Annotated in this window: 105 protein-coding genes and 1 tRNA gene (2 of these 106 cut by a window edge); 28 read left to right on the forward strand and 78 right to left on the reverse strand. The window is 63.8% G+C overall.

All coding sequences use genetic code 11. The features are described 5' to 3' along the window. On the forward strand, positions 1-1,107 hold the 3' portion of the coding sequence (locus tag ACVWY5_RS20395; RefSeq protein WP_028335468.1) for a hypothetical protein. The gene continues 21 nt to the left of window position 1, outside the view; only the last 1,107 of its 1,128 coding nucleotides appear in the window; its start codon lies beyond the left edge, outside the window; the stop codon is at positions 1,105-1,107. Between the two features lie 105 nt (positions 1,108-1,212). On the opposite strand, the gene ACVWY5_RS20400 is transcribed toward ACVWY5_RS20395, so the two are convergent. The 33 genes from ACVWY5_RS20400 to rpsL all read right to left on the reverse strand — a co-directional run bounded on the left by ACVWY5_RS20400 (position 1,213) and on the right by rpsL (position 21,648). Further along, positions 1,213-1,509, reverse strand: coding sequence for a DUF1330 domain-containing protein (locus ACVWY5_RS20400; protein WP_028335467.1), 297 nt, complete (start codon positions 1,507-1,509; stop codon positions 1,213-1,215). Between the two features lie 6 nt (positions 1,510-1,515). Beyond that, on the reverse strand, positions 1,516-2,310 hold the full coding sequence (locus tag ACVWY5_RS20405) for an SDR family NAD(P)-dependent oxidoreductase (RefSeq protein WP_028335466.1): 795 nt from the start codon (positions 2,308-2,310) through the stop codon (positions 1,516-1,518). Between the two features lie 340 nt (positions 2,311-2,650). Beyond that, entirely contained in the window at positions 2,651-3,067 is a 417-nt protein-coding gene (rplQ, locus tag ACVWY5_RS20410) for a 50S ribosomal protein L17 (RefSeq protein WP_028335465.1), read from the reverse strand. Between the two features lie 120 nt (positions 3,068-3,187). Next, positions 3,188-4,219, reverse strand: a complete 1,032-nt coding sequence (locus tag ACVWY5_RS20415; RefSeq protein ID WP_035631062.1) for a DNA-directed RNA polymerase subunit alpha — start codon at positions 4,217-4,219, stop codon at positions 3,188-3,190. 119 nt (positions 4,220-4,338) lie between these two features. Then, the gene (rpsK, locus tag ACVWY5_RS20420) at positions 4,339-4,728 is read right to left on the reverse strand and encodes a 30S ribosomal protein S11 (protein WP_006021048.1); all 390 of its coding nucleotides are present in this window, start codon (positions 4,726-4,728) and stop codon (positions 4,339-4,341) included. Between the two features lie 114 nt (positions 4,729-4,842). Further along, a complete protein-coding gene (rpsM, locus tag ACVWY5_RS20425; protein ID WP_016843766.1) occupies positions 4,843-5,211 on the reverse strand; it encodes a 30S ribosomal protein S13 in 369 nt (122 codons plus the stop codon). 189 nt (positions 5,212-5,400) lie between these two features. Then, positions 5,401-6,273, reverse strand: coding sequence for an adenylate kinase (locus ACVWY5_RS20430; protein ID WP_028335464.1), 873 nt, complete (start codon positions 6,271-6,273; stop codon positions 5,401-5,403). Positions 6,274-6,344: 71 nt separating this feature from the next. Beyond that, on the reverse strand, positions 6,345-7,679 hold the full coding sequence (gene secY / locus ACVWY5_RS20435) for a preprotein translocase subunit SecY (RefSeq protein ID WP_028335463.1): 1,335 nt from the start codon (positions 7,677-7,679) through the stop codon (positions 6,345-6,347). Positions 7,680-7,835: 156 nt separating this feature from the next. Continuing rightward, the gene (gene rplO / locus ACVWY5_RS20440; RefSeq protein ID WP_028335462.1) at positions 7,836-8,321 is read right to left on the reverse strand and encodes a 50S ribosomal protein L15; all 486 of its coding nucleotides are present in this window, start codon (positions 8,319-8,321) and stop codon (positions 7,836-7,838) included. A 21-nt stretch (positions 8,322-8,342) separates the two neighbouring features. Beyond that, positions 8,343-8,534 carry a 50S ribosomal protein L30 gene (gene rpmD / locus ACVWY5_RS20445; protein ID WP_028335461.1) on the reverse strand — a complete coding sequence of 64 codons (192 nt, stop codon included), beginning with the start codon at positions 8,532-8,534 and terminating at the stop codon, positions 8,343-8,345. Between the two features lie 39 nt (positions 8,535-8,573). Then, positions 8,574-9,149: a 30S ribosomal protein S5 gene (rpsE, locus tag ACVWY5_RS20450; protein ID WP_028335460.1), complete on the reverse strand. Its 576-nt coding sequence runs from the start codon at positions 9,147-9,149 to the stop codon at positions 8,574-8,576. A gap of 58 nt (positions 9,150-9,207) precedes the next feature. Continuing rightward, positions 9,208-9,567, reverse strand: coding sequence for a 50S ribosomal protein L18 (gene rplR, locus ACVWY5_RS20455; RefSeq protein ID WP_016843760.1), 360 nt, complete (start codon positions 9,565-9,567; stop codon positions 9,208-9,210). 11 nt (positions 9,568-9,578) lie between these two features. Beyond that, positions 9,579-10,112: a 50S ribosomal protein L6 gene (gene rplF, locus ACVWY5_RS20460; protein ID WP_024578581.1), complete on the reverse strand. Its 534-nt coding sequence runs from the start codon at positions 10,110-10,112 to the stop codon at positions 9,579-9,581. 14 nt (positions 10,113-10,126) lie between these two features. After that, positions 10,127-10,525, reverse strand: coding sequence for a 30S ribosomal protein S8 (gene rpsH, locus ACVWY5_RS20465; RefSeq protein ID WP_018272133.1), 399 nt, complete (start codon positions 10,523-10,525; stop codon positions 10,127-10,129). Between the two features lie 14 nt (positions 10,526-10,539). Continuing rightward, positions 10,540-10,845: a 30S ribosomal protein S14 gene (gene rpsN, locus ACVWY5_RS20470; RefSeq protein ID WP_016843757.1), complete on the reverse strand. Its 306-nt coding sequence runs from the start codon at positions 10,843-10,845 to the stop codon at positions 10,540-10,542. Positions 10,846-10,891: 46 nt separating this feature from the next. After that, on the reverse strand, positions 10,892-11,449 hold the full coding sequence (gene rplE / locus ACVWY5_RS20475; RefSeq protein ID WP_016843756.1) for a 50S ribosomal protein L5: 558 nt from the start codon (positions 11,447-11,449) through the stop codon (positions 10,892-10,894). Beyond that, positions 11,442-11,756: a 50S ribosomal protein L24 gene (gene rplX, locus ACVWY5_RS20480; RefSeq protein ID WP_016843755.1), complete on the reverse strand. Its 315-nt coding sequence runs from the start codon at positions 11,754-11,756 to the stop codon at positions 11,442-11,444. The genes rplE and rplX overlap by 8 nt, the downstream gene beginning before the upstream one ends. Next, positions 11,756-12,124, reverse strand: a complete 369-nt coding sequence (rplN, locus tag ACVWY5_RS20485; RefSeq protein ID WP_011473865.1) for a 50S ribosomal protein L14 — start codon at positions 12,122-12,124, stop codon at positions 11,756-11,758. Before rplN ends, rplX begins: the two co-directional genes overlap by 1 nt. A 75-nt stretch (positions 12,125-12,199) precedes the next feature. Then, positions 12,200-12,448, reverse strand: coding sequence for a 30S ribosomal protein S17 (gene rpsQ, locus ACVWY5_RS20490; RefSeq protein ID WP_016843754.1), 249 nt, complete (start codon positions 12,446-12,448; stop codon positions 12,200-12,202). Between the two features lie 10 nt (positions 12,449-12,458). Next, complete coding sequence (rpmC, locus tag ACVWY5_RS20495) at positions 12,459-12,665, reverse strand: 50S ribosomal protein L29 (RefSeq protein WP_016843753.1); 207 nt, start codon at positions 12,663-12,665, stop codon at positions 12,459-12,461. 5 nt (positions 12,666-12,670) lie between these two features. Continuing rightward, positions 12,671-13,084: a 50S ribosomal protein L16 gene (gene rplP, locus ACVWY5_RS20500; RefSeq protein WP_016843752.1), complete on the reverse strand. Its 414-nt coding sequence runs from the start codon at positions 13,082-13,084 to the stop codon at positions 12,671-12,673. A gap of 30 nt (positions 13,085-13,114) precedes the next feature. Beyond that, positions 13,115-13,816: a 30S ribosomal protein S3 gene (gene rpsC / locus ACVWY5_RS20505; protein WP_016843751.1), complete on the reverse strand. Its 702-nt coding sequence runs from the start codon at positions 13,814-13,816 to the stop codon at positions 13,115-13,117. A gap of 20 nt (positions 13,817-13,836) precedes the next feature. Further along, positions 13,837-14,223 carry a 50S ribosomal protein L22 gene (rplV, locus tag ACVWY5_RS20510; RefSeq protein ID WP_018272136.1) on the reverse strand — a complete coding sequence of 129 codons (387 nt, stop codon included), beginning with the start codon at positions 14,221-14,223 and terminating at the stop codon, positions 13,837-13,839. 10 nt (positions 14,224-14,233) lie between these two features. Beyond that, positions 14,234-14,512 carry a 30S ribosomal protein S19 gene (rpsS, locus tag ACVWY5_RS20515; RefSeq protein WP_028335459.1) on the reverse strand — a complete coding sequence of 93 codons (279 nt, stop codon included), beginning with the start codon at positions 14,510-14,512 and terminating at the stop codon, positions 14,234-14,236. Positions 14,513-14,524: 12 nt separating this feature from the next. Then, positions 14,525-15,358 carry a 50S ribosomal protein L2 gene (rplB, locus tag ACVWY5_RS20520; RefSeq protein WP_021081655.1) on the reverse strand — a complete coding sequence of 278 codons (834 nt, stop codon included), beginning with the start codon at positions 15,356-15,358 and terminating at the stop codon, positions 14,525-14,527. A gap of 12 nt (positions 15,359-15,370) precedes the next feature. Then, on the reverse strand, positions 15,371-15,670 hold the full coding sequence (locus ACVWY5_RS20525; RefSeq protein ID WP_016843746.1) for a 50S ribosomal protein L23: 300 nt from the start codon (positions 15,668-15,670) through the stop codon (positions 15,371-15,373). Further along, entirely contained in the window at positions 15,667-16,287 is a 621-nt protein-coding gene (gene rplD / locus ACVWY5_RS20530) for a 50S ribosomal protein L4 (RefSeq protein ID WP_016843745.1), read from the reverse strand. Before rplD ends, ACVWY5_RS20525 begins: the two co-directional genes overlap by 4 nt. Position 16,288: 1 nt before the next feature. Continuing rightward, positions 16,289-17,008, reverse strand: a complete 720-nt coding sequence (gene rplC / locus ACVWY5_RS20535) for a 50S ribosomal protein L3 (protein WP_018272139.1) — start codon at positions 17,006-17,008, stop codon at positions 16,289-16,291. Between the two features lie 54 nt (positions 17,009-17,062). Continuing rightward, complete coding sequence (gene rpsJ / locus ACVWY5_RS20540; protein ID WP_002712302.1) at positions 17,063-17,371, reverse strand: 30S ribosomal protein S10; 309 nt, start codon at positions 17,369-17,371, stop codon at positions 17,063-17,065. An 86-nt stretch (positions 17,372-17,457) separates the two neighbouring features. After that, a complete protein-coding gene (tuf, locus tag ACVWY5_RS20545) occupies positions 17,458-18,648 on the reverse strand; it encodes an elongation factor Tu (RefSeq protein WP_018272140.1) in 1,191 nt (396 codons plus the stop codon). Between the two features lie 39 nt (positions 18,649-18,687). Continuing rightward, complete coding sequence (gene fusA, locus ACVWY5_RS20550; protein WP_028352166.1) at positions 18,688-20,760, reverse strand: elongation factor G; 2,073 nt, start codon at positions 20,758-20,760, stop codon at positions 18,688-18,690. Between the two features lie 30 nt (positions 20,761-20,790). Further along, the gene (gene rpsG / locus ACVWY5_RS20555) at positions 20,791-21,261 is read right to left on the reverse strand and encodes a 30S ribosomal protein S7 (protein ID WP_016843741.1); all 471 of its coding nucleotides are present in this window, start codon (positions 21,259-21,261) and stop codon (positions 20,791-20,793) included. 15 nt (positions 21,262-21,276) lie between these two features. After that, on the reverse strand, positions 21,277-21,648 hold the full coding sequence (rpsL, locus tag ACVWY5_RS20560; protein WP_006611834.1) for a 30S ribosomal protein S12: 372 nt from the start codon (positions 21,646-21,648) through the stop codon (positions 21,277-21,279). 695 nt (positions 21,649-22,343) lie between these two features. On the opposite strand from rpsL, the gene ACVWY5_RS20565 reads away from it, so the two are divergent. After that, on the forward strand, positions 22,344-23,567 hold the full coding sequence (locus tag ACVWY5_RS20565) for an FAD-dependent oxidoreductase (protein WP_038377666.1): 1,224 nt from the start codon (positions 22,344-22,346) through the stop codon (positions 23,565-23,567). A gap of 33 nt (positions 23,568-23,600) precedes the next feature. Here ACVWY5_RS20565 and ACVWY5_RS20570 read toward each other — a convergent pair whose 3' ends face one another. The 6 genes from ACVWY5_RS20570 to rplJ form a co-directional block, all read right to left on the reverse strand. Next, entirely contained in the window at positions 23,601-25,634 is a 2,034-nt protein-coding gene (locus ACVWY5_RS20570) for an ABC transporter ATP-binding protein (protein ID WP_028335457.1), read from the reverse strand. A 224-nt stretch (positions 25,635-25,858) separates the two neighbouring features. Further along, positions 25,859-27,919, reverse strand: coding sequence for an FAD-dependent oxidoreductase (locus ACVWY5_RS20575; protein ID WP_028335456.1), 2,061 nt, complete (start codon positions 27,917-27,919; stop codon positions 25,859-25,861). A 180-nt stretch (positions 27,920-28,099) separates the two neighbouring features. Further along, a complete protein-coding gene (gene rpoC / locus ACVWY5_RS20580) occupies positions 28,100-32,302 on the reverse strand; it encodes a DNA-directed RNA polymerase subunit beta' (RefSeq protein WP_028335455.1) in 4,203 nt (1,400 codons plus the stop codon). Between the two features lie 128 nt (positions 32,303-32,430). Next, positions 32,431-36,549 carry a DNA-directed RNA polymerase subunit beta gene (gene rpoB, locus ACVWY5_RS20585; RefSeq protein WP_028335454.1) on the reverse strand — a complete coding sequence of 1,373 codons (4,119 nt, stop codon included), beginning with the start codon at positions 36,547-36,549 and terminating at the stop codon, positions 32,431-32,433. A gap of 441 nt (positions 36,550-36,990) precedes the next feature. Continuing rightward, entirely contained in the window at positions 36,991-37,371 is a 381-nt protein-coding gene (rplL, locus tag ACVWY5_RS20590; protein ID WP_028335453.1) for a 50S ribosomal protein L7/L12, read from the reverse strand. A gap of 52 nt (positions 37,372-37,423) precedes the next feature. After that, positions 37,424-37,942 (reverse strand): 50S ribosomal protein L10, encoded by a 519-nt coding sequence (gene rplJ, locus ACVWY5_RS20595; RefSeq protein ID WP_028335452.1) that lies wholly within the window; start codon positions 37,940-37,942, stop codon positions 37,424-37,426. 620 nt (positions 37,943-38,562) lie between these two features. On the opposite strand from rplJ, the gene ACVWY5_RS20600 reads away from it, so the two are divergent. From ACVWY5_RS20600 to sigJ, 3 genes are read left to right on the forward strand one after another with little or no spacing between them, the layout of a single operon-like run. After that, entirely contained in the window at positions 38,563-38,940 is a 378-nt protein-coding gene (locus ACVWY5_RS20600; protein WP_063616613.1) for a hypothetical protein, read from the forward strand. After that, positions 38,933-39,478: a hypothetical protein gene (locus ACVWY5_RS20605; RefSeq protein WP_028335451.1), complete on the forward strand. Its 546-nt coding sequence runs from the start codon at positions 38,933-38,935 to the stop codon at positions 39,476-39,478. The genes ACVWY5_RS20600 and ACVWY5_RS20605 overlap by 8 nt, the downstream gene beginning before the upstream one ends. Next, on the forward strand, positions 39,456-40,340 hold the full coding sequence (gene sigJ, locus ACVWY5_RS20610; protein WP_028335450.1) for an RNA polymerase sigma factor SigJ: 885 nt from the start codon (positions 39,456-39,458) through the stop codon (positions 40,338-40,340). The genes ACVWY5_RS20605 and sigJ overlap by 23 nt, the downstream gene beginning before the upstream one ends. Before the next feature lie 8 nt (positions 40,341-40,348). Here the strand turns inward: sigJ and ACVWY5_RS20615 are convergent, their stop codons facing one another. The 7 genes from ACVWY5_RS20615 to ACVWY5_RS20645 form a co-directional block, all read right to left on the reverse strand. Continuing rightward, positions 40,349-41,305, reverse strand: a complete 957-nt coding sequence (locus tag ACVWY5_RS20615; protein WP_028335449.1) for a 2-hydroxyacid dehydrogenase — start codon at positions 41,303-41,305, stop codon at positions 40,349-40,351. Between the two features lie 155 nt (positions 41,306-41,460). Further along, a complete protein-coding gene (gene rplA / locus ACVWY5_RS20620; RefSeq protein ID WP_018272150.1) occupies positions 41,461-42,153 on the reverse strand; it encodes a 50S ribosomal protein L1 in 693 nt (230 codons plus the stop codon). Positions 42,154-42,159: 6 nt separating this feature from the next. Next, positions 42,160-42,588 (reverse strand): 50S ribosomal protein L11, encoded by a 429-nt coding sequence (rplK, locus tag ACVWY5_RS20625; protein WP_011088164.1) that lies wholly within the window; start codon positions 42,586-42,588, stop codon positions 42,160-42,162. A 130-nt stretch (positions 42,589-42,718) separates the two neighbouring features. Continuing rightward, a complete protein-coding gene (gene nusG, locus ACVWY5_RS20630; RefSeq protein ID WP_021081670.1) occupies positions 42,719-43,252 on the reverse strand; it encodes a transcription termination/antitermination protein NusG in 534 nt (177 codons plus the stop codon). 20 nt (positions 43,253-43,272) lie between these two features. Continuing rightward, positions 43,273-43,464 carry a preprotein translocase subunit SecE gene (secE, locus tag ACVWY5_RS20635; RefSeq protein WP_028335448.1) on the reverse strand — a complete coding sequence of 64 codons (192 nt, stop codon included), beginning with the start codon at positions 43,462-43,464 and terminating at the stop codon, positions 43,273-43,275. 337 nt (positions 43,465-43,801) lie between these two features. Further along, the gene (locus ACVWY5_RS20640; RefSeq protein ID WP_321177568.1) at positions 43,802-45,064 is read right to left on the reverse strand and encodes an ATP-binding protein; all 1,263 of its coding nucleotides are present in this window, start codon (positions 45,062-45,064) and stop codon (positions 43,802-43,804) included. 71 nt (positions 45,065-45,135) lie between these two features. After that, a complete protein-coding gene (locus ACVWY5_RS20645; protein WP_050384832.1) occupies positions 45,136-45,882 on the reverse strand; it encodes a response regulator in 747 nt (248 codons plus the stop codon). Between the two features lie 204 nt (positions 45,883-46,086). Here ACVWY5_RS20645 and ACVWY5_RS20650 point away from each other — a divergent pair, with 204 nt between their 5' ends. Next, positions 46,087-46,995 (forward strand): DUF3313 domain-containing protein, encoded by a 909-nt coding sequence (locus ACVWY5_RS20650; protein WP_028352167.1) that lies wholly within the window; start codon positions 46,087-46,089, stop codon positions 46,993-46,995. An 8-nt stretch (positions 46,996-47,003) separates the two neighbouring features. On the opposite strand, the gene ACVWY5_RS20655 is transcribed toward ACVWY5_RS20650, so the two are convergent. Both ACVWY5_RS20655 and ACVWY5_RS20660 read right to left on the reverse strand, forming a co-directional pair. Then, complete coding sequence (locus tag ACVWY5_RS20655; RefSeq protein ID WP_028335444.1) at positions 47,004-48,617, reverse strand: acyl-CoA synthetase; 1,614 nt, start codon at positions 48,615-48,617, stop codon at positions 47,004-47,006. 77 nt (positions 48,618-48,694) lie between these two features. Next, the gene (locus tag ACVWY5_RS20660; RefSeq protein ID WP_028335443.1) at positions 48,695-49,459 is read right to left on the reverse strand and encodes a FadR/GntR family transcriptional regulator; all 765 of its coding nucleotides are present in this window, start codon (positions 49,457-49,459) and stop codon (positions 48,695-48,697) included. 184 nt (positions 49,460-49,643) lie between these two features. Between ACVWY5_RS20660 and ACVWY5_RS20665 the strand changes: the two genes are divergently transcribed. Continuing rightward, entirely contained in the window at positions 49,644-50,849 is a 1,206-nt protein-coding gene (locus ACVWY5_RS20665) for an ABC transporter substrate-binding protein (protein WP_028335442.1), read from the forward strand. Between the two features lie 64 nt (positions 50,850-50,913). On the opposite strand, the gene ACVWY5_RS20670 is transcribed toward ACVWY5_RS20665, so the two are convergent. Then, positions 50,914-50,989, reverse strand: a tRNA-Trp gene (locus ACVWY5_RS20670). 181 nt (positions 50,990-51,170) lie between these two features. Between ACVWY5_RS20670 and ACVWY5_RS20675 the strand changes: the two genes are divergently transcribed. Next, entirely contained in the window at positions 51,171-52,394 is a 1,224-nt protein-coding gene (locus ACVWY5_RS20675; RefSeq protein ID WP_028335441.1) for a serine hydrolase domain-containing protein, read from the forward strand. Between the two features lie 167 nt (positions 52,395-52,561). On the opposite strand, the gene ACVWY5_RS20680 is transcribed toward ACVWY5_RS20675, so the two are convergent. Further along, positions 52,562-53,329 (reverse strand): SDR family NAD(P)-dependent oxidoreductase, encoded by a 768-nt coding sequence (locus ACVWY5_RS20680; RefSeq protein WP_026192903.1) that lies wholly within the window; start codon positions 53,327-53,329, stop codon positions 52,562-52,564. A gap of 76 nt (positions 53,330-53,405) precedes the next feature. After that, positions 53,406-54,113, reverse strand: coding sequence for a histidine phosphatase family protein (locus ACVWY5_RS20685; RefSeq protein WP_028335440.1), 708 nt, complete (start codon positions 54,111-54,113; stop codon positions 53,406-53,408). A gap of 139 nt (positions 54,114-54,252) precedes the next feature. Between ACVWY5_RS20685 and ACVWY5_RS20690 the strand changes: the two genes are divergently transcribed. Further along, positions 54,253-55,038 (forward strand): SDR family NAD(P)-dependent oxidoreductase, encoded by a 786-nt coding sequence (locus tag ACVWY5_RS20690; protein WP_028335439.1) that lies wholly within the window; start codon positions 54,253-54,255, stop codon positions 55,036-55,038. A 652-nt stretch (positions 55,039-55,690) separates the two neighbouring features. After that, the gene (gene argE / locus ACVWY5_RS20695) at positions 55,691-56,860 is read left to right on the forward strand and encodes an acetylornithine deacetylase (RefSeq protein WP_028335438.1); all 1,170 of its coding nucleotides are present in this window, start codon (positions 55,691-55,693) and stop codon (positions 56,858-56,860) included. A 112-nt stretch (positions 56,861-56,972) separates the two neighbouring features. Here the strand turns inward: argE and ACVWY5_RS20700 are convergent, their stop codons facing one another. The 3 genes from ACVWY5_RS20700 to ACVWY5_RS20710 form a co-directional block, all read right to left on the reverse strand. Then, positions 56,973-57,887 carry a DMT family transporter gene (locus tag ACVWY5_RS20700; RefSeq protein ID WP_028335437.1) on the reverse strand — a complete coding sequence of 305 codons (915 nt, stop codon included), beginning with the start codon at positions 57,885-57,887 and terminating at the stop codon, positions 56,973-56,975. 370 nt (positions 57,888-58,257) lie between these two features. Beyond that, positions 58,258-59,316 (reverse strand): phosphotransferase family protein, encoded by a 1,059-nt coding sequence (locus tag ACVWY5_RS20705; protein ID WP_028335436.1) that lies wholly within the window; start codon positions 59,314-59,316, stop codon positions 58,258-58,260. A gap of 134 nt (positions 59,317-59,450) precedes the next feature. After that, positions 59,451-60,683 (reverse strand): acyl-CoA dehydrogenase family protein, encoded by a 1,233-nt coding sequence (locus ACVWY5_RS20710; protein ID WP_028335435.1) that lies wholly within the window; start codon positions 60,681-60,683, stop codon positions 59,451-59,453. Positions 60,684-61,011: 328 nt separating this feature from the next. Here ACVWY5_RS20710 and ACVWY5_RS20715 point away from each other — a divergent pair, with 328 nt between their 5' ends. Then, positions 61,012-61,701: a TetR/AcrR family transcriptional regulator gene (locus ACVWY5_RS20715; protein ID WP_028335434.1), complete on the forward strand. Its 690-nt coding sequence runs from the start codon at positions 61,012-61,014 to the stop codon at positions 61,699-61,701. Between the two features lie 29 nt (positions 61,702-61,730). Here ACVWY5_RS20715 and ACVWY5_RS20720 read toward each other — a convergent pair whose 3' ends face one another. Both ACVWY5_RS20720 and ACVWY5_RS20725 read right to left on the reverse strand, forming a co-directional pair. Beyond that, entirely contained in the window at positions 61,731-62,126 is a 396-nt protein-coding gene (locus ACVWY5_RS20720; RefSeq protein ID WP_028335433.1) for a Rid family hydrolase, read from the reverse strand. A 247-nt stretch (positions 62,127-62,373) separates the two neighbouring features. Beyond that, complete coding sequence (locus ACVWY5_RS20725; protein ID WP_028335432.1) at positions 62,374-63,600, reverse strand: CaiB/BaiF CoA transferase family protein; 1,227 nt, start codon at positions 63,598-63,600, stop codon at positions 62,374-62,376. 274 nt (positions 63,601-63,874) lie between these two features. Here ACVWY5_RS20725 and ACVWY5_RS20730 point away from each other — a divergent pair, with 274 nt between their 5' ends. Beyond that, complete coding sequence (locus ACVWY5_RS20730) at positions 63,875-64,123, forward strand: hypothetical protein (protein WP_028335431.1); 249 nt, start codon at positions 63,875-63,877, stop codon at positions 64,121-64,123. An 82-nt stretch (positions 64,124-64,205) separates the two neighbouring features. Here ACVWY5_RS20730 and ACVWY5_RS20735 read toward each other — a convergent pair whose 3' ends face one another. Genes ACVWY5_RS20735 through nirB form a run of 3 tightly spaced genes read right to left on the reverse strand, consistent with a single transcriptional unit; the run spans position 64,206 to position 69,666 of the window. Continuing rightward, positions 64,206-66,869 carry a nitrate reductase gene (locus ACVWY5_RS20735; protein WP_038377661.1) on the reverse strand — a complete coding sequence of 888 codons (2,664 nt, stop codon included), beginning with the start codon at positions 66,867-66,869 and terminating at the stop codon, positions 64,206-64,208. An 11-nt stretch (positions 66,870-66,880) separates the two neighbouring features. Continuing rightward, entirely contained in the window at positions 66,881-67,210 is a 330-nt protein-coding gene (nirD, locus tag ACVWY5_RS20740; RefSeq protein WP_028335429.1) for a nitrite reductase small subunit NirD, read from the reverse strand. Beyond that, entirely contained in the window at positions 67,207-69,666 is a 2,460-nt protein-coding gene (gene nirB, locus ACVWY5_RS20745; protein ID WP_028335428.1) for a nitrite reductase large subunit NirB, read from the reverse strand. The genes nirD and nirB overlap by 4 nt, the downstream gene beginning before the upstream one ends. A 114-nt stretch (positions 69,667-69,780) precedes the next feature. On the opposite strand from nirB, the gene ACVWY5_RS20750 reads away from it, so the two are divergent. The 3 genes from ACVWY5_RS20750 to ACVWY5_RS20760 all read left to right on the forward strand — a co-directional run bounded on the left by ACVWY5_RS20750 (position 69,781) and on the right by ACVWY5_RS20760 (position 73,299). Further along, positions 69,781-69,993: a hypothetical protein gene (locus tag ACVWY5_RS20750; RefSeq protein WP_321176901.1), complete on the forward strand. Its 213-nt coding sequence runs from the start codon at positions 69,781-69,783 to the stop codon at positions 69,991-69,993. Positions 69,994-70,302: 309 nt separating this feature from the next. Beyond that, positions 70,303-71,562 carry an MFS transporter gene (locus ACVWY5_RS20755; RefSeq protein WP_028335426.1) on the forward strand — a complete coding sequence of 420 codons (1,260 nt, stop codon included), beginning with the start codon at positions 70,303-70,305 and terminating at the stop codon, positions 71,560-71,562. 63 nt (positions 71,563-71,625) lie between these two features. Then, a complete protein-coding gene (locus ACVWY5_RS20760; RefSeq protein WP_028335425.1) occupies positions 71,626-73,299 on the forward strand; it encodes a bifunctional protein-serine/threonine kinase/phosphatase in 1,674 nt (557 codons plus the stop codon). A gap of 93 nt (positions 73,300-73,392) precedes the next feature. Here ACVWY5_RS20760 and ACVWY5_RS20765 read toward each other — a convergent pair whose 3' ends face one another. The 4 genes from ACVWY5_RS20765 to ACVWY5_RS20780 form a co-directional block, all read right to left on the reverse strand. After that, the gene (locus tag ACVWY5_RS20765; protein ID WP_028335424.1) at positions 73,393-74,019 is read right to left on the reverse strand and encodes a hypothetical protein; all 627 of its coding nucleotides are present in this window, start codon (positions 74,017-74,019) and stop codon (positions 73,393-73,395) included. Beyond that, positions 74,016-74,510, reverse strand: coding sequence for a c-type cytochrome (locus ACVWY5_RS20770; protein ID WP_035631104.1), 495 nt, complete (start codon positions 74,508-74,510; stop codon positions 74,016-74,018). The genes ACVWY5_RS20765 and ACVWY5_RS20770 overlap by 4 nt, the downstream gene beginning before the upstream one ends. A 122-nt stretch (positions 74,511-74,632) precedes the next feature. Then, entirely contained in the window at positions 74,633-76,405 is a 1,773-nt protein-coding gene (locus tag ACVWY5_RS20775; protein ID WP_129965109.1) for a PQQ-dependent dehydrogenase, methanol/ethanol family, read from the reverse strand. Positions 76,406-76,540: 135 nt separating this feature from the next. Next, positions 76,541-77,011, reverse strand: a complete 471-nt coding sequence (locus ACVWY5_RS20780) for a copper chaperone PCu(A)C (RefSeq protein WP_307720401.1) — start codon at positions 77,009-77,011, stop codon at positions 76,541-76,543. 128 nt (positions 77,012-77,139) lie between these two features. Between ACVWY5_RS20780 and ACVWY5_RS20785 the strand changes: the two genes are divergently transcribed. After that, positions 77,140-78,135 carry a phosphotransferase gene (locus ACVWY5_RS20785; RefSeq protein ID WP_028335421.1) on the forward strand — a complete coding sequence of 332 codons (996 nt, stop codon included), beginning with the start codon at positions 77,140-77,142 and terminating at the stop codon, positions 78,133-78,135. Between the two features lie 48 nt (positions 78,136-78,183). Here ACVWY5_RS20785 and ACVWY5_RS20790 read toward each other — a convergent pair whose 3' ends face one another. The 3 genes from ACVWY5_RS20790 to ACVWY5_RS20800 all read right to left on the reverse strand — a co-directional run bounded on the left by ACVWY5_RS20790 (position 78,184) and on the right by ACVWY5_RS20800 (position 79,556). After that, positions 78,184-78,366 carry a hypothetical protein gene (locus ACVWY5_RS20790; protein ID WP_229158945.1) on the reverse strand — a complete coding sequence of 61 codons (183 nt, stop codon included), beginning with the start codon at positions 78,364-78,366 and terminating at the stop codon, positions 78,184-78,186. Between the two features lie 89 nt (positions 78,367-78,455). Continuing rightward, the gene (locus ACVWY5_RS20795) at positions 78,456-78,911 is read right to left on the reverse strand and encodes a cupin domain-containing protein (RefSeq protein ID WP_028352169.1); all 456 of its coding nucleotides are present in this window, start codon (positions 78,909-78,911) and stop codon (positions 78,456-78,458) included. A gap of 87 nt (positions 78,912-78,998) precedes the next feature. After that, positions 78,999-79,556 (reverse strand): zinc metalloprotease, encoded by a 558-nt coding sequence (locus tag ACVWY5_RS20800; protein WP_028335418.1) that lies wholly within the window; start codon positions 79,554-79,556, stop codon positions 78,999-79,001. A gap of 616 nt (positions 79,557-80,172) precedes the next feature. Between ACVWY5_RS20800 and ACVWY5_RS20805 the strand changes: the two genes are divergently transcribed. Further along, on the forward strand, positions 80,173-82,014 hold the full coding sequence (locus ACVWY5_RS20805) for a caspase family protein (RefSeq protein WP_283089580.1): 1,842 nt from the start codon (positions 80,173-80,175) through the stop codon (positions 82,012-82,014). 207 nt (positions 82,015-82,221) lie between these two features. Here the strand turns inward: ACVWY5_RS20805 and ACVWY5_RS20810 are convergent, their stop codons facing one another. The 3 genes from ACVWY5_RS20810 to ACVWY5_RS20820 all read right to left on the reverse strand — a co-directional run bounded on the left by ACVWY5_RS20810 (position 82,222) and on the right by ACVWY5_RS20820 (position 86,546). Further along, on the reverse strand, positions 82,222-82,689 hold the full coding sequence (locus ACVWY5_RS20810) for a DUF4384 domain-containing protein (protein WP_456671690.1): 468 nt from the start codon (positions 82,687-82,689) through the stop codon (positions 82,222-82,224). Between the two features lie 198 nt (positions 82,690-82,887). Continuing rightward, positions 82,888-84,666, reverse strand: a complete 1,779-nt coding sequence (locus ACVWY5_RS20815) for a caspase family protein (RefSeq protein WP_028335415.1) — start codon at positions 84,664-84,666, stop codon at positions 82,888-82,890. Positions 84,667-84,824: 158 nt separating this feature from the next. Continuing rightward, positions 84,825-86,546, reverse strand: a complete 1,722-nt coding sequence (locus tag ACVWY5_RS20820; protein ID WP_028335414.1) for an NHL repeat-containing protein — start codon at positions 86,544-86,546, stop codon at positions 84,825-84,827. A 186-nt stretch (positions 86,547-86,732) separates the two neighbouring features. Between ACVWY5_RS20820 and ACVWY5_RS20825 the strand changes: the two genes are divergently transcribed. Then, a complete protein-coding gene (locus ACVWY5_RS20825) occupies positions 86,733-87,014 on the forward strand; it encodes a hypothetical protein (RefSeq protein ID WP_028335413.1) in 282 nt (93 codons plus the stop codon). Between the two features lie 88 nt (positions 87,015-87,102). Further along, on the forward strand, positions 87,103-88,083 hold the full coding sequence (locus tag ACVWY5_RS20830) for a DUF4424 domain-containing protein (RefSeq protein WP_028335412.1): 981 nt from the start codon (positions 87,103-87,105) through the stop codon (positions 88,081-88,083). 8 nt (positions 88,084-88,091) lie between these two features. On the opposite strand, the gene ACVWY5_RS20835 is transcribed toward ACVWY5_RS20830, so the two are convergent. The 9 genes from ACVWY5_RS20835 to ACVWY5_RS20875 all read right to left on the reverse strand — a co-directional run bounded on the left by ACVWY5_RS20835 (position 88,092) and on the right by ACVWY5_RS20875 (position 101,707). Beyond that, positions 88,092-89,897, reverse strand: a complete 1,806-nt coding sequence (locus tag ACVWY5_RS20835; protein ID WP_028335411.1) for a serine/threonine-protein kinase — start codon at positions 89,895-89,897, stop codon at positions 88,092-88,094. Continuing rightward, positions 89,894-90,670, reverse strand: coding sequence for a PP2C family protein-serine/threonine phosphatase (locus tag ACVWY5_RS20840; protein ID WP_028335410.1), 777 nt, complete (start codon positions 90,668-90,670; stop codon positions 89,894-89,896). The genes ACVWY5_RS20835 and ACVWY5_RS20840 overlap by 4 nt, the downstream gene beginning before the upstream one ends. Positions 90,671-90,676: 6 nt before the next feature. Next, positions 90,677-91,378 carry a type VI secretion system-associated protein TagF gene (gene tagF / locus ACVWY5_RS20845; RefSeq protein ID WP_028335409.1) on the reverse strand — a complete coding sequence of 234 codons (702 nt, stop codon included), beginning with the start codon at positions 91,376-91,378 and terminating at the stop codon, positions 90,677-90,679. Beyond that, on the reverse strand, positions 91,375-94,926 hold the full coding sequence (tssM, locus tag ACVWY5_RS20850; protein WP_028335408.1) for a type VI secretion system membrane subunit TssM: 3,552 nt from the start codon (positions 94,924-94,926) through the stop codon (positions 91,375-91,377). The genes tagF and tssM overlap by 4 nt, the downstream gene beginning before the upstream one ends. 45 nt (positions 94,927-94,971) lie before the next feature. Continuing rightward, on the reverse strand, positions 94,972-96,186 hold the full coding sequence (gene tssL / locus ACVWY5_RS20855; RefSeq protein ID WP_283089576.1) for a type VI secretion system protein TssL, long form: 1,215 nt from the start codon (positions 96,184-96,186) through the stop codon (positions 94,972-94,974). A gap of 308 nt (positions 96,187-96,494) precedes the next feature. Next, positions 96,495-97,832, reverse strand: a complete 1,338-nt coding sequence (tssK, locus tag ACVWY5_RS20860; RefSeq protein WP_028335406.1) for a type VI secretion system baseplate subunit TssK — start codon at positions 97,830-97,832, stop codon at positions 96,495-96,497. A 48-nt stretch (positions 97,833-97,880) separates the two neighbouring features. After that, positions 97,881-99,257, reverse strand: coding sequence for a type VI secretion system-associated FHA domain protein TagH (gene tagH / locus ACVWY5_RS20865; RefSeq protein ID WP_028335405.1), 1,377 nt, complete (start codon positions 99,255-99,257; stop codon positions 97,881-97,883). 12 nt (positions 99,258-99,269) lie between these two features. Next, positions 99,270-99,833, reverse strand: a complete 564-nt coding sequence (locus ACVWY5_RS20870; protein ID WP_028335404.1) for a DUF6931 family protein — start codon at positions 99,831-99,833, stop codon at positions 99,270-99,272. A 5-nt stretch (positions 99,834-99,838) separates the two neighbouring features. Next, on the reverse strand, positions 99,839-101,707 hold the full coding sequence (locus ACVWY5_RS20875; protein WP_028335403.1) for a type VI secretion system Vgr family protein: 1,869 nt from the start codon (positions 101,705-101,707) through the stop codon (positions 99,839-99,841). A gap of 350 nt (positions 101,708-102,057) precedes the next feature. On the opposite strand from ACVWY5_RS20875, the gene ACVWY5_RS20880 reads away from it, so the two are divergent. The 9 genes from ACVWY5_RS20880 to ACVWY5_RS20920 all read left to right on the forward strand — a co-directional run. Further along, positions 102,058-103,371: a type VI secretion system protein TssA gene (locus tag ACVWY5_RS20880; RefSeq protein ID WP_028335402.1), complete on the forward strand. Its 1,314-nt coding sequence runs from the start codon at positions 102,058-102,060 to the stop codon at positions 103,369-103,371. 128 nt (positions 103,372-103,499) lie between these two features. Continuing rightward, positions 103,500-104,027, forward strand: a complete 528-nt coding sequence (gene tssB / locus ACVWY5_RS20885) for a type VI secretion system contractile sheath small subunit (RefSeq protein WP_028335401.1) — start codon at positions 103,500-103,502, stop codon at positions 104,025-104,027. Between the two features lie 17 nt (positions 104,028-104,044). After that, positions 104,045-105,547: a type VI secretion system contractile sheath large subunit gene (gene tssC / locus ACVWY5_RS20890; protein WP_018272201.1), complete on the forward strand. Its 1,503-nt coding sequence runs from the start codon at positions 104,045-104,047 to the stop codon at positions 105,545-105,547. A 52-nt stretch (positions 105,548-105,599) separates the two neighbouring features. Continuing rightward, entirely contained in the window at positions 105,600-106,085 is a 486-nt protein-coding gene (locus tag ACVWY5_RS20895) for an Hcp family type VI secretion system effector (RefSeq protein ID WP_016843423.1), read from the forward strand. Between the two features lie 68 nt (positions 106,086-106,153). After that, positions 106,154-106,702, forward strand: a complete 549-nt coding sequence (tssE, locus tag ACVWY5_RS20900; RefSeq protein ID WP_028335400.1) for a type VI secretion system baseplate subunit TssE — start codon at positions 106,154-106,156, stop codon at positions 106,700-106,702. Between the two features lies 1 nt (position 106,703). Continuing rightward, entirely contained in the window at positions 106,704-108,671 is a 1,968-nt protein-coding gene (gene tssF / locus ACVWY5_RS20905; protein WP_028335399.1) for a type VI secretion system baseplate subunit TssF, read from the forward strand. Further along, positions 108,635-109,699, forward strand: a complete 1,065-nt coding sequence (gene tssG, locus ACVWY5_RS20910) for a type VI secretion system baseplate subunit TssG (protein WP_028335398.1) — start codon at positions 108,635-108,637, stop codon at positions 109,697-109,699. Before tssF ends, tssG begins: the two co-directional genes overlap by 37 nt. Positions 109,700-109,796: 97 nt before the next feature. Continuing rightward, entirely contained in the window at positions 109,797-112,433 is a 2,637-nt protein-coding gene (gene tssH, locus ACVWY5_RS20915; protein ID WP_028335397.1) for a type VI secretion system ATPase TssH, read from the forward strand. Between the two features lie 5 nt (positions 112,434-112,438). Then, positions 112,439-113,587: the 5' portion of a class I SAM-dependent methyltransferase gene (locus ACVWY5_RS20920; RefSeq protein ID WP_038377674.1), read on the forward strand. It continues 438 nt past the right edge of the window; 1,149 of the gene's 1,587 nt are visible here — the first part of the coding sequence; the start codon lies at positions 112,439-112,441; the stop codon falls past the right edge of the window.

The raw sequence follows: 113,587 nt of genomic DNA on the forward strand, positions 1-113,587 counted from the left end.
TTCCCTATCCACCAGACGCCGGAGCCGATCGCGGTTCCCTCGACCAGCGACCGCAATGTCTATGACCGGACCTGGTTCAACGGCTACACCGCCGACGGCGCGTATTATTTCGGGATCGGCATTGCGATCTACCCGCACCGCAAGATACTCGATTGCGCCTTCAGCGTCGTGGAACGCGGCGGACGGCAGCACTGCTTTTACGGCTCGCGGCGGGCCCCGATCGAGCGCACCGAGATGCAGGTCGGTCCGTTCAGGCTCGAAGTGCTCGAGCCGATGCTGCGGACCCGGGTGGTGCTCGACGACAATGCGACGGGCCTCGCCTGCGACCTGACCTTCTCCGCGCGCACCGCCGCGATCCAGGAAGCGCGCCAGACGCTTTGGTCGGGCGGCCGCCGCGCGATGGATTCGACCCGGTTCGACCAGTTCGGCCGCTGGAGCGGCGTCATCAACCACCCCGATGGCGGGATCAAGGTCGACGATCGCACATGCTACGGCACCAAGGATCGCTCCTGGGGCGTGCGCAATGTCGGCGAACGCGACGTCGGAGGCGCGCCGATGCCGCCGCCGAGCGTGTTCTTCCTCTGGGCGCCGCTGGTCTGGGACGACCACATCTCGCACGCGATCTTCTTCGACGGGACGCAGGGCGAGGCGCTGGTCCGCGAGGGCATTACCGCGCCGCTCTACCGAAGCGAGGCCGAGATCCCCGGCGTGGTCGACGGCCTCGACCGCCGCATGGCGACCGCGCGGCATCGCGTCAAATACGTGCCGAACACCCGGCTCGCGCAGTCGGCCGAAATCGACCTGGTCGATATCGACGGCCACACCACGACCATCGCGCTCAACCCGATCCTCAAATTCCAGATGAAGGGCCTCGGCTACGGCCATCCGCAGTGGGGCCAGGGCATGTGGAAGGGCGAGCTCGAGATCGGCAGCGAGTCGTTCGATCCATCGACGCTCGACCCGCTGGCCCGCGAGAATGTGCACGTGCAGCAGGTGGTCCGCGCCCGCCAGGGCGGCCAGACCGGAATCGGCGTGCTGGAGCAGATTTGCTTCGGTCCCTACCGTCCCGCAGGCTTCAGCGACTTCCTGGACGGCGCGAAGGGATAGCTAGCTAGAGCATGATCCGGAAAAGTGCGAAGCGGTTTTCCGAAAAGATCATGCTCAAACAAAGAGCTAAGGCGCGATGACGATTCAACCTAATCTCATCGCGCTTTAGATCGGCGGCACGCCCTCGGCGAACAGAAGGCGCCGCTCCAGCGCGGTTGCACGCAGCTTCAACGCTTCGGCGTATTCCGGTGACGCGTACCATTCGCGCAGGCGCGCCATGGTCGGAAATTCGACGATGACGATCGCGTTCGGTGGCGGACCGCCCTCCACCACCTCGACTGTGCCGCCGCGCACGACGTAGCGCCCGCCATATTGTGCGATGGTGTTCGCCGCCAGCGTGCGATAGGCCTCGAACGCTGCGGCGTCCCGCATCTCGACCTCGGAGATCACATAGGCCGGCATGCGGCCTCATGCGATCGTGTTGACGATGCCGCCCTCGGCGCGCAGCGCGGCGCCGTTGGTCGCCGAGGCCTGCTTGGAGCAGACATAGACCACCAGATTGGCGATCTCCTCGGTGCTGGCGAAGCGCTGCAGCAGCGAGGTCGGCCGGTGCTGCTTGACGAAGTTGGAGGCCGCCTCCTCGACCGACTGGCCGTTCTGCTTGGCGAGATCCTTGACGAAGGTCTCGACGCCCTCGGACATGGTCGGTCCGGGCAGCACCGAGTTGACGGTCACGGCGGTGCCTTTGGTTAGCTCGGCGAGGCCGCGCGCGATCGCAAGCTGCGCGGTCTTGGTCATGCCGTAGTGAATCATCTCGGTCGGGATGTTGAGGCCGGACTCCGAGGAGATGAAGACGATGCGGCCCCAGTTGCGCTTGAGCATGCCCTGCATGTAGCCGCGCGACAGCCGCACGCCGGACATCACGTTGACCTCGTAGAAGCGGCTCCAGTCCTCGTCGGGAATGTCGAAGAACGGCTTCGGCTCGAAGATGCCGGCATTGTTGACGAGGATGTCGACGTCCGGCAGCGCCGCGAGCAGCGCCTTGCAGCCGGACGCAGTCGAGACATCAGCGGCGATGCCGCGGACCTTTGCGCCGGGCACCGCTTTGGCGATCGCGGCAATCGCGGCATCGACCTTGGCCTGACCGCGGCCGTTGACGACGACCTCGGCGCCGGTCTCGGCGAGGCCCTTGGCGATGGCATTGCCGATGCCCGCGGTCGAGCCGGTCACCAGCGCAGTTTTTCCGGAAAGGTCGATTTTCATCTGTCATCTCCATTGATGTCGATGGACATATCGGGCGCGGCATGCAGCGCCGCAATTGCATCTCACCGACGCGTGAGGAAGTAGAACACGCCTCGTCGTCCTGGCGAAAGCCAGGACCCATTACCACCGCATTCGATTGTGAACGCGAACGTTGCCCCATCGCCGTGCAACAATGAGCAGTTGGGGTAATGGGTCCTGGCTTTCGCCAGGACGACGACGGGGATAGAGCGACGCCACCAAAACAAAAACGGCGCCCGAAGGCGCCGCTTTCAAAACCTGGCTCGAGAGCAGCCTGCGCCGCCTCAGTGAGAGCGGCCTGCGCCGCCTCGGCGAAAGCGGCTTACGCCGCCTCGGCTTCCTTGTCCTGGGTCGGACCGGAATCCTGGCCCTTGGCGTCGACGTCGCGGTCGACGAACTCGATCACGGCCATCGCCGCGTTGTCGCCGTAGCGGAAGCCGGCCTTGATGATGCGGGTGTAGCCGCCCTGGCGGTCCTTGTAGCGGGTCGCCAGCGTGTCGAACAGCTTCCTGACCTGGTCGACGTCGCGCAGCTCCGAGATCGCCTGGCGGCGCAGGGCGAGGCCGCCCTTCTTGCCGAGGGTGACGAGCTTCTCGACGATCGGCCGCAGCTCCTTGGCCTTCGGCAGCGTGGTGACGATCTGCTCGTGCTTGATCAGCGCGGCCGCCATGTTGGCGAACATCGCACGCCGATGCTCGGCGGTGCGGTTGAGCTTCCGATGAACCTTGCCGTGACGCATTGACTTCTTCCTTCTTCAATTCTGCCGCGGTGGTTCAGCGACAAGTTTTGCAGGTGGGCATCCTGCGTTCGCCCGGTAGAATCATGGCCGGGACAGCCCGGCCATGATGATGGAATCGGATCAGTAGTGATCCTCGAAGCGCTTGGCGAGCTCGTCGATGTTCTCCGGCGGCCAGCCCGGCACTTCCATGCCGAGGTGCAGACCCATCTGGGCCAGCACTTCCTTGATCTCGTTCAGCGACTTGCGGCCGAAGTTCGGGGTGCGGAGCATTTCCGCTTCCGACTTCTGCACGAGGTCGCCGATGTAGACGATGTTGTCGTTCTTCAGGCAGTTTGCCGAACGCACCGACAGCTCGAGCTCGTCGACCTTCTTGAGGAACGCCGGGTTGAACGCGAGATCGGGGATGATCTCCTGCGTGACTTCCTTGCGCGGCTCTTCGAAGTTGACGAACACGTTGAGCTGATCCTGCAGGATGCGCGCGGCGTAGGCCACCGCGTCCTCCGGCGTGATCGCGCCGTTGGTCTCGATCGTCATGGTGAGCTTGTCGTAGTCGAGGATCTGGCCCTCACGGGTGTTCTCGACCTTGTAAGACACCTTGCGGACCGGCGAGAACAGGCTGTCGACCGGGATCAGGCCGATCGGAGCATCCTCGGGACGGTTGCGCTCGGCGGCAACATAGCCCTTGCCGGTCGTGACCGTGAACTCCATGCGGATCTCGGCGCCGTCGTCCAGCGTGCAGAGCTGCAGGTCGGGGTTGAGCACCGTGACATCGCCGACGGTCTGGATGTCGCCGGCGGTGACGGCGCCCGGGCCCTGCTTCTTCACGACCATGCGCTTCGGGCCTTCGCCCTGCATCTTGATCGAGATGTCCTTGATGTTGAGGACGATGTCGGTGACGTCTTCACGGACACCGGCGATCGAGGAGAACTCGTGCAGCACGCCGTCGATATGCACCGACTGCACCGCCGCGCCCTGCAGCGAGGACAACAGGATGCGGCGCAGCGCGTTGCCGAGCGTCTGGCCGAAGCCACGCTCGAGCGGCTCGGCGACCACGGTGGCGAACCGGCTCGCGTCCGAGCCCGGCGTCACCTGCAGCTTGTTCGGTCGAATGAGTTCTTGCCAATTTTTCTGGATCGTCACTGTTTCACCCATTTGCCGGTCATAGGGCCAAATCGAATGGCCGAACCCGGCGTTGGAGATCGCGGATCAGTCCGCGCGGTCAATTCCAAAAACCATCGCAGGGCGGCCAAAGGCCGCCCGCGACTTACAGATCAAACGCGCCGACGCTTGCGCGGACGGCAGCCATTGTGCGGGATGGTGGTCACGTCGCGGATCGAGGTGACGGTGAAGCCCGCAGCCTGCAGCGCACGGAGCGCCGACTCACGGCCCGAACCCGGGCCTGCCACTTCAACCTCCAGCGTGCGCATGCCGTGTTCCTGCGCCTTCTTGGAGACGTCTTCGGCCGCGACCTGCGCGGCATAGGGGGTCGACTTCCGCGAGCCCTTGAAGCCCATGGTGCCGGCCGACGACCAGGCGATGGTGTTGCCCTGCGCGTCGGTGATGGTGATGGTCGTGTTGTTGAACGACGAATTCACGTGCGCGATGCCGGAGGCGATGTTCTTGCGTTCGCGGCGGCGTACGCGGGTGGCTTCCTTGCCCATTTCAAACCTTTCCTGTGATCTCGACGCCGCCGTAGTGCCAGCGGCTACACCTCAAAACGCAAATGGCGAGTAGCGAATTTCCATTCGCTACTCCCCACCTGCAATTCGCAAAACTTACTTCTTCTTGCCGGCGATCGCCTTGGCCGGCCCCTTGCGCGTGCGCGCATTGGTGTGGGTGCGCTGGCCGCGCACCGGCAGACCGCGGCGATGACGCAGGCCGCGGTAGCAGCCGAGGTCCATCAGCCGCTTGATGTTGATGCCGACCTCACGACGGAGGTCGCCCTCGACCAGATAGTCGCGGTCGATCACTTCGCGGATCTGCAGGACTTCCTGGTCGGTCAGCTGGTTGACGCGACGGTCCACCGGGATCTTGACCTTCTCCATGATGTCGGCAGCGTTCTTCTGGCCGATGCCATGGATGTACTGAAGCGCGATCAGGACGCGCTTGTTGGTAGGAATGTTCACGCCGGCAATACGGGCCACGGACTTCTCTCCTGTCGCCGATCCATCACGGATACGGGCTTCTCAAGTTCTTGCTCTCTCGGGCTTGTGTTCACAAACGCGAACACGACGCCCTCCCCTCATGTCCTTCGGGGCCCGGCATCGTCATAAAACTATCCAACTTGGATGCGGGGCTTATTAAAGGATTCATGTCGGTTTCGTCAACCGCTCCTAGCGTTTAGCTCGCTTTTTCGTGAGCTTTTTTGCCGCCTTTTTGGCGGTCTTTGCTCCCTTGCGGGCTTTCGCGGCGCTGGCGGCATTCTTTACCGCCTTCTTCACGGTTTTCTTGGGCGCCTTGGCCTTGGAGGGCGCCTTGGCAGCCTTCCGGGCCGATTTGGCGGCCTTTTTGGCTGATTTAGCTACCTTCTTGGCCGGCTTCTTGCTGGCCTTCATGGTCGCCTTGGCGGCCTTTTTAGCCGCCTTGGGGGCGTGATCCTCATGATCCTTCGGTTCCAGCGCGCCGAGCGCGGTCAGGATCCGGTTGATCTCGCGGGTAACGTGCTCGATGGTCATCATGCCATCCACCGTCAGCAGCTTCCGCCGCTCCGAATAATAGTGAATCAGCGGCTCCGTCAGCGAACGGTACTGCGCCAGGCGCTTGGTCAGCACTTCCGGCGTGTCGTCGAGGCGGACTTCCTCGCCGCGCGCGCGGGTTTCCTCGGCACGCTTCTCAACGCGGGCGAGCAGCGCGCTCTCGTTGACGCGGAGCTCAACCACGGCGTCGAGCTTGAGGTGCTTTTTCCGGAGCAGATCGTCGAGCGCCTCGGCCTGCGGCACGGTGCGCGGGAAGCCGTCGAGAATGAAGCCCTTCTTGGCATCGGGCTCCTCGATTCGGTCGGCGATGATTCCCACCACCACCTCGTCGGGAACCAGGCCGCCATTGGCCATGATCTCCTTGGCCTGCAAGCCGATCGGCGTACCCGCGGCGACCGCAGCGCGCAGCATCTCACCGGTCGAGAGCTGGACGATGCCGTGCTTGTGCACCAGCCGCTGCGCCTGGGTTCCCTTGCCCGAGCCCGGCGGCCCCAAAAGGATCAATCTCATATCTGTTTCGCCCCCCGGCTAGGTGGGCGACGTCCGCACACCTGTGTTTTGAGTTCGAAGCCGAGCCGCGATCAGCGGCGGCGGCCCCCCCTGAGCTTCGACTTCCTGATCAGCCCTTCATACTGATGAGCGAGCAGATAGCCCTGCACCTGCGACACCGTATCCATCGTCACGCTGACGACGATCAACAGCGAGGTGCCGCCAAAGTAGAACGGGACCGATGCGTAGGAAATCAGAATTTCAGGAATCAGGCAGACGATCGCGAGATAGAGCGCGCCGAGCACCGTGATGCGCGACAGCACATAGTCGATATACTCGGCGGTGCGCTCGCCCGGCCGGATGCCCGGGATGAAGCCGCCATGCTTCTTCAGATTGTCCGCGGTCTCGGTCGGATTGAACACGATCGCGGTGTAGAAGAACGCGAAGAACACGATCAGCGCGAGATACATGAAAAGGAACAGCGGCCGGCCGTGGCTGAGCTGGGTCGTGATCCACTGGAACCATTCCGGCCCCTTGCCGGCGTTGAAGTTCGCGACCGTGGTCGGCAGCAACAGCAGCGACGAGGCGAAGATCGGCGGAATCACGCCCGAGGTGTTGAGCTTGAGCGGCAGATGCGAGGACTGGCCCTCGAACATCTTGTTGCCGACCTGGCGCTTCGGATACTGGATCAAAAGCCGCCGCTGCGCGCGCTCCATGAAGACGATGAAGGCGATCACGGCGACCGCCATCACGATGACGATCAGGATCAGGCCGGTCGACATCGCACCCTGGCGGCCGAGTTCCAGCATGTTGGCGAGCGCCGACGGCAATTCGGCGACGATGCCGGCCAGGATGATCAGCGAAATACCGTTGCCGATGCCGCGCGAGGTGATCTGCTCGCCGAGCCACATCAGGAACATGGTGCCGCCGGTCAGCGTGATCGCGGTCGAGATCCGGAAGAACATGCCGGGGTCGCTGACGACATTGCCGGCGCCTTCGAGGCCGATCGCGATGCCGTAGGACTGGAACAGCGCCAGGATCACCGTCAGATAGCGGGTGTACTGGTTCAGCGTCTTGCGGCCCGCCTCGCCTTCCTTCTTGAGCGCCTCGAGCTGCGGCGACACGGTGGTCAGGAGCTGCACGATGATCGATGCCGAGATGTACGGCATGATGTTGAGCGCGAAGATCGCCATGCGGTGGATGCCGCCGCCGGCGAACATGTTGAACATGCCGAGGATGCCGCCGGACTGGCTGCGGAACACCTGCTCCCAGATGTTCGGATCGATGCCGGGCAGCGGGATGTAGGTGCCGAGCCGATAAACAAGCAGCGCACCCAGGGTGAACCAGATGCGCTTCTTCAGCTCGTCGGCTTTCGCCAGCTGTCCGAAATTGAGGTTGGCGGCAAGTTGTTCGGCTGCTGAGACCATGTTTCGGCTTTCTCCCGGAGCCCCATTCGCCGGCGCCCCCAAAGAGATCAATTCCCTGGGCGCCGGCAGACACCGGACATTATCTGGTGCTCGGCCTCGATAAGTCCATCATTCGATCTGCGGATTGCCCGCGCGTCGCGGGCAATGACGCAGATGTTACGCCGCCTCGCCTTCTTCCTTGGCGGGGGCCAGGATCTTGACCGAGCCGCCGGCCTTCTCGACCGCGGCAATGGCCGACTTGGAAGCGCCGTGCGCCTCGATGGTCAGCTTGGTCTTGATCTCGCCGCGGCCGAGCAGCCGCAGGCCGTCCTTGGCGCGGCGCAGCACGCCGGCCTTGACCAGCGATTCGACGTTCACCGTCGCGCTCGCATCGACCAGCTTGTTGTCGATCGCTTCCTGCAGACGGTCGAGATTGATCTCGGCGAAGTCGAGCCGGAAGATGTTGTTGAAGCCGCGCTTCGGCAGACGGCGATGCATCGGCATCTGGCCGCCTTCGAAACCCTTGATGCGGACGCCCGAACGCGCGGTCTGGCCCTTGCCGCCGCGGCCCGAGGTCTTGCCCTTGCCGGAACCGATGCCACGGCCGACACGCATGCGCTTCTTGCGCGAGCCGGCGTTGTCGGCGATATCGCTGAGCTTCATCGCCCTTCTCCTTATCTCTGCTTACTCGCCGACGACGCGGACGAGATGCTGAACCTTGCTGATCATGCCGCGAACTTCAGGGGTATCCTGCAGCTCGGCAACCCGGCCGATCTTGTTGAGCTTGAGGCCGATCAGCGTCGAACGCTGCGAGTGATGGCGGCGGATTGCGCTGCCGATCTGCTCGACCTTGATGGTCTTGCTGGCCTTGGCCATGACAGTAACTCCGAATAGCGCTTCGAGAAGCGCGCGTTGTTATTCCGCCACCACTTCGGCGTCGCCGCCGACGCGGCGCGACTGCAGGGTGGAGACCTTGATGTTGCGGCGCGCAGCCACCGAACGCGGCGAATCCTGATGCTTCAGCGCATCGAACGTCGCGCGAACCATGTTGTAGGGATTCGACGAGCCGATCGACTTCGCCACCACGTCCTGGACACCGAGCGTCTCGAACACCGCGCGCATCGGGCCGCCGGCGATGATGCCGGTACCGGCCGGAGCGGCACGCAGGTAGACGCGGCCGGCGCCGTGACGGCCGGCGATGTCGTGATGCAGCGTGCGGCCTTCGCGAAGCGCGACGCGCGTCAGGTTGCGCTTCGCCGATTCGGTCGCCTTGCGGATCGCTTCCGGAACTTCGCGCGCCTTGCCGTGGCCGAACCCGGCCCGGCCCTTCTGGTCGCCGATCACGACCAGCGCCGCAAAGCCGAAGCGCTTGCCGCCCTTGACGACCTTCGCCACGCGATTGATGTGGACGAGCTTGTCGACGAACTCGCTATCGCGCTCCTCGCGCTCCCTGCTCCGTTCGCGTCCGCCGCGTTCGCGTTCACCTGCCATGGTGTTTTCCAATCTCTAGGAGGCCTTGCGCCTCTTTCCTCGTAATCGTTCGTAAAGTTTAGAAGCTCAATCCGCCTTCGCGCGCCGCATCCGCGAGCGCCTTGACGCGCCCGTGATAGATGTAGGCGCCGCGATCGAACACGACTTCCTTGACGCCCTTCTGCGCCGCGCGCTCGGCGAGCAGCTTGCCGACCGCCTTGGCCGCATCGATATCGGCGCCGGTCTTGCCGGCGTCGCGCATGGTCTTCTCCAGCGACGAGGCGGAAGCGAGCGTCTCGCCCTTCTGGTCGTCGATGACCTGGGCGTAGATGTGCTTGGACGAGCGGAACACCGACAGCCGCGGACGGCCGCCTGCCGAGCGGCGAAGCGCAAGGCGCACGCGCTGCTTGCGCCGGGCATTCGTAACCTTGAGTGACATGACCGGCTCCGTTACTTCTTCTTGCCTTCCTTGCGGAAGATGAATTCGTTGGCGTACTTCACGCCCTTGCCCTTGTAGGGCTCCGGCGGACGGTAGGCGCGGATCTCGGCGGCGACCTGGCCGACGCGCTGCGGATCGTTGCCGGTGATCGTGATCTCGGTCGGCTTCGGCACCGCGATGGTGATGCCTTCCGGGATCGCGTACACCACGTCGTGGCTGTAGCCGAGCGCGAGCTGCAGGTTCTTGCCCTGCATCGCGGCACGGTAGCCGACGCCGGTGATCTCGAGCTTCTTCTCGAAGCCTTTGGTGACGCCCTCGACGAGGTTGGCGACCTGCGCGCGCGCGGTGCCGTACATCGCCTGCGCGCGGTTGGTCTTGACCCGCGGAGCAACCTTGACCTGGCCGTTCTCGAACTTCACCTCGACGTCGTCATGCACGACGAACTGAAGCTGGCCCTTCGGCCCCTTCACCTTGACGGTCTGACCTTCGACGGTCGCCGTCACACCCGACGGGATCGCCACCGGCCTTTTGCCGATACGTGACATCGTAAAATCCTTCCTCAGAACACCGTGAAGAGAACTTCGCCGCCCACGTTGGCGTCGCGCGCCTGGTGGTCAGCCATGATTCCCTTCGGCGTCGACAACACCGAAATGCCGAGACCGTTGTTCACGCGCGGCAGGTTCTTCACCGAGGCGTAAACGCGGCGGCCCGGCTTCGACACCCGCTCGATCTCGCGGATGACGGGCTCGCCGTCGAAATACTTCAGCTCGATCTCGAGCTCGCTGCGGCCCGAGGCATGCTCGACGCTGGCGTAGCCGCGGATGTACCCCTCGGACTTCAGCACCTCGAGCACGTTGGCGCGCATCTTCGAGCCGGGGCTCGAGACCTTGGACTTGGAGCGCATCTGCGCGTTGCGGATGCGGGTGATGAGATCGCTGATCGGATCGTGCGTAGACATGGTTCCGACCCTCCTTACCAGCTCGACTTCACGAGGCCGGGAACCAGGCCCTTGGAGCCGAGTTCACGCAGCGCGATGCGCGAGAGCTTGTTCTTGCGATAGTTCGAGCGCGGACGCCCGGTCAGCTCGCAACGATTGCGGATGCGCGTCGGCGACGAGTTGCGCGGCATCTCGGCGAGCTTCAGCGTCGCCGCGAAGCGCTCTTCCATCGGCTTGGTCTTGTCGGCGATGATCGCCTTCAGCTTCTCGCGGCGCGGGCCGGCGTTCTTCGCCATCCGCTTGCGCCGGTTGTTCTTCTCGACTGAACTCTTCTTTGCCATGCTTGGCTCCTGGGTATCCGCGTTTGAGTGGCTTTGGCTCAGCTACTCACTGCCGGAACGGGAAATTGAAAGCGGTCAACAAGGCGCGCGCCTCGTCGTCGGTCTTGGCGGTGGTGCAGACCGTGATGTCCATGCCACGCGCTTCCGAGACCTTGTCGAAGTCGATCTCGGGGAAAATGATGTGCTCCTTGATGCCGAGCGAATAGTTGCCGCGGCCGTCGAAGCTCTTCGGGTTCAGGCCGCGGAAGTCGCGGACGCGGGGCAGCGCCACGTTCACCAGGCGGTCGATGAACTCGTACATATGGGTCTTGCGCAGCGTGACCTTGCAGCCGATCGGCTGGTTCTCACGCAGCTTGAAGGTCGCGATCGCGATCCGCGAATAGGTCACGATCGCCTTCTGGCCGGCGATCTGGGTCAGCTCGGCGGCGGCGGTCTCGGCCTTCTTGCGGTCGTTGACGGAGTCGCCCACGCCCATGTTGAGCACGACCTTGTCGAGGCGCGGCACCTGCATCACGTTGGCATAACCGAACTTCTCGGTCATCATGCCGCGGATCTTCTTGTCGTACTCCGCGCGCAGACGCGGCGTGTAAGCTGTATCAGCCATCGATCTCTGCTCCCGAGCTCTTGGCAACACGAACCTTCTTGCCATCGGCCTGAATCTTGAACCCGATGCGGGTCGGCTTTCCGTCCTTGCCGACATACGCAATGTTCGAAAGGTCGATCGGCATCTCCTTGGAGATGATGCCGCCTTCCTGGGTCTGGGTCTGCTTCTGGTGACGCTTCACCATGTTGATGCCGCGAACGAGAGCCTTGTTCTCGTCCGGACGCACCTCGAACACCTCGCCGGTGCGACCCTTGTCGCGGCCGGTGAGCACCATCACCTTGTCGCCCTTGCGGATCTTGGCAGCCATCACAGCACCTCCGGCGCAAGCGAAATGATCTTCATGTGGTTCTTGGCGCGCAGCTCGCGCGGCACCGGCCCGAAGATACGGGTGCCGACCGGCTCGGACTGATTGTTGATCAGCACGGCGGCGTTGCGGTCGAAACGGATAACCGAACCGTCGGCGCGGCGGATGTCCTTGCGGACCCGGACCACGACGGCCTTCATCACGTCGCCCTTCTTCACCTTGCCACGCGGAATGGCTTCCTTGATCGACACAACGATAACGTCGCCCACGGTGGCATAGCGGCGCTTGGAACCTCCAAGAACCTTGATGCACATGACACGGCGTGCGCCTGAATTATCGGCCACGTCGAGGTTGGTCTGCATCTGAATCATTGATGCACCTCGTCCTCTTTCTGCGCTTCAGCGCGCTCAAAATTTCCCTGAATTTCCCCGGCCAGGCCGAAGTAATCAGGCCGTTTTCTTGTGTTCGCCCCGGACCACGGTCCAGCGCTTCAGCTTCGAGATCGGCTTCGATTCCTCGATCCAGACCATGTCGCCCGGCTTGAACTGGTTGTTCTCGTCGTGCGCGTGGTAGTTCTTGGAACGGCGGATCGTCTTCTTGTAGATCGGGTGGGTGAAGCGGCGATCGACGCGCACCACGATGGTCTTGGCTTGCTTGTCGCTGACGACCACGCCCTGCAGAGTACGTTTCGGCATAGCTGGCCCCTTACTTCTTCTTCGCGCGCTGCTGGGCAGCGATGGTCTTGATACGAGCGATATCGCGGCGGGCTTCCCGCATCCGCGAGGTGTTCTCCAGCTGCCCGGTGGCGCGCTGGAAACGCAGGTTGAAGCGCTCCTTCTTCAGGTTCAGGATCGCGTCTTCCCGCTGGTCGTCGCTCATCGCGCGAATGTCTTCAACTTTCATCTCGGCCATGGCGATTACTCCGCAATGCGCGCAACGAAGCGCGTCTTGATCGGCAGCTTGGCAGCCGCGAGCGACAGCGCTTCCTTCGCGGTCTGCACCGGCACGCCGTCGATCTCGAACATCACGCGGCCCGGCTTGATCCGGACCACCCACAATTCCGGAGCACCCTTGCCGGAGCCCATGCGGACTTCGGCTGGCTTTTTCGACACCGGCACGTCCGGGAACACGCGGATCCAGACGCGGCCGGCGCGCTTCATGTGACGGGTCAGCGCGCGGCGGGCGGCTTCGATCTGACGGGCGGTGACGCGCTCAGGCTCCATCGCCTTCAGGCCGAACTGGCCGAACGCCAACGTCGCGCCAGAGGTCGCAACGCCGTGGATACGGCCCTTATGCGCCTTCCGGAACTTCGTTTTCTTAGGTTGCATCATGGCTTTAAGCCCTCAAATTCCTGCTTTGCCTCAAGCGGCGTCGCGGCGCGAACGCGGCGTGCTGTCGCCCTCGGCCATCTTCTTGTCCTGGGCCATCGGATCGTGCTCGAGGATCTCGCCCTTGAAGATCCAGACCTTGACGCCGCAGGTGCCGAAGGTCGTGAACGCGGTGGCAACGCCGTAGTCGACGTCGGCGCGCAGCGTGTGCAGCGGCACGCGACCTTCGCGGTACCACTCCATGCGCGCGATTTCTGCGCCGCCGAGACGGCCCGAGCAGTTGATGCGGATACCGCCGGCACCGAGACGCATCGCCGACTGCACGGCGCGCTTCATGGCGCGGCGGAACGCGACGCGGCGCTCGAGCTGCTGGGCGATCGATTCAGCGACCAAGGTCGCGTCGAGCTCCGGCTTGCGGATTTCGACGATGTTGATCACGACGTCCGACGAGGTGATGTCGGCAACCTTCTTGCGCAGCTTGTCGATGTCGGCGCCCTTCTTGCCGATCACGACACCCGGACGGGCCGAGTGGATCGTCACGCGGCACTTCTTGTGCGGACGCTCGATCACGATGCGGGCCACGGCCGCCTGCTTGAGCTCCTTGTGCAGGATCTCGCGGATCTTGACGTCCTCGTGCAGCAGCTTGCCGTATTCCTGCTTGCCGGCGAACCAACGGGAGTCCCAGGTCCGGTTGATGCCGAGACGCAGCCCGATTGGATTGATCTTTTGACCCATCGTCTTCTCCTGCGCCCTTCTTAAGCGCTTGCCTCGGCCTCGACCTGACGAACCACGATGGTCAGGTGCGAGAACGGTTTGAACACACGGCCCGAACGGCCACGGCCGCGCGGAGCAAAACGCTTCATCACGATGCCGTTGCCGACATGCGCCTCGGCAACGACGAGATCGTCGACATCGAGGTCATGGTTGTTCTCGGCGTTGGCGATCGCCGATTCCAGGCACTTCTTGACGTCGACTGCGATCCGCTTGCGCGAGAACTGCAGGTCGGCGAGCGCAGCGGACGCCTTGCGGCCGCGGATCAGCTGCGCCACCAGGTTTAGCTTCTGCGGGCTGACACGCAGCATGCGGGCGACGGCCTTGGCCTCATTGTCCGCGAGGCTACGTTCGCGCTTTGGTTTGCTCATCGGTTAATCCTCAAGCCTTCTTGGCTTTCTTGTCGCCCGAATGGCCGTGGAAGGTCCGGGTCGGCGAGAACTCGCCGAACTTGTGACCCACCATTTCCTCGTTGATTGCCACCGGCACGTGCTTGTGGCCGTTGTAGACGCCGAACGTCAGGCCGACGAACTGCGGCAGGATGGTCGAGCGGCGGCTCCAGATCTTGATGACGTCGTGACGGCCGGACGAGCGCGCGGCATCTGCCTTCTTGAGCAGAGAACCCTCGACGAACGGGCCTTTCCAGACTGAACGAACCATGTCCGGCGTTCCTTACTTCTTCCGCTTGTGGCGGCTGAGGAGAATGAATTTGTTGGTCGACTTGTTGGTGCGGGTCTTCTTGCCCTTGGTCGGCTTGCCCCACGGAGTAACCGGGTGGCGACCGCCCGAGGTACGACCTTCACCACCGCCGTGCGGGTGATCGATCGGGTTCATGACGACGCCGCGGTTGTGCGGACGCCAGCCGAGCCAGCGGGTACGACCGGCCTTGCCGATCGAGATGTTCATGTGATCCGGGTTCGAGACCGCGCCGATCGTGCCGCGGCAACGGCCGTGCACCAGACGCTGCTCGCCCGAGTTCAGGCGGACGATCACGTAGTCCTGGTCGCGGCCGACGATCTGGGCGTAGGTGCCGGCGGAGCGCGCCAGCTGACCGCCCTTGCCGATCTTCAGCTCGATGTTGTGCACGATCGTGCCGACCGGCATGTTGCCGAGCGGCATGACGTTGCCCGGCTTGACGTCGACATAGTTGCCGGCGACGACGGTGTCGCCCGCTGCCAGGCGCTGCGGCGCCAGGATGTAGGCCAGCTCACCGTCCTGATACTTGATCAGCGCGATGAAGGCGGTGCGGTTCGGATCATACTCGAGCCGCTCCACGACCGCCGGCATGTCCACCTTGTCACGGCGGAAGTCGACAGTGCGGTAGGCCTTCTTGTGGCCGCCGCCGCGGAAACGCACGGTGATGCGACCGGTGTTGTTGCGACCGCCATTGCCGAGCTTGCCCTCGGTCAGGGTCTTCACCGGCTTGCCCTTGTAGAGCGCCGAACGATCGACCATGACCAGCTGGCGCTGGCCCGGCGTCGTGGGATTGTAGGTTTTCAATGCCATCGTCGTTGCGCCTTATAGTCCGGTAGTCACGTCGATGCGGTGGCCCTCTTCCAGGGTCACGATCGCGCGCTTGGTGTCCGACTGCGAACCGAGATTGCCGCGAAACACCTTGGTCTTGCCCTTGCGAACGAGCGTGTTGACGCTCTTCACCTTGACGTCGAACAGCTTCTCGACCGCTTCCTTGATCTGCGGCTTGGTGGCCTTGCCGGCGACCTTGAACAGCACCTTGTTGTGCTCGGAGGCGAGCGTCGCCTTTTCCGTCACGACGGGAGAGATGATGACGTCGTAGTGGCGCGGATCGATGTTCTTCATTTGAAGCGCGCCTCCAGCGCATCAACCGCAGCCTTGGTCAGCACCAGCTTCTGGCGGCGGAGAATGTCGTAGACGTTGATGCCCTGGATCGGCAGCACGTCGATGTTCGGAATGTTGCGGGCCGCGGTCGCGAAACCGGCATTGAGCTCGGCGCCGTCGATGATCAGCGCATTGGTGAGCCCGAGGCCGGAGAAGTGACCGAGCAGCGCCTTGGTCTTGGCGGCCTCGAGCTGCGCATTGTCGATCACGATCAGCCCGCCGTCCTTGGCCTTGGCCGACAGCGCATGCTTCAGCGCGAGCGCGCGCACCTTCTTCGGCAGGTCGGTCGCGTGCGAGCGAACAACCGGACCGAACGCACGGCCACCGCCGCGGAACTGCGGCACGCGAGCCGAGCCGTGACGGGCGCCGCCGGTGCCCTTCTGCTTGTACATCTTCTTGCCGGTGCGCCAGATCTCGGCGCGGCCCTTGGCCTTGTGGGTACCGGCCTGACGCTTGTTCAGCTGCCACTGCACGCAGCGCTGGATGATGTCGGCACGCGGCTCGAGACCGAAGATCGCGTCCGAGAGCTCGACGGATCCGGCGTCCTTGCCTTCAAGGGTCGTGACTTTCAGTTCCATCTCACACGCCCTCCTTCTCGGCCACAGCCTCGGCAGCTTCGCCACCTGCAACCTTGAACTTGCCGGGCTTCGGGGCTTCCTTCGGCAGCGGCTTCTTGACGGCGTCGCGCACCGAGATCCAGCCGCCCTTGGAGCCGGGAACGGCGCCTTCGACGAGGATCAGGCCGCGCTCGACGTCGGTCGAAACCACGCGCAGATTGAGCGTGGTGATGCGGTCGACGCCCATGTGACCGGGCATCTTCTTGTTCTTGAAGGTCTTGCCGGGGTCCTGACGGCCACCGGTCGAACCGATCGAACGGTGCGAGATCGACACACCGTGGGTGGCGCGCAGACCGCCGAAATTCCAGCGCTTCATGCCGCCGGCGAAGCCCTTACCGATCGAGGTGCCGGTCACGTCGACGAACTGGCCGACCACGAAATGGTCCGCCTGGATTTCCGCGCCGACCGGGATCAGCGCGTCCTCGGACACGCGGAACTCGGCGACCTTGCGCTTCGGTTCGACCTTGGCGACCGCGAACTGGCCGCGTTCGGCCTTGGGCATGTACACGGTCTTGCGGGCGCCCGAGCCAAGCTGAAGAGCGACATAGCCGTTCTTCTCGGTCGTGCGGTGGCCCAGCACCTGGCAGTTGCCCAACTTCAGCACGGTCACAGGGATATGCTCGCCGGTCTCCGTAAAGACCCGCGTCATCCCGACCTTTTGTGCGATCACTCCGGAGCGCATCGGCGTGCTTCCTGTCTTTCTGTCCGCAAGCGGCGGACGTAAAAATCCAAAACCTTAGAGCTTGATCTCGACGTCGACACCGGCGGCCAGGTCGAGCTTCATCAGCGCATCGACGGTCTGCGGGGTCGGGTCGACAATGTCGAGAAGGCGCTTATGGGTGCGCATCTCGAATTGCTCGCGGCTCTTCTTGTCAACGTGCGGCGAACGGTTGACGGTGAACTTCTCGATGCGGGTCGGCAGCGGAATCGGTCCGCGAACCTGCGCACCGGTGCGCTTCGCCGTGTTCACGATCTCGCGGGTCGACGTATCGAGGATTCGATGGTCGAACGCCTTGAGACGGATGCGAATATTTTGGCCGTTCATTGCCGTATTCTTTCTTTAGTGAGTGGCGAGTAGCGAATAGCGAATGGAGTGACCCACTCGCTACTCGCCATTCCCTATTCGCGTAGTTACTCGATGATCGCGGCGACGACGCCGGCGCCGACGGTGCGGCCACCTTCGCGGATCGCGAAGCGCAGCTTCTCTTCCATCGCGATCGGCACGATCAGGTGCACCTCCATCGCGATGTTGTCGCCCGGCATCACCATCTCGGTGCCTTCCGGCAGGTGCACGACACCGGTCACGTCGGTGGTGCGGAAGTAGAACTGCGGACGGTAGTTGGTGAAGAACGGGGTGTGGCGACCGCCCTCTTCCTTGGTGAGGATGTAAGCCTCAGCCTTGAACTTGGTGTGCGGCTTGACCGAACCGGGCTTGCACAGCACCTGGCCACGCTCGACTTCCTCGCGCTTGGTGCCGCGGAGCAGCGCACCGATGTTGTCGCCGGCCTGGCCCTGATCGAGCAGCTTGCGGAACATTTCGACGCCGGTGACGATGGTCTTCTGGGTGTCGCGGATACCGACGATTTCGATTTCCTCGCCGACCTTGATCACGCCGCGCTCGACACGGCCGGTGACGACGGTGCCGCGGCCCGAGATCGAGAACACGTCTTCAACCGGCATCAGGAACGGCTGGTCGATCGGACGCTCCGGCTGCGGGATGTATTCGTCGACATTGCGCATCAGCTCGAGGATGGCGTCGTGGCCGAGCTTCTTGTCCTTGTCTTCGAGGGCGGCGAGCGCCGAGCCCTTGATGATCGGGATCTTGTCGCCCGGGAATTCGTACTTCGAGAGCAGCTCGCGGACTTCGAGCTCGACGAGCTCGAGCAACTCCGGATCGTCGACCATGTCGCACTTGTTGAGGAACACGACGAGCGCGGGCACGCCGACCTGGCGGGCGAGCAGGATGTGCTCGCGGGTCTGCGGCATCGGGCCGTCAGCAGCCGACACGACCAGGATCGCGCCGTCCATCTGGGCAGCGCCGGTGATCATGTTCTTCACGTAGTCGGCGTGGCCGGGGCAGTCGACGTGGGCGTAGTGGCGGTTGGTCGTCTCGTACTCGACGTGCGCGGTCGAGATCGTGATGCCGCGGGCCTTCTCTTCCGGCGCCTTGTCGATCTGGTCGTAGGCGGTGAACGTCGCGCCGCCGGTTTCTGCGAGCACCTTGGTGATCGCTGCGGTCAGCGAGGTCTTGCCATGGTCGACGTGACCGATGGTGCCGATGTTGCAGTGGGGCTTGTTACGTTCGAATTTAGCTTTGGCCATTTGACTCTCCGTTCAATCGTTGACTGCCATCAACGACAATCAGGCAAACTTCTTCTGGACTTCAGCCGACACGTTCGCCGGAGCTTCGGCGTAGTGATCGAACTGCATGGTGAAGGTCGCGCGACCCTGGCTCATCGAGCGCAGGTTGTTCACGTAACCGAACATGTTCATGAGCGGCACCATCGCGTTGATGACGTTGGCGTTGCCGCGCATGTCTTGGCCCTGGATCTGGCCACGCCGGGAATTCAGGTCGCCGATGACCGAACCGGTGTAGTCTTCCGGGGTCACCACCTCGACCTTCATGATCGGCTCGAGCAGAACGGACTTGCCCTTCGTCAACGCTTCGCGGAACGCAGCCCGCGACGCGATTTCGAACGCCAGTGCCGACGAGTCGACGTCGTGATACTTGCCGTCGACCAGCTGCACCTTGACGTCCACCACCGGGAAGCCGGCAACGACACCGGAGCCCATCACGCTGTTGAGGCCCTTTTCGACGCCGGGGATGTATTCCTTCGGCACCGCGCCGCCGACGATCTTCGATTCGAACTCATAGCCCTTGCCGGGCTCGTTCGGCTCGACGACGATCGACACTTCGGCGAACTGACCGGTACCGCCGGTCTGCTTCTTGTGCGTGTACTTGACTTCGGCCTTCTTGGTCACGCGCTCGCGGAACGCCACCTGCGGCGCGCCGATGTTGGCGTCGACCTTGTAGGTGCGCTTGAGAATGTCGACCTTGATGTCGAGATGCAGTTCGCCCATGCCCTTGAGAATGGTCTGGCCGGACTCCTGGTCGGTCGACACGCGGAACGACGGATCTTCCGCGGCAAGCTTGGCAAGCGCCACGCCGAGCTTTTCCTGGTCGGCCTTCGACTTCGGCTCGATCGCGATCTCGATCACCGGCTCCGGGAATTCCATCTTCTCAAGGATCACCGGCTTGTCGGGATCGCACAGCGTGTCACCGGTGCGCGCTTCCTTCAGGCCAGCCAGTGCGACGATGTCGCCGGCATAGGCTTCCTTGATGTCTTCGCGGTTGTTCGCATGCATCAGCAGCATGCGGCCGATACGCTCCTTCTTCTCGCGGGTCGAGTTCACCACGCCGGTGCCCGACTGCAGGATGCCAGAATAGATGCGGCAGAAGGTGATGGTGCCGACGAAGGGGTCGTCCATGATCTTGAACGCGAGCAGCGCCAGCGGCTCCTTGTCGTCCGCCTTGCGCACGACTTCGTTGCCCTCATCGTCGGTGCCCTTGATCGCGGGCACGTCGATCGGCGACGGCAGATAGTCGACGACGGCGTCGAGCAGCGGCTGCACGCCCTTGTTCTTGAACGCGGAGCCGCACAGGACGGGATAGAACGCGCCGGTCAGCACGGCCTTGCGGATCAGACGCTTCAGGGTCGCCTCGTCCGGCTCCTTGCCGTCGAGGAAGGCAGCCAAAGCGTCGTCGTCGAGTTCGACGGCGGCTTCCACCATCTTCTCGCGATATTCCTTGGCCTGCTCGACCAGATCTTCCGGAATGTCGACATAGTCGAACTTGGCGCCGAGCGATTCATCGTTCCAGATGACGCCCTTCATCTTCACGAGGTCGACGAGACCCTTGAAGTTGCTCTCGGCACCGATCGGCAGCTGGATCGCGATCGGCTTCGCGCCGAGGCGGTCGACGATGTCGGACAGGCACTTGAAGAAGTCGGCGCCGGTCTTGTCCATCTTGTTGGCGAAGACGATGCGCGGAACCTTGTACTTGTCGCCCTGGCGCCACACGGTCTCGGTCTGCGGCTCGACGCCCTGGTTGGAGTCGAGAACGCAAACGGCGCCGTCGAGCACGCGCAGCGAACGCTCGACCTCGATGGTGAAGTCGACGTGGCCGGGGGTGTCGATGATGTTCAGGCGCTTGCCGTTCCAGAACGCGGTGGTCGCAGCCGAGGTGATCGTGATGCCACGCTCCTGCTCCTGCTCCATCCAGTCCATCGTCGCGGCACCTTCGTGCACTTCGCCGATCTTGTGGCTCTTGCCGGTGTAATAAAGGATGCGCTCGGTGGTCGTGGTCTTGCCGGCGTCGATATGCGCCATGATACCGAAGTTGCGGTAGTCCTCGATGGCATGTTGGCGGGGCATGAGACTGTTCCTTAAATTCCGTTGTTCGCCTTACCAGCGATAGTGCGAGAACGCGCGGTTGGCTTCCGCCATCCGGTGCACGTCTTCACGCTTCTTGACGGCGTTGCCGCGATTGTTCGAGGCGTCGAGCAGCTCAGCCGAGAGACGCTCCGTCATGGTCTTCTCGTTGCGCTCGCGAGCGGCCGAGATCAGCCAGCGGATGCCGAGCGCCTGACGGCGCACCGAACGGACTTCGACCGGAACCTGGTAGGTCGCACCGCCGACGCGGCGGGAACGAACCTCGATGGTCGGCATCACGTTCTCGAGCGCCTGCTCGAACACGCCGAGCGGGTTCTGCTTGGTCTTGGCCTCGATCATGCCGAGCGCACCGTAGACGATGTTTTCGGCAACCGACTTCTTCCCGGCGTACATCACCGAGTTCATGAACTTCGTAATGATGATGTTCCCGAACTTCGGATCCGGAAGAACTTCACGCTTCTCGGCAGAATGGCGACGCGACATCTGATCGGTTCCCGCTTACTTCGGACGCTTCGCGCCGTACTTCGAACGACGCTGCTTACGGTTCTTGACGCCCTGGGTATCCAGCACGCCGCGGAGGATGTGGTAGCGCACACCGGGCAAGTCCTTGACGCGGCCGCCGCGGATCATGACCACCGAGTGCTCCTGCAGGTTATGGCCCTCACCCGGGATGTAGCCGATCACCTCGAAGCCGTTGGTAAGGCGCACCTTGGCGACCTTACGAAGCGCCGAGTTCGGCTTCTTCGGGGTCGTGGTGTAGACGCGCGTGCACACGCCGCGCTTCTGCGGCGACTGCTGCAGCGCCGGCACCTTCTTACGCGACTTCTGCACTTCACGCGGATTTGCGATCAGCTGGTTGATCGTCGGCATGTAGCCTTCACCCTTTAGTTCGCGCGAAACCTTGAATCGGTCCGCCAATTCTTCTCGGGAAAAGCCGTCCCGTACGGCCCGCTCGGCACGGGACAAATACCCGCGCAAAGCGAAATCGCGCCAACCACTCATCGCTGAGCGGAAAGCGCTTCGACGCCACAGAGGACCGCGATCCCGAACCGTTCAGCGTTCGCTGTTCGGTCCGCCACCGAGGTCATGCATCCGAAATCACTCTCAAGAGGACGTGCTCAAGAGAACCAATATCGTCCTGGCATTGCCTAGCTATCATCGACAGCGTTTGAGCGGCATTCGTCGAGGTTGGTGCCCGTCCGGCTCCTCAAAAAGGGCCTTCGGGTGTTCCGTTCCGACGCTGGCGTAGCTCACCGCCTGTCGTTAAGTGGGCGCCTTGTATAATCGAGAGATAGTGAAGTCAAGCAAAACGACAAGCAAAGAAACGCCTCTGGCACTTGCGGATTTCGCATTTCGCCGCGGTTCGGGCAAGGCGAAATGTGACGGCCGACCAACCTCCCCGCGCCCTCATCCGAATCTTCGGGCGCGTGCGGAATCATATTATATCCGGGTAAAATACGTATAGAAACAACTCTCCCCAAGTTCGTCCCGAAGGCAAACCTCGAAACTAAGCCTTTATTTGCCATTCGCAGCGCAAAAATCAGGGTCACAGCCACGGAATTCTCATGCGGTACACCGACATCGCGATCATCGGCGGCGGTCTTGCGGGCTCGACCGCAGCCGCCATGCTCGGCCGTGCCGGGATACCGACGGTCCTGATCGACCCCCACCGGGTCTATCCGTTCGATTTCCGGGTCGAAAAGATCGGCGGCGACCTCCAGCTCGAGCGATTCGCCAGGACCGGCCTAGCAGAGTCGGTGCTCCGCTCGGCGACGCTGGACGGCGAGAACTGGATCGCGCGATTCGGCCGGTTGCTTGACCGGCAGCCGAGCCGGCAATACGGCATCATGTACGACGCGCTGATCGCGGCGATTCGGAACGAAATCGCCGGGCCGGCGGAATTCATCTGCGACAAGGTGATCAATGTCGCGACCAGTTCCGAGCGGCAGCGGCTCGTGCTTGCCAATGGCGAGGAGATCTCGGCGCGCCTTGTGGTGCTTGCCAACGGCCTGAACGTCGGGTTGCGCCGGATGCTCGGCATCGAGCGGCTGGTCACGAGCTTCTGCCACTCGATCTCGCTCGGCTTCGATTTCGTCCCCGTCGGCCGCCCCGCCTTCCCGTTCGCGGCCATGACCTATTTCTCGGAGCGGCCGAGCGACCGCATCCCCTACATCACGCTGTTTCCGGTCGGAAACCGGATGCGCGCCAACCTCTTCACCTATCGCAAGGCCGACGATCCCTGGCTGCGGGCGATGCGGCGCAATCCGGTCGAGACGCTGAACGCCGCGCTGCCGCGGCTGCGCCGGCTCACCGGCGAATTCGACATCGCCGGCGATATCAAGATCAGGCCCGCCGACATCTATGTCAGCACCGGCTATCGGCAGGCCGGCATCGTGCTGGTCGGCGATGCCTTCGCCAGCACCTGCCCCGTCACCGGCACCGGGACCGACAAGGTGTTCACCGACGTCGCCCAGCTCTGCAACGTCCACATCCCGGCCTGGCTGTCGACCGACGGCATGGGCGAGGAGAAGATCACCGCGTTCTACGACGATCCGGTCAAGACCGCCTGCGACGCCTGGTCGAATGGCAAGGCATTCAGCTTCCGCGAGGTGTCGGTCGGCAACGGGCCCACCTGGCAGGCCCAGCGCTGGGCACGCTTTTTCGGCTATCTCGGCCGCGGCTGGCTGCGCCGGCTGCACAACCCCGCGGCGGCGGCGTCACCGACGCAGCCGGCCAACCACTTCCGGCAGCGTCCGCACGCCGCGGACCGGGCGAAAAGTAGAATCTAGCGCTCGGCCATCGCCCGCGACGCGACGCGGGCCTTACGCCTCCTCATCCTCGTCTTCGTCCTCATCTTCATCATCGTCATCATCCGCGTCGTCGGCGTCCTCGTCGTGAGTCAGATGTCCCTGGTCGTCCCACAGCTTGCGATAGACGCCATTGCGGGCCAGCAGCTCCTCGTGCGAGCCGCGTTCGATCGCCCTGCCACCGGAGATCACGATGATCTCGTCCATCTCGACCACCGAAGTCAGGCGATGCGTCGACCAGATCATGGTGCGGCCCTCGGCGACCTTGAGCAGCGTGCGATTGATCGCAGCCTCTGTGGTCTGGTCGAGCGCCGAAGTCGCCTCGTCGAGCAGCAGCACGGACGGGTTACGGATGATCGCGCGCGCGATCGCGATGCGCTGGCGCTGGCCGCCCGACAGGGTATCGCCGCGCTCGCCGACCGGCGTGTCGTAGCGCTGCGGCAGGCTCATGATGTAGCGATGGATCTCGGCCTTGCGGGCAGCGTCCTCGACCTCCGCATCGGTCGCGCCTTCCTTGCCGAGCCGGATGTTCTCGCGGATCGACATGTTGAACAGCATGTTCTCCTGGAACACGACCGCCATATTGGCCCGCAGCGACTCGCGCGTCACCCGGCGGATATCGACGCCGTCGACGGCGACGCGGCCCTCGTCCGGCACGTAGAGCCGCAGGATCAGGTTGATCAGCGTGCTCTTGCCCGAGCCGCTGGGACCGACGATCGCAATGCTTTTGCCGGCATCGAGCTTGAGGCTGAGATTGTCGAGCACCGGCGTCTGCGCCCCCTCATACTGGAAGGTGACGCGATCGAAGGAGATGTCGTTGGTGATGCGCGGCAGATCCGGCGCGCCGGGACGGTCGGCGCCGCGGGTCGGCTCGTCGAGCAGTTCCTGGATGTGCCGCACCGCCGCCGCCGACTGGATCGACACCGGGATGAAATGCATCAGATGGGCGATGTTGTACGACACCTCCCAGAACGCGCTCTCGAAGGTCACGAAGGTGCCGACGGTGATTTGCCCCTTGGTGGCGAGATAGGCGCCGATCGCCAGCACCACGAGGTGGAGCAGCAGCACCGCGATGGTGACGGTGCGCTCCACCATGGTCGACAGGAACATGGCTGACGCGGCCTTGGCCCGGACGTCGCGGTTGCGCATCGTGAACCAGCCGAGCGCCCGGCGCTGCAGATTGAACGCCTTCACCACCGCCTGCGCGGCAACGTTCTCCTGCACGGTTCCGAGCAGCGCGGCCTCGTTCTGCTTCTGCTCGTAATTGGCCTGCACCGCCTTCGGCGTCAGGATGCGCGGCCCGATCAGGGTGATCGGAAACACCAGCAAGGCGACCACGGCAAGCTGCCAGTTCAGGAACAGCATCAGGATGATGCCCGCGACCAGTTCGAGGCCCGGCAGCGCCGCGCTATTGGCGAAGGTCTTGACCGAGCCCTCGAACGCCGACAGATCGATCGAGAAGCGCGACAGGATCTCGCCGCGCTTGGTGCGCGCGAAATAGGCCGACGGCAGGTTCTGGACATGGTCGAACAGCCGCGTCCGCACGTCGGCGATGATGCCGGCGGCGAGCCGCGCATCCCAGCGCTCGTACCAGACCGCGATGATCGAGGTGACGATGCCAGCCACCGCGAGCACGCCGAGGATCTTGTAGAGGGCCCCGAAATCTTCCTCGCCGAGGGCGTCGTCGATCAGGAATTTCAGGCTGAGCGGCATGATGACGTTAAACAACGTCTCGACCAGCACGCCGAAGGCGACGCAGGCGAACGGCTTCCTGTAGTTCGCCAGGATCGGCCTGACGAAGCCAAAGATCGTGGAGAGCGCGCCGGCGGCTTCCTTGGCGGTGAAGACGACGAGGTCCTCGTCATCATCGTCGTCATCGAGCTCGAACTCGTCGTCCGCGTCGTCTTCCTCTTCATCGTCAGCCGGCGCCGCGGCCGGCTTTGTGGAGGCCGCCGCCGCCGGTGGACCGGACGCGGGCTTCTTCTTCAGCTCGAGATCGTCGGCCGCCGCTCTCGTCGGATCGTCTGATACAGGAGGTCTTGGCGCCATAAACCAACCGATGCTCCACGGCCGGCATGACCGCAAATCGAAACCGCAGCTGATGACACTGCGGCCGTAATCCTATGCGATCATGACGAATTCGGCAAAGCGTTTGGAACGGCCGACGCGCCGCCGCACGCTCGCGCAGATCGCGGAGCGCAGCATTGCCGCCGTTTGACAGCTGTTTGACACGAGGCCGGTCGGCTGGCGGCAAGAGCTTCCGGTCGGTGCCGCTAATCGTCGAGGTCGGCTTCGACCTTGTCGAAGAAGGAATAGCGCAGGCTGTCGGAGTCGGCGTACCACTGCCCCGGCCCCTTGTTGGCGGCCAGCGTCAATGTCCACAGCGCATCGGTGCAGTCGCGGCGGTGCATCGACAGGTCGAAGCCGTTGCCGAAGAACAATTCCGACCACTCCCACCAGGTGCCGAGCTTCTTCACCCCGCGCAGCAGGTCGTAGCGATCGATCACCGCCGGCGCCATGTCGGAGGTCACCGACGCGAACACGACGCCGGTCTTGACCACGCGGTTGAGCTCGCGCACCCCGCGCACGACCTGCTTCTCGCCGAGATGGCACAGCGAGGTCTCGAACACGAAGTCGAACTCGTTGGCCTTGAACGGCATGTCGGCGATCGAGCCGAGCTTGTTGTACTTCTTGAGCGCCTTCGGCGTCTTGCCGTGGATGTAGCGGTTGTTCTCGATGCCCCAGGCATCGATGCCACGTTCGCGCAGCGCGCCGACCAGTTCGCCGCTGGCGGAGCCGGCGATCAGCAGCTTGTAGCCCTTCGCCCTGCCCCAGACCGTCTTGATCAGGTCCGTCAGATAGGCCGGGTCGGTGAAGTTGCGCCAGACCTCGCTGTAGGGCCCGGCGCCGCGATAATTGTCGAAATAGCTGCGATCGATCTTGTCGGACAGCGCGCCCTCGTCCTGCGCGCGGGCGCGGCGCAGCCGCATCATCTCGGTGAGGATGATGTCGGTCGCGGCATCGGAGGAATCGAGCAGTCCGTTCAGCGTCGAATCGAACAGATAGTCGCCGACCACCACGATGCCGGGGTGCTCCTTCGGCTCAGGCCGGTGGTTGGTCATGACGTCGCGCACCGGCAGGCCGCCCGGCAGCGCGTTAACCGACGATAGCCAGCGATGGATCTTGCCCTCCAGGAAATGCTCGCGCGCATCGCCGAGCGAGGCCGGCAGCGACTTCAACGCGGCGTCGATCAGCTCCTGGTCGCTGAGATTGGCGAAGGCCAGCGCATCCGAGCCCGCGATCAGCCAGTTCAGCACGCCGTGCTTGCCGACATCGTGGCGCGCGCCCTCATTGTAGACGCAGCAGCCGCCGAACGCTTCCGACATGAACCAGGCGCCCGGGATCTTCTCGCCCCAGAACGGCTCGTCGAACAGGATCGAGACCCGCAAATAATGCGCGGGCCGGTCGAAATAGGCGACGTGCTTGACCATCGACTTGCGCAGCTGCTCGCCGTCCCAGCGCATGGTCGCGAGCCAGGAGTGCGGCAGGCAGACCAGCACGAGATCGAAGTCGCGCGCCTCCGGCCCCTTGCCGTTCATCATGTTGAGCTGGTAGCGGCCACCGGCGGTCTTGCCGACCTTGAGCACACGATGGTTGAGCTGAATGTCGGCGCTGACTTCCGAGCGCAGACAATCGATCAGCTGCTCGTTGCCGTTCTGGATCGAATACAGGCCGATATAGCCGTCGACGTCCATCACGTAGTTCTTCAGCGCATTGAGGCCGTTGGTGTTGTGGCTCTCGGTCGCGATGTCGGAACGCGCCATCACCTTGAAGAAGCGCTTGGCGGTCGCGTCCTCGACCTCCTCGTCGAGGACCTGCTCGGCGGTCTTGTAGGCCCACGGGTGTTCGTTGTCGTGGGCGCCGACGCCCTCGTAATATTCGATCGGCGACACCAGGTCGCTGCAGCGCTTGCGGAACGCCTCGATCGCGGCCGCGGTCTTCGCCCCGTATTTGCGGCGCATGCCGGGAACGTCGGCGAGCAGTTCGCCGTCGAGCTGCACCTGCTCGGCATCCATCGGGATCGTCTGCAGTCCGAAATGCTGGATCAGCTCGCGCAGCGGATCCGGCCCCGTCATCGAGTAATCATAGATTTCGGCGACGCCGGCCTCATACATCGCAGGCGCAGTGTCGAATTTGCGCGTGACGATTTTGCCGCCGAGGCGGTTCGACGCCTCGAAGATGGTAACGCGGCAGAGGTCGCCGAGTTTGCGCTTCAAATACCAGGCGCTCATCAGCCCCCCGGGGCCGCCGCCTACGATAGCCAAGTCGAGCATATGGATTCCGTCGTCTCCGGCGCGAGCCAAACAGCCGGTCTAAGTCACCCTAGCAAAGGCACTTTTTTGCCTGAAGGAAAGATGAACAAACTGCGTCCCTGCACCGCAGCAAGCAAAGAAAGCAGCAAAAAGGCCGGCTAAACGCCGGCCTTCTCGCCATACCCGTAGTCTTGCGGATGCCTATTCCGCGGGCGGCAGCGCCAGCGGCTCCGCTTCCGGAGCCGTCGGCACGATCGCCGCCTGCTGCTTCTCGCGCTCGTCGAGGATCAGCTTGTCGCGCTTGACCGCGACTTCGCGGATCCGCGCCATCGAGGCGCCGGTGCCGGCCGGGATCAGGCGGCCGACAATGACGTTCTCCTTGAGGCCCTCGAGCGGGTCCACCTTGCCGTTGACGGCAGCTTCGGTGAGCACGCGCGTGGTCTCCTGGAACGACGCCGCCGAGAAGAAGGAGCGGGTCTGCAGGCTCGCCTTGGTGATGCCGAGCAGAACCGGCGTACCCGTGGCGGGCTTCTTGCCCTCCTCCTTGGCCTTGGTATTGAGCGCGTCGAACTCGATCTTGTCGACCTGCTCGCCCGAGATCATGTCGGTGTCGCCCTGATCGGTGACCTCGACCTTCTGCAGCATCTGACGGACAATCACCTCGATGTGCTTGTCGTTGATGAGCACGCCCTGCAACCGGTAGACCTCCTGGATTTCGTTGACCAGATAGGCAGCGAGTTCCTCGATGCCCTTGATCGCCAGGATGTCGTGCGGCGCCGGATTGCCTTCGACGATGAAATCGCCCTTTTCGACGATGTCGCCGTCCTGCAAGTGGATGTGCTTGCCCTTCGGGATCAGGTACTCGCGCGGCTCCTCGGTCTTGTCCATCGGCTCGATCGAGATGCGGCGCTTGTTCTTGTAGTCGCGGCCGAAGCGGATCGTTCCCGCGGTCTCCGCGATGATCGCCGCATCCTTCGGCTTGCGAGCCTCGAACAGTTCCGCCACCCGCGGCAGACCGCCGGTGATGTCACGCGTCTTGGCGCTCTCGGTCGAGATACGCGCCAGGATGTCGCCGGGCATCACCTTCGCGCCGACGTCGACCGACAGAATGCCATCGACCGACAGCATGTAGCGGGCATCGCCGCCACGCGCGAGCTTCAGCACCTTGCCGTCCTTGCCCTTGACCACGATGGCCGGACGCAGGTCCGAACCGCCGCGCGTCGTGCGCCAGTCGATGACCACGCGCTTGGCGATACCGGTCGATTCGTCGAGCGTTTCCGAGATCGACTGGCCTTCGACCAGATCCTCGAACCCGATCGTGCCCTCGACTTCGGTGAGGACCGGGCGGGTATAGGGGTCCCACTCGGCGATGCGCTGGCCGCGCTTGACCATGTCGCCTTCGTCGACATGCATCTTCGAACCGTATTGAATACGGTGGGTTGCACGCTCGGTGCCGTCGGCATCGACGATCGCAACGACCATGTTGCGCACCATCGCGATCAGGCTGCCTTCGCTGTTGCGGGCAATCGCCTTGTTCTTGATCACGATCTTGCCGTCGAAGTTCGATTCCACGAACGACTGCTCGTTGAGCTGCGCGGCGCCGCCGATGTGGAACGTGCGCATCGTCAGCTGCGTGCCGGGCTCACCGATCGACTGCGCCGCGATGACGCCGACGGCCTCACCGTGGTTGACCGGGGTGCCGCGGGCCAGGTCGCGGCCGTAGCACTTGGCGCAGATGCCGTTGATCAGCTCGCAGGTCAGCGCCGAGCGGATCTTCACTTCCTGGATGCCGGCCTGCTGGATCGCGTCGACATGGCTCTCCTCCATCAAGGTGTCACGCTTGATGATCACCTCGTTGGTGGCGGGATCGCGCACGTCATCGCAGGCCACGCGGCCCAGGATGCGGGAGCCGAGCGAGGCGACGACCGTGCCGGCGTCGACGATGGCGCGCATCTTGATGCCGAGCGTGGTGCCGCAGTCGGTCTGCGTGATGATGCAGTCCTGCGCGACGTCGACCAGACGGCGGGTCAGGTAGCCCGAGTTCGCGGTCTTCAACGCGGTGTCCGCGAGGCCCTTGCGGGCGCCGTGGGTCGAGTTGAAGTACTCGAGCACCGACAGACCTTCCTTGAAGTTGGAAATGATCGGCGTCTCGATGATCTCGCCCGACGGCTTGGCCATCAGGCCGCGCATGCCGGCGAGCTGGCGCATCTGGGCCGGCGAACCACGCGCACCGGAGTGCGCCATCATGTAGATCGAGTTGATGTCGGCATCCGCGCCCGCCGCCGTCTTCTTGGTGGACGAGATCTCCTTCATCATCGCCTTGGCGACTTCTTCACCGGCCTTCGACCAGGCGTCGACGACCTTGTTGTACTTCTCGCCATGGGTGATCAGGCCGTCATTGTACTGCTGCTCGAAATCCTTCGCCAGCGTACGGGTCTGATCGACGATCTTCCACTTCGACGCCGGCACGACCATGTCGTCCTTGCCGAACGAGATGCCCGCCTTGAAGGCGTTGTAGAAGCCGAGCGCCATGATGCGGTCGCAGAAGATCACCGTCTCCTTCTGACCGCAGTGCCGGTAGACCTGGTCGATCACGCCGGAGATCTCGCGCTTGGTCATCAGCTTGTTGATGATGTCGTACGAGATCTTCGGGTTCTTCGGCAGCAGGTTGCCGAGCATGACGCGGCCCGCGGTGGTTTCGATCCAGCGCTTGGACTGCTTGCCTTCCTCGTCGAGGCCTTCCCACCGGTACTTGATCTTGGTGTGGAGGTGGATGACCTTCGAATGCAGGGCGTGCTCGAGCTCGGCCATGTCGCCGAAGATCTTGCCCTCGCCGGGCAGGCCTTCGCGCATGATCGAGACGTAGTAGAGGCCGAGCACGATGTCCTGCGACGGCACGATGATCGGCTGGCCGTTCGCCGGATGCAGGATGTTGTTGGTCGACATCATCAGGACGCGCGCTTCCAGCTGCGCTTCGAGCGACAGCGGAACGTGCACGGCCATCTGGTCGCCGTCGAAGTCGGCGTTGAAGGCGGCGCAGACCAGCGGATGCAGCTGGATCGCCTTGCCTTCGATCAGCACCGGCTCGAACGCCTGGATGCCCAGGCGATGCAGCGTCGGCGCGCGGTTGAGCAGCACCGGATGCTCGCGGATCACCTCGTCGAGGATATCCCAGACCTCCGGACGCTCCTTCTCGACCAGCTTCTTGGCCTGCTTCACCGTGGTGGACAGGCCCTTGGCGTCGAGCCGCGAGTAGATGAACGGCTTGAACAGCTCGAGCGCCATCTTCTTCGGCAGGCCGCACTGATGCAGGCGCAGCTCGGGACCGACCACGATCACCGAACGGCCCGAATAGTCGACGCGCTTGCCGAGCAGGTTCTGGCGGAACCGGCCCTGCTTGCCCTTCAGCATGTCGGCGAGCGACTTCAGCGGACGCTTGTTGGCGCCGGTGATGACGCGGCCGCGGCGGCCGTTGTCGAACAGTGCGTCGACGGCCTCCTGCAGCATGCGCTTTTCGTTGCGGATGATGATGTCGGGCGCACGCAGCTCCATCAGCCGCTTCAGGCGGTTGTTGCGGTTGATGACGCGGCGGTACAGGTCGTTGAGGTCGGAGGTCGCGAACCGGCCGCCGTCGAGCGGCACCAGCGGACGCAGGTCCGGCGGAATCACCGGCACGACCGTCATGATCATCCATTCCGGCTTGTTGCCGGAAACGCGGAAAGCCTCGACGATCTTCAGACGCTTGGCGAGCTTCTTGTGCTTGATGTCGGAGTCGGTCTCCGCCATGTCGGCACGCAGCGTCGCCTCGAGCTTCTCGAGTTCGAGCCCCTTCAGCAACTCGCGGATCGCCTCCGCGCCGATCATGGCGGTGAAGGAATCCTGGCCGTACTCGTCCTGCGCCTTCAGGTACTCGTCTTCCGACAGCAGCTGACGGTCCTTCAGCGCGGTGAGACCCGGCTCGAGCACGACGTAGTATTCAAAGTACAGGATCCGTTCGAGATCCTTCAGCGTCATGTCGAGCAGGAGGCCGATGCGCGAGGGCAGCGACTTCAGGAACCAGATGTGGGCGACCGGCGCCGCCAGCTCGATATGGCCCATGCGCTCGCGCCGGACGCGCGACAGCGTCACCTCGACCGAGCACTTCTCGCAGATGATGCCCTTGTACTTCATCCGCTTGTACTTGCCGCACAAGCACTCGTAGTCCTTGATCGGCCCGAAGATGCGCGCGCAGAACAGGCCGTCACGCTCCGGCTTGAAGGTGCGGTAGTTGATGGTCTCCGGCTTCTTGATCTCGCCGTAGGACCAGGACAGAATCTTCTCCGGAGACGCGATCGAAATCCGGATCTGGTCGAAGACCTGGGCCGGGGTCGTCGGATTGAAAAGATTCATAATCTCTTGATTCATGGTCTTCTCCTCGCGTGCCGATCGTCACCGGCAGCAAATTCGAAACTTCTATTCAGCCCGCGCCCCCACCCAACGTCCGAGCGGAGTGCGGAGGCCCGGCGCGTCTCGCGCCGGGCATGATCACAGCGTTACTCGGCCGCTTCCGACGTCGGCGCCGGTCCCACCTTGGAATTGTGCAGGTCGACGTTGAGGCCGAGCGAGCGCATTTCCTTGACCAGCACGTTGAACGATTCCGGAATACCGGCCTCGAAGGTGTCGTCGCCGCGCACGATCGCCTCGTACACCTTGGTACGGCCAGCGACGTCGTCCGACTTCACGGTCAGCATCTCCTGCAGCGTGTAGGCGGCGCCGTAAGCTTCCAGCGCCCAGACCTCCATTTCGCCGAAGCGCTGGCCGCCGAACTGCGCCTTGCCGCCCAGCGGCTGCTGGGTGACGAGCGAGTACGGACCGATCGAACGCGCGTGGATCTTGTCGTCCACGAGGTGGTGCAGCTTGAGCATGTAGATGTAGCCCATCGTCACCTTGCGATCGAACGCATCGCCGGTGCGGCCGTCATAGACGGTCGACTGGCCGGAGGCGTCGAAGCCCGCGAGCTTCAGCATCTCCTCGATGTCGGCCTCCTTGGCGCCGTCGAACACCGGCGTTGCGATCGGCACGCCGTGGCTCAGATTGCGGCCGAGCTCGACCAGCTCGTTCTCGTTCAGCGACTTGATGGTTTCATCCTCGCCATAGATCTTCTTCAGGGTCTCGCGCAGCGGCTTGAGATCCTGCTTCTGATAGTAGGCGTCGATGGTCTGGCCGATGCGCTTGCCGAGGCCGGCGCAGGCCCAACCGAGATGGGTCTCAAGGATCTGACCGACGTTCATGCGCGACGGCACGCCGAGCGGATTGAGCACGATGTCGGCATGCGTTCCGTCCTCGAGGAACGGCATGTCCTCGATCGGCACGATCTTCGACACCACACCCTTGTTGCCGTGACGGCCGGCCATCTTGTCGCCGGGCTGGATCTTGCGCTTCACCGCGACGAAGACCTTGACCATCTTCATCACGCCGGGCGGCAGCTCGTCGCCACGCTGCAGCTTCTCGACCTTGTCGAGGAAGCGCTGCTCGAGGCCCTTCTTCGACTCGTCGTACTGCTTCCGCATGGCCTCGATCTCGGCCATCAGCTTGTCGTTCGGCGAGGCGAACAGCCACCACTGCGACTTCGGATACTCGTCGAGCACCGCGCGGGTGATCTTGGTATCCTTCTTGAAGCCCTTCGGGCCGGCGATGCCCTGGCGGTTCTCCAGCAGCTCGGCGAGGCGGTTGTAGACGTTGCGGTCCAGAATCGCCTGCTCGTCGTCGCGGTCCTTGGCGAGACGCTCGATCTCCTCGCGCTCGATCGCCAGCGCACGCTCGTCCTTGTCGACGCCGTGGCGGTTGAACACGCGGACTTCCACGATGGTGCCCTGCACGCCCGGAGGCACCCGCAGCGAGGTGTCGCGGACGTCGGAGGCCTTCTCGCCGAAGATGGCGCGCAGCAGCTTCTCTTCCGGCGTCATCGGGCTCTCGCCCTTCGGCGTGATCTTGCCGACCAGGATGTCGCCGGCGCGGACTTCCGCACCGATGTAGACGATACCGGCTTCGTCGAGGTTCTTCAGCGCTTCTTCCGAGACGTTCGGGATGTCGCGGGTGATTTCCTCAGGACCGAGCTTGGTGTCGCGGGCCATCACCTCGAACTCCTCGATGTGAATCGAGGTGAAGACGTCGTCCTTCACGATCCGCTCGGAGAGCAGGATCGAGTCTTCGAAGTTGTAGCCGTTCCACGGCATGAACGCGACCAGCACGTTGCGGCCGAGCGCGAGCTCGCCGAGATCGGTCGACGGACCGTCGGCGATGATGTCGCCCTTCTTGACGATGTCGCCGACCTTCACCAGCGGACGCTGGTTGATGCAGGTCGACTGGTTGGAGCGCTGGTACTTCATCAGCCGGTAGATATCGACGCCCGACTTAGTCGGATCGAGATCCTCGGTGGCGCGGATCACGACGCGGGTGGCGTCGATCTGGTCGATCACGCCCGAGCGGCGCGCGGCAATCGCCGCGCCCGAGTCACGGGCGACCACGCCTTCCATGCCGGTGCCGACGAACGGCGCCTCGGCGCGAACCAGCGGCACCGCCTGGCGCTGCATGTTCGAGCCCATCAGCGCGCGGTTGGCGTCGTCGTTCTCGAGGAACGGGATCAGCGCCGCGGCGACCGAAACCAGCTGCTTCGGCGACACGTCCATGTAGTCGACCTTGTCCGGCGTCACCGGCAGCACTTCGCCGGCGTGACGGCAGACCACGAGGTCGTCGGTGAAGCGACCCTTTGCATCGAGCGGCACGTTGGCCTGCGCGACGCGGTAGCGCCCCTCTTCCATCGCCGACAGATAGATCACCTCGTCGGTGACCCGGCCGTCCTTGATCTTGCGATAGGGCGTCTCGACGAAGCCGTACTTGTTGACGCGCGCGAACGTCGCCAGCGAGTTGATCAGGCCGATGTTCGGACCTTCCGGCGTCTCGATCGGGCAGATGCGGCCGTAATGCGTCGGATGCACGTCGCGGACTTCGAAGCCGGCGCGCTCGCGGGTCAGACCGCCCGGGCCAAGCGCCGACAGGCGCCGCTTGTGGGTGATCTCCGACAGCGGGTTGGTCTGGTCCATGAACTGCGACAGCTGCGAGGAGCCGAAGAACTCGCGCACCGCGGCAGCCGCGGGCTTGGCGTTGATCAGGTCCTGCGGCATCACGGTGTCGATATCGACGCTCGACATGCGCTCCTTGATCGCGCGCTCCATGCGGAGCAGGCCGATCCGGTACTGGTTTTCCATGAGCTCGCCGACCGAGCGCACCCGGCGGTTGCCGAGGTGGTCGATGTCGTCGATCTCGCCCTTGCCGTCGCGCAGGTCGACCAGCGTCTTGATGACGGCCAGGATGTCTTCCTTGCGCAGCGTGCGATGGGTGTCGGGCGCATCGAGCTCGAGGCGCATGTTCATCTTGACGCGGCCGACCGCGGAGAGGTCGTAGCGCTCGGCGTCGAAGAACAGCGACTGGAACATCGCCTGCGCCGAATCCAGCGTCGGCGGCTCGCCCGGACGCATCACGCGGTAGATGTCGAACAGCGCGTCCTCGCGCGTCATGTTCTTGTCGGCAGACAGCGTGTTGCGGATGTAGGCGCCGACATTGACGTGGTCGATGTCGAGCAGCGGCAGGTCCTTGTAGCCCTGCTCGTTCAGCACCTTGAGCGACTTCTCAGTGATCTCCTCGCCGGCTTCGGCGTAGATCTCACCGGTCTTCGGGTTGACGAGATCCTCGGCGAGATAGTTGCCGACGAGCTCCTCGTCCGACATGCGCAGCGCCTTCAGGCCCTTCTCCTGAAGCTGGCGCGCCTGGCGCACGGTCAGCTTCTTGCCGGCCTCGAGCACCACCTTGCCGGTGTCGGCGTCGATCAGGTCGTTGACGGTCGAATAGCCGCGGAAGCGGTTGGCATCGAACGGCACGCGCCATCCGTCCTTGGTCCGCTTGTAGGTGATCTTCTTGTAGAAGGTCGACAGGATCTGCTCGCCGTCGAGACCGAGCGCGTACATCAGCGAGGTCACGGGCAGCTTGCGGCGGCGGTCGATGCGCGCGAACACGATGTCCTTGGCGTCGAACTCGATGTCGAGCCAGGAACCGCGATACGGAATCACGCGCGCGGCAAACAGCAGCTTGCCGGACGAATGGGTCTTGCCCTTGTCGTGGTCGAAGAACACGCCCGGCGAACGGTGCATCTGCGAGACGATGACGCGCTCGGTGCCGTTGACGACGAAGGTGCCGTTCATCGTCATGAGCGGGATATCGCCCATGTAGACGTCCTGCTCCTTGATGTCCTTCACCGACTTGGCGCCGGTTTCCTCGTCGATATCGAACACGATGAGACGCAGCGTCACCTTGAGCGGCGCAGCGAAGGTCATGCCGCGCTGACGGCACTCGTCGACGTCATATTTCGGCTGTTCGAACTCGTAGCGGACGAATTCGAGCATCGAGGTGCCGGAGAAATCCGAGATCGGAAACACCGAGCGGAATACCGCCTGCAGGCCCTCGTCGAGCCGACCGCCGGTCGGCTCGTCGACCATCAGGAACTGGTCATAGGACGCCTTCTGAACCTCGATGAGGTTCGGCATCTCGGCGACTTCCTTGATGTGACCGAAAAACTTGCGTACGCGTTTGCGACCGGTGAATGTCTGCTGCGCCATCGTGGCCTCTCATTTTCGTCGCCTTTGTGGGGCGAACCTTCCGGGAGCGACTGCCATCGGCCCCGGGTTGAATTTCGAATCGTCTCGAAGGAACGAAGCGTAAAGTCAGGAATTAAATCCCCGTCCCGGCCCCGACCACCTCCAAAACGCAAAACAACGCGCGGGGCGCATCACTGCACCCGCTCGTCCAAACGCTCCGCTTTACGGACTGAAAAAGCCCGAAATCTGACTGTCTCCCAACGGCTTCCGCCGAGGACCCTGCCGTCCCCGCCGCCTACCGTGTTTTTCCGCTGCCAACCCGATATGGGATGGCAATAAAGGAGATTCGAGGGTTAAGTCCACGGATCCCCACACTTTTTTGTGTCCGGCACGCCACGCGACAACCTGTCGCACGCCGTTTGCATGGCCCGGGAGCGCCCTGCGGCGCTCCCGGATCGCGCATTACTTGAGCTCGACCTTGGCGCCAGCCTTCTCGAGCTGGGCCTTGATCTTGTCGGCTTCTTCCTTGTTGACGCCTTCCTTGACGGGCTTCGGAGCGCCTTCGACGAGGTCCTTGGCTTCCTTCAGGCCCAGGCCGGTGATGGCGCGGACTTCCTTGATGACTTCGATCTTCTTGTCGCCGGCCCCAGCCAGCACGACGGTGAAGTCGGTCTTCTCTTCAGCCGGAGCAGCGGCACCGCCACCACCAGCAGCCGGGCCGGCAACCGCAACGGCGGCAGCGGCGGACACGCCCCACTTTTCTTCGAGGAGCTTGGCGAGTTCGGCCGCTTCGAGCACGGTGAGGCTCGAGAGGTCGTCGACGATTTTCTGCAAGTCAGCCATTGTTCAGTTCCTTAAACGTTTGGTTCGAACCAGGTTTGAGATTAGCGAAGGGTCAGGCCGCTTCGCCCTTTGAGGCATGAGCCTGAATGACGCGTGCGAGCTTGGCCGCGGGCGCGTTGGAGAGCTGAGCAAGCTTGGTCGCCGGCGCCACGAGGAGGCCAACGATCTTGCCGCGCAGTTCGTCGAGCGACGGCAGTGAGGCAAGCGCCTTCACGCTGTCGACATTCAGGACGGTTTTACCCATCGAGCCGCCGAGGATGACGAACTTCTCGTTCGCCTTGGCGAATTCGATGGCAACCTTTGGCGCCGCAACCGGATCGTTCGAAGTAGCGATCACGGTCGGCCCCTTCAGCAGGGAGCCGATGGCAGCGACGTCAGTGCCTTCAAGAGCAATTTTGGCGAGACGGTTCTTCGAGACCTTCACCGACGCGCCCGCCTGCTTCATCTGCATGCGCAGCTTCTGCATCTGGGCCACGGTGAGGCCGGAATAATGAGCAACGATCGCAACCGACGTGGTCTTGAAGACCTCGTTAAGTTGTTCGACCGACTCTTTTTTTGCCGCTCGTTCCACAGCAAGCTCTTTCCGGTTGGCGGCCTTTCCGCGAAGGCAGGACCGCCGGGTTGCACCCATCGTCCCGCCCTAAACCTGATCCTTGGGGCGCAAGACCCTTCGGACATGCCGGGCAAGACGACATCTAGAAGCCTGCCCTCCCAGAGCCTTGCGGCCATGGGCTGTCGAGGTTCGAACCAAACCAGCCTCCCGGCCGCGAACTGATCGCGACGTGGAGTGCAAAATCCGGTCTTCACCCGTCTATGCAGGCCATGCGATTAAGCCGTTGAAAACACCAGGTTCTCGCGGGCGCCTGCAGTCTTGGACAGGATCGAGGCACTTCAGCACGCTGAAGGCCCCTGCTCTCATTCCTCTGAAGGCGACGGGTCTCCTTCCTTTCGAGCATCCTTGCGGGCATGCGGAAAGGAATGATCTCCTATCATCTCAGGTTTTCGGATTGCGAGCACGGACATGCCAGCAAGTGCCAGCACGCCCGGAAGGCGCTATGTAGCCGGTCCTGCCCTGCTTGCCAAGAGCAAATTTCAGACCAGTTCGGCGACCTGCCCGGCCCAGCGAAAAATTTCTTCCCCGGACGACGTCACGCTCCAATGCCGTCGCTCGTCTGGGCGCTGGAGGCTCGCATGAAACGATGGATTGCAGGAATTCTCGCCCTCTTCAACCTCGCCAATGGGCTGGTGATGCTGTCGGCCGGTTCCCTCTGGTGGTCGCTGGTGCCCGGCGCCGCCGATACCGGTCCGTTCAACCCTCATTTGGTCCAGGACGTCGGCATTGCCTTCATCGTGGCCGGGCTCGGCTTGGCGGCGCGAGCCTTGTGGCCGGCCTGGTGGCCGGCAGCGGTCGCGGGCGCCGCGTTCCTGGCCGGCCACGGCCTGCTGCATCTCGTGATGATCGCCGGCGGCCACGACCGCCATGCCGCATCCGATCTGGTGGCGGTCGTCCTGCCCGCGGCGCTCGCCCTCTATTCCGCCCTGCCAAATCAAGGAGAACGACATGCGTAGCTTCATCGCGCGCCGCATGCTGCGCGCCTATTCCAGGCGCTACGGCTACGACACCACCTATCTCGAGATCATGCTGAAGGAATCGCCCGCCGCGTTCTTCAAATTCGCCGGCGCGATGAAGGCCGCCGCCTACCGCGCGGTCGCGCCGGTTGAGGCCTTCTACGCCGCCAAGCTCACCGGCGCGCTGGCGGAAGATTGCGGTCCCTGCGCGCAACTGGTCGTCGACATGGCGATCGAGGCAGGAGTGGCGGAGCGGCAGGTCACCGCCGTGCTCCGGCGCGATGTTGCCGCCATGACCGCGGACACCGCGCTCGGCTTCCACTTCGCCGACGCGATCGTGCAACGCTCGGCCGACGATGACGCCTGCCGCGACGCGGTTCGCGCGCGCTGGGGCGAAAAAGGCGTGATCGACCTCGCCATGGCCCTACAAATCGGCCGCATCTTCCCCATGATGAAGCTGGCGCTGGGATATGCCAGGGAGTGTCGCCGCGTGACCGTGGCCGGCCATCAGATCGATGTCATCAAGCAGGCCGCCTGAGCGCGACCCGCTGGCGCCGTATCGGGCGCGGCTGACCGGGCTTGCCTATCGCATGCTCGGCAGCCGCGGCGATGCCGACGATGTGGTCCAGGACGCCTGGCTGCGCTTCGCCGCGGCGGACGACGTCCGCAATCCCGAGGCGTTCCTCGTCACCGTGGTGACCCGGCTTTGCCTCGACCGGCTGAAGAGCGCCCGCGCCCAGCGCGAAGTCTATGTCGGCGCCTGGTTGCCCGAGCCGGTGTTCGACGAGACGCTGTCGGCCGAGGCGGCGACCGAACTCGCCGACGATCTCTCCTTCGCGCTGATGCTGGCGCTCGACGCCCTGACGCCGCTCGAGCGCGCCGCGTTCCTGCTGCACGACGTGTTCGACCGGCCATTCGCGGAAGTTGCCCGCACCCTCGAGCGCAGCGAGGCGGCCTGCCGGCAGCTCGCCGCGCGCGCCCGCCGATCGGTCCGCGACAACCGCCCTGTTCCCGTCGAGCCACCCGAAGGCCACGCACGGCTGCTGACGGCATTCTGCAAGGCCGCGGCCAGCGGCGACGTCTCCGCCCTCGCCAACCTGCTGCGCGCGGATGCCATCGCGATCACCGACGGCGGCGGCCGCAAGCTGGCGGCGCTGAAGCCGATCAAGGGGGCAGAGAAGATCGTCCGCTTCATCATCGGTATCGCCGGCAAGAACGCCGGCAGCGAGGTTCGCGTCGAACCGATGCTGGTCAATGGCAGCGCGGGCGCGCTGATCTTCCTCGATGGCGAAGTCGACCACACGCTGAGCATGGCGATCGACGGCGAGACTGGCCGGATTGCGGCGATCTACATCGTCCGCAACCCGGACAAGCTGCGCCACGCGCCGCGCCGGAGCTGAAGCTCCGGTCAGGACGCCGTCGCCACCGGATAGGCGAGCGGCTTGCCGGCAAAGAACGCGTCGAGATTGGCCAGCACGCAATCCTGCATGGCGACGTGCGATTCCAGCGTGTGGCCGCCGAGATGCGGCGACAGCACCACGTTCGGCAACGCGGTCAGCGCATCGGGCGCATGTGGCTCCCTCGCGAAGACGTCGAGGCCGGCTCCGGCGATCACGCCGTCGGTCAACGCTGCGACCAGCGCCTTCTCGTCGATGACCGAGCCGCGCGCGATGTTGACGACGAACCCGTCGCTGCCGAGCCGGCGCAGGATGTCGGCATTGACCGCATGCTCGGTCTCGGCGCCGGCGCGGACGGCCACCAGCAGCACGCTGCACCAATCGGCGAGCGCCTCCAGCGTCGGAAAGTATTGATAGGGCACCTCGTGCTTCGAGCGGCTGAAATAGCCGACCTCGGTCTCGAAGGCGGCGACGCGGGCGGCGATCTTGCGGCCGATCTCGCCCATGCCGTAGACGCCGACCTTGCGGCCGCGCATGCCGGCCTGCGGCCGCATCATCGGCGAGGGCTTTGCACCGGCCCAGTCGCCGCCCCGCACGTAATCGTCAGCCACCAGCAGCCGCCGCACCGACGCCAGCATCAAGGTGACCGCGGTGTCGGCGACGGAGGCCGCATTGGCCCCCGGGCTGTGGCCGACCGCGATGCCGCGTCTGGCGGCAGCGGCGAGATCGACGCCGTCATAGCCGGTGCCGTAGCAGACGATCGCGCCGAGCTTCGGCAGCATGTCCATGGCCTCCGTGCCGAGCGCCGTGCCGCCCGCGGTGATCATGGCGCTGATATCGGCGAGCTCGGCCGCCGGGAACGCTTCGTCCAATCGCTTGCCCGCCGCGTTCAGCAGCTCATAGCGCTCGCCGAAGCGGATCAGCTGGGCCTTGGGAAAGCGTGAATAAACCAGGACCTTATCGGGCATTGTTGTTCTTTCTTGCGAGAGGCTTCAGATCTTGTCTTGGCGCGTTTTCTTCACGCGAACCGGTAGCCACTTCGCTTGAAAACGCTTTGGCAAAAACAAAGGGCGGAACCGGTTGCCCGGTCCCGCCCCTCTTTATCTCGTCACGGCCAAGGATCTCAGCCGAGGATCGTGCCCGGCTCGACCTTCACGCCCGGGCCCATGGTGGAGGAAACCGCCACGCGCTGGATGTAGGTGCCCTTGGAGCCCGCCGGCTTCGCCTTGGAGACGGCGTCTGCAAGCGCCTTGACGTTCTCGACCAGCTTGTCCTCGGAGAACGAGGCCTTGCCGATGCCGGCCTGCACGATGCCGGCCTTCTCGACGCGGAACTCGACCGAGCCGCCCTTGGCACCCTTCACGGCGTTGGTGACGTCCATGGTCACGGTGCCGATCTTCGGGTTCGGCATCATGCCGCGCGGACCGAGCACCTTACCGAGGCGGCCGACCAGGGGCATCATGTCGGGCGTGGCGATACAACGATCGAAATCGATCGCGCCGCCCTGCACCTTCTCGACCAGGTCTTCGGCACCGACGACGTCGGCACCGGCGGCCTTGGCTTCCTCAGCCTTGGCGCCGCGCGCGAACACGCCGACGCGAAGCGTACGGCCGGTTCCGTTCGGCAGGTTGACGACGCCGCGGACCATCTGGTCGGCATGGCGCGGGTCGACGCCGAGATTGATCGCGATCTCGATCGTCTCGTCGAACTTCGACTTGGCGCGCTCCTTGACCATCTTGATGGCATCCGCGAGCGGATAGAGCTTCTCGCGATCGACGCCCTCGCGGGCCTTCTTCAAACGCTTTCCGATTGACATGGCCCGTTACCCCGCAACTTCCAGACCCATCGAACGGGCAGAGCCCTCGACCATCTTCATGGCCGATTCGATGGTGTCGCAATTCAAGTCCTTCATCTTCTTCTCGGCGATCTCGCGCACCTGCGCCTTGGTCACCTTGCCGGCCTTGTCACGGCCCGGCGCCTTCGATCCGGACTGGATCTTGGCGGCCTGCTTGAGGAAGTAGGACATCGGAGGGGTCTTCATCTCGAAGGTGAAGGACCGGTCCGCATAGATGGTGATGATCACCGGGATCGGGGTGTTCTTCTCTTCCTTCTGGGTCTGCGCGTTGAACGCCTTGCAGAACTCCATGATGTTCAGACCGCGCTGACCAAGCGCGGGACCGATCGGGGGCGAAGGATTCGCCGCACCGGCCGGGACCTGAAGCTTCAGGTATCCGGTCACCTTCTTTGCCATTTATCACTCCTGTTGTGCCGGACGGGCCGGCGGTTTCAGGTTCCGTGGTTCGGTTGAAGGGGCTGGCGACCGCCTCCTCCCTCCCACGGCCTCTCTACTTGACGCGAGGCATATACCCCGCGCCGTCCGGTCAGACCACCTTTTCGACCTGACCGAATTCCAGTTCCACGGGCGTCGCGCGGCCGAAGATCGACACCGCGACCTTCACGCGCGAGCGCGCCTCGTCGATTTCTTCCACCACGCCGGAGAACGAAGCGAACGGGCCGTCGGCCACGCGCACGTTCTCGCCGATTTCGAACGACACCGACGCCTTCGGGCGCTCCACGCCCTCCTGCACCTGGTGCAGGATCCGCATCGCCTCGGCCTCCGAGATCGGCATCGGCTTGTTTTCCGCGCCGAGGAAGCCGGTCACCTTCGGGGTGTTCTTGATCAGATGGAACGCCTCGTCGGTCAGCTTCATCTTCACCAGCACATAGCCCGGGAAGAACTTGCGCTCGGCATCGATCTTGCGGCCGCGCCGCACCTCGGTGACCTTTTCGGTCGGCACGAGAATCTGCTCGAACAGCTCTTCCAGCCCGCGCTGCTTGGCCTGCTCGCGGATGGATTCCTGAACCTTCTTCTCGAAGTTCGAATAGGCGTGAACGATGTACCAGCGCTTGTCCATCAATTGAGTTCCCATGCTCATCAGTGGATGCCCAGTATCAGGGTAATCAGATAACGAATGATCTGATCTGCGGCGAAGAAGAAGACCGAGGCCAGCGCCACCATCACGAACACCATGATGGTGGTGATGGTCGTCTCGCGGCGCGTCGGCCAGGTGACCTTGGCGGTCTCCGAGCGCACTTCCTGCAGGAATTTGAACGGGCTGAAAGCCATCGTGAGATCCGCGTCCGTCTCCGGACGATTGCAACGTTTCAAGGAATCCGAACAGCCGACCTTGCGGACCCAGCCCTCGTTTGGAAGGTTGAGCCGATAAACGAGCTCGAATGTTCGGGGAATTAGGCCGCGCCGGATATCCGCCATCAAAGCGGGCCGGCTGCGAGTGCCGGGTATCTACTGCGAGACCGGCCAAACGTCAAGGTCGACGGGGTCCGACCCGGCGCCCGCCCGGTTCGGGCAGATCGGGCATTGGTCTCTCCAAATCAAGGGCTTAGCCGGCGCCCTGCAATCCCCTGGCGTCCTGGCGCGATCAGCGTCGTCCGTCTCGCCTCCTCTAGGCCAGGCCGGGTTTTGGCGGCAGCAGCATCGATACGAGCAGTCCGCTCGGCTCCCGCAGCCTCAACGCGATGCTGCCGCCATGGCGCTTGGCGATATCCTGCGCGATCGATAGCCCCAGCCCGAAGCCCCCCTCCTGCCGGGCGCTGTCGGCCTTGAAGAAGGGCTCGAATACCTTGTCGTGCAGCGCCGGCGGAATGCCCGGACCGTCGTCGGCCACCTCGATCTCGATGTGGCCGGCCTCCATGGGGCGAAGCGTCACCGCGACCTTGCTGCCGTGCTTGACCGCATTCTCCACGATATTGGTGACGGCGCGCGACAGCGCGCGGGGCCGGCAGGCATAAGGCAGACGCGCCGGCCCGACATAGGATACCGCGTGGCCCATGTCGGCGAAGTCCGAACAGATGGTCTGCAGGAAGCTCGGCAGGTCGATGAAGGACGCCGCCTCCGAGCGAGCATCCTCGCGCAGATACTCCAGGGTCTCGTTGATCATGCGCGTCATCTTGGCGATATCGCCCAGCATCGCAGGGCGCAGGGTGTCGTCGCCGACGCGCTCGGTACGCAGCCTGAGCCGGGTCAGCGGCGTCCGCAGGTCATGACTGATGGCGGCGAGCATGCGGGTGCGGTCGTCGAGCAGCGCTGCGATACGCGTGCGCATGTCGTTCAGCGCGTCGGCGACCTGGGCGATTTCGAGCGGACCGCGCCGGCGCAACACCTCGGGAGCCCGCGGCGAGCGGCCGAACGAGGTCGCGGCACGCGCGACATCGGCCAGCGGCGCAATCACCCAACGCACCGCATAGACCGACAGCAGCAGCATCGAGATCAGCACGATGATCCCGCCTCCTGCCACCGGGCGGAGCAAAAAGGACCAGAAGCCGCCCTTGACCGCAACGTCGGCCATCAACGCGTGGCCGTCGTCGAGCTTCACGAGCACCTGTGACGACGAGCCCGCCGGATGGCGCAGTTCTTCCAGCAACTCAATTCCGGACTCGGCCGCCAGCTGCCGAAACGCTCTTATGGAAAACGGCCGCGTCTCACCGACCGTCCGAGGCACGAGTTCGCTCAACGCGACGCGCCTGGCGTCGAGACCGCCGCGCCTGGCTGCCGCCAGCAGTTCTTCGGCATCGACGGGCGTCTTCGTGAAACGCAGAAGCTGCGTGAGCTCCGCGACCCGCCCGGCAAGAAACTTCTGCGTGTCGTTGACCGAGGGAGAATCGAACAGAAAGATGACGGTCACAGCTGCGAGCATGATGCCGATCAATTCCGAGAGCGCGACGAGGCTCATGAGCTGCGCGGCGATGCTGCGCGGCATCAGCCGCTGCGCCCATCCCATCAGAGCGGCTCGACCGCGGGCGTGAACACGTAGCCGCCGAGCCGCACCGTCTTGATCATCGAGCGGTCCTTCGGATCCGGTTCGATCTTCTGCCTGATGCGGCTGATGTGAACGTCGACGCTGCGCTCGACCGATGCGATCAGGCCGCCGAAGGCCTGCTCGATCAATTGCTCACGTGACAGCACCTGCCCAGGATTGCGGCAGAACGCCAGCAGCAGATCGAACTCGGCACCGGTCAGCGTGATCCGAACGCCCGCGGGGTCATGCAGCTCGCGGGTGGTGGGGTTGATGCGCCATCCGGCAAAGGTCAGCGGACGCGGCCGTGACCGCGACGAGGCGCCGCTCTCGACGCGGCGCAGCAATGCCCGGATGCGGGCGACCAGCTCGCGCGAATTGAACGGCTTGGTGACGTAGTCATCGGCACCGAGCTCGAGGCCGAGGATGCGGTCGATGTCCTCGCCGCGCGCGGTGACCATGATGATCGGAATCGAAGACGACATGCGCAGGCGCCGGCAGATGCTCAGCCCATCCTCGCCCGGCAGCATCACGTCGAGTACGACGAGATCAAAGCTCTCGCGCTTGAGCAGCGCGTCCATCTCCACGGCCGAGCCGACCAGCACCGGTCGGAAGCCGTTGTCCTCAAGCACCTCAGCCAACATGCGCGCGATATCGGCATCGTCCTCGACGCAGAGGATGCGTGCGTTGGTGACGGGGAAAGCCACGAGGTCGTATTCCAGGATTTGCATCACGGCATTTTAGAGGCCTCGGCCCCGGATGCGCAGCGCGCAAATATAGCGTTTTGTTAAGCCTGCACGGCCAAATGTGGCTCAAATAGGTCGCGCGGTTTCGCGAGCTACATCTGACTTAATATCTCTTAATCCCGACCCGGGCGGCCCTGCCCTATCGTGACGTCCGATCGTTCGTGGGGTGAGCGGTCGTTCGAGGGGTACATGAGAATCGAATTTCTGCCGGGCGCTGCGACTGATGCGCAGAGCACGAGCCGGGCGTCGCGCAATGGTCAGCCCAATTGGCCGTCCCTGCTTGCCACCGCTGCGGTAGTGGTGGCGTTGTTGTCGGGCTGTGCCAGCGCACCGATGACGCGGGGCGGGTCATTGGCATCCTACGACAATCTCACGCCGTCCGGCGGAGTGCTGGCGAAATCGCTGGTTCGCGTCAACAAGGACGAGGTCCTCGCTGCGAAGACGGTGCGGATCGTCCCGACGACCTTCTCGCAGGCAGCGTCGCCGACGCTGTCGCAGGAGCAGCGGCACCTGGTGGCCAACGCGATCGATCGTTCGCTGTGCGTCGGCCTGAGCGAGCGGCTTCAGGTCGTTGGTGCCGATCATCCTGCGGATTTGTCGTTGCACGCGCTTGTCACCCAGGCGGCGCCCACCGACGAGGTCGCGGCGGGCACTTCCAAGGTGGTCAGCTTCCTGCCGAGCGCGCTCGGCGCAGGCGTGCCGGTACCGGTGCCGCGGTTGCCGGTCGGGCTTGGCAGCCTGACCGTCGAAGCCGAGGTGCGCGATCAGGCCAGCCGCCAGCAGGCGGCGATGATCTGGGCCCGCGGGGCGAATTCGTTCACCAACTCGCCCATGGTCTCGAGCGCCGGTGACGCCTACGATCTCGCCCCTTCCTTCAGCGACGATTTCAGCAAGCTCGTCGTCACCGGCAGCACGCCGTTCGGAAAGGCGCCAGAGCTGCCATCGTTCGACAAGATTGGCGCGACGCTCGGCGGCAAACCGAAATACGCGGCCTGCGAGGCGTTCGGCCGCAGTCCCGGCCTGGTCGGAATGGCCGCCGGCAAGCTTGGCTTGCCGCCGGAATGGTCGGACAAGGCGCCGGCGACGGCTGGCCAGTAGACCGCCGCCTAGCCGGCGAAGCTCTTCTGCACCGCCTGGTCCAGCGTGGCGCCGCCGACATAGCGCTGGCGCAGCTCACGCTTGAGCAGCTTGCCACTCGGATTCTTCGGCAAGGCATCCACGAAGATGACCTGCTTCGGCACCTTGAAATGAGCCATCGACGCCGCGCAATGCTTGATCACCATATCGGCATCGAGGCTTTCGCCGGCCTTGACCACGACGATCGCGGTCACCGCCTCGATCCAGCGCGGATCGGGCAGCCCGACCACCGCAACCTCCGACACCGAAGGCAGGCGATAGATCATCTCCTCGACCTCGCGGCTCGCGACATTCTCGCCGCCGCTCTTGATCATGTCCTTCACGCGATCGACGACGGTGATGTAGCCGTCGGCATCAATGGTCGCGAGATCGCCGGAATGAAACCAGCCGCCGGCGAACGCGGCCGCGGTCTTGACCGGATCGTTGTAATAGCCGGACAACAGATGCGGCGAGCGATGCACGATCTCGCCGACCTCCCCGACCCCGACGTCGGTCATGTCCGGCCTGACCACCCGCGTCTCGACATTGATCGCGGGCTTGCCGGCCGAGCCCGCCTTCGGCAGCTGGTCCTCCGGCGTCAGCACGGTCGCGAGCGGCGCGATCTCCGTCTGGCCGTAGAAATTCCAGAACTTCACCTCGGGCAGCCGCCGCTGCAACTCGAGCAGCACCTCGACCGGCATGATCGAAGCGCCGTAGTAACCCTTGCGCAGGGTCGACAGGTCGGTGCGGTCGAACGCGCCCGAGCGCAGCATCGCGATCCAGATCGTCGGCGGCGCGAAGAACGAATTGATCTTGTGGGCCGCGATCAGCGCCAGGACATTGTCAGGCACCGGCTTGCCGGTAATGAGACTTGTGGCGCCGAGGTAGATCGCGGGCCCCAGGAAAACGTCGAGCTGCGCGCAGTGATAGAGCGGCAGCGCGTGCAGCACCGTGTCGTCCGTCGCCATGCCGCCGTCGATGATGCAGCTGACATACTGCCACATGACGGCTTCGTGGGTGAGGATCGCGCCCTTCGGCAGCGACTCGGTGCCGCTGGTGTAGATGATCTGCGCGGGATCGCGGCTGTCCACCGACGCCTCCGGCGCCGACGCGTCGCTGTGCAGCAGGCTGTCGAACGTCGTGATACCTTCGGGCGCGGTGGCCGGATCCTCGCCCGGCAGCCAGATCAGGGTCTCGACCGCCGAGCCCTTGGCGGCGGCGGCATGCGCCGTCTCCACGAAGTCGGGGCCGACCGCGAGCAGCTTGGCGCCGGAATTGGCGAGGATGAAATTGATCTCGTCCGAATTGAGCATGAAGTTGATCGGCACCAGGATCGCGCCGATCCGGGCCACCGCAAAGCGCAGCGCGGCGAAGCCGTGCGAGTTGCGCGACAGCACCGCGACGCGATCGCCCTTCGCAACGCCGAGCGCGAGCAAGCCTCGGCCGAGCCGATTGCAGATCGCGTCCATCTCCGCAAAGCTCCAGCTTACCGCGCCGCAGATCAGCGCGGTCTTGCCGGGGTAGCGCTTCGCCGACCGGCGCAACAGATCGCCGATGCTGTGCTCGCGGGCGCGCTGGATGGTTGCTGCGATGTCTCCGCTCATTTGTCCCTCCCGAATGTGCTTGTTGTCGTGGTCTTGTTTTCGTCTTGTCTTGGCCGCTTGTCTTGGCCGCGCCGTCGCTATTGCCGCGCGGCGTAAGCGTGTTCCATGTAGGTGTGCTCGACCGAGCGATCGAGCGAGGCGATCTTCTCGAAGCCACGCCGCCAGTCCTGCAGGTGCCGCCGCGTCCACAGCACGCCGGCCTCCTTGTCGCGCCGCTTGATCGCATCCAGGATATGGCGATGCGCCTCGACGAGGCGCGCGCCGCCCTCCGGCACGCCGCCGACGATCATTTCGGTGGTTGGAAAGAACAGCTGCGCGGCGGGCTCGCGGGCGAGCTGCAGCACACGGTTCTGCGAGGCCTTGGCCATCAGCACGTGGAATTCCACGTCGCACTCGGCAAGCTCCGCCGGATTGCCGATGACATCAGCGCTGCGTTCGAGATTGCCGGCGAGCTCGGCGATGTTCTCGTCGGTCGCGCGCTCCACCGCGCCCTCGACGCTCGCGACCTCCAGCGTCATCGAGGTCTCGAACAGTTCGCGGAACGTCACCTCGTGCAGGATCAGTGCACGGGACAGTCGCGTCGCGAGCTTGTTGTAGCGCGGCAGGCAAGCCTGCAGTCGGCGGCTGGAATCGCGGCGGATCAGCCCGCCCTCCTCGAGCACGCGAATGCCTTCGCGTACCGTCGAGCGGTTGACGCCGAACTGCGCGACCAGCTGCTGCTCGGTGCCGATCGGCTCGCCCGGCTTGATCCGGCCGTTGATGATCTCGCGTTCGATCGCGTCGGCGACCTTCTGATAGGCCGGCGCGACATCGATGCGCCGGAACAGCGGCGTGGTGGGCATCTAAGCTCCCCCGGCTCCCGATTGTCGTTTGTCGGACAAAGGATAGGCGAAGGCCCTTGGGGCGTCAAATGAGCAATATCCGGCCTGATTGTCGCACCCAAGCGGCCGGAATTGACACCGGAACCGGGCAAATCTAGCTTTGTCGGACAAACTGATAAGAACACCTTCGGGGAGGCACGCCATCATGAAATCCATCGTCACGAATCTGTCCGCCGCCGGCCTGATCGCGGCTGTGCTGGCAGGGCCGGCGCTCGCGCAGCAGGCGCCGCTCAAGATCGGCGTGCTCACGGATTTCCAGTCGGTCTATTCGGACATCGGCGGCGCCGGCAATGTCGAGGCCACCAAGATGGCGATCGAGGAGTTCGGCGGGTCGATGTTCGGCAAGCCGATCGAGCTCGTCACCGCCGACGCCCTCAACAAAGCCGACGTCGCCGCCACCATCACCCGCAAATGGTACGAGGCCGAGAATGTCGACATGATCATCGACATGCCGACTTCGGCGACCGCGCTCGCCGGCATGGAGATGTCGAAGCAGTTCGAGAAGATCATGATCGTGACGGATGCGGCGAGCTCCGACATCACCGGCAAGTCCTGCTCGCCCTACACACTGCACTGGACCTACGACACCTACGCCAATGCCCACACCGTCGGCAGCGCGATCGTGAAGAACGGCGGCGATACCTGGTTCTTCATCACCGCCGACTATCTGTTCGGCCATTCGATCGAGCGCGACACCGGCGACGTGGTCCGCGCCGCCGGCGGCAAGGTGCTCGGCAGCGCGCGGCATCCGCTCAACACGCCGGACTTCTCGTCCTTCCTGCTGCAGGCGCAGGCCTCGAAGGCCAAGATCATCGGCATGGCCAATGGCGGCGCCGACACCATCAACACCATCAAGCAGGCCTCCGAATTCGGCATCGTCGCGGGCGGGCAGAACCTCGCCGGCATCGTGATGTTCATCTCGGATATCCACAGCCTCGGGCTGAAGCTCGCGCAGGGCCTGATCATCACCGAGGCCTACTACTGGGACCTCAACGACCGCACCCGCGCCTTCGGCAAGCGCTTCTTCGAGCGCATGAAGCGGATGCCGACGATGAACCAGGCCGCGACCTACAGCGCCACCCTGCACTACCTCAACGCGGTGAAGGCCGCCGGCACCAAGGAGACCAAGCCGGTGCTGGCCAAGATGCGCGCGACCCCGGTCCGCGACGCCTTCACCGACAACGGCGTGGTGCGCGAGGACGGCCGCATGGTGCACTCGATGTTCCTGTTCGAGGTCAAGAAGCCCGAGGAATCGAAGGCGCCGTGGGATTACTACAAGGTGCTCGCCGAAGTGCCCGGCGACCAGGCGTTCCGGCCGCTGAAGGACGGCGGCTGCCCGCTCATCAAGTAGGCAAACATGATCATGGCCGGGGTCGGGGACCTCGGCCAACACCTTCAAATGATTGGGTAAAAGCTGGCAGGAGTGGCAGGGCTCGAACCTGCGACCCCCGGTTTTGGAGACCGGTGCTCTACCAATTGAGCTACACTCCTGCAGGGAACCAGCGTCGCCGCCGGTTCGCGCCGTTTCAAGCACAGGGCATGGCCGGTTTGCAAGGGCGAAGCGGTGAAGCTTCTGTTCATTGCAAAACTTCTGCGCCAGACTTCGGCGATCATCCCAAAGATCACCCCACGTCGGCACCTCGCCGCAAGAATCAAGAACCAGGGAGAGACCATGAACGCCCAAACCGCCACCAAGCACGCCGCCAGCCCGACCACCCCCTCCCTCCCCCTCGCCAAGCCCGAATCGATCGGACTATCGAGTGCGCGGCTGCAGGCGATGTCCGACACCTTCCGCCGCGAGGTCGACAAGGGAACCGTGCCCGGCGTGACGGTGCTGGTGGCGCGGCGCGGCCAGATCGGCTGGTTCGACGCGATCGGCCGGCAAAGCCCGACCGCCTCGGCGCCGATGGCCCATGACACGATCTTCCGCATCTTCTCGATGACCAAGCCGATCGTCTCGGTCGGCATCATGCAGCTGCTGGAGGACGGCCACTTCCTGCTCAACGACCCCGTCGCGAAGTTCATCCCCGAATTCGCCGAGACCAAGGTCGGCGTCGAGAACAACGGCAAGCTCGAGCTGGTACCCGTGCAGCGGCAGATGACGATCCAGGACCTGCTCCGCCACACGTCTGGACTTACTTATGACCACACCGGCAACGGCCCGGTGCAGCAGCTCTACCAGCAGTCGCGGCTGCGCAGCCGAAAGATCACCAATGCCGAGCACGCCACCATGCTCGCCGGCATGCCGCTGGTCTGCCAGCCCGGCGCCGAGTGGAACTACAGCCGGTCCACCGACATCCTCGGCCGCATCATCGAGGTCGTCAGCGGCAAGACGCTCGGCGCGTTCCTCACTGAGCGCATCCTCTCGCCGCTGCAGATGACCGAGACCGCCTTCCATACCGGGGAAGCCAATGCCGGCCGCCTCGCCGAGGCGTTTGCCAACGATCCCTGGACCAGCGAGAAGGTGCAGCTGTTCAACATGCTGGAGCAGCCGGCGATGGAATCCGGCGGCGGCGGACTGGTTTCGACCACGATGGACTACGCCCGCTTCGCGCAGATGCTGCTGAACGGCGGCTCGCTCGACGGCACCAGGATCATCGGCCGCAAGACGCTCGAATTCATGGCCTCCGATCACCTCGGCGCCGGCGTCACGATTCGGGGCACGCTGGTGTCGCCCGGCCACAGTTTCGGCCTCGGCTTCGCCGTGCGCATGCAGCAGGGCATCGCGCCGTTCTCCGGCTCGGTCGGCCAGTATTTCTGGAGCGGCATGGCCGGCACGTTCTTCTGGATCGATCCGAGCGAAGACCTGATCGCGGTCTTCATGATGCAGGGCCCGGGCCAGCGCGAATATACCCGCTCGCTGGTGCGCAGCGGCGTGTACGCGGCGGTGGAGTAATCGCCGCGCTCCCCTCGTCCTCAACACTGTCATGCCCCGCGCATGCGGGGCATCCAGTACGCCGCGGCAGTCGTGATGAATCGAGAGGCCTCGGCGTACTGGATCACCCGCTTTCGCGGGTGATGACACCTTGAGTGCGTGGCGCGCTTTGCGCGCCAACGAAGACGTCAGCTGATCGTCGCGCCGCCGTCGATCACGATGGTCTGGCCGGTCATGAAATCGCCGGCGCGCGAGCCCATCATCACGGCGGCGCCCGCGATCTCGTCCGGCACGCCGATCCGCAGCAGCGGCGAGCGCGCGGTCGAGGCCTTCAAATTGTCCGGATTGTCCCACAGCGCCTTCGCAAAGTCGGTCTTGATCAGGCCGGGCGCGATGCAGTTCACGCGGATATTGTGCTTGCCGTATTCGCAGGCGAGGTTGCGCGCGAGCTGCATGTCGGCGGCCTTGGAGATCGCGTAGGCGCCGAGGATGGTCGAGCCCTTCAGGCCGCCGATCGAGGACACGATGATGATCGAGCCGTCCTTGCGCTCGATCATCTGCGGCACCACCATCGAGATCAGCCAGTTGTTGGCGACGATGTTGTTGTCGAGGATCTTGCGGAACTGATCGTCGGAGATGCCGGCGAGCGGACCGTAGTAAGGATTGGACGCCGCGTTGCAGACCAGTACGTCGATCTTGCCGAAGGCGCGGTTGCTCTCGTCGACCAGGTTCTGCAGGTTTTCCTTCGACGAGATGTTGGCCGCGATCGCAACCGCGGTGCCCTTGCCGTAGCTGTCGTTGATCTCCTTCGCCACCTGCTCGCAGACGTCGGCCTTGCGCGAGGAGATCACGACCTTGGCGCCGTGCTCGGCCATGCGCTCGGCGATCGCGCGTCCGATGCCGCGCGTCGAGCCGGTGATGACGGCGACTTTTCCCTTCATGTCGAACAAGGTCATGTTTCTCTCCCTGATGTTACGGTGTTTGAATTCTGCGGTGAGCTTAAGCAGCGTCGTGGGGTTGCGATAGCAGCAATCACGCAAGCTTGCTCGCCGGCCTGACTTCAGGCCCGGATGGCTGATGCATCGCGGCGTGGCGCGGATCGGCAATCCACGGCTGCTGGTTCACCATCGGCAAGCGCCAGGTCGACAGGCCTGCGCTCGCGATGTGATCAAGTCGCGTCACCGAGACATTATCGATATCGAACGACAGCCCCCTGTCCGGCTGGCCGCCGAGCGCCAGCCCGACCGCGGCCTTGATCACGCCGCCATGGCCGACGGCGATGATATTCCTGCCCGCTTCCGCGGCGGTGATCCGCACAATGGTGCGGCAGACGCGGGTGTAGAGATCCATGTAGCTCTCGCCGCCGGGCGCGGGATCGTTGACGTCGGCGAACCAGGCCGTACCCGGCGGACGACTGGCGAGAAACGCGGCGCGGTTCATACCCTGCCACTGGCCGAGATGCTGCTCGGCGAAGTCGCGTTCCTGCGTCATGCTTTCCGGCTTTGGAAACCCGGCAGCCCAGATCGCGTCCGCGGTCTTGTGCGTGCGCTTCAAATTGCTCGAATACCAGACCGCATCGCGCGGCAGCATTTTGGCGACCGCCTCGAACACTTCGACATCGCCGGTGTCGCAGTCGATATCCTCCTGTCCGTAAATGTTGCCGCCGTCGCTGCGCACCGGCGCGTGGCGAACCCACCACCACCGCGTCACCTTTACGTCAGGCTTGTCTGGATTGGACATCGGATGAGCCCTTCAATAGTGTCCCGTCTCGCTGTACGTCACGCCGCACATCGTCTCAAGTGCTTCGGACGTTTGAAATTTTGTTTGAATTCCGTCGCGCGGCAGAGGCGCCACGGATCACGTGAACAGGGAGAAACTCATGGGTCGCCTCGAAGGCAAATCCGTCATCATCACCGGCGCTGGCAGCGGCATCGGCCGCGCCGCCTCGCTGCTGTTCACGAGGGAAGGCGCCAAGCTGATCGCGGTCGATCGAACCGAGGGCGTGAACGAGACCGCCAAGCTGGTGCGCGATGCCGGCGGCACCGTCGAGGCCGTCACCGCCGATGCCGGCTCGGAGAGCGACGTGAAGGCCTTCATCGAGAAGGCGGTTTCGAAGTACGGCAAGCTCGATGCGATCTGGGCCAATGCCGGTGTCAGCGGCGGCCTCGTCCCGCTCGCCGACCAGACCGTCGAACACTGGCAGGAAGTGCTGCGCGTCAATTTGATCGGCCCGTTCCTCGCGATCAAGCATTCGATCCCGCACATGACCAGGCAGGGCTTTGGCTCGATCGTCTGCACCGCTTCCGTCGCGGGCCTGAAGTCGGGTGCCAGCGGACATCCCTACGGCGCGAGCAAGGCCGGCGTCATCAGCCTGGTGCAGACCACCGCCTACTCGCTCTCCGGCACCGGCGTGCGCATCAATGCGGTGTGCCCGGGCCTGATCGAAACCGGCATGACCAAGCCGGTGTTCGATCGCGCCAAGGAGCGCGGCACCCAGGACAAGATCGGCCAGCTCAATCCGCTCAAGCGCGCCGGCCAGCCGCACGAGCTCGCCGCGATGGGATTGTTCCTGGCAAGCGATGATGCGTCCTACGTCAACGGCCAGGCCATCCCGGTCGACGGCGGCCTCACCGCATCGATGCCGTATGCGGGCAAGCCGATCTAGCGAGGCCGCTCTCCGTTCGCTGGGCCGGTGAAGTCCGAATGGCGTGGTGACGCGGCCACGTCCACCACTGTCGTCCCTGCGAAAGCAGGGACCCATACTCCGCAGCCGGGGTTGTGAGCGGGACTCGTCGTTCCGACGTCGCGCGGTTATGGGTCCCGGCCTTCGCCGGGACGACGGCAGTGGATGGTCTCCGATTCATGATGACAAATGCGCGGTGTCATCACCCGCGCACGCGCGGGTGATCCAGTATTCCAGAGACGTCTGTGCTTGAGCCGAGAGGCCGCGACGTACTGGATCGCCCGGTCCGAGCCGGGCGGATGACAGCCGAGAATGGGGATACGGTTTCGCATTCTCGCGACATGAATCGCCCGAGTCTTGAATCGCCCAAGTCTTGCCTTTCGTTCCGCCCTAGGTCCGCGCAACGCGCGCGACCCGATGATAAGCTCCACGAGACCCATCATCTCGCCGCGCGGATATATTCGATGGGTTTCGCTTCGCTCTCCCCATCCTACAGGCCTGGACCTGCAATAACCGCCGGCAACGGTCCGAATATTGCTTGGCCTTGGCAGGCCAACCAGCTGCTATACTTCGCTGGGAGGATCGCCCGTACACGCGTAGTTCCTCGCACAATCCCCTCGCAAACGAACAGGCAATGCAAAATCAACGTTCCGACCGCATCCGCAAGCTATTGGCCGACCTCGTCGCCTTCGACACCGTCAGCGACCGCAGCAATCTGCCCCTGATCGACTACATCGAGCGCTACCTCGCCTCGCTTGGCCTCACGGGGCAACGCATCGTCGATGAAACCGGTCAGAAATCCTCGTTGTGGGTCACGATCGGTCCCGAGGACAAGGCCGGGCTGGTGCTGTCGGGGCATACCGATGTCGTGCCGGTTGTGGGACAGGACTGGAGCCACAACCCGTTCGAGCTCGTCGAGCGCGATGGCCGGCTGTACGGCCGCGGCACCACCGATATGAAAGGCTTTGTCGCCGTTTGCCTCGCGATGGTTCCCGAGATGCTCGCGGCCGATCTGAAGACGCCGATCAATCTTGCCATCTCCTATGACGAGGAGATCGGTTGCGTCGGCGTGCGGCCGATGCTGCGCGAGGTCGCGCGCAAGCCGATCAAGCCGCTCGGCTGTTTCGTTGGCGAGCCGACCCAGATGCAGGTGATCATCGGGCACAAAGGCAAGCACGGCGTGCGCGCCACCTTCCGCGGGCTCGCCCGCCACTCCTCGATCGCGCCCGACGGCGTCAACGCCATCGAATATGCCGCCGACCTCATCACCGAGATCCGCCGCCGCGCCGCGTTGCTGGCCGCGGATGCCGAACAAGGCAGCCTCTACGATGTCCCGCACTCGACCCTGCTCACCAGCATCGTGCACGGCGGCGCCGCGCTGAACATCGTGCCCGACAGTTGCGTGGTGGAATTCGAATGCCGCGGCATCGGCATCACCGAGTCGAGAGAGGTGACGGACGCGATCATCGCCTGGGCGAAGGCCGAGATCGAGCCTGACATGCGCAAGCGGCACCCGGAATGCGGCATCGACTTCGAGGAGATCCTCGATTATCCCGCACTCGACACCGCCGCCGACGCCGCCATCGTCACGCTCGCCAAGCAATTTGCTGGCCGCAACGACCACGCCAAGGTCGCCTTCGGCACCGAGGCCAGCCTGTTCGTCAGCATGGCGGACGTGCCGTCCGTCGTGGTCGGCCCCGGCTCGATCGCACAGGCGCATACGCCGGACGAGTTCGTCGAGATGTCGCAGCTCGAGGCTTGCGGCGCATTCGTCGCACGGCTGATCGCACATTGTGCGAAGTGATTCGCAAATGATTGCGTAGGATGGGTAGAGCGAAGCGAAACCCATCACCTCGTATCAGCGGCGTCATGATGGGTATCGCTGCGCTCCACCCATCCTACGGATCACGGATGCCTCACAGCCCATCCGGCGGCAGGCCCGGTCCGGTCGCGGCGGGACGGAGCTTGTCGCGCTTGCGCTCGCGGTAGAAGGCATAAAGGCCGGAAGCGACGATGATCGCGGCACCCGCGAGCATCGGACCGTCGGGCTGGTGGCCGAAGGCGAGATAGCCCGTCAGCATCGCCCACGGCAGCGCGGTGTAGCGGAACGGCGCCACCGCCGAGATGTCGCCGGTGCGCAGTGACACGATGATGCACTGATAACCGATCAGGATCAGGACCGCGGCCAATGTGAGCAGGCCGAGCGCATTGCCGGACGGCGCCCGCCAGCCGCCGAGCGGGACAAGGACGACAGCACCTGCCGTCGTCACGGTCACGGTGGTGAGCAGCGTGATGAACACCGTCGGCAGATGCTTCGGGATGCGGCGGGTCGCGAGATCGCGCACCGCGCAGAACCCGACCGACGCCAGCGCCAGCAGCGCAGCCTGGCTGAAGCCTTCCGCGCCGGGCCGAACGATGACGAGCACGCCGATGAAGCCGGCTGCGATCGCAAGCCAGCGTCGCCAGCCGACCGGCTCACCGAACACCAGCGCCGCGCCGAGCGTGATGACCAGCGGCAGCGCCTGGAAGATCGCCGAGGCATTGGCGAGCGGGATCTGCGCGATCGCCGAGAGATAGGTCAGCGTGCCGCCGATCTCGCCAAGAACGCGCAGCCCGACCGGCCAGATCAGCAGCACGCTGAAACTGCGCAGCGCGTCACGGTACCAGGCGAGCGCCGCGACCAGCACCATCGCGACCAGGCCGCGCACCAGCAGGATCTCGCCGATATTGAGCTCCGCCGACACCGCCTTCGTGATGGTGTCGTTGACCGTGAAGCTGGCCATGGCCGCAGCCATGAACAGGCTGCCGCGAAGATTGGAGGAAAGGGTCAAAATGAAAATGTCCGATCAGGACCAGGGCGGGCGTTGACCGGACTGACTTGCCAAAGCGGCAGCGCGAACTCAAGTCACAGATGGCTACAATGCGGAAACATGCCGCACCGTGCAGCGGCGGCGCGAACTTGGAATCGCGATCGGCCTACAGCTCCTTCGCCCCGTTCTTCCGGGATTCGAGACGAGCGAAGGCCGCTCTTCGGGGATTTCGGTGAGGTGTTCTCTCCGCAAGCGATGTGCGTGGATAGTCCGGTACTCCCTCACCCGGATCGCATTTCGCTTCGCTGCATGCGGTCCGACCTCTCCCCGCCGCGAGGCGAGGTAGAAAGAGAAGCGGCGCGAACCCTGAGGACCGCGCCGCTTTCTTGGATCAAGTTGCGCCGGCCTTCTGCGCATATTCCCATGACGCCTGCGACAGCGGCACGGTGCGCTTGGCCGACTCGAGGGCCTTGGCATTCGACGCGGTGCCGTCGCGCACCCGCCCCGCAATGCCCTGCGTGATGCCGGCAAGACGGAAGAGATTGTAGGAGAAATACCAGTTCAGGTCGGGCACCGGGATGCCGGTCACGTCGCAGTAGATCTGCGCCGCCTCATCCTGGCTCGGAATGTTCAATGCCTTGAGGTCGGCATTGACGAGGCCCGGCATGGTCCACTGCATCAAGAGGTAGGTGAAGTCGGCCATGGGATCGCCGAGCGTCGACAGTTCCCAGTCGAGCACCGCCTGCACCCGCGGCTCGGTGGCGTGGAAGATCATGTTGTCGAGGCGATAGTCGCCATGAACGATCGAGACGCGCTTCTGCTCCGGAACGGTTTTCGGCAGCCACTCGGCGAGCTTCTCGAATTCGGGAATGTGCTGGGTTTCGGAGGCGCGGTACTGCTTGGTCCAGCGATCGACCTGCCGCGCAAAATAATTGCCGGGCTTGCCGAAGTCGCCGAGGCCGATCGTCTCGGGATTGAACAGATGAAGCTTGGCCAGCGTCTCGATCTTGCTGGCGAAGATCTTGCGGCGCGCGTCGGGCTCCTGGCTCGGCAGCGTCGGATCCCAGAACACCCGCCCCTCCTCCATCGACATGATGTAGAAGGCCGAGCCGATCACCGCGTCGTCGGTGCACAGCGCGTAGGCTTTCGCGACCGGGAAATTCTGCTTGCCAAGCGCCGCGATCACGCGGAACTCGCGATCGACCGCATGCGCCGACGGCAACAATTTACCGAACGGCTTGCGCCGCATCACGTAGTTGCGGCCGGGAGTCTCCAGCTTGTAGGTCGGGTTGGACTGGCCACCCTTGAACTGCAGGACCGTGAGCGGGCCCCGATAGCCTTCGACGTGTTCCCTCATCCAGGCGTCGAGACTGGCCTCGTTGATACGATGGCGCTCCTCGACTTCCCTTGTGCCGGAAAATTCTTCGTCTTTCCTGACGCCGTCCGCCACGATGACGCTCCCTCAACTCGATTTTTCAAGGAGCGCGTCGGGGCGCTCCCTCAATCAGGCTGGCACGCCAGCCTGATCTCTCTTTTCATTCTGAGCACGATGTGCGCGCGAACGCCATGCGTTCCGCATCATGCTCAGTGCGACGTGTTTGCATACTTCCGAAGTTCAAGTCTGGCAATGGCGCGATTGTGCACCTCGTCCGGACCGTCGGCGAGACGGAGCGTGCGGATGTGGGCATAGGCGCGGGCGAGGCCTGCGTCGTCGGAGACGCCGCCGCCACCAAAGGCCTGAATCGCCTGGTCGATGATCTTGAGCGCCATGTTGGGCGCCGCGACCTTGATCATCGCGATCTCGGCCTGCGCGGTCTTGTTGCCGACCTTGTCCATCATGTCGGCGGCCTTGAGGCAGAGCAGACGGTTCATCTCGATGTCGGTGCGGGCATCGCCGATGCGCTGCTCCCAGACCGAATGCTCGATGATCTTCTTGCCGAACGCGGTGCGCGAGGCGAGCCGCTTCACCATCTTCTCCAGCGCCTCCTCGGCCTGGCCGACGGTGCGCATGCAGTGATGGATACGGCCCGGACCGAGCCGGCCCTGCGCGATCTCGAAGCCGCGGCCCTCGCCGAGCAGGATGTTTTCCTTCGGCACGCGCACATTCTCGAGCAGCACCTGGGCGTGGCCGTGCGGCGCATCGTCGAAACCGAACACCGGCAGCATCTTCTCGACCTTGATGCCGGGGGTGTCGAGCGGCACCAGGATCTGCGACTGCTGCTGATGCTTGGCGGCGTTGAAGTCGGTCTTGCCCATCAGGATCGCGATCTTGCAGCGGGGATCGCCGACGCCCGACGACCACCATTTGCGGCCGTTGATGACGTAGTGATCGCCATCCTTCTCGATGCGGGTCTCGATGTTGGTGGCGTCGGACGAAGCAACCGCAGGCTCGGTCATCAGGAAGGCGGAGCGGATCTCGCCGTCCATCAGCGGGCGCAGCCATTTGCGCTTCTGCTCCTTGGTGCCGTAGCGGATGAACACTTCCATGTTGCCGGTATCGGGGGCGGAGCAGTTGAACACTTCGGACGCCCAGGAGATGCGACCCATCTCTTCCGACAGCAGCGCGTATTCGAGATTGGTCAATCCCGCGCCATGGAATTCGTCGTCCTCATGCGAGGACGGCGGCATGAACATGTTCCAGAGGCCTTCGGCCTTCGCCTTCTTCTTCAGATCCTCGAGGATCGGGATCACCTTCCAGCGCGGGCCCTCGGCGTCCTGCTTCTCGTAGATCGGCACGGCCGGGCGGACATGCGTTTTCATGAAGGCCTGAACGCGCTCCAGCCACTCCTTCTGCTTGGGCGACATCGTGAAATCCATGGGACGCTCCTCGTTTCCTAGACTTGGGCCGCTAACTTGGGCCGTGAACTTGGGCCGCAGCCATTTATCGACATTGTTGACCCCGCCTCCGCGGCTCGCAAGGGCGTTCGCGGAAGGGCGGCGGTGGTGTGCCGGAAGACCGCCCGCGATCAGCGGATTGACATTTCCGGCTCTTCAAACGATAGTTTCATACAAATGTTTGAAATGCAACCTCGCGTTCGTCATTCCGAGGCAGCCCGCAGGGCTGAACCCGGAATCCGGAAATTGTGGAGCGAGATTCCGGGTTCGATGCTGCGCATCGCCCCGGAATGACCGGAGGCTCTCAGCCATGGCCAGCGACCAGACCCGATCCGCCATTCTCGCCGCCGCCGAGCGGCTCTATGCTGACCGCGGCTTCGGCGACGTCACGCTGCGCGACATCGTCGCGGAGGCGAACGTCAACCTCGCGGCGGTGAACTATCATTTCGGCTCCAAGGACGAATTGATCGCGGAGCTGTTCGTCACCCGCAGCATCCAGACCAACCGCGAGCGTCTCAACGAACTGCGGGCGGCGGAGGAAAACGGCGGCGGCCGCGCCTCGATCGAGGACATCATGCGCGCCCTCGTCGGCCCCACCCTGCGCGGCTGCCTCGGGCCGGATCGCGAGGGCTCGACCGCGGCGCGCTTCATGATCCGCGCCTCGATCGAATCCGTGCCGCCGATCCGCCGCATCAAGAATCGCGAGGTCGATCACTTGCGCAAGTTCGCCGCCGCGATGCGCCGCGCGATGCCGGCGAGCAGCGACACCGAGCTCTATTGGGGCCTGCACTTCGCACTCGCGATGGCGCACCACACCATCCGCGAGAAGGAACGCCTGCTGCGGCTGTCGGAAGGCAAATGCGACCTCGACGACGTCCGCGCCATCATCGACCGCGTGGTCACGGTCTCGGTGTTGGCACTGACGATGGGCGACGTGCCGAGCAAGCCGGCGCCGCGAACGGTCGCGATGCACGGGCGGCTGACGCGGCAGGATCTCTGAAGCGAGGATGCCGCTACGGCGCCCTGCCCCTAGACCATCGCGATGCAGTCGATCTCGACGTCGAACGGCCCGGTCCATTCCGGGATGCAGACGAAGATCCGCGCCGGCGGCTGGTGCGGGAAGTACCTTGCATAGACTGCGTTGAAGGTTGTGAAGTGCTTTGCCGAGGTGCAGAACACGTTGCACTTCATCACATTGTCGAGCGTGGCACCCGCAGCCTCGAGGCATTGCTTGAGCTGCTCCATCACCAGCTCGCTCTGCCGCTCGATCGACGCGCCGGCGGCGATCTCGCCGGTTGCGGGATCGAACGGTGGCAGGCCGGAGACGAACACCATGTTGCCGGCGCGCGTGACCGCCGATGCCGGCGCCTTCCAGCGTTCCAGCCAGTTCGAGATCGGCTCGACGCGGACCACTTCGCGTTTCATGATTGGCACCTTCGATGAGGGATCGATGGCGCCAATCTAACAGGCGGATGTCAATGATGGTTCGACATCGGCCGAAGTGTTTCTGCGGAATGACGACCCTGGTCCCGTCACCCTGAGGAGCGCGCCCTTGCGCGCGTCTCGAAGGGTCGACGGCCACCAGCGGGGCTGTTCATCCTTCGAGGCTCGCAAGAGCTCGCACCTCAGGATGACGGAGAAACTCCACCGCCCGCGGCCTCGAAGTCAGCGCCTACAGAATCCCCTGCGCCTTCAGTCCCTCGACCTTGGCGTCGTCATAGCCGATGGTCGCCAGGACTTCCTTGGTGTCGGCGCCGAGCAGCGGGGGGGCGCGGTATTCGGTGATCGGCGTGCCCGAGAAGGTCAGCGCGTTGCGGATCAGCGACAGGTTGGGCTCGAAGGGATGGTCGACCTTGACCCGCATGCCGCGCGACTGCACGTGCGGATCGCTGAAGACCTGCTCGAAATTGTTGATCGGGCCCGACGGCACGCCGGCCTCCTCGAGCTTCTCCAGCCAGTAGGCCACCGGGTGCTTCAGGAACAGCCCGGCGAAGATCGCCATGATCTCCTTGCCGTGCACGACGCGGTCGTTGTTCTTGACGAAGCGCTTGTCGTTCGCGAGCTCGGGCTCGCCGAGCACGGCGCAGGTGCGCTGGAACTGGCCGTCATTGCCGACCACCAGCATCAGCTCGCCGTCGGTGCAGCGGAATACGCCGGCCGGCATGCCGCCATTGCCCCAGGTGCCGCGGCGCGGCGGGGTCTTGCCATTGACGAGGTAGATCTGCAGCCAGTGCGACAGCGACGCGATCACGGTGTCGAACAGGCAGACGTCGATATGCTGCCCTTCCCCGTTGTTGGCGTCGCGATGGTAGAGCGCCGAGAGGATGCCGATCGAGGTGTTCATGCCGGTCATGTAGTCGACGATCGAGGGGCCGACCTTCATCGGGCCCTCACCGGGCTCGCCGTCGATATGGCCGGTGACGCTCATTAACCCGCCCATCGCCTGCAGGATCGCGTCATAGCCGGCGCGCGGCGCGTAAGGCCCGGTCTGGCCGAAACCCGTCACCGAGCAATAGATGATGCCTGGGTTGAGCTGCTTGATGGTCTCGTAGTCGAGGCCGTAACGCTTGAGGTCGCCGACCTTGTAGTTCTCCATCATCACGTCCGCGGTCTTGGCGAGCTCGCGGATGATCGCCTGCCCTTCCGGCTTGGCAATGTTGACGGTGACCGACTTCTTGTTGCGGTTGGCGCAGAGGTAGAACGAGTTGTTGTTGTTCTGCTTGCCTTCAGGATCGGCGAGATAGGGCGGGCCGAAGGCGCGGGCGTCGTCGCCGCCGCCGGGTCGTTCGATCTTGATAACCTCGGCGCCGAGATCCGCCAGCATCTGGGCCGACAGCGGGCCCGCGAGCACCCGCGTCAGGTCGAGAATCTTGATGCCCGAGAGTGGCAGAGCCGACATGAACCTTCCTCCAAATCTTGCGATATCTTGATTATTCGGCGCGCGACCGCTGCCCGGGCGCGCTCAAGCCTGCCGATACACCATTTTGGTGTGGCGAGCACTGCATTGTCGGCATGAAGCCATCCCCGGACGGCCTATGTGCGACGCACCGGGGGGGCAGCCCCGGGGAACCGGCTGCGAGAATCGGGCGATTGCCGCCACGCGAAATTGTGAAGATGGCCGACACCGATTTGCCGCAGCGTCAGCGGTATTTTGCCGCGACGGGGAGGAAACCATGCGGACGATCACGACGGTCGGGCTGCTGCTGACGCTGTTTGCGGCCGCAATGCCGCCGGTGGACGCGCGCGGCGGCCGCGGCCATGGCGGCGGGCACAGTCACGGCATGCACGCGGGCGGCGCCGATAGCGCCGGCGGATTTGCTGAGGACAGACGCCGCGGCAACGATGCCTATACCAAGGCAGCCTCGGATGAGGAGGACCGCCTGCTCAACAGCAAGCTGAAGAGCATCTGCCGCGGCTGCTAGAGCATGATCCGGAAAAGTGCGAAGCGGTTTTCCGAGAAGATCATGCTCAAAGAGGCCTCGGACACCGAGCGGATCAAGCGGCTCAGGATGCGATCGCCTGCCGCGGCTGTGCGGTGGCGCCGATCAGCTTGCCGATCTCGGGCTTGCAGCCGCCGCAATTGGTGCCGGCCTTGAGGCAGCGGCCGATCGCATCGACGCTGTCGGCGCCCTTCCTGATCTCGGCGGTGATCTGGTGCCGTCCGACGCTGAAGCAGGAGCAGACGATCGGGCCGACATCCTCGCCCGCGCCGAACGGCCGTCCGGCGAGCAGCGACATCCGCGCATTGGCCGACAATTGCTGCTCGGCGAACAGCCCGGTCAGCCAGGCCCGCGATGGCAGCGTGTGATCGGGCGCGATGAACACGCAGCCCTCGAGCCGGCCGTCGCGCACCGCCGCGTAGCGGAAGCGTCCCGCCGCCGGATCGCGATAGGCGAGCCATTCGATCTCGACACCTTCGAGGCCGAGCTGTGCCCTCGCCCAGTCGCGCCAGCTCTCCGGGCGAGTGTCGAGCGCGAGCTCCAGCCGCGTGCAATCGCCGGCCTTGCCGTAAACCCAATAGCCGCTTGCCGGACGCCTGATCGCGTCACGGCTCAGGATGAAGGCGTGCCATTTCGGCGCGTAAGGATCGGCCTTGACCGGCGTGTGCTTGGACTCAGGCTGGCCGGACAGCGGATCCGTCGCCGGATTGACCAGCGCGTTGACGCGTCCCTTGCCGGCGAACTCCGCGTTCCAGTGCATCGGCACGAACACGCAGCCGCGGCGCTGGTCGGCGCTGACCACGACGCGCGCGATCATCTCGCCCCAGCTGCTGGTCAGCCGCACCAGACCCTCGTTTTGCAGCCCGGCCTGTCGCGCATCCTCGGGGTGAAACTCGGCATAGGGCTCGAAAACATGCGCCATCAATCGTCCGGTTTTGCCGGTCCGGGTCATGGTGTGCCACTGATCGCGCACGCGGCCGGTGTTGAGCACCAGCGGAAAGTCGCGGCTGGTGGCGTGGCGCGCCGCGCGCGGCGCCACCGGCACGAAGCGCGCCTTGCGGTCCGGCGTTAAGAATTGCTGGCTCTCGAACATCCGCGGCGTGCCGGCCGGATGGTCTGATGTCACCGGCCACTGCACCGGCGCCAGCGCGTCATAAGCGCCGTCGTCGAGCGCCGCCAGCGCCGAGATATCGAAATCGCGCCGGCCGCTATTCTCGAAGCCCGACAGTTCGGCGTGCTCGCGGAACACTTCGGCGACCGAGGCGTAGTCGAAGCCCGAATATCCCATCCGACCGGCGACGTCGCAGATGATGCGCCAGTCGGCGCGCGCCTCGCCCGGCGCCGCGAGAAACGGCCGCTGCCGCGAGATCCGGCGCTCGGAATTGGTGACGGTGCCATCCTTCTCGCCCCACGCCAGCGCCGGCAGCAGCACGTCGGCATGGCGCGTGGTGTCGGTGTCGCGCATGCAATCCGTCACCACGACGAGCTCGCAGGCGTCGAGTGCGGCGCGGGCGCGATCGGCATCCGGCAAGCTCACCACCGGATTGGTCGAGATGATCCACACCGCCTTGATGCGGCCGTCGGCGATCGCGTCGAACATGTCGACCGCTTTCAGCCCGGCCTTCTCCGCGATCACTGGCGCACGCCAGAACCGCTGCACCAGCTCGCGGTGCGCGGGATTCTCGATCTCCATATGCGCGGCGAGCTGGTTGGCGAGCCCGCCGACCTCGCGGCCGCCCATCGCGTTGGGCTGGCCGGTCAGCGAGAACGGACCCATGCCGGGACGGCCGATGCGTCCAGTCAGGAGGTGGCAATTGATGATGGCGTTGACCTTGTCGACGCCGCTCGACGACTGGTTGATGCCTTGCGAATACAGCGTGACGACGCGCTCGGTGCGCGTGAACCAGTCGAAGAACAGCCCGACCGCGCCTTCGGTCAGGCCGCAGGTCGCCGCGGTCTGCGCGACGGTCTGGCCGCCGATTTGCTTGAGCGCGTCGACGATCCCCGTCGTGCAATTGCCGACAAAGTCGCGGTCGACCGCGTTGCTGCCGGCGAGGAAGGCGAACAACCCGTTGAACAGCACGGAGTCGCTGCCCGAGCGCAGCGGCAGATGCAGATCGGCGCCTTCGCAGGTCGCGGTGCGGCGCGGATCGATCACCACGATCTTGCAGGCCGGGTTCTTCTCCTTCGCCGCCAGCATGCGCTGGTGCAGGATCGGATGGCACCAGGCGGCGTTGGAGCCTACCAGCACGAGCAAGTCCGCCTGCTCGAGATCCTCATAGCAGCCCGGCACGGTATCGCTGCCGAAAGCGCGCTTGTGCCCGGCGACGCTGGAGGCCATGCACAGCCGCGAATTGGTGTCGATATTGGCGGTGCCGACGAAGCCTTTGGCGAGCTTGTTGATGACGTAATAGTCCTCGGTCAGCAGCTGGCCGGAAACATAGAACGCGACCGCGTCGGGCCCGTGCTCGCGGATGATCCTGCTAAAGCCATCGGCGACGCGACCAATCGCATCGTCCCACGCGGCCGGCGCGCCGTCGACAACAGGCTCAAGCAGGCGTCCGTCGAGATCGATGGTCTCGGCGAGCGCCGAGCCCTTGCTGCAGAGCCGGCCGAAATTCGCCGGGTGCTGCTTGTCGCCCTCGACCGTGACGGCACCCGCCGCGTCCTTCGACGCGATGACGCCACAGCCGACACCGCAATAGGGACACGTGGTCTTGACGGACATTGCCTGACCGCTCAGCTCACCGCAGCCGCCTGCCGCACCGACAGCCAGACCACGCCGTTCTCGACCTTGGCCGGATGGGTATGCGTGCAGCCTTCGTCGGGCGCGACCGCCTGCCCGCTCGCCAGCTCGATGACGAAATTATGCAGCGGACAGGTCACGCGCTTGTTGTGCACGATGCCCTGCGACAGCGGCCCGCCCTTGTGCGGGCAGCGGTCGTCGAGCGCGAACACCTCGTCGCTCTCGGTCCGGAACACCGCGATGTTGCCGCCCGGCGTGCGCACCACGCGCGAGCCGAGCCGCGGAATGTCGGTCAATGCGCCGATTTCGATCCACTGGGTCATGCGAGCTCCAATTCGGCGAGAGGCGCGAACTCGTTGCGGTCGACGCCGCGGCTGGCACGCTCGGCCCACGGATCGGTCTGCGCGAACTGCTGCGAATAGGCAAAGCGGGCGAACAGCGCCTTGCGGTTCGCAACGTCGTCGACCACCCGCTTCCTGATCTGCTCGAGACCGACGCGGTCGCACCATTTGTACATGCGCTCGAGATACCAGCCCTCCTCGCGGTAGAGCTGGGTCAGCGCCACGATCACCTCGAGGCATTCGTCCTCGGTCTCGACCTTGGTCAGGAACTCGGTGCCCTTGATGTGCAAGCCGGCGGCGCCGGCGAAATGGATCTCGTAACCGGAATCGACGCAGACCACGCCGACGTCCTTGCAGGTCGCCTCCGCGCAGTTGCGCGGGCAGCCGGAGACGCCGAGCTTGACCTTGGCCGGCGTCCACGAGCCCCACATGAACTTCTCGAGCTTGACGCCGAGGCCGGTGGAATCCTGGGTGCCGAAGCGGCACCATTCGGAGCCGACGCAAGTCTTCACCGTGCGCAAGCCCTTGGCGTAGGCGTGGCCCGATACCATGCCGGCGTCGTTGAGGTCGGCCCACACCGCCGGCAGATCCTCCTTCTTGACGCCGAGCAGGTCGATGCGCTGGCCGCCGGTGACCTTCACCGTCGGGATGTTGAACTTCTCGGCGACGTCGGCGATCGCGCGCAGCTCGCTCGGCGTCGTGACGCCGCCCCACATCCGCGGCACGACCGAATAGGTGCCGTCCTTCTGGATGTTGGCGTGGACGCGCTCGTTGATGAAGCGCGACTGCTGGTCGTCGCGATATTCGCCGGGCCAGGTCGCAAGCAGATAGTAGTTCAACGCCGGACGGCAGGAGTGGCAGCCGTTCAGGGTCTTCCACTCCATGAAGCGCATGACCGCGGGAATGGTCTTGAGCTGCTGCTCGACGATCACGCGGCGAACGTCGTCGTGGCTGTGATCGGTGCATTTGCACAGCGGCTTGACCTTCGGCGCCGCCGAATAGTCGCCGCCGAGCGTGAACGCCAGGACCTGCTCGACGAGCCCGGTGCAGGAGCCGCAGGACGACGATGCCTTGGTATGGGCGCGGACGTCGTCGAGCGTGAACAGCTTCTTCTCGCTGATCGCCTTGACGATGGCACCCTTGCAGACGCCGTTGCAGCCGCAGATCTCGGTCTCGTCGCTCATCGCGGCAACCGAGCTCTGGCCGCTGACGCCGCCGTCGCCGAGATTGGCGGCGCCGAACACCAGGCGCTCGCGCATATGCGAGACGTCGGTGCCGTCACGCAGATGCTGGAAGTACCAGGGGCCGTCGATGGTGTCGCCATAGAGCACGGCGCCGACGATCTTCTTGTCCTTCAGGATGATGCGCTTGTAGACGCCGCGGTTGGCGTCCTGCAGCACGATCTCCTCCTTGTCCGGCCCCGGCGCGAAGTCGCCGGCCGAGAACAGGTCGATGCCGGTGACCTTCAGCTTGGTCGAGGTGACCGAGCCGTCATAGGTGGCAAAGCCCTTCATCGCGAGGTGGTTGGCGCAGACCTTGGCCTGGTCGAACAGCGGCGCGACGAGACCGTAGGTCTGGCGGCGGTGCTGCACGCACTCGCCGACCGCGTAGATGCGGCCGTCATAGGTCTGCATGGTGTCGGAGACGACGATGCCGCGCTCGCAGTACAGCCCGGCCTTCTTGGCGAGCTCGAAATTCGGGCGGATGCCGACCGCCATCACCACGAGATCGGCCGGCAGCTCGGTGCCGTCGCCGAACCGCACGCCGGTGACGCGGTCTTCGCCCAGGATGGCCTGGGTCTGCGCCGGCATCTTGAACACCATGCCGCGCTCTTCCAGCGACTTGCGCAACAGGCCGCCGGCCACCGGATCGAGCTGACGCTCCATCAGCGTGTCGAGCAGATGCACGACCGTGACGCTCATGCCGCGCTTCATCAGCCCGTTGGCGGCTTCGAGGCCCAACAGGCCGCCGCCGATCACCACCGCGTTGCGATAGTCGGTCGAGGCCTTGATCATGCGATCGACGTCATAGATGTCGCGGAAGCCGATCACGCCCGGCAGGTCCTTGCCCGGCAGCGGCAGCATGATCGGGTTTGAGCCCGTCGCGATCAGCAGGCGGTCATAGGGCACCCGCTCGCCGGCTTCGGTGACGACTTCGCAGGTGCGGCGATCGATCATGGTGATCGTCTCGCCCTTGCGCAGCGTGATGTTGTTGTCCTCGTACCAGTCGACGGTGTTGAGCATGATGTCGTCGACGGTCTTCTCGCCGGCGAGCACCGGCGACAGCAGGATGCGGTTGTAATTGCCGTAGGGCTCGGAGCCGAACACCGTGATGTCGTAGAGATCGGGCGCGCGCTCCAGCAGCGCCTCGACCGTCCGAATGCCGGCCATCCCGTTGCCGATCACCACGAGCTTCTGCTTGGTCACTTTGTCGAGCATGGTCCGCCTTTCAATTCCGACGGCGCTGCGCAGCGACGCGGCGTGCGTCGTTGATGGGCACCGATAAAGGTTTGGAGTTGTAGGAAGCCCAGCCGCGGGCGCAGACCGTCTTCGATGACGACCGATGTTCCGTTATTGATTGATATTCAAAACGCGTGCCAACTCGTGGCGGGCGAATCCGGCTGCAAAATCAAGAGGTTTCCGGCCGATCAAAATCCGTCGGTCCGCGCGCTGCGCCGACAGCCGGCCGAAATTTTAGCCACGCCGATGATCTCTTGTGCATCACAGCATCGCGGGCCGCGATGGCGATCGCGAAATCGCATTTGATGCGCGATCGCACGGACTTGGCGCATCGCACAAAAAAGCACCAGCGTGCGCGTTTGCGCGGCGGCATTTGCCGCAAGCCACGCCACGCGCGGAGGCGGAACGCTGTTCGCGATTGCGCGGCAACGTCTTGCGACTGCACAGCAAAGCGACACGACCGGATCGATGGCACGGTAATTGCTGACCACAGCTGTTGACGGAGTGCGTCTCAACGACGAGCGCACTCACCATTCACCAACATTCCATTTGTCTGCGCCCGAGATGGCCGCGCTTTTGCGGCTGCCTCCGCCGCATCAACGCGAGATGCTTGCGATGAAGCTAGCCGAGTTCAAGAAGGCAGGTCACTGGCCGACACTGCTTGCCGCGTTCCTGTACTTCGACATCAGTTTCATGGCGTGGGTCGCGCTTGGACCGCTGATTGTCTACATCGCGCGAGACATGAATCTGGCCGTGAACGAGAAGTTCACCCTGGTTGCCATTCCCGTGCTCGCCGGCGCGCTGCTGCGCGTGCCGATGGGCATTCTCGCCGACATCATCGGCGCCAAGCGCACCGGCATCATCGCCCAGCTCGTCGTGATCGCCGCGACTGCTGCAGTGTGGCACTTCGGGCTGACCAGCAAGCTCGCGATCGAGCTGTTCGGGCTTGCGCTCGGCGTCGGCGGCGCCTCGTTTGCCGTCGCCCTGCCCCAGGCGAGCCGCTGGTATCCGCCGCAATATCAGGGCGTGGTGATGGGCATCGCCGGTGCCGGCAATATGGGCGTCGTGCTCGACACGCTGCTTGCGCCGACCATTGCCGAGCATTGGGGCTGGCAGGCCGTATTCGGCTGCCTGCTTATTCCGATGCTGATGGTGCTCGCCTATTACGCGTTTGCAGCCAAGGACGCGCCGGGCGAGCGTAAGAAGGTCTCGCTGCAAGCCTACGGCGCACTTCTGAAGGATTCCGACAGCCGCTGGTTCATGTTCTTCTACTTCATCACCTTCGGCGGCTTCGTCGGCCTCGCCAACGCGCTGCCGCTCTATTTCACCGTGCAGTATCATGTCTCCGGCGTCGCGGCGGGCATGCTGGTCGCGCTGATTGTCGCGTTCGGCTCGGGATTCCGTCCCGTCGGCGGCATGATCGCCGACCGGATCGGCGGCATTCGTTCGCTGTCGATCCTGTTCGGTGTCGTGGTCGCCGCCTATCTCGTCATTGCCTTCATGCCGGAGGGCCCGACCGCGCCGACGCAGGCCGGCTGGGCGTTGACGGAATTGCCGCGCATTGCCTGGATCTCGGTACTGCTGTTCTCGATCGGCGTGCTGGCGCTCGGCATGGGCAACGGCGCGGTGTTCCAGCTGATCCCGCTGCGCTTCCGTCACGAGATCGGCCTGATGACCGGGCTCGTGGGCTGCGCCGGCGGCGTCGGCGGTTTCTTCCTCGCCCAGACGCTCGGCGCCGCCAAGGGCATGACCGGCGGCTTCGGGGCCGGCTTCCTGTTCTTCGGCGGGCTGGCGTTGCTTGGCTTCATCGGACTTGCCATGGTCAAGGTCCGTTGGCGCACCACCTGGGGCGCGGTATCGGGAGCGCGCGTCTGAGGACTCCGCTCCGCAACGTGACGGGGCTCGGACGTGGCGAATGGTTCGCAACGGGACTTGGGGGTGCGCGTCGGCTTCGCCAGCGAGACCGGCAAGCGCGCCGCCAACGAGGACTATGTCGCGGCCAGCCTCGGCCAGCCGGGCGCGGTTCACCGCGACGTCGTGGCCGCGGTCGCCGACGGCGTGGGCGGCCACAAGGGCGGACGCGAGGCCGCGGAGGTCGCGGTCCGCAGCTTCATCGACGCCTATTATTCGTTGCCCGAGACGCTCGGCGTCCGCCGCCGCGCAGCGCGGGCGCTGGAAGCCGCCAACAGCTGGATCTACGGCCAGGGCCGCGTCGATGCCGCGCGCAGCGGCATGGCCTGCGCGTTCTCCTCGATCATCCTGTCACGGCGGCAATGCCATGTGATCCATATCGGCGACACCCGTGCCTATCGCCTGAGCGACGGTCGGCTGGAACGCCTGACGCAGGATCATATCGCCGGCCGCGGCGACCTCGCCCACATGCTGAGCCGCGCCATCGGTTTCGAGGAGTTCGCCCGCTTCGACTACACGTCCCTCGGGCTCCGGCAACATGATCGCCTGCTGATCTGCAGCGACGGGGTTCACGGTGCGCTCGGCGATTTGCGCCTCCAGCAATTGCTGGAGGAGCGCACGCCGCCCGACGAGTCAGCGCGCGGCATCGTCGATGCCGCCCTCGCGGCCGGCAGCAGCGACAACACGACCGCGCTGGTGCTCGACGTCGTCGACCTGCCGCCGGCGGATCGCGACGATCTTACGCACGCGATCGCGACGCTGCCGATCCTGGATTTGCCGGTGACCGGCGATACGATCGACGATTTCAGCCTCGGCGACGTCCTGTCCGACGGACGCTACAGCCGCCTGTTCAAGGCGACCGACAAGCGCGCCGGCCGCGAAGTGGTGCTGAAGTTTCCACATCCGCGGGTCGCGAGCGAAGGCTCCTACCGCCTCGCCTTCGTGCGCGAGGCCTGGGTCGCCGCGCGCGTGCGCAGCCTCTGGATCGGCGAAATCATCGAGGTGCCGGCGGAGCGGCAGACCAGGCTCTATTCGGCGATGCCGCTCTACGAGGGCGAAACGCTCGAGCAGCGGCTTGGCCGCGCGCCGCGGCTGTCGCTCACCGACGGCATCGCGATCGCGACCAAGCTGGTGCGCGCGGTCACCGCGCTGCACCGCGCCGGCATCATCCATCGCGACATCAAGCCCGACAACGTGATCCTGTTGAAGGACGGCGGGTTGCGCCTCGTCGACCTCGGCGTCGCGCGGGTGCCGCTGCTGGAGGATTTTCCCGCCGAGGACATTCCGGGCACCGCAAGCTACATGGCGCCCGAACTGTTCGGCGGCAAGGCCGGCGACGAGGCCTCCGACCTGTTCGCGCTCGGCGTCACGGTCTATCGCATGTTCACCGCGAACTATCCGTTCGGCGAGATCGAGCCGTTCTCGCGGCCGCGCTTCGGCAAGCCCGCGCCGCTGTCGCGCTACCGGCCGGACCTGCCGGCCTGGCTCGACGCGGTGATCGGCAAGGCGCTCAGCGTCGACCCGGCACAACGCTTCGGCGACGCCATCGAGTTCGCACACGAACTGGAAAACGGCGCGACCTGGGCCGGCCCCGCCGTCACCACCCGCAAATCGCTGCACGACCGCGATCCCGTGACCTTCTGGAAGGTGCTGTGCGCGATCCTGGCCCTGATCATCGTGGTGCTGCTGGCGCGGCACTGAAGCAGGATGATCTTGCTTCGAGCCGCGAGCACCGGACTCCGCTTCACCTCGCCCCGCCTGCGGAGAGAGGTCGGAACGCATCGCTCATCACGCTCAGGACCCGGCGCGGCGGATCGTGATCCGGGTCTCGTCGGTCATGTCCTTCAACTCCTTGCTCGGCTCGCGATAGAGATGACGCTCGATCTCGACCGTGCGGCCGTCGATCGTCTTGGTGCATTTCTCGTCGACAAATACGCCGCCGACCTCCTGCTTGTCGGCGCCCGGCTGTGCCTTCGAACAGGTCCAGCCGTCCTCGCCATAGCGCGACCTCGCCTGCAGGCCCAGCAGGAAGGCCTTCTTGCGCAGATAGAGGCGCGCCTTCGGATCGGTCTCGATCATCAGCGCCGCGATCTTGGCGTCCTTGTCGATCATGACGGTCAGGATCGCGGGATGGCCGCCGACCATGGTGCCTTCCCGCCCGCTCTCGCGATCATACTCGAAGCGGATGCCGCGCAGCTGGTCCGGTCCGGCCTGGCAAGCCTGCCATTGCGCCCAGTCAGCCAATCTGTGGGTCTTCTCGCCGACGCAGGTCAGGTTGATGTAGCCCGCGTCCGGCACGCCGCTGATCGCCATTCCGACGCTGATGTCGCGCAGGTCTCCCGCGGTCGCCATCGCCGGCACCGCTGCCGTGACGGTGACAGCGAAGACCAAGCCACGGATTGCCGATCCTTGCTTGCTCATGGCTTTGCCTTCTCGCTCTGGTCGGACGGCGCGGCGGCGTGGCCGGCCTCCTTGTAGATGTTGCAGACCCGCGAGCCATCGCCGAAGAACGCGATGCATTCATCGTAGGTCGGCTCGCCCTTGCCCTTGACGCGGGCGAGCACGTAGTCTGCGACGGCCTCGATCTCGTTCGGACGCAGGAACACATTCGCCTCGGGCGGCATGCGGTCCGCGACGTCCTGCCGGGTCATCTCATAGCATTTCGTGGTGTCGTAGGAGCCGCGCACGAAGAACGGCATGCCGGTGCCAGGCCGCCCGCACGTCACGGTCTCGATGATCTGCTCGCGGGTCAGTTCGGTCTTGCGCAGCGACAGCGCGTCGCCGCCATAGCCGCCGCCGCCATTGCCATGCCATTTGTGGCAGCCGACGCAATTGCCGCGCTTGAACACCGCCTTGCCCGCATCGGTGGGATCGCTCGCCGACTGAGCTTGCGCGGTACCGATAAATCCCATCACTAGCGCGCAGCCGAGCCACGCGCCAACCAGCCAATTTTTTTTCATTTGTCTTGTTTCTTGTCTTTCTCGGCCAAATCGACGCGGGAGGCCTCGGTGAGAGACCTCCCGCGCTTGCGATATCAGAGGGCGAACACGTAGAGCATCGAGCCCGGCTGCATCCGCTTCAGCTCGGGCGTGGCATCGATGAACCACTTGTCCCAGGCTCCGCCGAGGCCGACCAGGATCGCGACGTACTGCTTGCCGTCCACCGAGAACGTCATCGGAGGCGCATTGACGCCGCCGCCGGTGTTGAACTGCCAGAGTTGCTGCAGCGATTTCGCGTCATAGGCGATCACCTCGCCGGACGGCTGTCCGGAGAACACGAGGTCGGGCGTTGCCAGGATGCCGCCGAGGTTCGGGAATTCGGTCTCCGCCTTCCCTGCCACCTTGCCGGTGGTGACGTCGATCGCGGTGACGCTGCCGGTGATCTTGACCGGCTGGCTCGGTCCGCCACCGGTGAAGAACTCGCGCTTCTTCAACTTGTCCGGCGTCGTCTCCTCGACCGTGATCCGGTTGCAGCTCTCGATCACCGGGATGTACCAGAGCTTCAGGTTCGGATTATACGCGGTCGGCGGCCAGTTCTTGCCGCCCATGTTGCCGGGGCAGATGTCCGTCACCTTGTTGGTACGGCTTGGCGTGACCGCCGCGTTGTAGCGCTGCACGCCCTGCTTCGGATCATACTCCACCGGCTTGCCGGACTCGGGGTCGAGACCCTTGGTCCAGGTCACCTTCTTGACGAACGGCAGACCCCAGATGAACTTGCCGCTGTTGCGGTCGATCGCATAGGCAAAGCCGTTGCGGTCGGCCTCGAGCGCGAGCTTCTGCGTCGTGTTGTTCGGACCGGGGACGTCGACCAGCACGTTCTCCGCCACGCTGTCATAGTCGTAGGGATCGTTCGGCGTGTGCTGGTAGTGCCACTTGATCTTGCCGGTGTCGGCATCGAGACCAAGCGAGGAGTCGGTGTAGAGGTTGTCGCCGGGCCGATACTCGTTGTCCCAGTCCGGTCCGGGATTGCCGACGCCCCAGACGATGGTGTTGGTCGAGGGGTCGAAGCTGCCGGTGACCCAGGTCGATCCGCCGCCGCTCGCCTTGGCATCCTTGTCGTCCTTCCAGGTCTCGTGACCGGCTTCGTCCTTGCCCGGGATGGTGTGGGTGCGCCACACTTCCTTCTGGCTCTTCAGGTCGGTCGCGGCGATCCAGCCGCGTATGCCGTATTCGGCGCCCGCCACGCCTGTAATCGCCATGTCTTTGACGATCAGCGGTGCGCCGGTGATCACCTCGCCCTTGTCGGGATCGGCGACCTGGCGCTGCCAGGCGACCTGTCCGGTCTCCTTGTTGGTTGCGATCAGGCGGCCATCGAGCGTGTGCGAGACGACGAGGTTGCCCCACAATGCAACGCCGCGGTTGTCGACGCCGCAGCAGGCGACCGCGCCGGCCCAGTCGTGGTCGGTCTTCGGATCCATCTTCCAGAGCAGCACGCCTTTGCCGCCGTGCGCATCGATCTTGTAGACCGAACCCCAGCCGTCGGTGACATACATGAAGCCGTTCTCGACGATCGGCGTCCCCTCCAGGCCGCCATGCGACCAGATTCCGCCGCCCTCGACGCCGCCGAGATGCATGGTCCAGGCGACCTTGAGGTTTTTGACGTTGTCCTTGTTGATATCGGCCAACGACGAGAAGCGCGTCGCCGAATAGTTCTTGTGGTGGTGCAGCCAGTTGCCTGCTTCCTTGTCAGCATTGAGCAGACGGTCCTGGCCGACATCGTCGGCGAGCGCGAAAGAGCCCGCGAAGGTCGCTGCGGATGCTACTGCCGCGGCGAGCATATGTGACTTTACCCAATTCAACCTTGTCATGAGTTCATTTCCTCCGGATCTAGCATTCTTCATTGATCGAACCGCCCGTCACACACGGGCGATCACGCGAGAAGCCTTGAGTCCCGGCGCATGGCTGTGCACCACCCGCCGTCTTCTTGAGTCACTTGTGTGAGGTCACTTCTGGACCTGTACCTCCGTCTCGATGGTGCCTGCTTTCTGAAAAACGATCGCGCATTTGAAGGTCTCGCCCGGCGTGAGCGCCTGACGCATCTGCAGCAGCATGACGTGATAACCGTCACGCTTCAGCTCGAGCATTGCCTTTGCCGGCACTGGTATATTGGATATCGAGCGCATCGCCGGTGCGCCCTCGCCGCGATCCACAGTATGACGCTCGGAAAAATTCGCAACCGGGCAGCGGACACGAAGCAGCGCATCGGCGCTGTCGGCCTCGTTCTTGATCGTCATCGTCAACGGAAGGTCCCCGCCCGCTTTGTCGACCGCCGGCACGCGCGCGTCCACAATCTGCAAGGACTCGTTCGCGGCGGCGTTATGCATCACTCCGAACGTGCTGATCAGGCAGAATAATGGCAACGCGATCCATGATCGGCACGCAACGGCGCAATGCAACTCCCGCTCGAACGACATCAAGTTCTCTCCCAACATGATTTTTGCAGCATTGTTTCACGCTTCGTCGTACGCTTCCAGCAATAGATCGCGAACGCTGCATCAACGCGATTTTGGGCACGCATAGCGGCCATGCTAACTTCCTGCGCATGAGTGCTCTCGATAAACTTCCGCCGGCACAGCGCGACGCAGCACATGCCGCACTGCATCAGGTGATCGGCACCGCAGCGATCGAGGCCGTCACATCGGTCTCGGGCGGCGCAACGTCGGCGCAATTGTTCCGGATCGATGCAGGCGGCGAGAATTATTTGCTCCGAATCGAAGGAATGCCGAGCCCGCTGCGCAATCCGTTTCAGTATGTGTCGCTCAGGATCGCCGCCGAGGCCGGCATCGCGCCGCGACTCCATTACGTCGACGAGGCCTCGCGCGTCGCGGTGACGGATTTTGTGCAGCGGCAGCCGCTCGGCCGCTATCCCGGCGGCCTGCCGGCGCTGGCGAAGGCGCTCGGCGAATTGCTGGCGCGCCTGCAGGCGACGCCGACCTTTCCCGCCTTCGTGCGCTACCCCGACATCGTGGCCCGGCTGTGGGCCCATGTCGGCCGCACCGGCCTGTTCGCGCCCGGCGTGCTTGACCGCTGCAACGCGCATCTCGCGCGGATCCGCGCGGCCTATGCCTGGGATGAGGCCAACTCGGTGTCGAGCCACAACGACTCGCTCCCCGCCAACATCCTGTTCGACGGCAACAGGCTCTGGATGATCGACTGGGAATCCGCCTATCGCACCGATCCGCTGGTCGACCTTGCGATTGTCGGCGACAGCCTGGCGAGGACGCCGGAGCTGGAGCACATCTTGCATCGTACCTGGCTCGGCCGCCCGCTCGACGAGGCGCTGCGCGCACGGCTCGCACATGTCCGCGCGCTCACCCGGCTCTACTATGCCGGCGTGCTGCTCAGCGCATCGGCGACGGCGCCGCGCATCACACCCGACACGAGCCTTGCGGCACCGACGCTTGCCGAGCTCGCAGAAGCCACACGCGCCGGCCGGCTCAAGGCCGGCACGCCGGCGGCCAAGCACGTGCTGGGCAAGATGTTCGTCGCCGCGTTCCTGACCGAGGTCGCAACGCCCGGCTTCGATCTTTCGGTCTGACGTTCAACCCGGCGGATTGAACGTCGACGGAAAGAACTGCGGCGCAGCTCACTGCGGCACCGGGTGCAGCCTTGCGAGCTGGTCGAGCGACAATTCGGCCTCGCGATCGCTCAGGGGAAAACGCACGATCACATCCTGACGCGCCAGCTGGCCCCATAGCGCGTCCGACGACCATTTCTGCGGCTCGGGTCCGCGCGGACCGTCGACCCAGATAAAATACCATTCCGGCATGGACGCGACCAAAGCTCCCTCGCCGGAACATTGGTCCTTCGCCGGCCGATCCGCAACGCCCGATTTCGTGCGCGGCGCGACAGGCGGGGCTATTCGTACGGCGTGCCGTCCTTGTGCAGGAAGCTGTCGTCGGAGCTAGGGCTCATCATGTCGATGTCGGAGCAGGTGATGACGTCGGCGCGCGAGCGCGAGCCGATCTCGAGATAGGTCGCCGTCATCTGCGACCTGTTGATCAGATGATGCCCGTTGCCGGAGTTCTTCGGAAACGCCGCGCAATCGCCGGCGCGCAGCACCGTCTCGCCGCCGTCCTCCACCAGCACCACTTCGCCCGCGAGCACATAGACGAATTCGTCCTCATCCGAATGCCAGTGGCGCTGGCTCGACCAGTTGCCGGGCGGCAGCCGCATCAGGTTGACGCCGAAGTCGGCCAGCCCGCCGGCATCACCGAGACGCTGCCGCACCCGCTCGGCGCACGGCGCGGCGAACTCCGCCGGATAGCCGGTCCCCTTGCGCTCCGGCACGTTTGCAAGATCGATCCTGGGCATGGCATCTCTCCGGCGGGTGGCGGGCGAACGAGCGATCGGGCCGGCTGTAAACGGTTTCATGGAAGTCGGCAGCAGGAGGTTCCAAGGTCAGCCGCCAAATCGCTTCACCAGTTTTGAACTTTTGGCCGTGCTGATCTGCTGACTGGTCAAATCGCTTCCCACGCTCAATCCCTTCGTCATCAAGTTGCTGCGCAGGGCGGCCTGCTTCTCATCGGCGTAATCTACGTCGACGTGGTCGAGACTCATCAAATGCCCAAGTTCATGGGCCCACGCGCGTCCGTTGGCAAAGTCATTGCCATACCATTGGACAAAGCTTGCCGGCTCGGGATCGCTATGAAGATACGAGCCGCCACCGGCCGAGAGATTGACTATCGGATTGACGAGATAGATGTGGACTGCATTGTCGGGAGCATGCCGGAAACTGAGAACATCCAGCACGCGCTGATCATTGTTGCGCGCGCTCTTCGCCATATCGAGCGGCTTATCTTCCACGTAATCATTGATCACGAACGCGATCTTGGCCTTCGCCCAGATCTTATTGACTACATCCAGTGCCTTTTTGGCTGTCTCGCCACTCCATTTTTGCGGCTCGGCGACACCTTTCTCGGCAAATGGCGTAATGTAGATTTTCAGCGGAATAGACATGTGCGTCTCCAACGCTATAGATTTCGACGACACCTGCGGTGGGCGTCCACACGTCGACGGCCAGATCCCGAGTACGCAGATTTCGATTCTTTCGGGACTCGCACGTCTCAACTCGAACGGATCGGCGTTGCTTCCAGATAGACGCAGTTCGCGCTCCTATGGAAGTGGCCCGCGGCTGCGACAAACAGCCGAGACGCGCGGGCTGAACCTTGTCGATGCCACCGAGACTAACGACGCGGCCGTCACACCCCGACGATCCTGCACGAGCATGTGAGTTCAATCCGAGATCACTATCGAGAGATGGAACTTCGCCTGGCGAAGCCCAGCCGACTGCCGGCATTTGCCGGCCATTCCAGCGCTAAGGATAAAATGCAGCTATTTCAATATCTTACATGTCGACTGACATTTGTTCGGCCGTGTACCATCGGCCCTACACGCTTCGGTGTATCCTTGAACAATCTCGCTGCCCCGGACGACAACATCAGGAATGGATTGGACTCAGGTTTGTTCTCTACGGAGGTATGCCGGCGCCCGTAACGCTTGACGCAGTGGAGTTTGCGCGCGGCCACCTTCGATAAAGCTGCCGTTGTTTCGAGCCGATTTTTGGACGTTCGCCATGCGCTTGTACACGCTCCTCCGAGTTCTTGTTGTTGTTGCTGCTTCAGTTCTCCTGGCGTCTCAGCCAGCCTGGGCAACGAAGCGAGTGGCTTTGGTGGTCGGAAATTCGAACTATCAAAATGCGCCACTACTTCCGAATCCTGCCAATGATGCCACCGCTATCGCCGCGACCTTGAAGGGCGCCGGGTTCGATTTGGTGGAGTCTCGGCTGAACCTGACCTCGAGCGACATGCGGCGGGCACTGAGGGATTTCGCCGATCAAGCTCGCGATGCAGACATCGCCATCGTCTACTATGCAGGTCACGGAATCGAGATCGACGGGACGAATTATCTGATCCCGACGGATGCCAGACTTGAACGCGACACCGATATCTATGACGAGGCCTTCTCGCTCGATCGTGTCCTGCTGGCCATCGAGCCCGCGAAGCAGCTGCGCGTCGTGATCGTTGACGCCTGCCGCAACAATCCATTCGCCGACACCATGAAGCGAACCGTCGCTTCGCGCGCGATCAGCCGCGGGCTCGCACGGGTAGAACCCGCCGTATCCAATACGCTGATCGCGTTTGCGGCGAAGGCCGGACTGACGGCGCTCGACGGCAACAGCAAGAACAGCCCCTACGCGACGGCGCTGGTGAAATATATCGCAAAGCCTGGACTGGACCTGCGCAGGGCTTTCGGTTTCGTCCGCGATGATGTCTTGCAAGCTACCGGCAACCGACAGGAGCCTTACGTTTACGGCTCGCTGGGCGGTGAGGACGTTGCGCTCGTGCCAAAGGCAGAAGAGCCGGCGCCGCCGCCGGCTAACGCCTCGTCGGAGATTCGTCGCGACTACGAATTGGCCCTGCAGGTCGGCAACAAAGCCGCCATGAGCGCGTTCCTCGCCCAGCATCCCGACGGCTATTACGCAAACCTGGCCAAGCTTCAGCTCAATCAGATCGACGCGGAGGACGCGCGCGTTACCGCCACCAGGAAAGCGCAGGAAGCGGAGCAGCAGAAGGCTCGGCTTGCGTCCGAAGGTGCGCAGCGAGCGGAGCAGGAAAAGGCGGCCGCAGATTTCAAGGCCGCGGAGGATGCTCGTATCGCGGCAGAAAGAACAAAGCAGGCGGCGCAGGACCAAGCTGCTGAGGCTGAACGGAAGCGGACCGCATCGCAAACCTCAACGGTCGCCATGCTTTCCGCGAACGGACCCGCGCCCGACAGCGCCAAGCCGGATAGTATTGCAACCGCTACCCCATCGCTGAATAGCGAGGGCGCGAAGGTGGCCGCCTTGAACACGGCGCCGCCGCAGGAGGATCTTGCCAAATCGGTGCAGAGCGAGTTGAGCCGGGTTGGCTGTTTCACAGGCTCCATCGACGGTGAGTGGAACGCGGCCTCGCGTCGCTCCCTGACCCTGTTCAACCGGCACGCCGGAACCAAATTTGACGTCAAGCTTGCAAGCCTCGATGCGCTCGATGCAATCAAGCTGAAACCGGCCCGGGTTTGCCCACTGATCTGCGAGCATGGCTACAAGGCAGACGGCGATCAGTGCCGCAAGGTCACCTGCGCCGAAGGCTCGTTCCTGAACGAGGATAACGAATGCGAGAAGCGGCGCGGGAAAAAGCCGGTGGCGAAGCGTTACATGGACGAGCGCCCGTCGCGCGCCGATCGTCCGGTTCGCGAGAGGCCTGAGCCGCAAGCCGACACTCCCCGCCGACAGGCGACGGCGAGACCCTCGGGTGGCAGCGGCCAGATCGTGTGTGATGCTTATCTATGCCGCCCGGTCCGTCGCGGATGTCATCTCGACTACCGTGGCGGCGGAGGTCCCGGCGGCGGTACCGGCAATGTTGAGGTCTGCAACTAGGACGGCATGCACGGCGGCGCGCTCGAGATCGTGTACGGGCCGCCGTCTCCTCCCCGCAATCGGCAATGCCGGGGCAAGGGAGCCAAACCGCAGGGCCCTGCGCGCAAGACACCGAACAGCAGCCTCCGCCACACGGATATTCACCACATGATCGCTCGGGACGGTCTCCTCAACCGCCCGGGTAGCCGGTGCAACGCGATCGCTTACCTACTTGATGGAATATGATTTGATGTCGAACGACCAATTGTTCGGCAACAGTCTTCCGCCGCCGCTGTCCGGTATCCGCAGCTGACTGGTCCAATCCGACAGATAGCTCAACGTGTCGGCCGGCCCTTGAAGCTTGCGCTGAATGTCCGGCAAATCGAGCAATTGCACACGTCGCTCGCTCAGGATCGCAACGATCACGGCGGACCCGGCCGGCGGCGCGACGACATATTCAAATCCACGTTGCTGTGCCGCCGGGGTCGGAACGATGAATTGGACGCCAGGCTTGACAAGATTCATGTCGGGTCCGACCGACTGCGCCAATAGCTCGGCAGTCGGGAAGATCTGGCTCATCCGCCCTTCCGCATCAACATCCACCAGCATCAGATAGCCGGGCTTCCTGGCGGTTACGCCGAACGACACCTTGCCGCCAATGTTGACAGTTGGACCCGGCAGGATCTCAAGCGACACGCCGGCAGCATTTGCCGGGCCGCGCGGGGCCTGTACGCGCCAGAGCAACGGAGCATTCGTCGCACCCGCCGATGAGGCCGATGGCGGCGGGCGCCGCCGACGCGGCCCCGCTTCCCGCCAGCAGCAGCACGAACGCGAACCATGATTGCTTGCGGCAAACCAGTTCCGCTGGCGACATGGCCCGCTGCCCCAGGATTGTCAGGGAACGCTGAAGAAGCCGATTGACGCGATCCGCGCATCCGCCGGCAGGTAGCGCTCCAGACTCTTGATCACCTGCCCCGAGGCACGGCGCCGGTTGAGCTGCATCAGGACCGTCTCCAGATCGACCATCCGCTGCTGCGAGGTCACCGCGACGATCTGCTCGGCGCCGAACGGCTCGCCCACCCGAAGAGGCAGCCGCAGATTTGCTGATCGAGCCATCGCGGCATCGGAACCCACCGGATACAGCATCTGGATGGTTCCATCACCGGACACGTTGAACAGCAGCACCGCCCGCGAACCGACGTCGGACAATTCGACCTCGACGGTCTGTCCGCTGCGCTGCTGTCGATCATCCGGCCAAATACGCATCAGCTGCGGCGACTGCGTCGCCATGCGCTTAAGCTCCCGAATTGCCGCGGTTCGGTTGACCACTGTCGTCAAGCCGCCAACGTCAACGCCATAGGCGACGACGTCGCCCCAGGCGATCACGTCATGGGACACGGGGTCCCAGATCAGGTCGGGATTATCAGTCGGTTGAACGGCCTGCACGCTGGCGTCCTGCGGCTTGACGCTGGTGAAATAGCCCATCTTGCCGTCAAGCGCCGCCAAGCGGATCGGCGTGGTGAGGCGGAAGGGCGGCAATGCGGCACTGGGCGCGGCCGGGGCGGTCGCGGCGGCACTGGTTGGAGCGGTTTGCGACTTGGCCGTAACGGCCGGCGGCGCAGGATTCTGCTTCTCGGCGGACGCGACGGTAGCAACCTGGCCGGAGGCAGCTCTCGCGGCCGTCCCCTGGATCAGGACCACGCCGCGGGTCAATTCGAAGGCGACCTCGGTTTCCGGCATCCGTGCCGGCGACGATACCGTCACGATGTTCTGGCGCTGGTCGGACAGTTGATAGACCACCTGCCGAACATTGCTGAAAAGCTCCTTCAGGGTCACCTTGCCATCATGATTGATGTCCGCGTTGCCCTCCACGGCCCGCGCAACGGCATAACTCAGGGCGCCGCGCAGGCCATCGATCCCGGGAATCCGAACTTCCGGAGCCTTGGTGTGACGATCGACCGCGGCGATAAACGCGGTGTGGTCGAGATCGAGTTCGGACTTCGGGTCGTCGCTGCTCGACACCGGCTTCAGTTCATCAACCAGCAGCGTGTAGCGCGGCACCTGTCGAAAGCTCATCTCCGCCGCCCGCGGGTCGATATCGCGCACCATTCCGCCGCCATGGCAGGTATCCGCAACGAAGATCACCCTTGCGCCGCGCAATTCGAACTGCCGGATGAAATGATTGAATTCGCTTCCCAGAATGCGCTCGACCGACCCGGACGGCGTGGTCGCGAATTCGGGCAGCAGGAACACGTTCTCCATTCCGTCCGGTTCGGAGCCCTTGATGCGCTCCGGCTCCTGCGTGCCGTGCCCTGCGATCGACAGGAAGACAAGATCGTTGTTTTTTGTCCGCTCCACCAGTGAGCTGATCTCGCGCAGCACGCTTGCCCTGTCGGCCTGTGCATTGGTCAGCTCGACCACATCGCTGACGCCCATGGTCCTCAAGCTGGACACGATGTCATTGGCGTCGGCGACCGCGCCCTTCAATTTGCGCACATGCTGGTAGTCGTCGATCCCGATGACGAGCGCCCGGAGAGCCGCACCGTCGGGATTGCTTATCGACAGTTCAGCCGCCGCATGCGCGGGCTGGAGCGGCAGGCCGATCAACGCAGCGAACAGGAGGGCTGCACACAGCCAACCGGTCCTTCGATCAAAGCCCCTGAGCGTTCGCATCGCGATCCACCTCGATATCAAGCAGGTCCGCCCTGGAACCGCACTGGTAAGGCAGAGCGGCAGGAATGCCGTTCAGGCCTCCGGAAACCAGCGCGCAGGCGGTAATCCATGTTCATCTGTAGCCTTTGTTCATCTGTAGCCTTGGCAAGACCTCAGGTTCAGCGCCGTTTATTCGCCGTCTTGCGGCCTGTCGGCGCCTCGGTCTCCTGATAGGCGTTCGCGGAAACGGTCGTCTGATCATCTGCGAACGCCCGAAAGCGGACGGGCCCGTATCCGCGCGCAAGCAGGCTCGCGAGCGGGTAGACGTTGCGGCAGACCCGACCGTTGCAGCCACCCGTCGAGGATTCCATAACCTCGGCCTTGCGATCCGGCGTGAACCGCAAGAACAACATCACGTGGGAACCCGGCTTGTTCAGGGCGTCACCAGGCTTGAGGTCCCAGGGGTTGGTCACGGGCGCGGCGATCGCGGGGATGGCGGCGGTCGTGTAATGGACGGAAAGCCCCCACGTGGCACTGACGAATGCCGAACAGTCGACACCGGCCACGTCCGGCCGTGGCTCGTTACGGGTGCAGACATTGCCCGCCAGCGTCCCGCTTTCGATGCGCTGCCGGAAATTCGCGAGCGAACCGTGGCAGCCCCAGCAATAGGGCACGCCCCGCACTTCCTGGTTTACCTTGCCCTGCAGGTACCACGGCCGGCGAATACGGCTGAAACCGGAGCATTGGCTGTCGGGATCGCTGCCGTAGTTCGCCGGTGTCAGCTTCCACTGAATGCCCTCAAAGGCGAAGGCCGTCTCAATCGCCTGCTGACGATTGGACGGCCGCACGGCGGCGGTCGCATTGAACCTGATATCCGGCCGCGCCGCCGGCTCGGCCGCCGTGCGCGACGGCCTGACGTCAATGACGGATACCTTGCCCAGGGGGCGGAAGCCGACACCGACCACCTCGACACCATCCGGCTTGGTGCGCAGAAAATAGACGTCGCCATCGCCCGAGACGGTGACGAACCGCCGGGTCACGGGCGTGTTCTCCAGCGGCAGCTCGTAGATGCCCTCAAGGCGTCCGTTCGCGGCATAGCGTGCGACGAAGGTGGAGGCATTCTTGCCCGACGAAGGAATGTCCTCGGCCAGCACGTAGAAGCGGTCGCTGTTGTCGATCTCGAGAAACTCCACGGCGCCGAGCTGGTTGCGGACGCGCAGGCCGAGCTGACCGATGGTCTCGTTGGAGACCATGGTCTGGATTTCGACCCGAACGCCGGCATTGCCCTTGTCGGGAATGATATCGGCGATCACTGATCCCTTGCTGCGCGAGGCGATATATTGCCGGTCGGGCTGTCGCGTCGTCCTCACGATGGCCGCGCGCGTATTCTGATCCAGCAAGTCGGTGGGGCTGCTCAGCGCCTGCGAGCCCATCTGTGCGAAGGCCGAAATGGCGACCTGGTCGTCCGTTCCGCGGGATGAGACTTCCTCCAGCTGGATCACGTCGCCGCCCAACCCGCGTGTGGACTGTCCTGGTGCCGCCTTCAGCATCCGCACGCCGCCGTCCCAAACCATGATGTCGTCGTTATGGACGACGAGGTCGGTGGGCTGCACATCGCCAGGCATCTTCAGGATATCGGGAGCCGTGTTCGGTTGTTTGGGGTCGAACTGCAGAATGCGGCCATTGATTTGATCGAGCACAAACAGGTTTCCCTGTCCGTCAGCGCTGAGCGCTTGCGGGCCCGCGAGCTCGACGTCCTGGCTGGCCGCGACGATCCCCACCATGGATGCAGCCGAACCGCCGGCAAAGCTTCGCACAACCGCATCGTCGGCCCGTGCCCCGGTGGCAGCTATGACCACGCCGACGATAGAGAGCCAGATCCAGCTAGATCGACGAAGCATATCCGCCTCAATGTAACCGAACCGAATGCGGCGTCAGTCCGACTAATCCAAGACTGCCTAATCCAAGACTGCCTAATCCAAGACTGCGCGAATGCAGCGTCAATTAGTGGCGAGCAACCCCGATCCCGTTCAACTCTTTCACTGGACGGTGATAGTCCGAACTCCTTCAGCTTGCAGTGCAAAATCATGGCCAGAAACAGATTTGAGCAAGTCAGCGAAATCCAGCCCGACGCGATCACTCTGGTTTTGAGGAGCGACAATGCCGGCGCCTCCGGGTCAATCGTGTTGCCGGCCGCCGCAAGCGGGGGACGCCTGAGCAGCGACCAGGTCAGCGCCCATATGCCGGCCCAGGATGCCTTTCGCGGCGCAATCCGTCTCGCCAATGACATGAAGCTCGCGATCGTGGTTTGCGACCCCGATGGCGTCTGGAAGCCGGAATGGGGCGACCTTTACCAGGCGATCGATTGACCCACACGGGCAGACGCTGCGGCGCCGCATGGAGGCCGGCATGGCAATTGGAGTGTTAAGCGGGCTGTCGTTGAGGTCGCGAGCCTTGATGATCGTCCTGTTGGCCGCAACCGGCTGGCCTGCGCGGGCAAACGATTCCGCGGCCGAATTGTCCATCGGCGGGCTACAATTCGTCCGCACCAAGGACGTGGCCATGGCGAGCGAGGAGCTTCATATCGGGCTGGACCGGGTCAGCGTGCGCTACCAATTCGTCAACCAGACAAGCAAGGCGGTTGCGCTCACGGTCGCCTTTCCGCTGCCCGACATCGACCTGTCCGAAGCCGAGAGCATTGCGCTTCCATCGAGCGATCCAGTCAACTTCGTCGAGTTCGAGACCAGGATCGACGGCAACCCGGTGCCGCTGACCATCGACCAGCGCGCCATGGTCGGCAACAAGGATGTCACGGCTCTCCTCCGTCAGTTCAAGCTGTCCCTGCTGCCACTCGGTGATCGGGAGATCCGGGTGGCCGACCTGCCGGCGACAACCCGCACGAAGCTGATCGATGATGGCCTTCTGATACCTGCCGGCATGAGCGACAACGGTCGCCAGCAATACACGCCCGGCTGGATAACCAAGACGTCCGCCGTTCGCGAGCAAGTGTTTCCAGCGGCGCATACCGTCACGGTCGAACATCAATATCGCCCGAGCGTCGGCTCCAGCCCTGACACCGTCCTTCGCTCGGGCCTGCGTCGCAGCGCGGCGCTAGGTCCGGAGGTCGAGCGATACCGGAGAGACTATTGCATTACGGATGCGTTCCTTGCCGAATTGGACAAGCGCACAGGTGACAGCAAGGCCAATACCGCAAAGCTGCAGGAGCGGCGCATTTCCTACGTGCTCAAGACGGGCGCGAACTGGGCGGGTCCAATCCGGTCCTTCACGTTGACGATCGATCCGGGCGGCGACGACCGTCTGGTCAGTTTTTGTCCGGGGCGGCTCAAGCCGTCATCTGCCGACAACGCGCGGCAGTTCACGGCAAGCGACTTCAAGCCGGATGCCGACCTGAAGATCCTGATGATCGGCAGGTTCTGAACGGCAGCTCAATTGGTGAGCATCACATAGCGTCCAGCCGCGGTGATGGCCACGTTGCCGCGTTGTGCTTCGCTCGTCGCCTGCAGGAAGAATGTGTCGGCAGCCATCGGTCGCGGCTGGCGCAATGAATCCAGAACCCGCGGGGCTGCGACGGCCAACAGGAGTTGCGGGCCGGTCGTACGCTCCATCGGCAGGGCAAAGGAAAGCGAGTCGACGCCCGGCTTCAGGAGATAGGACAAGCTGCGCACCTCGCCGCGATCCGAGACCATGAGCAGTTCCACCACACGGTTGGCAAAATTCTCGACGGTCCCATTGAGGGTCTCACCAGCCTTCAGCTCCGTCGCCGACAGGTTGATGCGGGGCGCACGCGCTTGATCGCTTCCGACCTGACTGAGGAACTTGACGGCCGGACATTGCGCCTGATTCACCTGCCTGACGCCGACCGAAGCCTCAAATCCCTGCTCCTTTCGAAACGCCTTGTCGAAGGTATCGAACGGGGCGGTCGAAGCGCCGAAGCCTTCAATGACGGCTGCGCTTGAGCTCACGGCAACAGGCAGGATGAAGAAGCAGTCGCCGCCAGCATATTGGGCAACATATTTGCGGATGCGCTCGGCTCGCCCCGGCCCGTCGGGGGACGGAGACGGCGTCACCGTCGGCTGAGACGGCAGCTTCGCCGGCTCCTGACGTGCTGGCGGTGGCGGAGCAGGCTCGCTCGGCGGTGTGGATGTCCCGGCGAGTTTCGGAGGTGGCGGCAAGGCCTCCAAGCCTGGTGCCTTCCAGACAAATCTATAGAAGGTGTACCCACCGCCCCCCAGCAGAAGCAGCAGCCCCGCGACGCAGGCGCCGAGCCAGATGCGGCGGGAGCCCCGCGTGGTTGATGGCGCCCGCTCCTGCGGCGCAGACGTACCAGCCTGCGACTTCGCCAATGGATCGAAGCCGTAGAGCGGTGCCGCGGACGGCTGAGCCGAGCCCGCCGGCGTCCAGTTGGCGACCTCCGCCATGGTCGGGCGCAAGGCCGGGTCCGGCTGCAGCATCCTCTCGAGAAGCGGCCTGATGCGCATGTCCACTGCGCCGAGATCGGGCACGCGCCGACGCTTCTCGACCAGCTGAAACTGGCTCCCGCCCATATCGAGCTTCTGTCCGGTCAGGGCATGGAACAGCACGAGACCAAAACTGTAGACGTCGGATTTCGCGGTGACATCATTGCCGTACAGGCCGACCTGTTCTGGCGACGCGTAGTTGTCCTTGCCGGCGAAGCCGGAGCCGATGATGGTCTTGTCACCCATCTGCGTCGACCGGGCGATCCCGAAGTCGATGATCTTCGCCCGCCTTACATCGTCGAGCGGCACGATGATGTTATCGGGGGAGACATCGCGATGGATAATGCCGTGCTCGTGAGCGGCCTGAAGGCCCGATGCGACCCGCCGCATCAATTTGATCAGCGCTTCGAAGGTGAGCGGCCCATCGTCGAGCATGTTCGACAACGAGCGTCCGTTCACAAACTCCATCGCCAGATACGGGCGCTGCAGTGCGGGTTCGACCGTGAACAGGAAGTAGCGAACGATTGCTTCGTGCGGAAGATTGTGAAGCGCGGCCGCCTCCCGGCGGAACAGCGCAAGCGCCGCCTCGTTGTCGACCATGTCAGGGAGCAGCATCTTGACCGCGACGGGCGATCCGGTCTGGATCTCGCGGCATCGGTAGACCTCCCCCATGCCGCCTGCCCCGATCATCGCTTCGATCTCGTAAATGCCGTTGAGCCGGGTGCCGGCCGGCACACCGCGGTAGGATGACCGAGACGGATCGTTCGCGGTCATGGTCGCGGCTCCCGATCAAGCGGTGTCCTCGTCGGCTCTGACGGTCGTGGCGCGAGCAATCGCACGATCACGATCGTGACGTTGTCGAGTCCGCCGCGATCAAGCGCGAGCGCGAGCATGTCGTCGCAGGCGGTCTGGGCAAGGCGAGTAGCCACATGCTGCTCGATCTCGTCGTCCCGCACGTGTCGGGTCAAGCCGTCACTGCAAATCACGAAGATGTCTTCCGGTTCGGCCGGACCGGTCACCACCTCGAGCTCGGGGTCGGCGACGACACCGACAGCCCGGGTGATGGCATTGCTCGGCCAGTCCTGAACCTCTTCGCGCGATAGCGCGCCATCGGCGATCAGCTCCTCCAACTCGCTGTGATCGTGCGATACCTGTGTGATGCCGTCGCGGTTGATCAGGTACACCCGGCTGTCACCCGCCCAGATACAGGCATAATGGCCGTCGCGTACGAGCAGGACTGCCGTTGTGGTCCCGACAATGGCACCCTGCCTTTCATGGCTGAGTGCCAGGATCTCCTGATTGGCGCTGAACAGACGCGCCTCGCATTGCGCCAGCAGGTCCGCCGCGGAGTCTGGCGCGCCGATGGAATCAAGCGACTCTACCACGATGCGGCTGGCAAGATCGCCCGCCTCGTGACCGCCCATGCCGTCAGCGACGGCCCACAGGCCGACGTCGGTCCTTACCAGGCATGCATCCTCGTTCCGCGCCCGCACCCGTCCGGCGTGAGTGACGCTACCGACATCGAACAAGGAGGGGACGTGTGCCATCGCGCGTCATCCCGTCCCGGATACTTCGCGACCAACGTCGCCGGTCAGCAACGTGGAATAGCGAAACGGATCCGGCAATCCGCGGCAACAGAGTGCGACCGGCGAGAACCCTTCGCCCCCGGCGGTCCACCAGAAACTGGCCGCGGCATAGACTTGAGGGTTGGCGCCGCAGAGCGTGCCGAACGACCCGGCAAACCCATCGACCGTCGAAACCATTCCCAGCGTCGCGTCACCCAGCGACACGACCGGCGGTCCATCAGTCCCCGGCGTCCGCAGACGCGGAAGCGCGAGACGATCCAGTGCATCGGAGATCTGCTCGAACGTCGCAGCCCGGTCCAGGGTCGAGAGCAGGAACGTCTCCACTTGCCCATACCACTCGTCCTGCGGATCGATGTGCGGCGGCGACAGCGCAGCGTCGCCATCCGGCACTGCATGCAGCGTCAACGGATAGTATCGCCCCACGCCGTCAAGCGACGGCATGATCGCTCCTGCGACGGCGGTGCCGCAGATCGCGGCGCCAAGCCAGAATCGCCAAATCGGCGCGGTCAGGAATGCTTCCTGCCAGGCGGCGCCGAGTTGGTGGCGGCTCGCGGAGATGGCTGCCTGCACCCACGGCTCCCAGACTTCCAGGAAGCTTCGCGGCGTCGCGATCGCGATGAAATCACGCTTCGCGCCGATCTTGCCGAATAAGCCGCATCGCATGGTCATATTCCGGTCGGGCAACGAAACTCGCGGAGCACTGACAGGTTTAGCGGATTGCGCAACGATCCGGTCGAAATCTGATAGTTGAGCTCGCGTCCGGCAACAATGAACGTTGCGCTGGCGGATTCCGCCTTGGCGACCAGCGAGCCAGCCTCCAGCATTCGGAACAACGACCAGGGGCCGATGCGCTCGAGTACGGATGGCGAGCCGGACTCGTTGCTGACCGAAATTGCCGTCCGCGGCGATGGGCCGGGCCAGAGCACCGTCGTCGGTGAATTGCTCTGCGGCGGCGGCGGCGGAGGAGCGGGTTGCGGCGCGCCAAACATGGAGGGGGTTGCGGCTGGTCCTGGTGTGGTCGGGCTGGTGATCGTCGTGCCGCCGATCTCGGTCTTGACTGTGATGCCCGGTCCGGCCGCAGCCGGCGGCCGGATCGCAAAGGACACCGCCGGCACACCGCCGCCAGTCTGGAAAAACGCGTCGCGGATATAAGCGGCATTCTGGAACTGCTTTAGCGTATCAGGCGAGAACGATCGGCCGACGGGGCTCTCCTTCCGCCAGACCCATTCGGATCGCGACGTATCTGCATAAGGCGCCAGAAACTGAGTGAAGAACTTGTCCATGACGCCGTTCGGGCTGAACAGCTTGGCGAAGTCCGCGAGCGGGACTTCCTGACCGCTGCTCCGCACGAACGGATAGCGGTTGGTCACCGTCTGCTGACAGACCGGCGTGACCTGATCGCGTAACGACTGCAGGATCTGGCCTGCCGTGGAGGCGGCGATGCTGCCTTCGAACTCCGCGGCCGCCGCCCGCAGCATATCGGAAAACGGTGGCGGCATACGCGAGGCATTATTGCGCAGCGCTGCAACCTGGGTCTGAAGCCCCGCGGTTGCTTGTGCCGTCAGTTGCGGATTCTCGATCATCAGCGTCAGATTCTGCGCGATGTCGTTCAGGTTTGCGATCGTCGAGTCGATCGGCCGGCGGGTGCTCTCCCCTTCAAGCACTGCATGGTAGGGTTTGAACTGCGACTCGATCGCCGCGCCGGGCGTACCATCCTGGGCATTGTTGAACAGCGCTGGCGTGGTCACCGCAGGCGGCGCGGCCGGCGTGCCGCCGCTCGCCGGCTTGGGGCGTTCCTTGGTCAGCATCGTCTCATCGCGCACCGACTCCAGGATTTGCCGCATCGGCGAGGTCGGCGCCGAAAGCGCCCTCAGCACCTCGTATTTCGGCTTGTCCGCGAGCAATTTCTTCAGACGCAGACTGCCGAGCGCAGTCCGCCAGGTCGTCACGAACTCATTGGAGTAGATGCTGAGCAGATCGCCAGCCAGATTGTCATACTGCTGGTCGATTGCCGATTGCTGGCCGGCGTCACCCAAGACCCACCGCTCCCGCTTCATGCGCTCCGACAATCCGGGCAGTCGAGCGATGAACTTCTGATTGAAGCCGTTGTAGGTGAAGAACTCGGGTACCCGCACGTTGTCCAAGGGCTGCCCAGTCGTGGTTTCGAAGACAACTGTCACGTCCGGACCACCTCGGCGGCTGGCGATCCAGTCGCCGGCGGTCGATCCACGAGCCTCCGACTTCAGGAACTCGTAGGCGCGTTGCGACACGCTGAGGCGCGCCAATGAATTCTGGGCCTGCTTGATCAGCCGGCCGTCAAGCTCGACCAGCGGCGGCTGCTCGGTTTCGAGGTCGAACATGGCGACGAGATTCTCATCGAGCAGACGCCGTCCCTCCGCGTTGGTCGCGCCAGGATACAGGTTGTCCGCCCAGTCGCGCTGCATCCAGGAACGGATGAGCTCGCGGTCCGGGGATTGCAGGCCGCCGAGCATCAGGTAGACCTTCAGCGCCTCATAGACGAAGGCAGGCTCGTTGATGCGCGCATTGAGCTGCTCTTCCAAACGGTACAGCAAACGAGGCCTGAACATGCGCTCAAGCGCGGTGTGATAGGCCGCCTTCGCGGGCGACAACAGGCGCGCGTGCTGACTGAGCCCGTAGCGCGCCGACAGTGCTACCGGCTCATTCCGTGAGGCATAGCCGGCCGGGGCGTTCCGCAGCCGATAGAGCAGCGGCAGCACCTTGTCGAGATCATGATCGGCAATCAGCGTTTGCTTGATGAGCGGCGCCCCGGCGGCCGCATACTCGTTGTCCGCCTGCAAGCTCTGTTCGATCAGGTCGGAGTTGCGCTTGTAGCTGGTCAGCCACGCACCGATCAGCCCGATCGCCACCAAACCTATCACCGACAGCGCCGCGGTCTTGAGGATCAAGGCGCGGCGCACCGCAGCGCGGTCGGTCGAGACCCAGTCGGCCTCGCCGATGATGACCTTCGAAATCAAATCGGCAAGGAAATAGCTCTTGCCGGTCCCGGAGTACGATCCGGCACCGACTTCCTCCGCGCCGAACGTACGCGCCAACGATCCGATCAATTGATCGATCGGCGTCCCCTGCTGGGTGCCCGACGTGAAATAGAACCCGCGCAGATTGGCGTTCACGTGATACCGTGTCGGCTCAAAAATCTGGTTGAGGAAATCGTGGATCTGCGGCTTGAGCCGCGCCATCTGCGCCGGGAAACCAAACAACTGCACCCGGTGCTGCGGCGTCGGCTCGTCCTGCAGACGGTCGAGCGTTTCCTCGCTCAGACGCTCCAGCAGGCGATCGAACTCGACCGGAACCTGCCCCACCAGATTCTGGGTCTTGTCGGCGGTCTGGAACGTGGCGCCCCAGACCTGGCGCCGGCCGGCCTCGCCGAGATAGGCGAAATATTCGGTGAAACCGGCAACGAGATCGGCCTTGGTGAACAGCGCGTAGACCGGGAAGCTCACTTTCAGCCTTTGATGCAGTTCGAGGAGCCGCATCCTGATGGCATCGGCATGAAGCGCGAGTTCCTGCTTCGGCAGCGTCAGCACGTCCTCCAGACTGATTGCGACGAGAACGCCGTTGATCGGCTGGCGCGACCGATTTTTTTTCAGGATGTCCAGGAAGGACAGCCAGCTTTCCTTGTCGGCCTTGCTGTTTGAATCCTGGGTTGTGTAGCGACCGGCGGTATCGATCAGCACCGCCTCCTCGGTAAACCACCAATCGCAGTAGCGGGTCCCGCCGACCCCGGCGATCGCCGCCGGCGTCGCCCCGCGCGCGAGCGGAAACTTGAGCCCCGAATTGACCAGCGCGGTGGTCTTTCCCGCACCGGGCGGACCGATGATGACGTACCAGGGTAGATCGTAGAGATAACCGGACTTGTTGCCGCTCGCAGTCTTGAGTGTTGCGAGCGCATCCTTCATGCGCTCCTTGAGCACCGGCTCGTCGCTGACAGCCTGGTCGGCAGCGCTGACGCCGTCGGCGATCTCTTTGGCATTCTTGCGTCGCTTGAAGAAATGAAGACCGGTGACGCCTGCGGCCGCAGCGCCAAGCAGCAGGATCGCGATCTGGCGGACGATGTGATTTTCCAACGGATGCCAGTCGCCGAACGCAACGAAGGGACCGGCAAGGTAGATCACCGCCCCAAGCGAGCTGAGCCCGACTCCATAGAGAACGATGCGTAGAATGTCCTTGGCGAGCATATTGACCGGTACCTGTCGCTTATCGCGTGAGCTTCTGGCGTCCGCCTATTCGCTACGTTCGATGAAGATTTCGACCCGACGGTTTTTGGCACGCCCCTCGGGTGTCGAATTGCTGGCAATTGGTGAATCCGATCCCTTGCCGTCGACATCGACGCGCGAACCATCGGCCAAGCCGGGCTTCAGCGCGGCGGCAACCGCCTTGGCGCGCTCGACCGACAATTCGAAATTCGAGGGAAAACGCACGGTGCGGATCGGCGAGCTGTCGGTATGGCCAACCACCCGGATTCGCCCCGGTTCCTTGTCGAGCGTCGCCGCGACGCGGGCCGCGATCGGCTTGAAACCATCCAGGATGGTTGCCTGGCCCGAGGCAAACAATGCGAGATCGCACACCCTGATCACGATGAAGCTCGCCGTCTGATCCGCGGTCATGGCGCAGGCCGTCTTCTCCTGCGCAAGCGCGTTGCGAATGCGCTGCAGCTGGGTGATGCGGTCCGGCGGTGGCGGCGGAGGCGGTGGTGGCGGCGGCGCAACGACGCGGCGCTTGAGCTCGATCGGATCGCCGGGATGCAGCGCCAGCGCTACTTGCGCAGCATTCTCTGCACGGCCAGCCAGCAATGTTCGCAGAACGAAATAGGATCCGGTTAACAGCGCGGCGACCACGGCCGCCACCAGCCAAACCGGAATGCGCAAGTGCTTCCGCCGACCGGCCAAGGCCTGTCCGCGCCAGTGCGGCGACAAATCGTTGGTCGGCTTGGGCCGAACCCGGCGCAGCGTTTCATAGAGGTTGCGCTGGATCACCTGGAGGTTCGCAAGTCCGCCCGGCGACGTCCGGTGGATGCCCTGGAATCCGAGCGCAAGGCAGGCGTGCTGAAGCTCGAGCACCGGATAGTTGACGAGCGGATCAGTCTTCAAATGATCGAGAATCTCGAAGAAGCGTACGCCGCCCACGCGTTCGCCGAAGAACCGGCTGAGCATCGAATATTGGGCCCAGACGTGCCGATCGTCGGTCGGAATGTGCTGCACAATATCGTCGGCGGTCGCGCACAGGATATACTTCGCCGTATTGGCCTGGTGCTCGGAAATGCCCGCCGAGCGGATATCCTTCTCGAAGAACTTGATGGCGTCGGCGACCTGCTCCATCAGGCTCGCGAATGACGCCCGCATCAGCGCGACGCGCAGCCGGCCAAGCAACTGCAGCAAAGGGCCGCCGGCGCGCATCACCGGATTGGCGTTTGGCGCAACCAGATCGTCGACACGCAATGGGGGTCCGGGCGGCAGGATCGGTTGCGGCGCCTGAGCCGGCGCCGGTGTCGAAATCCATTCCTCTGAGGGCTGGCTGGTCGGCGGGGCGGCGTAGCTTGCGCCCTGCGGTGTGGGAGAAAATGAGGGCGTCGGCGAAGGGGCGCCAGGCGAAGCCATGGGCGATGGCGAGTACGCTGGACGGCTGGCAGGTCCCTCGCCTGCCGGAGGTTGCGGAGCCGGAGCCGGCGGCATCTTCCCGCCGGGGTTCGGACGGATGATGGTCCGCTCACCCCGACCGAAAGGATTAACCGGCTTGTCCCTGTCGGTCATGGCCGCTCTTCCAGGATGGCCCAAAGGTACAACTCAAGCTCCGGCCAGTCGCCGGAAAAATGCATCCCGATCGAGGCCGCTGTGCTGAACTCGGGCCACAGCGGCGACTTGCGATCGAGATAGAAATAGACGTGGTCTGTGATGGCTCGGATGTGCGGTGGCGGCGTCGGCAGATGCACCAGGGTCAAACCCGGCAGGTTTGCGTGCACGATCTCGGTCATTTTCGTGTTGGGCCCGACCTTGAACAGGTGCGGGAATTCATTCTGGATCTCCACGAGAGGCCGCCGCGCGGCGACCTCCAGCACCAAGGTCGCATTTCGGAACAACGCGCGATCGCGGATCGGCGATACAAATGCGTTCTGGGCGCGTTCAATGATCTCCAGACGAATCGCCCGCCTGCCCAGCCGCGCGCTCAGGAAATCCTGGATGTCGCGCACCAGCGGCGTGAAGACGTATTCGAGGTTGTCGTGATCGTATGCCGGGTAGTCACGTGCGCGTCGCTCGGTGGTCGCGAAGGTCGCAAGCTCACCGGCAAACCTCAGCAATTCCTCGTACAGCCGCTCGGGATGCACGCTGCCGGACCGCTTGAAATGAGTCAGCACAGGAATGGTCCGGTTCAGTACCTGCAGCACGAGATAATCGACGCTCTGCAAGCCGCCGCCGGACGACGGATCGACTGCGTAGCGTGCAAGCTCGTCGAGCTTGGTCTCGACCCAGCCGATGATTCGATTGAGCCAGCCATCGACAACCGGATGCGCGGCGCAGACCAGCATCGGCGGCACAAACTTGTCGTCGAACAGGATATTCTTGTCGCGCACTTCGAGGATGCGAGCGATGCCGAGACCCATGTATCCCGGCTTGCTCGTCTTGCGCAGCTCGAACGACAGCCGTGGATAGACAACGTCGATCTCTTCTTCGATGCGCAGCGCCGAGGTTGAATCGATAAACGTTTCGGCAGTCCGAACGTAGCGACTTGCGCTGTCGGTGCGGTCCTCATCCACCTCCCGCGTATTGGGAGCCGCGACCGGCATCATCAGCCAGACGATCTGGCCTGCGGCCGAATCCGGCACTTCGATGGCTTCCGGGATCGGACTGTCGGCGGGAATATCGAACGGCGTTCCGTCCGGCATGACGCCGGTCGCACTGCGCACGGCGAATTTGCTCTGCTGAGTAAGATCGTTATCGATCTCGAGCTGGGCAAAGCCCCAGGGATATGGTGTCGTGTAACGAACGCGCTTTTCCAGCAGATGCTCGAGATAGCGATCGTTCTGCTGCAAATGATGCGGCCGCAGGAACAGACCTTCCGACCAGAAAACTTTGCTGTACCAAGACATTCCTACATCCACTTGGCAATGATCGGTGACTGCATCGTCACCGACAGTTCACTTTGACCCCGACTTGTCAGCGCGGTCGTAATATTCGGAGAAATGCAGCATGAAGGTATCGATCGGCGCGCTTTCGTCGCGACCGAGATGCGCGTTCCAGCGCGTCAAGAATTCGTCCCAGAGCTTGCTCTTGTTCGAGCCAAACAGGGATCTTGCGCCGCGCTGAAGCTCGAGCTCGCGCGCCATCAGCGTCGGATCGATGCTGGCAATCAGTCCCCGGACGGCATGCTGCATTGCCGCATAGGTCTTCAATTGATGGGATTTGAGGTCCTTGAAGCCCTGGGCGAAGGCATGCGGCGCATCGAGGTAACTGCGGGTCGGCGGCCCGAACAGGATACGCATCGCGTCTTCCGCGGTCGGCGAGAATTTCAGCGGGTTGTTCTCGATGGCCTGGATGGTGGTTTGGCTGGTGCTGCGCGTCAGCTGCTTGGCCTGGGTGCGCGCCTGCAGCAGGGCCATCAAGTTTTCCACCGTCATGCGCAGGATGACGCCGAGCTGTTCCGCAAGTTCAGCTTCGGTCTTGTCGGCAAAGAAACCGTCCGGCAGCCCGGCAGCACGGGCGACCAGGCGCGCAAACTCGGGATTGCCGGTCGACGCCGCCGTGGCCGGTGCCGGCTCGGCCAGTTGCGGCCGCGGCGCTCCCACATGCCCTGTCGGTGAAGGCGGCGGCGGCGGCGGGGCAGCCGCTTCGTCGTCGGCCCATACCGACGGTCGGCGCGGCGTCGGCATCGCGTGCAGCACGTCGACCGGCGGTTTTGGCGTGGCAACCGGACCGGCTGCCCAGCTCATGTCGTCGTGCAGCGGCGGCTCGCGTTGAGGCATCTGCGGCGAATGCCGGACGGGATCCACACCCGCCGCGGGAACGCTCGCTGCCCAGTCCAGGAATTCCGGATTGACGGGCCGCGCGGCCTCGCGCGGTTTTCGCAACTGCTGCGGGTCGATTGGCGGCGGCACGTCGCGACCGGGAGCCCACAGTTCGTGGTAGTCGGCGTGCTGCTGAGCGAGCGGAGCTTGCTGCTGCGCACCATGGCTCGGAGTGCCCTCGGCAGGCTCATCCAGGTCCAGCGAAACGCCAATGACATAGTGGCCGATGACAAGCCGATCGCCATTGCGTAGCCGATGCGCTCCCCGCATACGCTGGTCGGCACCATTGAGAAAGGTGCCGTTGGTCGAGACGTCGTGCAGCCAGTAGCCGCCGTCGCGATAATGGACCTCGCAATGCTTCCCCGAAATCATCCGTGCCGGATCGGGCAATGTCCAGTCGAGATGGCGGTCCCGGCCAATGTCGACCGAACGCCTTCCGGTGACAGTGAATGACACAGGGCCGCCGTCTGGAAGGTTCGGCTCGTTCTCGATGTTGAAGCGAAGCACCATCACATCGTCTCGTCAGCGTGGAGGGCGCGGTTCGCCGCGTGCCAATTGAATACCATCCTCCAGGCAGGCCGTCATTATCCGGTCCCTGGACTCACGGGTAAGCCGGCAGAGCCCGATCAAAAGGGCTGCGCGAACCGCGCGCGCCGTCTGATCCGGCTTGGCTTCGACCGGCGCAAATTCCGCGGGAACCACGCTTCCACCAGACCAACCCGCCGCCAGCGCCAGCCAGGTCGCCGGCTGCTCAGGATCGTTGGCATTGCCGACCGCCAAAGCCTTGTTGCGCGATTGCTCATCCGGTTGCCGGACCCAGGTCTCGGCAAAATCGAGCGACCTGCCTTCATTGCCGTCGAAATGGTCGAACATCTGCCGCAACGAGCGACAGCCCCAGGCGACGGCCACGCGCCTGGGGAGCAGATACGCGCAGAAGGATACAGCCTGGTGCCAGCTGCCCGCATCGGCCGCCTCCTGCAGGAAATCCAACGACAGCTTGTCCGGAGCGGCCTTGCCGACGTCGTAGCGCGCCAGCGGATAGGCTTCAAAGAGATCGTGGACTGTGCTGAACCGAACCTGATTCATGGCTGTCAGCCGACAATGGTTGGCGTGCCGTGGGCAACCAGCGGGCCGCCGGCCGCGAGCGCCATGGCGGCCTGCGCGGTCATGGTGATGGTTGGCGCGTTGATGACGATGCCGGCCGGAGACAGGATGATCTGGCTTGGACCAACCTGCAGGGTGATGTTGACGTTGGCCGTGAGGGTGATGCTCAGGCCCGCATCGACGGACTGATCCATCGCCAGCTTGACGTGCTGACCGCCCAATTCGATATCAAGCTTGTCGTTGCCGTTCTTGAGCGTGGTCTTGCGGGTGTCGCCGCCGAACGCCGCCTCACCGATGGTCCTGGTCTCGGTGTCGCGGACCGTGACGTCGTAGTCCTTCTCGGCATGCAGGGTGATCTTCTCGGACCCTTTCTTGTCCTCGAAGTTCCATTCGTTGTAGCCGCCTCCTCCCTTGGTCGAGTCGGACTTCAGACCCGCAATCGTCTTCTTGGACGGCAGGTCGTAAGGCAGCTTGTATTCATCGTTGTATACGGTCCCTATCACCAAGGGCCGGTCGGGATCCCCTTCCAGGAATTCCACCACCACCTCCTGCCCGACGCGCGGGATGATCTGACCGCCCCAGCGCTTGCCGGACCAGACTTGCGCCACGCGCAACCGGCACGACCGCTTCTTCTTCCGATCCCAGAAAAAGCGAACATAGATTTCGCCCAGCGACTCGACGTCGATTTCCTCGCTCGAATTGTCGTCCTTGGTGACGACCTTGGCCGTCTGGATACCATTGATCCTCGGCTTCGGCGTCGTCATGGGAGATCGAAACGGCCGATCGCTCGGCAGAAATTCGTAGCTGCCAAAGTAGACGTGCTGTCCGGCGTCGCCGGGGCCGCCAGTGCGATAGGACTCGATGGAAAACGAATGAGCTGCCCGTACCACGAGATATTCCACGTTCTGCGAGTCCTTCGAGTGCTTCTCGAGCTTGGTTAGTCCGCCCGGAAACAGATTGACGGCGTCGCCATTGCCCCGGCGGCGCCGATCCATCGCCTGCTCGGCCTGGAGCTGGATCTTCGCGTATCGCTCGCCGTCGGATTTCTCCTTGAACTTGCCGGGATAGTCGTAGAACTCCATCTCGGATCGTGTGTAGTGCTCGGAGCCCTTGGCGTCGCTGATCATCTGCGCGTTGGGCTTCTGGTAGTTGTAATCGTTGAGCTCGATCTTCCCGGTGCGGAACCGGCGCTCGGAAGCCCATTCATAAATATGCTGCTCGCCGCGACGATCGGAGCCGGTGAGCGGGATGTAGGGGATCTTGGCGAGACCGTTGATGGGGCTGTGCGAGGACTTGGAATCAGCCAGCACCAGCGTGTGCTTGCCGCCTTCATGCTTGAAGAAGTAGTAGATCCCGTGCTGCTCCATCAACCGGCACACGAAATCCAGATCGGTCTCGCGATATTGAACGCAGTATTCGAGCTTTGGACATGAGCCCTCTTCGGTAAGCTTGGACTCATAGTCGGTGAAGCCGCGCTCGTTGAAGACTTCCTTGATGATGTCGGGCGCCTTCTTGTCCTGAAAGATCCGGCAATCGGTGGTCCGCGACAGCAGCCACAACCAGGGCCTCAGCACGATCCGGTAACTGAAATAGTCGTTCTTCACCCCCAGCCATTGGGCTTCCGTGAGAATGCCGCTGAACTCGCGTTCCTTCTCATGCAGTTTGATGGTGAGGGTGCACTGCTTGCCGATAGCCCGATCGAAGTCGAGATCGGCTTCCTCGCTGAGACATTCGATGCGATATTCGAACAGTTCACTCAGACCTTCGGCGGCCTCGAACCGGGCAAAAACCAGAACGTCCTTGCCAAGGGGGGTCTTGAGCTCGCAGAGGCGGGTATCCTGGGTAAGCTGGCCCATGTGGGCGTTAAACTCCCTCGTTGACCGCACGAGCTGCGCAACCGGCGCATCGGGCGGTCAAGCACGAACGATCGAAATCCGAGCCGTCCATCGGTGGGATGGCCGACAGGTCCGCTCGGTGTCACCTCTCCTGGCGCGGCAACGCACCCGTCCGGGGAAGCCACTGCGGCACTCATGTAGTCGGTTCCAAGCGCTTGCTGGTTCACGGGAAACCGCCATCATCGCGGGAATGAACCGAGGCCCGCGTTGATCTGACCTAACAGTCAATCGGATCATGATCCCCCGCGTGATCCGCCAGATGTCACGGACCTGGTAGAGGGGCCAGGGCCCCGCAGACGGATCCTCTTTGCATGCTCGACGTCGCATCCCTGACCCAGCCCATCGACCCGGACGATCCCTGCGGGCCTGACCTCGATGCGGCCGGCGACGTCCAGTACCTGAATTTCTTCGCAGCTGCGGAATCGCTGTTGCCGATGTCGTATTTCGAGGTCGTCAATGCGAACGGAGAGCGCGGACGCTTCGATCCAAAAGCCATCGATATTGCCGGCCAGTTCGCCGCTGCCCAGCCCCTGTTGGCTCGCACCCGCGATCTGCGCCTGACCATGCTGCTCGCCAAGTTTTCCATCCTGAACCGCGATCTCGATGGCTTCCTCAGCTGCTTGCGGGCAACCACCCTGCTGCTCCGCGAACAATGGGAAGCGGTTCACCCAAGGGGCGAGGACGGCGACTATGCCTTTCGGGCCGTCACCATCGAGGCGATCGACGTGTTTCCGACGGTGATCAACCCGCTCCAATTCCTTCCCCTGATCGAAAATCGACGGCACGGCAGCCTCAACTACCGTGCCTATCAGATTGCCAAGGGCGAAATTCCCGCCGGCGATGCCGACGTCGACATGCCAGATCTCGGAACCATCGAGCGCATCATCGGCGAGACCGATCTCGACACCCTCAAAGTGGTGAGCGCCCGCTGCTCGGCGGTCGCTGCCGAGATTGCCGGCATCAAATCGGTTTGGCACGAAAAGTTGAACTCGGGGCAACCCATCAGTCTCGACAGGCTGGCGGGTGTCGCGAACGGCATGGCCGGCTGGCTCGCGACTCTGGTCACTGCACGCGATCCGGCCGCAGTTGCCTCATCCCCGGAGGAAACCGCCCAAGACGACCGGCAGCCTCCGATCGAAATCGCCGGCGCAGTGACGTCACCCGGACAGGCATCCGCGGCACTGGCGGCGGCTGCCGACTACTTCGCTCGGAAGGAACCGTCGAGCCCGGCGCTGTTGCTGGTCCGGCAGGCGCAGGACATGGTTGGCAAATCGTTTATCGAAGTGATGCGGATGCTGATGCCGGCCCACGTGGAGAGCGCCGCCATCAATATCGGTCGCGACAAGGTCTTCGACCTGCCGATCGAGCGCATGGCGGAGTTCGCCACCGCGCTCCCATCCGCGACCGAAAGTGAGGCTCAAGATGCTGTTTTTTCAGCCGAAAACAGAGCCCAGGCGTTGGACTTGCTGAGCAAGGTTGCGTCTTTCTTCCGGGCCGCCGAGCCGTCCAGCCCGATCCCGTTCCTGGTCGATCGCGCACGCGAACTCGCACAGCGAGACTTCCTCAGCCTGCTGAACGAAGTGCTGCCAGAGGGCGCTCTGAAGGCGATCGATAAATCGAATTGAACCCGCCTTCCGTTCGAGGGGACTAACTGAACGGAAGGAAGCTCCGCCGACGAAAGACCGAGGCACTTCCCTGCCTGCGTCGCGCAAGTCAGCTTCCGCAGAGATTTTTTTGTGAAGAGGGCAACCCAATGGCAACCGACAGCGGTCAAAAATTCATTCGCCGAAACCGCGCACCGCGCGTGCACATCACTTACGAAGATCCCTACGACGCCGAGCGGCTGATCGAGCTGCCGTTCGTCATGGGCGTCCTGTCCGATCTTTCCGGCAACAACCCCGGCATCGAGAAGACGAAGGTCGAGGAGCGCAAGTTCCTCGAGTTCGACATGGACAATTTCGACAACCGCATGGCGGCGATCCAGCCCGGCGTGACGGCCCGCGTCGCCAATCGTCTCAGCGACGGGTCCGACGAAAAGATCTCCGTCAACCTGCGCTTCAACAAGATGTCCGACTTCACGCCGGTGGCGGTCGCCCGCCAGGTGCCGGCGACGGCCAAGCTGCTCGAAGCGCGCGAACAGCTCGCCAACCTGCTGCGCTACATGGATGGCAAGGTGGGCGCCGAGGACCAGCTGAAGAAACTCCTCGCCGATCCTCAACTGATGGCCGCACTGCGCGAGCGCGCGAGCAGCCAGTCCACCGAAGCCGACAGCAACAGCTAAGGGAAGGAATGGGGACCATGGCAAAAGAAGCAATCCACAAAGAGACCACCACCAAGGTCGGGACCGTCGAGGCTGACGAGTTCGCCGCCCTGCTGAAGCAAAGCTTCAAGCCGCGCACCGAACGTGCGGCGACCGAAGTGGAAAACGCGGTGTCCACGCTCGTTCAGGAAGCGCTGAAGGATACGAGCGTCATCAAGTCGGACGTGCTCGACACCATCGAGGAGATGATCGCGCGGATCGATCAGAAGTTGACCGCGCAGATGAACGAGATCCTGCATGCGCCCGAATTCCAGGCGATCGAGAGTGCCTGGCGCGGCCTCCACTACCTCGTCTTCAATTCCGAGACCGACGCCAACCTCAAGATCCGGGTGATGAACGTCTCCAAGAACGAGCTGTATCGGAACCTGCGGCTTTATCCCGATGCGCGTTGGGACCAGAGCCCGCTGTTCAAGCAGATTTACGAGTACGAATTTGGCCAACTGGGAGGCGAGCCGTTCGGCTGCCTGATCGGCGACTACTATTTCAGCCACCTCCCCACCGACGTGCAGCTGCTCCGCGATCTCAGCAAGATCGCCGGCGCCGCACACGCCCCCTTCTTCAGCGGCGCCGAGCCGACGCTGATGGGAATGGACTCGTGGACCGAATTGTCCAACCCTCGCGACATCGGCAAGGTGTTCGACACGCCGGAATACGCCGCATGGAAAGGGCTGCGCGATCAGGACGACTCGCGCTATCTCGGCCTGTGCATGCCGCGTGCGCTGGGCCGCCTCCCCTACGGCGCCAAATCGGAGCCGGTGGAAGAGTTCGCCTTCGAAGAGGAGACGGACGGGCACACCGGTGACAAATACGGCTGGATCAACGCCGCCTATGCGATGGCGGTCAACATCAATCGCGCCTTCAAGGAGTTCGGCTGGTGCACCCGCATCCGCGGCGTCCAGTCCGGCGGCGAGGTCATCAACCTGCCGACGCATACGTTCCCGACCGACGACGGTGGCGTCGACCTGAAATGCCCCACCGAGATCGCCATCAGCGATCGTCGCGAGCACGAGCTTGCAAAGGCGGGACTCATCCCGCTGATCCATCGCAAGAACACCGACAAGGCTGCCTTCATCGGCGCCCAGTCGCTCTATAAGCCGAAGAAGTATTTCGGCGACAAGGGCGTGGATGCAACCGCGTCCGACAACCTGTCGTCACGCCTGCCCTACATGTTCGCGGTATCCCGCTTTGCGCATTATCTGAAGTGCATGGTTCGCGACAAGATCGGATCCATGAAGGAAAAGGATGAGCTGACGGTCTGGCTGCAGACCTGGATCAACGAGTACGTTGATGCCAATCCGGCCCTGTCGTCAGAAGCTCAGAAAGCGCGCAAGCCGCTGGCCGCTGCGAAGGTTGAGGTCATAGCAAACGAGGAGAACCCGGGATATTACAACGCGCGCTTCTTTCTCCGTCCACACTTTCAATTGGAAGCGATGGACGTCGGTCTCAGTCTCGTTTCGCGCCTGCCAGGCCCGAGCTCCTGACGCCGCGCTATCGCAACCGTCTATCATCAGAGAATTTTGAAAGGGCTATGCTATGGCTGTCGACATCTTTTTGAAACTCGATCCGATCAAGGGCGAGTCGCTCGACGACAAACACAAGGACGAAATCGACATTTTGAGCTGGTCGTTCGGCGAGAGCCAGAGCGGCACGTTCCACAGCGGGTCGGGCGGCGGCGCCGGCAAGGTCGCGGTTCAAGACCTCCACTTCACGCACTTCGTGGACAAGGCGACACCAGAGCTTTTCAAGGTCTGCGCGAATGGAAAGCACATCGACAGCGCCATTCTCACGGTACGCAAGGCCGGTGAACACCCGCTCGAATATCTCAAGATCGAGATGAAGCACGTTCTGGTTTCCAGCGTCTCGACGGGCGGATCGCACGGCGAGGATCGCCTCACCGAAAACGTCAGCCTGAACTTCCAGAAGGTCAAAATGACCTACAAGACCCAGACCGAAAAAGGCGGCGCCGGTGCGTCTCCGGTGTTCGGATGGGACGTTGCGGCCAACAAGGAATGGGCCTGATCGCAAGCTTCCTGCCCGGCGTCGGTTGCCCATAGCGGCAATCGGCGCCGGCTGTACGGGGACCGTCAATGACCGTTACGCCAAGGAAGGACCGGCTCTCTCCGCCATTGATGCTGGCCTTTCGTGCGGCTCATGACGCTCGCGATGCCCGCAAAGCGCTCGAATTGCGGGATCAGTTCGGTGAGCGAGTGATAGCGGGACGGCGCAGCGCTGGTCGTTTCCCGATCTCGGAGACGCTGCTAAGGCGCGAGGTTTCGCAGGACGTCGAAACACTCCTCAATACCATTGCCCTCGAATCGACGCTTGACCTGACCGGTCGCGGCTGCGTCCGCACCTCGATCCTGAACTATGGTTTCCCCGATATCGCAAACCGTTCGATCGACGAAGTCACCGACGAGGAGCTCAGCGATGCCCTGCGCATGTCGCTGACGACCTTCGAACCGAGACTCGATCGCAAGTCCATCCGGGTGCGGCGCGACACCTCCGTGGGCCCCGAGCAGCTCAAGCTGCGCTTTGTCGTGCATTCCGACCTGAAATGCGAACCGCTCAACGTGCCCGTGGAATTCGTCGCAGACGTCGACCTCGACAGCGGCGATATACAGATCAACCGATTATAGCATGAACCGCGAGTTCCTCGACTTTTACAATCGTGAACTGTCGCTGCTGTACGAGCACGCGGAAGGTTTTGCCGAGGAATATCCTGGTATCGCCGAGCGCCTCGGCGGCCTGGTCCGCGACCGCTCGGATCCGATGATCTCAGGCCTGCTGGAAGGCGCTGCATTTCTCGCCGCGCGTGTTCAGCTCAAGCTCAAGCACGAGTTTCCGGAATTCACGGCGAACCTGCTTGAGCAGTTGGTTCCGAACTATCTCGCGCCGACTCCGTCCGCCATGCTGGTCAAGATTCAGCCGACCTACGCGGATCCGGCTTTGCGCGACGGCAAGAAAATCGCGCGCGGCGCCTATTTCGACGCGAACTATCGCGAAAGGGAACGGAGCCTCGCCTGCCGATTCCGGCTCTGCCGCGATATCGTGCTTTGGCCCTTTGACGTCACCGGCGCCGAATATTTTGCGACCGCGGGCGCGTTGCAGGCCCTCGGGATTCCAGTCGGCGGAGAGGTCATCGCCGGACTCAGGCTCTCCTTGACGCACCGTACCGCCGCGCGGCTCGACGAGGAGCCGGCGGACGCGGAGACTCGCAACAAACCGGAGACATGGTTCGCCGGCTGCCGCGCCAGCGAACTGCCCATCTACCTGACCGGCGCCGAGTCGGATGCCATCGCACTTTACGAACAACTGACCTCGAACTGCGTCGGGCTCTATTTTCGCTATCTCGACGATTTCGGCGATCCGGTCGTCATCCGGGCTCCGAACGACTGTGTGCAGCAGGTCGGCTTCAGCGAGAACGAATCCCTGTTTCCGAACGACAACCGGGTCTTTCGCGGCTCGGAGCTATTGCGGGAATATTTCGTGTTTCCGCGCAAGTTCCTTGGCATCAATCTGACCCAGCTTCGCGCTGTGATGCCGCGGTTACGCAGCAAATCCATCGATATCGTCTTCGCGTTCGATGAGCACAACTCGCGGCTCGCCGCCTCGGTCCGGGCGGATACGTTCAGTCTCTACACCGCCCCGGCGATCAATCTGTTCGAAAAGACCAGCGATCGCATCCCAATCAAGTCGAATACCTACGAATACCACGTGGTGCCCGACCGAAGCCGCTATCTCGAATATGAGCCGCACCAGGTGCTGGAGGTTTACGCGCACTTTCCGGCGGAAAAGGACAAGCGCCGCGTGCGTCCGTTGTACTCCGCCGCCGTCGACCGGACGGCCGGATCGGTCGAGGGACTTTATTATACGGTTCGTCGGCTGCCGCGGCGGCGCACCGTCGAAGAGAAGACCTATGGCGCGGCCTCGGACTATACCGGGACGGACGTGTTCCTCTCGCTGCTCGAGCCCGGCGACCCGAGCGGCGACGGATCCGCCGCCGAGCTGAGCGTCCGCGCGCTGTGCTCCAACCGGCATCTCACGGAACATCTGCCCGTCGGCCAGGGCGGAGTCGACTTTCGCCTGCTGGACGACACCTCGCTCGAGCTGATGTGCATAGCCGGCCCCACCCGACCACGCGAGCCGGTGGTGGCGCAGTTGCGCAGCCGCAGCGAAATCGCCAATAGCGGCGTCGTCAGCTGGCGCCTGATCAACATGCTGAGTTTGAACTATCTCGGCCTCGTGGAACGCAGCGGCGGCAAGAACGCCGGAGCACTACGGGAGATGCTGTCATTGTTCGCCGACCAGTTCGACGACGCGACGGAACGAAAGATTCGTGGCGTGCGCAGCGTCGAGAGCAAGCCCGTGGTGCGGCGGGTGCGTGAGCGTACCGGCAGTGGCGCGGCGCGCGGCCTGGAGATCACGGTCACGCTTGACGAGAAGGCATTCGAGGGCAGCGGCGTGTTCCTGCTCGGGGCTGTGCTGGAACGCTTCTTCGCCGACTATTCGGGCTTCAACACCTTCACCCAGACCGTCATCTCGACTCCGGAGCGCGGCGAGATCATGCGTTGGCCGGCCCGCATGGGCACCCGGAGGCCGCTGTGACGCTGATCGACCAGATGAAGGCCGAACCCTGGCGGTTCGATTTCTTTCAGACGCTCCGCCAGCTCGAGCGGTGCAATCCGGATCGGCCGCGGATCGGCGACAGTGCAGCGCGTCGCGAGGAGTTTGTCGACCTCGGTCAGACCCCCTATCTGGAATTTCCCGCCTCCAATCTGAGCTCAGTCGACGATCGTGACGGCAGGCTCAGAATTCTGGTCAAATTCCTCGGCCTGCTCGGACCGCAGGGCGCGCTGCCGCTGGCCACCACCGACGAGAGCGTCGGCTGGCAGTTGATGCGGGACGACGCTTTCCCCCGTTTTCTCGACCTGCTGAACGGACGCTTTCTGCAATTGTTCTTTCGAGCCTGGGCAGACGCACGGCCGATCGCCCAGCATGATCGGCCATCCGACGACCGCTTCATCGCCTATGTCGGCTCCTTCGCCGGCCTCGGCTCCGATATTTTTGCCGAGCGGGATACCGTGCCTGACATGGCGAAGCTGAGCTTCGCCGGACTGGTTTCGCCGAGAGCGAAATCCGCGTCGCGACTGGCGCGACTGCTGCAAGGGCTGTTCGATGTCCGGGTCGAGATCGACGAGTTCGTTGGCACCTGGCTCCCGTTCGACCCAAGCCACTGCAGCCGGCTCGGCGGGACGCACGCCAGGCTTGGTCACGACGCGCTCCTGGGCTCGCGCGTGTTCAGTGTCGAAGACAAGATCAGGGTTCGCGTGTTCGTGAAGGATTTTGCTCAATACGAGCAGTTCCTGCCGACCGACGCGCCGAACCTGTCCGAGCCCCTGGCTGACGCCGTCTACTTCTATATCGGCGACGAACTCGAGTGGGAGGTGGAACTTGCCATTCCGGCGGGAGCGGTTGTCCCGATGAAGCTGGGGCAGAGCGGACGGCTTGGATGGACCAGCTGGGTTTCGCCGAACTGGGCCTCGACCGAGGAGTATCGGCGCGATGCACGCTTTCACCTTGCCGAGCGTCTGAGAGCCCGGCGAAGCGCTGCCACTGATCAGCAGCCGATTTGAACCTAAGCATCGCTCCGATTGTCCTAACATCATGGGAATTCGAGCCGATTTCCGCGACGACCCGGCATCGCCCGGGGATTGAGCAGGAGGCGCCATCGTGACCGATATCAGCCTTGAGGCCGTGACTGGCAAACTGAACCGGGCCGGCTACGATGCCTTCATACAGGCCCTGCGCCACGCCAAGAGCGCCAGCAACCGTAACGTGGAGCTTGCGCACTGGCTGTTTCACATCCTGCAACAGGAGCGGACCGACCTCAGCCTGTCGGTGGATCACTACAAGCTCGACCGCGCGCGGCTGCTGTCGGACCTCGCGGGCGTCATCAACGGTTTCCGCAAGAACGAAACCGACATGCCGGGCGTCGCCAATTCGGTCATCGATATTCTCGACCGTGGCTGGCACTATGCCACGCTGTTCTTCGGCGAGACCCAGATCCGCACCGGACATCTCCTGGTCGCCGGATTGAAGTCGAACGAGATCCGTCGTGCGCTCAACAACATCTCGCAGGAATTCGCCAAGATAAACGTCGACGCATTGGCTGCGGAGCACCGCGCCATTTGGGCAGGCTCCGAGGAGGAGACCATGCGTCCGATGGACGGCTCCGGATTGGCCGGCGCCGGGACGGACGGTACGGACCGCGCGAATCCCAAAGGGACGACACCGCTCGACCGGTTCTCCCAGGATCTCACCGCCAAGGCCAGATCGGGCGAGATGGACCCGATCCTCGGTCGAGACGACGAAATCCGTCAATTGATCGACGTGCTGATGCGCCGGCGGCAAAACAATCCGATCCTCACCGGCGAGGCCGGCGTCGGCAAGACCGCCGTGGTCGAGGGATTCGCCCAGCGCATTGCCACCGGCGAGGTGCCGCCGCCACTGCGCAACGTCAGGCTCTGCGCGCTGGATATCGGCCTGATGCAGGCCGGCGCCTCGATGAAGGGCGAATTCGAGCAGCGCCTGCGCTCGGTGATCGACGAGGTACAGAACTCGCCTACCCCGATTATCCTGTTCATCGACGAAGCGCACACGCTGATCGGGGCCGGTGGCGCGGCCGGCACCGGCGACGCGGCCAACCTCCTCAAACCTCCCCTCGCCCGCGGCACGCTGCGGACCATCGCCGCCACCACCTGGGCGGAGTATCGCCAGTACATCGAAAAGGACCCCGCACTCACACGGCGCTTTCAGCCGATCCAGGTCGATGAGCCGGATGTCGAGACCTGTTGCATCATGCTGCGCGGTCTCCTGGGCCCGATGGAGAAGCACCACGGCGTTCGCATCTCGGACGCCGCGATCGTGACCGCGGTCAACCTGTCGCATCGCTACATTCCGTCTCGACAGCTGCCGGACAAGGCGGTCAGCCTGCTGGACACAGCCTCGGCGCGGGTAGCCATCAGTCAGAGCGCGACGCCCGCCCTGATCGAGGACGCTCGCGTCGCCATCGCGGCCCGCGAGGCCGAACGATCGGCGCTGGTCAGCGACGGCGATCTCGGGGACGAGAACAGCGAGCGCATCACCGCGATCGACGGCGACATAGCGGCGCTGAAGGACAAGCTGACCGGGCTGGAGGCCGACTGGGCCAAGGAACAGGAGCTCGTCAAGGACATCCGCAGCATTCGCGAAATCCTCTCCGAGAACGGAGACGAAGATCGAGCCACCAAACGCGTCGAGTTGCGCGGCAAGTTCGAGACACTGGAGTGCATCAATCCGGAAAAGCGGATGATCTACGCCCATGTCGACCAGCAGTCGGTCGCCTCTGTCGTGTCCGACTGGACGGGCATCCCGACCGGCAGAATGATGCGCGACGAAATCGAAACCGTCCTCAAGCTGCCCGAAATTCTCAATCGCCGCGTGGTCGGCCAGTCCCATGGACTGACGATGATTGCGAAACGAATCGAGACCAGCCGCGCCAAGTTGGACAACCCGTCCAAGCCGATCGGCGTTTTCATGCTGGCCGGACCGTCCGGGGTGGGCAAGACAGAAACCGCCCTCGCGCTTGCCGAAACCCTTTATGGCGGCGAGCAGAACATGATCACGATCAACATGTCGGAGTTCCAGGAGGCCCATACGGTCTCGACCTTGAAGGGCGCCCCTCCGGGCTACGTCGGCTATGGTGAGGGCGGCCGGCTCACCGAAGCGGTCCGGCGCAAGCCCTACAGCGTTATCCTGCTCGACGAGGTGGAGAAGGCCCATCCCGACGTCCATGAGATCTTCTTTCAGGTGTTCGACAAGGGAGTCATGGAGGACGGCAACGGCCGGCGAATCGATTTCAAGAACACACTGATCATTCTGACCACGAACGTCGGCACCGATCTCATCATGAGCCTGGCGCGCGATCCCAAGTATCGCAACGAGCCGGAAGAACTCGCCAGGCTGCTGCGGCCGGAATTGCTGAAAGTGTTCCCTGCCGCGTTGCTTGGGCGCATCGTCTCGATCCCCTACTTTCCGCTTTCGGACGAGATGCTTGCCGGCATCGTCAGATTGCAGCTCGACCGGATCGGACAGCGTCTCCGCGATAATCACAAGGCTGCCTTCGGCTACGACGATGCAGTCGTCGAGCACATCGTATCCCGTTGCAACGATCCGGACTCCGGCGGGCGGATGATCGATAACATTATCACCAACACGCTGCTGCCCGAACTGTCGCGCGAATTCCTGAGCAAGTCTCTCGCCAAGGAGGAGGTCAAGCAGACGCGCGTCTCGATCGTGAACGACAAGTTTGCATATTCGTGGAACTGACTGCGATGAACATCCAGACCGAGCACCGCCAGCCGACCACCGGTACCACACCATACGATGAGGTGTATTATCCCGGGCATGTCTACGGGCTCACCCACCCGAACCATCTGGCGACGATCGCTGCGGTCTACGGCCTACAGCCGGCTCCGGTCGAGCGCTGCCGGGTCCTGGAGCTCGGCTGCGGCGTTGGCGGCAATCTGTTGCCGATGGCTTTTCAATATCCGGACAGCGAGTTCATCGGTATCGACCTGAGCGGCGTCACGATCGAACGCGGACAGCGGAACATCGCCGCATTGGGCTTGAGCAATATCAGGCTTCTGCATTGCGACATCATGGATGTCGACGCGGCCTTCGGACAGTTCGACTACATCATCGCCCATGGCGTGTATTCTTGGGTACCACCGATCGTGCGCGAGAAGATGATGTCCATCTTCAAACGGAATTTGGCGCCACAGGGGCTCTGCTACGTCAGTTATAACGCGCACCCGTTCTCGCATCTTCGCGACATGGTCCGCGACATGATGCGCTACCACACCCGGCGCATCACCGGGATGAAGGAGAAAGTGGGACAAGCTCGCGCCATCGTGAAATTTCTCAGCGAAGGATCGAAGTCCAACTCGGTGCACGGTACAGTCATGCGCGATCAGTGCAACCGCGTCCTCAAGGCTCCGGACGAGTTGCTTTTTCACGACGATCTCGATTCTGGCGCGACAGCCTTCCTGCTGCACGAAGTCGTCGAAGACGCCGGCGGACACGGGCTGCAATATCTGGGCGACGCCGATTTCTCACGGCGCTATCTTGCCGGCTACACCGAAGAGGTCCGCGCCACGCTGCAGCGCTTTCCCGAAAGCGAGTTCATGGCGCGCGATCAATACCAGGACTTCATCGACGGCAACGGGTTTCGGCGTACGTTGCTCTGCCACGAAGACATCTCCCTTGACCGCAAGGTCGATCTCGACTTCATCACCGCCTTCTATCTGCTGAGCACCACCAGCCCACGTCGCCCCGACGCCTGCCTGACCGACGATTCCGAGATGGAATTTGAAAATCAGGACGGCAGCCGAATCACCGTGACCAATCCGCTCCTGAAGGCGGCACATCTTTGCCTCGGCCGGGCCTGGCCGCGCGCACTCTCATTCACTGAACTGCTCGAT

The sequence above is a fragment of the Bradyrhizobium sp. USDA 3256 genome (genome assembly GCF_054058275.1).

What these genes read in the sequence shown, in the direction of transcription:
- ACVWY5_RS20685 (WP_028335440.1), bottom strand. Translation starts at nt 54,113, where the DNA reads ATGTCCAATCCAGACAAGCCTGACGTAAAGGTGACGCGGTGGTGGTGG.
- ACVWY5_RS20400 (WP_028335467.1), bottom strand. Translation starts at nt 1,509, where the DNA reads ATGCCGGCCTATGTGATCTCCGAGGTCGAGATGCGGGACGCCGCAGCG.
- rpsG (WP_016843741.1), bottom strand. Translation starts at nt 21,261, where the DNA reads ATGTCGCGTCGCCATTCTGCCGAGAAGCGTGAAGTTCTTCCGGATCCG.
- fusA (WP_028352166.1), bottom strand. Translation starts at nt 20,760, where the DNA reads ATGCCCCGCCAACATGCCATCGAGGACTACCGCAACTTCGGTATCATG.
- ACVWY5_RS20755 (WP_028335426.1), top strand. Translation starts at nt 70,303, where the DNA reads ATGAAGCTAGCCGAGTTCAAGAAGGCAGGTCACTGGCCGACACTGCTT.
- tagF (WP_028335409.1), bottom strand. Translation starts at nt 91,378, where the DNA reads ATGACCATGCGATGCGGCTTATTCGGCAAGATCGGCGCGAAGCGTGAT.
- ACVWY5_RS20405 (WP_028335466.1), bottom strand. Translation starts at nt 2,310, where the DNA reads ATGAAAATCGACCTTTCCGGAAAAACTGCGCTGGTGACCGGCTCGACC.
- ACVWY5_RS20715 (WP_028335434.1), top strand. Translation starts at nt 61,012, where the DNA reads ATGGCCAGCGACCAGACCCGATCCGCCATTCTCGCCGCCGCCGAGCGG.
- argE (WP_028335438.1), top strand. Translation starts at nt 55,691, where the DNA reads ATGCAAAATCAACGTTCCGACCGCATCCGCAAGCTATTGGCCGACCTC.
- secY (WP_028335463.1), bottom strand. Translation starts at nt 7,679, where the DNA reads ATGGTCTCAGCAGCCGAACAACTTGCCGCCAACCTCAATTTCGGACAG.
- rplR (WP_016843760.1), bottom strand. Translation starts at nt 9,567, where the DNA reads ATGTCACTCAAGGTTACGAATGCCCGGCGCAAGCAGCGCGTGCGCCTT.
- rplP (WP_016843752.1), bottom strand. Translation starts at nt 13,084, where the DNA reads ATGATGCAACCTAAGAAAACGAAGTTCCGGAAGGCGCATAAGGGCCGT.
- ACVWY5_RS20820 (WP_028335414.1), bottom strand. Translation starts at nt 86,546, where the DNA reads ATGCTTCGTCGATCTAGCTGGATCTGGCTCTCTATCGTCGGCGTGGTC.
- ACVWY5_RS20870 (WP_028335404.1), bottom strand. Translation starts at nt 99,833, where the DNA reads ATGAATCAGGTTCGGTTCAGCACAGTCCACGATCTCTTTGAAGCCTAT.
- ACVWY5_RS20730 (WP_028335431.1), top strand. Translation starts at nt 63,875, where the DNA reads ATGCGGACGATCACGACGGTCGGGCTGCTGCTGACGCTGTTTGCGGCC.
- rplA (WP_018272150.1), bottom strand. Translation starts at nt 42,153, where the DNA reads ATGTCAATCGGAAAGCGTTTGAAGAAGGCCCGCGAGGGCGTCGATCGC.
- rpmD (WP_028335461.1), bottom strand. Translation starts at nt 8,534, where the DNA reads ATGGCCAAGGCCAGCAAGACCATCAAGGTCGAGCAGATCGGCAGCGCA.
- ACVWY5_RS20750 (WP_321176901.1), top strand. Translation starts at nt 69,781, where the DNA reads ATGACGACCGATGTTCCGTTATTGATTGATATTCAAAACGCGTGCCAA.
- tagH (WP_028335405.1), bottom strand. Translation starts at nt 99,257, where the DNA reads ATGGTGCTTCGCTTCAACATCGAGAACGAGCCGAACCTTCCAGACGGC.
- rpoC (WP_028335455.1), bottom strand. Translation starts at nt 32,302, where the DNA reads ATGAATCAAGAGATTATGAATCTTTTCAATCCGACGACCCCGGCCCAG.
- ACVWY5_RS20720 (WP_028335433.1), bottom strand. Translation starts at nt 62,126, where the DNA reads ATGAAACGCGAAGTGGTCCGCGTCGAGCCGATCTCGAACTGGCTGGAA.
- ACVWY5_RS20575 (WP_028335456.1), bottom strand. Translation starts at nt 27,919, where the DNA reads ATGCTCGACTTGGCTATCGTAGGCGGCGGCCCCGGGGGGCTGATGAGC.
- ACVWY5_RS20650 (WP_028352167.1), top strand. Translation starts at nt 46,087, where the DNA reads ATGAGAATCGAATTTCTGCCGGGCGCTGCGACTGATGCGCAGAGCACG.
- ACVWY5_RS20525 (WP_016843746.1), bottom strand. Translation starts at nt 15,670, where the DNA reads ATGAAGAACATCGATCCGCGCCACTACGACGTCATCATCTCTCCCGTC.
- tssK (WP_028335406.1), bottom strand. Translation starts at nt 97,832, where the DNA reads ATGTCTTGGTACAGCAAAGTTTTCTGGTCGGAAGGTCTGTTCCTGCGG.
- ACVWY5_RS20895 (WP_016843423.1), top strand. Translation starts at nt 105,600, where the DNA reads ATGGCTGTCGACATCTTTTTGAAACTCGATCCGATCAAGGGCGAGTCG.
- rplV (WP_018272136.1), bottom strand. Translation starts at nt 14,223, where the DNA reads ATGAGCAAACCAAAGCGCGAACGTAGCCTCGCGGACAATGAGGCCAAG.
- ACVWY5_RS20415 (WP_035631062.1), bottom strand. Translation starts at nt 4,219, where the DNA reads ATGGGTGAAACAGTGACGATCCAGAAAAATTGGCAAGAACTCATTCGA.
- rpsH (WP_018272133.1), bottom strand. Translation starts at nt 10,525, where the DNA reads ATGTCTACGCACGATCCGATCAGCGATCTCATCACCCGCATCCGCAAC.
- ACVWY5_RS20665 (WP_028335442.1), top strand. Translation starts at nt 49,644, where the DNA reads ATGAAATCCATCGTCACGAATCTGTCCGCCGCCGGCCTGATCGCGGCT.
- ACVWY5_RS20690 (WP_028335439.1), top strand. Translation starts at nt 54,253, where the DNA reads ATGGGTCGCCTCGAAGGCAAATCCGTCATCATCACCGGCGCTGGCAGC.
- rpsJ (WP_002712302.1), bottom strand. Translation starts at nt 17,371, where the DNA reads ATGAACGGCCAAAATATTCGCATCCGTCTCAAGGCGTTCGACCATCGA.
- ACVWY5_RS20875 (WP_028335403.1), bottom strand. Translation starts at nt 101,707, where the DNA reads ATGGGCCAGCTTACCCAGGATACCCGCCTCTGCGAGCTCAAGACCCCC.
- ACVWY5_RS20880 (WP_028335402.1), top strand. Translation starts at nt 102,058, where the DNA reads ATGCTCGACGTCGCATCCCTGACCCAGCCCATCGACCCGGACGATCCC.
- tssE (WP_028335400.1), top strand. Translation starts at nt 106,154, where the DNA reads ATGACCGTTACGCCAAGGAAGGACCGGCTCTCTCCGCCATTGATGCTG.
- secE (WP_028335448.1), bottom strand. Translation starts at nt 43,464, where the DNA reads ATGGCTTTCAGCCCGTTCAAATTCCTGCAGGAAGTGCGCTCGGAGACC.
- tssM (WP_028335408.1), bottom strand. Translation starts at nt 94,926, where the DNA reads ATGCTCGCCAAGGACATTCTACGCATCGTTCTCTATGGAGTCGGGCTC.
- ACVWY5_RS20815 (WP_028335415.1), bottom strand. Translation starts at nt 84,666, where the DNA reads ATGCGAACGCTCAGGGGCTTTGATCGAAGGACCGGTTGGCTGTGTGCA.
- rpsQ (WP_016843754.1), bottom strand. Translation starts at nt 12,448, where the DNA reads ATGCCGAAACGTACTCTGCAGGGCGTGGTCGTCAGCGACAAGCAAGCC.
- rplE (WP_016843756.1), bottom strand. Translation starts at nt 11,449, where the DNA reads ATGGCTGATACAGCTTACACGCCGCGTCTGCGCGCGGAGTACGACAAG.
- ACVWY5_RS20655 (WP_028335444.1), bottom strand. Translation starts at nt 48,617, where the DNA reads ATGAGCGGAGACATCGCAGCAACCATCCAGCGCGCCCGCGAGCACAGC.
- rpsE (WP_028335460.1), bottom strand. Translation starts at nt 9,149, where the DNA reads ATGGCAGGTGAACGCGAACGCGGCGGACGCGAACGGAGCAGGGAGCGC.
- ACVWY5_RS20430 (WP_028335464.1), bottom strand. Translation starts at nt 6,273, where the DNA reads ATGAGATTGATCCTTTTGGGGCCGCCGGGCTCGGGCAAGGGAACCCAG.
- ACVWY5_RS20765 (WP_028335424.1), bottom strand. Translation starts at nt 74,019, where the DNA reads ATGAGCAAGCAAGGATCGGCAATCCGTGGCTTGGTCTTCGCTGTCACC.
- ACVWY5_RS20770 (WP_035631104.1), bottom strand. Translation starts at nt 74,510, where the DNA reads ATGGGATTTATCGGTACCGCGCAAGCTCAGTCGGCGAGCGATCCCACC.
- rplK (WP_011088164.1), bottom strand. Translation starts at nt 42,588, where the DNA reads ATGGCAAAGAAGGTGACCGGATACCTGAAGCTTCAGGTCCCGGCCGGT.
- rplO (WP_028335462.1), bottom strand. Translation starts at nt 8,321, where the DNA reads ATGAAGCTCAGCGATATCGCCGACAACGCCGGCTCGCGCAAGAAGCGC.
- tssB (WP_028335401.1), top strand. Translation starts at nt 103,500, where the DNA reads ATGGCAACCGACAGCGGTCAAAAATTCATTCGCCGAAACCGCGCACCG.
- rplF (WP_024578581.1), bottom strand. Translation starts at nt 10,112, where the DNA reads ATGTCACGTATCGGCAAAAGGCCGGTGGCGATCCCGTCGGGTGTGACG.
- ACVWY5_RS20800 (WP_028335418.1), bottom strand. Translation starts at nt 79,556, where the DNA reads ATGTCTATTCCGCTGAAAATCTACATTACGCCATTTGCCGAGAAAGGT.
- rplC (WP_018272139.1), bottom strand. Translation starts at nt 17,008, where the DNA reads ATGCGCTCCGGAGTGATCGCACAAAAGGTCGGGATGACGCGGGTCTTT.
- nirB (WP_028335428.1), bottom strand. Translation starts at nt 69,666, where the DNA reads ATGCTCGACAAAGTGACCAAGCAGAAGCTCGTGGTGATCGGCAACGGG.
- rplB (WP_021081655.1), bottom strand. Translation starts at nt 15,358, where the DNA reads ATGGCATTGAAAACCTACAATCCCACGACGCCGGGCCAGCGCCAGCTG.
- rpsC (WP_016843751.1), bottom strand. Translation starts at nt 13,816, where the DNA reads ATGGGTCAAAAGATCAATCCAATCGGGCTGCGTCTCGGCATCAACCGG.
- rplN (WP_011473865.1), bottom strand. Translation starts at nt 12,124, where the DNA reads ATGATTCAGATGCAGACCAACCTCGACGTGGCCGATAATTCAGGCGCA.
- ACVWY5_RS20675 (WP_028335441.1), top strand. Translation starts at nt 51,171, where the DNA reads ATGAACGCCCAAACCGCCACCAAGCACGCCGCCAGCCCGACCACCCCC.
- ACVWY5_RS20680 (WP_026192903.1), bottom strand. Translation starts at nt 53,329, where the DNA reads ATGACCTTGTTCGACATGAAGGGAAAAGTCGCCGTCATCACCGGCTCG.
- ACVWY5_RS20570 (WP_028335457.1), bottom strand. Translation starts at nt 25,634, where the DNA reads ATGGCGCCAAGACCTCCTGTATCAGACGATCCGACGAGAGCGGCGGCC.
- ACVWY5_RS20780 (WP_307720401.1), bottom strand. Translation starts at nt 77,011, where the DNA reads ATGTCGTTCGAGCGGGAGTTGCATTGCGCCGTTGCGTGCCGATCATGG.
- ACVWY5_RS20600 (WP_063616613.1), top strand. Translation starts at nt 38,563, where the DNA reads ATGAAACGATGGATTGCAGGAATTCTCGCCCTCTTCAACCTCGCCAAT.
- nusG (WP_021081670.1), bottom strand. Translation starts at nt 43,252, where the DNA reads ATGGACAAGCGCTGGTACATCGTTCACGCCTATTCGAACTTCGAGAAG.
- ACVWY5_RS20825 (WP_028335413.1), top strand. Translation starts at nt 86,733, where the DNA reads ATGGCCAGAAACAGATTTGAGCAAGTCAGCGAAATCCAGCCCGACGCG.
- tuf (WP_018272140.1), bottom strand. Translation starts at nt 18,648, where the DNA reads ATGGCCAAAGCTAAATTCGAACGTAACAAGCCCCACTGCAACATCGGC.
- ACVWY5_RS20785 (WP_028335421.1), top strand. Translation starts at nt 77,140, where the DNA reads ATGAGTGCTCTCGATAAACTTCCGCCGGCACAGCGCGACGCAGCACAT.
- rpsS (WP_028335459.1), bottom strand. Translation starts at nt 14,512, where the DNA reads ATGGTTCGTTCAGTCTGGAAAGGCCCGTTCGTCGAGGGTTCTCTGCTC.
- rplD (WP_016843745.1), bottom strand. Translation starts at nt 16,287, where the DNA reads ATGGAACTGAAAGTCACGACCCTTGAAGGCAAGGACGCCGGATCCGTC.
- ACVWY5_RS20790 (WP_229158945.1), bottom strand. Translation starts at nt 78,366, where the DNA reads ATGCCGGAATGGTATTTTATCTGGGTCGACGGTCCGCGCGGACCCGAG.
- ACVWY5_RS20835 (WP_028335411.1), bottom strand. Translation starts at nt 89,897, where the DNA reads ATGACCGCGAACGATCCGTCTCGGTCATCCTACCGCGGTGTGCCGGCC.
- rpoB (WP_028335454.1), bottom strand. Translation starts at nt 36,549, where the DNA reads ATGGCGCAGCAGACATTCACCGGTCGCAAACGCGTACGCAAGTTTTTC.
- tssC (WP_018272201.1), top strand. Translation starts at nt 104,045, where the DNA reads ATGGCAAAAGAAGCAATCCACAAAGAGACCACCACCAAGGTCGGGACC.
- ACVWY5_RS20615 (WP_028335449.1), bottom strand. Translation starts at nt 41,305, where the DNA reads ATGCCCGATAAGGTCCTGGTTTATTCACGCTTTCCCAAGGCCCAGCTG.
- rpsK (WP_006021048.1), bottom strand. Translation starts at nt 4,728, where the DNA reads ATGGGCAAGGAAGCCACCCGCGTACGCCGCCGCGAACGCAAGAACATC.
- nirD (WP_028335429.1), bottom strand. Translation starts at nt 67,210, where the DNA reads ATGACCCAGTGGATCGAAATCGGCGCATTGACCGACATTCCGCGGCTC.
- sigJ (WP_028335450.1), top strand. Translation starts at nt 39,456, where the DNA reads ATGTCATCAAGCAGGCCGCCTGAGCGCGACCCGCTGGCGCCGTATCGG.
- rpsN (WP_016843757.1), bottom strand. Translation starts at nt 10,845, where the DNA reads ATGGCAAAGAAGAGTTCAGTCGAGAAGAACAACCGGCGCAAGCGGATG.
- tssF (WP_028335399.1), top strand. Translation starts at nt 106,704, where the DNA reads ATGAACCGCGAGTTCCTCGACTTTTACAATCGTGAACTGTCGCTGCTG.
- ACVWY5_RS20645 (WP_050384832.1), bottom strand. Translation starts at nt 45,882, where the DNA reads ATGCAAATCCTGGAATACGACCTCGTGGCTTTCCCCGTCACCAACGCA.
- ACVWY5_RS20735 (WP_038377661.1), bottom strand. Translation starts at nt 66,869, where the DNA reads ATGTCCGTCAAGACCACGTGTCCCTATTGCGGTGTCGGCTGTGGCGTC.
- rpmC (WP_016843753.1), bottom strand. Translation starts at nt 12,665, where the DNA reads ATGGCCGAGATGAAAGTTGAAGACATTCGCGCGATGAGCGACGACCAG.
- ACVWY5_RS20775 (WP_129965109.1), bottom strand. Translation starts at nt 76,405, where the DNA reads ATGACAAGGTTGAATTGGGTAAAGTCACATATGCTCGCCGCGGCAGTA.
- ACVWY5_RS20660 (WP_028335443.1), bottom strand. Translation starts at nt 49,459, where the DNA reads ATGCCCACCACGCCGCTGTTCCGGCGCATCGATGTCGCGCCGGCCTAT.
- ACVWY5_RS20805 (WP_283089580.1), top strand. Translation starts at nt 80,173, where the DNA reads ATGCGCTTGTACACGCTCCTCCGAGTTCTTGTTGTTGTTGCTGCTTCA.
- ACVWY5_RS20565 (WP_038377666.1), top strand. Translation starts at nt 22,344, where the DNA reads ATGCGGTACACCGACATCGCGATCATCGGCGGCGGTCTTGCGGGCTCG.
- rpsL (WP_006611834.1), bottom strand. Translation starts at nt 21,648, where the DNA reads ATGCCGACGATCAACCAGCTGATCGCAAATCCGCGTGAAGTGCAGAAG.
- rplL (WP_028335453.1), bottom strand. Translation starts at nt 37,371, where the DNA reads ATGGCTGACTTGCAGAAAATCGTCGACGACCTCTCGAGCCTCACCGTG.
- ACVWY5_RS20710 (WP_028335435.1), bottom strand. Translation starts at nt 60,683, where the DNA reads ATGGATTTCACGATGTCGCCCAAGCAGAAGGAGTGGCTGGAGCGCGTT.
- ACVWY5_RS20725 (WP_028335432.1), bottom strand. Translation starts at nt 63,600, where the DNA reads ATGTCGGCTCTGCCACTCTCGGGCATCAAGATTCTCGACCTGACGCGG.
- rplQ (WP_028335465.1), bottom strand. Translation starts at nt 3,067, where the DNA reads ATGCGTCACGGCAAGGTTCATCGGAAGCTCAACCGCACCGCCGAGCAT.
- ACVWY5_RS20605 (WP_028335451.1), top strand. Translation starts at nt 38,933, where the DNA reads ATGCGTAGCTTCATCGCGCGCCGCATGCTGCGCGCCTATTCCAGGCGC.
- ACVWY5_RS20840 (WP_028335410.1), bottom strand. Translation starts at nt 90,670, where the DNA reads ATGGCACACGTCCCCTCCTTGTTCGATGTCGGTAGCGTCACTCACGCC.
- ACVWY5_RS20830 (WP_028335412.1), top strand. Translation starts at nt 87,103, where the DNA reads ATGATCGTCCTGTTGGCCGCAACCGGCTGGCCTGCGCGGGCAAACGAT.
- ACVWY5_RS20795 (WP_028352169.1), bottom strand. Translation starts at nt 78,911, where the DNA reads ATGCCCAGGATCGATCTTGCAAACGTGCCGGAGCGCAAGGGGACCGGC.
- rplX (WP_016843755.1), bottom strand. Translation starts at nt 11,756, where the DNA reads ATGGCTGCCAAGATCCGCAAGGGCGACAAGGTGATGGTGCTCACCGGC.